At 61.8% G+C, this 111,631-nt stretch carries 108 protein-coding genes, 2 tRNA genes and 1 pseudogene (2 of these 111 running past the window's edge); 66 read left to right on the top strand and 45 right to left on the bottom strand.

The window, feature by feature from the left end:
- The 5 genes in view from NKJ28_RS03005 to iolG are tightly spaced (at most 23 nt apart) and all read left to right on the top strand, a layout consistent with a single transcriptional unit that may run on beyond the window.
- Positions 1 to 396: the end of a sugar ABC transporter substrate-binding protein gene (locus tag NKJ28_RS03005; RefSeq protein WP_352633993.1), read on the top strand. The gene continues 675 nt to the left of window position 1, outside the view; 396 of the gene's 1,071 nt are visible here — the last part of the coding sequence; its start codon lies beyond the left edge, outside the window; it ends in the stop codon at positions 394 to 396.
- 17 nt (positions 397 to 413) lie between these two features.
- Complete coding sequence (locus tag NKJ28_RS03000) at positions 414 to 1,454, top strand: ABC transporter permease (RefSeq protein WP_352633991.1); 1,041 nt, start codon at positions 414 to 416, stop codon at positions 1,452 to 1,454.
- A complete protein-coding gene (locus NKJ28_RS02995; RefSeq protein ID WP_352633989.1) occupies positions 1,451 to 2,971 on the top strand; it encodes a sugar ABC transporter ATP-binding protein in 1,521 nt (506 codons plus the stop codon). Before NKJ28_RS03000 ends, NKJ28_RS02995 begins: the two co-directional genes overlap by 4 nt.
- On the top strand, positions 2,968 to 3,975 hold the full coding sequence (locus NKJ28_RS02990) for an ABC transporter permease (RefSeq protein WP_352633987.1): 1,008 nt from the start codon (positions 2,968 to 2,970) through the stop codon (positions 3,973 to 3,975). The genes NKJ28_RS02995 and NKJ28_RS02990 overlap by 4 nt, the downstream gene beginning before the upstream one ends.
- Positions 3,976 to 3,998: 23 nt before the next feature.
- Positions 3,999 to 5,003 (top strand): inositol 2-dehydrogenase, encoded by a 1,005-nt coding sequence (iolG, locus tag NKJ28_RS02985; RefSeq protein ID WP_352633985.1) that lies wholly within the window; start codon positions 3,999 to 4,001, stop codon positions 5,001 to 5,003.
- A gap of 59 nt (positions 5,004 to 5,062) precedes the next feature.
- Here iolG and NKJ28_RS02980 read toward each other — a convergent pair whose 3' ends face one another.
- Together NKJ28_RS02980 and NKJ28_RS02975 are read right to left on the bottom strand one after the other, a co-directional pair.
- Positions 5,063 to 6,187, bottom strand: coding sequence for a Gfo/Idh/MocA family protein (locus tag NKJ28_RS02980; RefSeq protein WP_352633983.1), 1,125 nt, complete (start codon positions 6,185 to 6,187; stop codon positions 5,063 to 5,065).
- A gap of 28 nt (positions 6,188 to 6,215) precedes the next feature.
- Positions 6,216 to 6,956, bottom strand: a complete 741-nt coding sequence (locus NKJ28_RS02975) for an SDR family NAD(P)-dependent oxidoreductase (protein WP_352633981.1) — start codon at positions 6,954 to 6,956, stop codon at positions 6,216 to 6,218.
- 146 nt (positions 6,957 to 7,102) lie between these two features.
- Between NKJ28_RS02975 and iolD the strand changes: the two genes are divergently transcribed.
- Positions 7,103 to 8,977, top strand: a complete 1,875-nt coding sequence (iolD, locus tag NKJ28_RS02970) for a 3D-(3,5/4)-trihydroxycyclohexane-1,2-dione acylhydrolase (decyclizing) (RefSeq protein WP_352633979.1) — start codon at positions 7,103 to 7,105, stop codon at positions 8,975 to 8,977.
- Between the two features lie 13 nt (positions 8,978 to 8,990).
- Entirely contained in the window at positions 8,991 to 9,860 is an 870-nt protein-coding gene (locus NKJ28_RS02965; RefSeq protein ID WP_352633977.1) for an SMP-30/gluconolactonase/LRE family protein, read from the top strand.
- Between the two features lie 64 nt (positions 9,861 to 9,924).
- Here the strand turns inward: NKJ28_RS02965 and NKJ28_RS02960 are convergent, their stop codons facing one another.
- On the bottom strand, positions 9,925 to 10,821 hold the full coding sequence (locus NKJ28_RS02960; protein ID WP_352633975.1) for a sugar ABC transporter substrate-binding protein: 897 nt from the start codon (positions 10,819 to 10,821) through the stop codon (positions 9,925 to 9,927).
- Between the two features lie 83 nt (positions 10,822 to 10,904).
- Between NKJ28_RS02960 and NKJ28_RS02955 the strand changes: the two genes are divergently transcribed.
- The 10 genes from NKJ28_RS02955 (at position 10,905) to NKJ28_RS02910 (ending at position 21,358) form a co-directional block, all read left to right on the top strand.
- Complete coding sequence (locus NKJ28_RS02955) at positions 10,905 to 11,873, top strand: Gfo/Idh/MocA family protein (protein WP_352633973.1); 969 nt, start codon at positions 10,905 to 10,907, stop codon at positions 11,871 to 11,873.
- Between the two features lie 120 nt (positions 11,874 to 11,993).
- Positions 11,994 to 13,064 carry a LacI family DNA-binding transcriptional regulator gene (locus tag NKJ28_RS02950; protein WP_352633971.1) on the top strand — a complete coding sequence of 357 codons (1,071 nt, stop codon included), beginning with the start codon at positions 11,994 to 11,996 and terminating at the stop codon, positions 13,062 to 13,064.
- A gap of 242 nt (positions 13,065 to 13,306) precedes the next feature.
- Positions 13,307 to 14,410, top strand: a complete 1,104-nt coding sequence (locus tag NKJ28_RS02945; RefSeq protein WP_352633969.1) for a Gfo/Idh/MocA family protein — start codon at positions 13,307 to 13,309, stop codon at positions 14,408 to 14,410.
- Positions 14,411 to 14,422: 12 nt separating this feature from the next.
- The gene (locus NKJ28_RS02940) at positions 14,423 to 15,394 is read left to right on the top strand and encodes a phosphoglycerate dehydrogenase (protein ID WP_352633968.1); all 972 of its coding nucleotides are present in this window, start codon (positions 14,423 to 14,425) and stop codon (positions 15,392 to 15,394) included.
- Positions 15,391 to 16,203 (top strand): HpcH/HpaI aldolase family protein, encoded by an 813-nt coding sequence (locus NKJ28_RS02935; protein WP_352633966.1) that lies wholly within the window; start codon positions 15,391 to 15,393, stop codon positions 16,201 to 16,203. The genes NKJ28_RS02940 and NKJ28_RS02935 overlap by 4 nt, the downstream gene beginning before the upstream one ends.
- Positions 16,200 to 16,937: an SDR family oxidoreductase gene (locus NKJ28_RS02930; RefSeq protein WP_352633964.1), complete on the top strand. Its 738-nt coding sequence runs from the start codon at positions 16,200 to 16,202 to the stop codon at positions 16,935 to 16,937. The genes NKJ28_RS02935 and NKJ28_RS02930 overlap by 4 nt, the downstream gene beginning before the upstream one ends.
- A gap of 55 nt (positions 16,938 to 16,992) precedes the next feature.
- Complete coding sequence (locus tag NKJ28_RS02925) at positions 16,993 to 18,138, top strand: Gfo/Idh/MocA family protein (protein WP_352633962.1); 1,146 nt, start codon at positions 16,993 to 16,995, stop codon at positions 18,136 to 18,138.
- Between the two features lie 148 nt (positions 18,139 to 18,286).
- Complete coding sequence (locus tag NKJ28_RS02920) at positions 18,287 to 19,525, top strand: Re/Si-specific NAD(P)(+) transhydrogenase subunit alpha (protein WP_352633960.1); 1,239 nt, start codon at positions 18,287 to 18,289, stop codon at positions 19,523 to 19,525.
- A complete protein-coding gene (locus NKJ28_RS02915; RefSeq protein WP_502898263.1) occupies positions 19,525 to 19,950 on the top strand; it encodes an NAD(P) transhydrogenase subunit alpha part 2 in 426 nt (141 codons plus the stop codon). Before NKJ28_RS02920 ends, NKJ28_RS02915 begins: the two co-directional genes overlap by 1 nt.
- A gap of 1 nt (position 19,951) precedes the next feature.
- Positions 19,952 to 21,358 (top strand): NAD(P)(+) transhydrogenase (Re/Si-specific) subunit beta, encoded by a 1,407-nt coding sequence (locus tag NKJ28_RS02910; protein WP_352633956.1) that lies wholly within the window; start codon positions 19,952 to 19,954, stop codon positions 21,356 to 21,358.
- Between the two features lie 618 nt (positions 21,359 to 21,976).
- Here NKJ28_RS02910 and NKJ28_RS02905 read toward each other — a convergent pair.
- Positions 21,977 to 22,435 carry a hypothetical protein gene (locus NKJ28_RS02905; protein ID WP_352633954.1) on the bottom strand — a complete coding sequence of 153 codons (459 nt, stop codon included), beginning with the start codon at positions 22,433 to 22,435 and terminating at the stop codon, positions 21,977 to 21,979.
- Positions 22,432 to 23,274: a hypothetical protein gene (locus NKJ28_RS02900; RefSeq protein WP_352633952.1), complete on the bottom strand. Its 843-nt coding sequence runs from the start codon at positions 23,272 to 23,274 to the stop codon at positions 22,432 to 22,434. Before NKJ28_RS02900 ends, NKJ28_RS02905 begins: the two co-directional genes overlap by 4 nt.
- A 365-nt stretch (positions 23,275 to 23,639) precedes the next feature.
- Here NKJ28_RS02900 and NKJ28_RS02895 point away from each other — a divergent pair, with 365 nt between their 5' ends.
- From NKJ28_RS02895 to NKJ28_RS02880, 4 genes and pseudogenes are all read left to right on the top strand, one after another.
- Complete coding sequence (locus NKJ28_RS02895; RefSeq protein WP_352633950.1) at positions 23,640 to 24,983, top strand: DUF4365 domain-containing protein; 1,344 nt, start codon at positions 23,640 to 23,642, stop codon at positions 24,981 to 24,983.
- Positions 24,980 to 26,428, top strand: coding sequence for an argonaute/piwi family protein (locus NKJ28_RS02890; RefSeq protein ID WP_352633948.1), 1,449 nt, complete (start codon positions 24,980 to 24,982; stop codon positions 26,426 to 26,428). Before NKJ28_RS02895 ends, NKJ28_RS02890 begins: the two co-directional genes overlap by 4 nt.
- 271 nt (positions 26,429 to 26,699) lie before the next feature.
- A pseudogene (locus NKJ28_RS02885) lies at positions 26,700 to 27,586 on the top strand (tyrosine-type recombinase/integrase).
- 12 nt (positions 27,587 to 27,598) lie between these two features.
- On the top strand, positions 27,599 to 28,792 hold the full coding sequence (locus NKJ28_RS02880) for an IS91 family transposase (protein ID WP_352633946.1): 1,194 nt from the start codon (positions 27,599 to 27,601) through the stop codon (positions 28,790 to 28,792).
- 344 nt (positions 28,793 to 29,136) lie between these two features.
- Here NKJ28_RS02880 and NKJ28_RS02875 read toward each other — a convergent pair whose 3' ends face one another.
- A complete protein-coding gene (locus tag NKJ28_RS02875) occupies positions 29,137 to 29,997 on the bottom strand; it encodes a hypothetical protein (RefSeq protein WP_352633944.1) in 861 nt (286 codons plus the stop codon).
- A 662-nt stretch (positions 29,998 to 30,659) separates the two neighbouring features.
- On the opposite strand from NKJ28_RS02875, the gene NKJ28_RS02870 reads away from it, so the two are divergent.
- Together NKJ28_RS02870 and NKJ28_RS02865 are read left to right on the top strand one after the other, a co-directional pair.
- A tRNA-Leu gene (locus NKJ28_RS02870) sits at positions 30,660 to 30,744 on the top strand.
- 90 nt (positions 30,745 to 30,834) lie between these two features.
- A tRNA-OTHER gene (locus NKJ28_RS02865) sits at positions 30,835 to 30,936 on the top strand.
- 845 nt (positions 30,937 to 31,781) lie between these two features.
- Here the strand turns inward: NKJ28_RS02865 and NKJ28_RS02860 are convergent.
- Positions 31,782 to 32,657: an MBL fold metallo-hydrolase gene (locus tag NKJ28_RS02860; RefSeq protein ID WP_352633942.1), complete on the bottom strand. Its 876-nt coding sequence runs from the start codon at positions 32,655 to 32,657 to the stop codon at positions 31,782 to 31,784.
- Positions 32,644 to 34,143: an aminotransferase class V-fold PLP-dependent enzyme gene (locus NKJ28_RS02855; protein WP_352633940.1), complete on the bottom strand. Its 1,500-nt coding sequence runs from the start codon at positions 34,141 to 34,143 to the stop codon at positions 32,644 to 32,646. The genes NKJ28_RS02860 and NKJ28_RS02855 overlap by 14 nt, the downstream gene beginning before the upstream one ends.
- Positions 34,144 to 34,242: 99 nt before the next feature.
- Between NKJ28_RS02855 and NKJ28_RS02850 the strand changes: the two genes are divergently transcribed.
- Positions 34,243 to 34,725, top strand: a complete 483-nt coding sequence (locus NKJ28_RS02850; protein ID WP_023721564.1) for an Lrp/AsnC family transcriptional regulator — start codon at positions 34,243 to 34,245, stop codon at positions 34,723 to 34,725.
- Between the two features lie 191 nt (positions 34,726 to 34,916).
- On the opposite strand, the gene NKJ28_RS02845 is transcribed toward NKJ28_RS02850, so the two are convergent.
- From NKJ28_RS02845 to NKJ28_RS02810, 8 genes are read right to left on the bottom strand one after another with little or no spacing between them, the layout of a single operon-like run.
- Positions 34,917 to 35,609, bottom strand: a complete 693-nt coding sequence (locus tag NKJ28_RS02845) for an amino acid ABC transporter permease (RefSeq protein WP_352452053.1) — start codon at positions 35,607 to 35,609, stop codon at positions 34,917 to 34,919.
- Positions 35,610 to 35,627: 18 nt separating this feature from the next.
- Positions 35,628 to 36,344 carry an amino acid ABC transporter permease gene (locus NKJ28_RS02840; RefSeq protein WP_031194726.1) on the bottom strand — a complete coding sequence of 239 codons (717 nt, stop codon included), beginning with the start codon at positions 36,342 to 36,344 and terminating at the stop codon, positions 35,628 to 35,630.
- A 59-nt stretch (positions 36,345 to 36,403) separates the two neighbouring features.
- Positions 36,404 to 37,231: a transporter substrate-binding domain-containing protein gene (locus NKJ28_RS02835; RefSeq protein ID WP_352633937.1), complete on the bottom strand. Its 828-nt coding sequence runs from the start codon at positions 37,229 to 37,231 to the stop codon at positions 36,404 to 36,406.
- A 24-nt stretch (positions 37,232 to 37,255) separates the two neighbouring features.
- Positions 37,256 to 37,996 carry an amino acid ABC transporter ATP-binding protein gene (locus tag NKJ28_RS02830; protein WP_352454991.1) on the bottom strand — a complete coding sequence of 247 codons (741 nt, stop codon included), beginning with the start codon at positions 37,994 to 37,996 and terminating at the stop codon, positions 37,256 to 37,258.
- A 56-nt stretch (positions 37,997 to 38,052) separates the two neighbouring features.
- Positions 38,053 to 38,616: a peroxidase-related enzyme gene (locus NKJ28_RS02825; RefSeq protein WP_352633935.1), complete on the bottom strand. Its 564-nt coding sequence runs from the start codon at positions 38,614 to 38,616 to the stop codon at positions 38,053 to 38,055.
- Positions 38,613 to 39,083, bottom strand: a complete 471-nt coding sequence (locus NKJ28_RS02820; protein ID WP_352633933.1) for a CMD domain-containing protein — start codon at positions 39,081 to 39,083, stop codon at positions 38,613 to 38,615. Before NKJ28_RS02820 ends, NKJ28_RS02825 begins: the two co-directional genes overlap by 4 nt.
- Before the next feature lie 8 nt (positions 39,084 to 39,091).
- Positions 39,092 to 40,555, bottom strand: a complete 1,464-nt coding sequence (locus tag NKJ28_RS02815) for an NAD(P)-binding domain-containing protein (protein WP_352633931.1) — start codon at positions 40,553 to 40,555, stop codon at positions 39,092 to 39,094.
- The gene (locus tag NKJ28_RS02810) at positions 40,552 to 41,523 is read right to left on the bottom strand and encodes a LysR family transcriptional regulator (RefSeq protein WP_352633929.1); all 972 of its coding nucleotides are present in this window, start codon (positions 41,521 to 41,523) and stop codon (positions 40,552 to 40,554) included. Before NKJ28_RS02810 ends, NKJ28_RS02815 begins: the two co-directional genes overlap by 4 nt.
- A gap of 235 nt (positions 41,524 to 41,758) precedes the next feature.
- On the opposite strand from NKJ28_RS02810, the gene NKJ28_RS02805 reads away from it, so the two are divergent.
- Positions 41,759 to 42,829 (top strand): NAD/NADP octopine/nopaline dehydrogenase family protein, encoded by a 1,071-nt coding sequence (locus NKJ28_RS02805; RefSeq protein ID WP_352633927.1) that lies wholly within the window; start codon positions 41,759 to 41,761, stop codon positions 42,827 to 42,829.
- Between the two features lie 153 nt (positions 42,830 to 42,982).
- Here NKJ28_RS02805 and NKJ28_RS02800 read toward each other — a convergent pair whose 3' ends face one another.
- The 3 genes from NKJ28_RS02800 to NKJ28_RS02790 form a co-directional block, all read right to left on the bottom strand.
- Entirely contained in the window at positions 42,983 to 43,771 is a 789-nt protein-coding gene (locus tag NKJ28_RS02800) for a hypothetical protein (RefSeq protein ID WP_352633925.1), read from the bottom strand.
- 12 nt (positions 43,772 to 43,783) lie between these two features.
- Positions 43,784 to 44,437: a HupE/UreJ family protein gene (locus NKJ28_RS02795; RefSeq protein WP_352633923.1), complete on the bottom strand. Its 654-nt coding sequence runs from the start codon at positions 44,435 to 44,437 to the stop codon at positions 43,784 to 43,786.
- A gap of 129 nt (positions 44,438 to 44,566) precedes the next feature.
- Positions 44,567 to 44,950, bottom strand: a complete 384-nt coding sequence (locus tag NKJ28_RS02790; protein ID WP_352633921.1) for a hypothetical protein — start codon at positions 44,948 to 44,950, stop codon at positions 44,567 to 44,569.
- 104 nt (positions 44,951 to 45,054) lie between these two features.
- Between NKJ28_RS02790 and NKJ28_RS02785 the strand changes: the two genes are divergently transcribed.
- The 3 genes from NKJ28_RS02785 to NKJ28_RS02775 all read left to right on the top strand — a co-directional run bounded on the left by NKJ28_RS02785 (position 45,055) and on the right by NKJ28_RS02775 (position 47,184).
- Entirely contained in the window at positions 45,055 to 45,336 is a 282-nt protein-coding gene (locus NKJ28_RS02785) for a metal-sensing transcriptional repressor (RefSeq protein WP_352503510.1), read from the top strand.
- Positions 45,337 to 45,344: 8 nt separating this feature from the next.
- Entirely contained in the window at positions 45,345 to 46,682 is a 1,338-nt protein-coding gene (locus tag NKJ28_RS02780) for a cation diffusion facilitator family transporter (protein ID WP_352633919.1), read from the top strand.
- Positions 46,683 to 46,749: 67 nt separating this feature from the next.
- Positions 46,750 to 47,184, top strand: coding sequence for a YqaA family protein (locus NKJ28_RS02775; protein ID WP_352633917.1), 435 nt, complete (start codon positions 46,750 to 46,752; stop codon positions 47,182 to 47,184).
- Between the two features lie 221 nt (positions 47,185 to 47,405).
- Here NKJ28_RS02775 and NKJ28_RS02770 read toward each other — a convergent pair whose 3' ends face one another.
- The 3 genes from NKJ28_RS02770 to NKJ28_RS02760 are packed head-to-tail and all read right to left on the bottom strand — an operon-like array spanning position 47,406 to position 49,764.
- Positions 47,406 to 48,356 (bottom strand): sulfite exporter TauE/SafE family protein, encoded by a 951-nt coding sequence (locus NKJ28_RS02770; protein WP_352634321.1) that lies wholly within the window; start codon positions 48,354 to 48,356, stop codon positions 47,406 to 47,408.
- Between the two features lie 7 nt (positions 48,357 to 48,363).
- Positions 48,364 to 49,254 (bottom strand): DUF1259 domain-containing protein, encoded by an 891-nt coding sequence (locus NKJ28_RS02765; protein ID WP_352633915.1) that lies wholly within the window; start codon positions 49,252 to 49,254, stop codon positions 48,364 to 48,366.
- 39 nt (positions 49,255 to 49,293) lie between these two features.
- A complete protein-coding gene (locus NKJ28_RS02760; RefSeq protein ID WP_352633913.1) occupies positions 49,294 to 49,764 on the bottom strand; it encodes a chromate resistance protein ChrB domain-containing protein in 471 nt (156 codons plus the stop codon).
- 132 nt (positions 49,765 to 49,896) lie between these two features.
- On the opposite strand from NKJ28_RS02760, the gene NKJ28_RS02755 reads away from it, so the two are divergent.
- Complete coding sequence (locus NKJ28_RS02755) at positions 49,897 to 50,070, top strand: hypothetical protein (protein WP_352633911.1); 174 nt, start codon at positions 49,897 to 49,899, stop codon at positions 50,068 to 50,070.
- Positions 50,071 to 50,355: 285 nt separating this feature from the next.
- Here NKJ28_RS02755 and NKJ28_RS02750 read toward each other — a convergent pair whose 3' ends face one another.
- Both NKJ28_RS02750 and NKJ28_RS02745 read right to left on the bottom strand, forming a co-directional pair.
- Entirely contained in the window at positions 50,356 to 51,174 is an 819-nt protein-coding gene (locus NKJ28_RS02750; RefSeq protein WP_352633909.1) for a DUF1259 domain-containing protein, read from the bottom strand.
- Between the two features lie 16 nt (positions 51,175 to 51,190).
- Positions 51,191 to 52,483 carry an APC family permease gene (locus NKJ28_RS02745; protein WP_352633907.1) on the bottom strand — a complete coding sequence of 431 codons (1,293 nt, stop codon included), beginning with the start codon at positions 52,481 to 52,483 and terminating at the stop codon, positions 51,191 to 51,193.
- Positions 52,484 to 52,597: 114 nt separating this feature from the next.
- Here NKJ28_RS02745 and NKJ28_RS02740 point away from each other — a divergent pair, with 114 nt between their 5' ends.
- From NKJ28_RS02740 to NKJ28_RS02720, 5 genes are all read left to right on the top strand, one after another.
- Positions 52,598 to 53,578 carry a chromate resistance protein ChrB domain-containing protein gene (locus NKJ28_RS02740; protein ID WP_352633905.1) on the top strand — a complete coding sequence of 327 codons (981 nt, stop codon included), beginning with the start codon at positions 52,598 to 52,600 and terminating at the stop codon, positions 53,576 to 53,578.
- Between the two features lie 15 nt (positions 53,579 to 53,593).
- Positions 53,594 to 55,009 carry a chromate efflux transporter gene (gene chrA, locus NKJ28_RS02735; protein ID WP_352633903.1) on the top strand — a complete coding sequence of 472 codons (1,416 nt, stop codon included), beginning with the start codon at positions 53,594 to 53,596 and terminating at the stop codon, positions 55,007 to 55,009.
- Between the two features lie 155 nt (positions 55,010 to 55,164).
- Positions 55,165 to 55,557 (top strand): MFS transporter, encoded by a 393-nt coding sequence (locus NKJ28_RS02730; RefSeq protein ID WP_352633901.1) that lies wholly within the window; start codon positions 55,165 to 55,167, stop codon positions 55,555 to 55,557.
- Between the two features lie 14 nt (positions 55,558 to 55,571).
- A complete protein-coding gene (locus NKJ28_RS02725) occupies positions 55,572 to 56,330 on the top strand; it encodes an MFS transporter (protein ID WP_352634318.1) in 759 nt (252 codons plus the stop codon).
- Positions 56,331 to 56,478: 148 nt separating this feature from the next.
- Entirely contained in the window at positions 56,479 to 57,006 is a 528-nt protein-coding gene (locus tag NKJ28_RS02720; RefSeq protein ID WP_352633899.1) for a hypothetical protein, read from the top strand.
- Here the strand turns inward: NKJ28_RS02720 and NKJ28_RS02715 are convergent, their stop codons facing one another.
- Entirely contained in the window at positions 57,007 to 57,594 is a 588-nt protein-coding gene (locus NKJ28_RS02715; protein WP_352633897.1) for a TetR/AcrR family transcriptional regulator, read from the bottom strand. It lies immediately after the preceding gene.
- A gap of 206 nt (positions 57,595 to 57,800) precedes the next feature.
- Between NKJ28_RS02715 and NKJ28_RS02710 the strand changes: the two genes are divergently transcribed.
- The 3 genes from NKJ28_RS02710 (at position 57,801) to NKJ28_RS02700 (ending at position 60,117) form a co-directional block, all read left to right on the top strand.
- Entirely contained in the window at positions 57,801 to 58,625 is an 825-nt protein-coding gene (locus NKJ28_RS02710; RefSeq protein WP_352633895.1) for a class I SAM-dependent methyltransferase, read from the top strand.
- Positions 58,626 to 58,737: 112 nt separating this feature from the next.
- Positions 58,738 to 59,382 carry a DUF1007 family protein gene (locus NKJ28_RS02705; RefSeq protein ID WP_352634316.1) on the top strand — a complete coding sequence of 215 codons (645 nt, stop codon included), beginning with the start codon at positions 58,738 to 58,740 and terminating at the stop codon, positions 59,380 to 59,382.
- 21 nt (positions 59,383 to 59,403) lie between these two features.
- Entirely contained in the window at positions 59,404 to 60,117 is a 714-nt protein-coding gene (locus NKJ28_RS02700; protein WP_352634314.1) for a HoxN/HupN/NixA family nickel/cobalt transporter, read from the top strand.
- A 372-nt stretch (positions 60,118 to 60,489) separates the two neighbouring features.
- Here NKJ28_RS02700 and NKJ28_RS02695 read toward each other — a convergent pair whose 3' ends face one another.
- Together NKJ28_RS02695 and NKJ28_RS02690 are read right to left on the bottom strand one after the other, a co-directional pair.
- Positions 60,490 to 61,914: a tyrosine-type recombinase/integrase gene (locus NKJ28_RS02695; protein WP_352633893.1), complete on the bottom strand. Its 1,425-nt coding sequence runs from the start codon at positions 61,912 to 61,914 to the stop codon at positions 60,490 to 60,492.
- Positions 61,915 to 62,522: 608 nt separating this feature from the next.
- Positions 62,523 to 62,954 carry a winged helix-turn-helix transcriptional regulator gene (locus tag NKJ28_RS02690; RefSeq protein ID WP_352456668.1) on the bottom strand — a complete coding sequence of 144 codons (432 nt, stop codon included), beginning with the start codon at positions 62,952 to 62,954 and terminating at the stop codon, positions 62,523 to 62,525.
- A gap of 150 nt (positions 62,955 to 63,104) precedes the next feature.
- On the opposite strand from NKJ28_RS02690, the gene NKJ28_RS02685 reads away from it, so the two are divergent.
- Together NKJ28_RS02685 and NKJ28_RS02680 are read left to right on the top strand one after the other, a co-directional pair.
- The gene (locus NKJ28_RS02685; protein WP_352633891.1) at positions 63,105 to 63,923 is read left to right on the top strand and encodes an antibiotic biosynthesis monooxygenase; all 819 of its coding nucleotides are present in this window, start codon (positions 63,105 to 63,107) and stop codon (positions 63,921 to 63,923) included.
- Between the two features lie 149 nt (positions 63,924 to 64,072).
- Positions 64,073 to 64,810, top strand: coding sequence for an SDR family NAD(P)-dependent oxidoreductase (locus tag NKJ28_RS02680; protein WP_352577186.1), 738 nt, complete (start codon positions 64,073 to 64,075; stop codon positions 64,808 to 64,810).
- A 92-nt stretch (positions 64,811 to 64,902) separates the two neighbouring features.
- Here NKJ28_RS02680 and NKJ28_RS02675 read toward each other — a convergent pair whose 3' ends face one another.
- The 5 genes from NKJ28_RS02675 to NKJ28_RS02655 form a co-directional block, all read right to left on the bottom strand.
- Positions 64,903 to 65,109: a sugar phosphorylase gene (locus NKJ28_RS02675; protein WP_352577184.1), complete on the bottom strand. Its 207-nt coding sequence runs from the start codon at positions 65,107 to 65,109 to the stop codon at positions 64,903 to 64,905.
- A 182-nt stretch (positions 65,110 to 65,291) separates the two neighbouring features.
- Positions 65,292 to 65,768, bottom strand: coding sequence for a hypothetical protein (locus NKJ28_RS02670; RefSeq protein WP_352621674.1), 477 nt, complete (start codon positions 65,766 to 65,768; stop codon positions 65,292 to 65,294).
- A 208-nt stretch (positions 65,769 to 65,976) separates the two neighbouring features.
- Entirely contained in the window at positions 65,977 to 66,582 is a 606-nt protein-coding gene (locus NKJ28_RS02665; RefSeq protein ID WP_502896889.1) for a hypothetical protein, read from the bottom strand.
- Positions 66,583 to 66,795: 213 nt separating this feature from the next.
- Positions 66,796 to 68,076 carry a GNAT family N-acetyltransferase gene (locus NKJ28_RS02660; protein ID WP_352633888.1) on the bottom strand — a complete coding sequence of 427 codons (1,281 nt, stop codon included), beginning with the start codon at positions 68,074 to 68,076 and terminating at the stop codon, positions 66,796 to 66,798.
- Positions 68,076 to 69,476, bottom strand: coding sequence for a lipopolysaccharide biosynthesis protein (locus NKJ28_RS02655; protein ID WP_352633886.1), 1,401 nt, complete (start codon positions 69,474 to 69,476; stop codon positions 68,076 to 68,078). Before NKJ28_RS02655 ends, NKJ28_RS02660 begins: the two co-directional genes overlap by 1 nt.
- A gap of 259 nt (positions 69,477 to 69,735) precedes the next feature.
- Here NKJ28_RS02655 and NKJ28_RS02650 point away from each other — a divergent pair, with 259 nt between their 5' ends.
- A complete protein-coding gene (locus NKJ28_RS02650) occupies positions 69,736 to 69,933 on the top strand; it encodes a hypothetical protein (RefSeq protein ID WP_023721050.1) in 198 nt (65 codons plus the stop codon).
- Between the two features lie 219 nt (positions 69,934 to 70,152).
- Positions 70,153 to 70,281, top strand: a complete 129-nt coding sequence (locus NKJ28_RS02645; RefSeq protein WP_352633884.1) for a hypothetical protein — start codon at positions 70,153 to 70,155, stop codon at positions 70,279 to 70,281.
- A 150-nt stretch (positions 70,282 to 70,431) separates the two neighbouring features.
- Here the strand turns inward: NKJ28_RS02645 and NKJ28_RS02640 are convergent, their stop codons facing one another.
- The 3 genes from NKJ28_RS02640 to NKJ28_RS02630 all read right to left on the bottom strand — a co-directional run bounded on the left by NKJ28_RS02640 (position 70,432) and on the right by NKJ28_RS02630 (position 71,656).
- Entirely contained in the window at positions 70,432 to 70,932 is a 501-nt protein-coding gene (locus NKJ28_RS02640) for a hypothetical protein (RefSeq protein WP_352633882.1), read from the bottom strand.
- A gap of 162 nt (positions 70,933 to 71,094) precedes the next feature.
- On the bottom strand, positions 71,095 to 71,316 hold the full coding sequence (locus tag NKJ28_RS02635) for a hypothetical protein (protein ID WP_352471339.1): 222 nt from the start codon (positions 71,314 to 71,316) through the stop codon (positions 71,095 to 71,097).
- A 67-nt stretch (positions 71,317 to 71,383) separates the two neighbouring features.
- Positions 71,384 to 71,656: a DUF4242 domain-containing protein gene (locus NKJ28_RS02630; protein WP_023677971.1), complete on the bottom strand. Its 273-nt coding sequence runs from the start codon at positions 71,654 to 71,656 to the stop codon at positions 71,384 to 71,386.
- Between the two features lie 142 nt (positions 71,657 to 71,798).
- Here NKJ28_RS02630 and NKJ28_RS02625 point away from each other — a divergent pair, with 142 nt between their 5' ends.
- Positions 71,799 to 74,453, top strand: a complete 2,655-nt coding sequence (locus NKJ28_RS02625; RefSeq protein ID WP_352633880.1) for an ATP-binding protein — start codon at positions 71,799 to 71,801, stop codon at positions 74,451 to 74,453.
- Between the two features lie 162 nt (positions 74,454 to 74,615).
- On the opposite strand, the gene secA is transcribed toward NKJ28_RS02625, so the two are convergent.
- A complete protein-coding gene (secA, locus tag NKJ28_RS02620) occupies positions 74,616 to 77,348 on the bottom strand; it encodes a preprotein translocase subunit SecA (protein WP_352633878.1) in 2,733 nt (910 codons plus the stop codon).
- Between the two features lie 252 nt (positions 77,349 to 77,600).
- Between secA and NKJ28_RS02615 the strand changes: the two genes are divergently transcribed.
- Positions 77,601 to 78,518 (top strand): peptidylprolyl isomerase, encoded by a 918-nt coding sequence (locus NKJ28_RS02615; protein ID WP_352456658.1) that lies wholly within the window; start codon positions 77,601 to 77,603, stop codon positions 78,516 to 78,518.
- A gap of 43 nt (positions 78,519 to 78,561) precedes the next feature.
- Here NKJ28_RS02615 and NKJ28_RS02610 read toward each other — a convergent pair whose 3' ends face one another.
- Complete coding sequence (locus tag NKJ28_RS02610; protein WP_352634312.1) at positions 78,562 to 79,218, bottom strand: TetR/AcrR family transcriptional regulator; 657 nt, start codon at positions 79,216 to 79,218, stop codon at positions 78,562 to 78,564.
- A 109-nt stretch (positions 79,219 to 79,327) separates the two neighbouring features.
- Between NKJ28_RS02610 and NKJ28_RS02605 the strand changes: the two genes are divergently transcribed.
- A complete protein-coding gene (locus tag NKJ28_RS02605; RefSeq protein ID WP_352633876.1) occupies positions 79,328 to 79,564 on the top strand; it encodes a putative antibiotic biosynthesis monooxygenase in 237 nt (78 codons plus the stop codon).
- A 3-nt stretch (positions 79,565 to 79,567) separates the two neighbouring features.
- Here NKJ28_RS02605 and NKJ28_RS02600 read toward each other — a convergent pair whose 3' ends face one another.
- A complete protein-coding gene (locus NKJ28_RS02600; RefSeq protein WP_352570527.1) occupies positions 79,568 to 80,794 on the bottom strand; it encodes a caspase family protein in 1,227 nt (408 codons plus the stop codon).
- A 180-nt stretch (positions 80,795 to 80,974) separates the two neighbouring features.
- On the opposite strand from NKJ28_RS02600, the gene argJ reads away from it, so the two are divergent.
- From argJ to NKJ28_RS02575, 5 genes are all read left to right on the top strand, one after another.
- Positions 80,975 to 82,216 carry a bifunctional glutamate N-acetyltransferase/amino-acid acetyltransferase ArgJ gene (argJ, locus tag NKJ28_RS02595; protein WP_352570526.1) on the top strand — a complete coding sequence of 414 codons (1,242 nt, stop codon included), beginning with the start codon at positions 80,975 to 80,977 and terminating at the stop codon, positions 82,214 to 82,216.
- Positions 82,216 to 82,995, top strand: coding sequence for a GNAT family N-acetyltransferase (locus NKJ28_RS02590; protein WP_352570524.1), 780 nt, complete (start codon positions 82,216 to 82,218; stop codon positions 82,993 to 82,995). Before argJ ends, NKJ28_RS02590 begins: the two co-directional genes overlap by 1 nt.
- A complete protein-coding gene (locus NKJ28_RS02585) occupies positions 82,992 to 83,414 on the top strand; it encodes a (deoxy)nucleoside triphosphate pyrophosphohydrolase (protein WP_023677979.1) in 423 nt (140 codons plus the stop codon). Before NKJ28_RS02590 ends, NKJ28_RS02585 begins: the two co-directional genes overlap by 4 nt.
- Before the next feature lie 127 nt (positions 83,415 to 83,541).
- The gene (locus NKJ28_RS02580) at positions 83,542 to 83,847 is read left to right on the top strand and encodes a hypothetical protein (RefSeq protein ID WP_023677980.1); all 306 of its coding nucleotides are present in this window, start codon (positions 83,542 to 83,544) and stop codon (positions 83,845 to 83,847) included.
- Positions 83,848 to 83,973: 126 nt separating this feature from the next.
- Complete coding sequence (locus NKJ28_RS02575; protein ID WP_352456654.1) at positions 83,974 to 84,153, top strand: Flp family type IVb pilin; 180 nt, start codon at positions 83,974 to 83,976, stop codon at positions 84,151 to 84,153.
- A gap of 50 nt (positions 84,154 to 84,203) precedes the next feature.
- Here NKJ28_RS02575 and NKJ28_RS02570 read toward each other — a convergent pair whose 3' ends face one another.
- Positions 84,204 to 85,076 (bottom strand): methyltransferase domain-containing protein, encoded by an 873-nt coding sequence (locus NKJ28_RS02570; protein ID WP_352453067.1) that lies wholly within the window; start codon positions 85,074 to 85,076, stop codon positions 84,204 to 84,206.
- Positions 85,077 to 85,130: 54 nt separating this feature from the next.
- On the opposite strand from NKJ28_RS02570, the gene NKJ28_RS02565 reads away from it, so the two are divergent.
- Genes NKJ28_RS02565 through NKJ28_RS02550 form a run of 4 tightly spaced genes read left to right on the top strand, consistent with a single transcriptional unit; the run spans position 85,131 to position 87,528 of the window.
- On the top strand, positions 85,131 to 85,931 hold the full coding sequence (locus NKJ28_RS02565; RefSeq protein ID WP_352570523.1) for a ComF family protein: 801 nt from the start codon (positions 85,131 to 85,133) through the stop codon (positions 85,929 to 85,931).
- A gap of 28 nt (positions 85,932 to 85,959) precedes the next feature.
- Entirely contained in the window at positions 85,960 to 86,229 is a 270-nt protein-coding gene (gene grxC, locus NKJ28_RS02560; protein WP_352491813.1) for a glutaredoxin 3, read from the top strand.
- 10 nt (positions 86,230 to 86,239) lie between these two features.
- Positions 86,240 to 87,106, top strand: a complete 867-nt coding sequence (locus NKJ28_RS02555; protein WP_352570521.1) for a carbon-nitrogen hydrolase family protein — start codon at positions 86,240 to 86,242, stop codon at positions 87,104 to 87,106.
- Complete coding sequence (locus NKJ28_RS02550) at positions 87,103 to 87,528, top strand: DUF1178 family protein (RefSeq protein WP_352633872.1); 426 nt, start codon at positions 87,103 to 87,105, stop codon at positions 87,526 to 87,528. The genes NKJ28_RS02555 and NKJ28_RS02550 overlap by 4 nt, the downstream gene beginning before the upstream one ends.
- 114 nt (positions 87,529 to 87,642) lie before the next feature.
- Here the strand turns inward: NKJ28_RS02550 and NKJ28_RS02545 are convergent, their stop codons facing one another.
- Positions 87,643 to 88,443, bottom strand: coding sequence for an SDR family NAD(P)-dependent oxidoreductase (locus NKJ28_RS02545; protein WP_352633870.1), 801 nt, complete (start codon positions 88,441 to 88,443; stop codon positions 87,643 to 87,645).
- 181 nt (positions 88,444 to 88,624) lie between these two features.
- On the opposite strand from NKJ28_RS02545, the gene NKJ28_RS02540 reads away from it, so the two are divergent.
- Both NKJ28_RS02540 and NKJ28_RS02535 read left to right on the top strand, forming a co-directional pair.
- A complete protein-coding gene (locus NKJ28_RS02540) occupies positions 88,625 to 89,845 on the top strand; it encodes a winged helix-turn-helix domain-containing protein (protein WP_352633868.1) in 1,221 nt (406 codons plus the stop codon).
- A gap of 9 nt (positions 89,846 to 89,854) precedes the next feature.
- A complete protein-coding gene (locus NKJ28_RS02535; protein WP_352633866.1) occupies positions 89,855 to 90,508 on the top strand; it encodes a Vgb family protein in 654 nt (217 codons plus the stop codon).
- A 61-nt stretch (positions 90,509 to 90,569) separates the two neighbouring features.
- Here the strand turns inward: NKJ28_RS02535 and NKJ28_RS02530 are convergent, their stop codons facing one another.
- A complete protein-coding gene (locus NKJ28_RS02530; RefSeq protein WP_352633864.1) occupies positions 90,570 to 92,063 on the bottom strand; it encodes an FAD-dependent monooxygenase in 1,494 nt (497 codons plus the stop codon).
- A 69-nt stretch (positions 92,064 to 92,132) separates the two neighbouring features.
- Positions 92,133 to 92,618 carry a MarR family winged helix-turn-helix transcriptional regulator gene (locus tag NKJ28_RS02525; protein ID WP_352633862.1) on the bottom strand — a complete coding sequence of 162 codons (486 nt, stop codon included), beginning with the start codon at positions 92,616 to 92,618 and terminating at the stop codon, positions 92,133 to 92,135.
- Positions 92,619 to 92,719: 101 nt separating this feature from the next.
- Here NKJ28_RS02525 and NKJ28_RS02520 point away from each other — a divergent pair, with 101 nt between their 5' ends.
- Entirely contained in the window at positions 92,720 to 93,610 is an 891-nt protein-coding gene (locus tag NKJ28_RS02520) for a DMT family transporter (RefSeq protein WP_352633860.1), read from the top strand.
- Between the two features lie 19 nt (positions 93,611 to 93,629).
- Here the strand turns inward: NKJ28_RS02520 and ubiG are convergent, their stop codons facing one another.
- Positions 93,630 to 94,379, bottom strand: coding sequence for a bifunctional 2-polyprenyl-6-hydroxyphenol methylase/3-demethylubiquinol 3-O-methyltransferase UbiG (gene ubiG / locus NKJ28_RS02515; RefSeq protein WP_352633858.1), 750 nt, complete (start codon positions 94,377 to 94,379; stop codon positions 93,630 to 93,632).
- Between the two features lie 214 nt (positions 94,380 to 94,593).
- Between ubiG and NKJ28_RS02510 the strand changes: the two genes are divergently transcribed.
- From NKJ28_RS02510 to NKJ28_RS02470, 9 genes are all read left to right on the top strand, one after another.
- A complete protein-coding gene (locus NKJ28_RS02510) occupies positions 94,594 to 95,163 on the top strand; it encodes a putative glycolipid-binding domain-containing protein (protein WP_352594824.1) in 570 nt (189 codons plus the stop codon).
- 198 nt (positions 95,164 to 95,361) lie between these two features.
- Positions 95,362 to 96,615, top strand: a complete 1,254-nt coding sequence (locus tag NKJ28_RS02505; protein ID WP_352634310.1) for an aspartate kinase — start codon at positions 95,362 to 95,364, stop codon at positions 96,613 to 96,615.
- A 180-nt stretch (positions 96,616 to 96,795) separates the two neighbouring features.
- Positions 96,796 to 99,066: a phosphoenolpyruvate--protein phosphotransferase gene (gene ptsP, locus NKJ28_RS02500; RefSeq protein ID WP_352621697.1), complete on the top strand. Its 2,271-nt coding sequence runs from the start codon at positions 96,796 to 96,798 to the stop codon at positions 99,064 to 99,066.
- Positions 99,067 to 99,074: 8 nt separating this feature from the next.
- On the top strand, positions 99,075 to 100,154 hold the full coding sequence (prfA, locus tag NKJ28_RS02495; protein ID WP_352633855.1) for a peptide chain release factor 1: 1,080 nt from the start codon (positions 99,075 to 99,077) through the stop codon (positions 100,152 to 100,154).
- Positions 100,147 to 101,025, top strand: a complete 879-nt coding sequence (gene prmC / locus NKJ28_RS02490; RefSeq protein WP_352621700.1) for a peptide chain release factor N(5)-glutamine methyltransferase — start codon at positions 100,147 to 100,149, stop codon at positions 101,023 to 101,025. The genes prfA and prmC overlap by 8 nt, the downstream gene beginning before the upstream one ends.
- A gap of 331 nt (positions 101,026 to 101,356) precedes the next feature.
- Entirely contained in the window at positions 101,357 to 102,268 is a 912-nt protein-coding gene (locus NKJ28_RS02485) for a DUF4167 domain-containing protein (protein ID WP_352594834.1), read from the top strand.
- A gap of 234 nt (positions 102,269 to 102,502) precedes the next feature.
- Positions 102,503 to 105,109, top strand: coding sequence for an ATP-dependent chaperone ClpB (gene clpB, locus NKJ28_RS02480; RefSeq protein ID WP_352633853.1), 2,607 nt, complete (start codon positions 102,503 to 102,505; stop codon positions 105,107 to 105,109).
- Positions 105,110 to 105,256: 147 nt separating this feature from the next.
- Positions 105,257 to 105,622 (top strand): MmcQ/YjbR family DNA-binding protein, encoded by a 366-nt coding sequence (locus tag NKJ28_RS02475; RefSeq protein ID WP_352456638.1) that lies wholly within the window; start codon positions 105,257 to 105,259, stop codon positions 105,620 to 105,622.
- A 238-nt stretch (positions 105,623 to 105,860) separates the two neighbouring features.
- On the top strand, positions 105,861 to 107,342 hold the full coding sequence (locus NKJ28_RS02470; RefSeq protein ID WP_352633851.1) for a L,D-transpeptidase family protein: 1,482 nt from the start codon (positions 105,861 to 105,863) through the stop codon (positions 107,340 to 107,342).
- Positions 107,343 to 107,363: 21 nt separating this feature from the next.
- Here the strand turns inward: NKJ28_RS02470 and NKJ28_RS02465 are convergent, their stop codons facing one another.
- The gene (locus NKJ28_RS02465) at positions 107,364 to 107,996 is read right to left on the bottom strand and encodes a TMEM175 family protein (protein WP_352633848.1); all 633 of its coding nucleotides are present in this window, start codon (positions 107,994 to 107,996) and stop codon (positions 107,364 to 107,366) included.
- 168 nt (positions 107,997 to 108,164) lie between these two features.
- Here NKJ28_RS02465 and NKJ28_RS02460 point away from each other — a divergent pair, with 168 nt between their 5' ends.
- A complete protein-coding gene (locus NKJ28_RS02460; protein WP_352633846.1) occupies positions 108,165 to 109,730 on the top strand; it encodes an MFS transporter in 1,566 nt (521 codons plus the stop codon).
- A gap of 17 nt (positions 109,731 to 109,747) precedes the next feature.
- On the opposite strand, the gene NKJ28_RS02455 is transcribed toward NKJ28_RS02460, so the two are convergent.
- A protein-coding gene (locus NKJ28_RS02455; protein WP_352633844.1) for a M23 family metallopeptidase crosses the window boundary here: on the bottom strand, positions 109,748 to 111,631 show its 3' portion. It continues 75 nt past the right edge of the window; the window shows 1,884 of its 1,959 coding nt (coding positions 76–1,959); the start codon falls outside the window, past its right edge; the stop codon is at positions 109,748 to 109,750.

Below are 111,631 nucleotides of genomic sequence, written 5' to 3'. Positions count from 1 at the left end.
TTCTCTGCCAATGACGGCATGGCTCTCGGCGCAGTAGCGGCGCTACGGGAACAGGGCCTTGCCGGCAAGGTTCTCGTCACGGGTTCCGACGGATCAAGCGATGTCATGCAGCTTATCAAGTCGGGTGAGATGCTCTCGACGATGTACATAGATGGCTATGTCCAAGGCGCGACGGCCACAGCACTGGCCGTTGGCGTGATCACCGGCGACATCGACCTTGCCAAACTGAAAGAAGAGCAACGCGATTTCTACCTGTCTCAGACCCTGGTCAACAAAGACAATGTCGAGGCGATCCTCAACGGCAAGCACGTTGCAGCCGACTATAGCTACGACAAGGTGAAGGCCAATTTCTGGGCGGCCTCGGTCGGTCAGATCCCCGCCGGTGCCAACAAGTAAGCTGGAACTGGTCGGTCATGACACTCACGCAAAACGCGGCCATCGAAGCCTCCCCGCACAAAGGTTCGGGGAGGCTAGCGGGCCAGCCAAAGGTCGTATCGAGGCTTCGATTTCCGCTCAAGGAACTCGGCCCGGTTGCCACACTTGCAGTTCTCGTCCTGGTCTTCTCGCTGGCAAGTGCGCAGTTTCTGTCAGCCAGCAACCTGAAGGTCGTTCTTGAATCGAGCGCGATCCCGGTTGTCCTCGTCGTGGGCCTCTCCTTCATCCTGATCCAGGGTTCCATCGACCTGTCGATCGAAGGCGTCATGGCAGCATCGAGCATGCTGGTCTCGCTGCTCATCGCCAACTCTGTGACAGGTTTCGATCTGGGCTGGTGGGCCATTCTGGCGGGTGCCTGTCTTGGCTCAGCGTTTGGCCTGGTCAATGGTCTCGTCTACACATTTCTGCGGCTGCCGTCCCTGATCGTCACACTCGCAACCTGGTTTGTCGGGCTGGGTATCGCCACCTTGCTCTTTCCGGGTAGGCAGCCACAAATTCTTGATGAACGGCTGACGCGTCTGGCACTGGACAAGAGCCTTGGCGTTTCCGCCCTGGTTTTTCTGGCGCTCGCGGTTGCGGTATTTGGCTGGCTTCTCCAGACCTACACCCAGTTCGGGCGAATGTCCTACGCCATCGGCCGCGACGAGAAGGCCACGAGGCAGTCAGGACAGCATGTCCGCTTTCACAAGGTCCTCGCTTTCGTGCTTATGGGGCTCATGTCCGGCGTTGGCGGCGTCATGATCTCCGCGCAGCTCGCGGTCGGCAATCCTGCAGCCGGTGAAGGTTTCCTGTTCCCGGCAGTCAGTGCCGCCGTGATTGGCGGAACGCTTCTCAGTGGCGGCACGGGCGGCGTGCTCCATTCCATCATCGGGGTGTTCATTCTCGAGGTTCTGCGCAACGGCATGATCCAGCTTGGGGTCGACCCCTATCTGCGCCATGTGGCTGAGGGCCTCACCATCGTCGCGGCCCTGGTGGTCGGTAACTGGAGCCTTCGTGGCCGGCTGAGGATCGTCAAATGACCCCGGTTCTCGCTGCAACAAACATTGGCAAGGCCTATCCGGGCGTGCGGGCATTGCACGATGTGAGCGTAGAGTTGCGCCAGAACGAGGTTCTTGGCCTCATTGGCCAGAATGGTTCCGGCAAGTCGACGCTTCTGAAAATCCTTTCAGGCATGGAGCAGCCGAGCACAGGGAAGATCCGCCTGCGTGGCGTTGATACCGTGGTCCGGTCGCCGCTGGCTGCGGCGAGCATGGGGATCGGGCTGGTCCACCAGGAGCAGTCGCTTATCCCCAATCTCACGGTTGCCGAGAACATCTTTTTCGACAAGCCGTCCCCGCACCGTCGCTTCGGTATCTACAACTGGAGAGGTCTCAATCGGGAAGCTGCCCGACAGCTCGCAAAGCTTGAGTGCGATATCCCTCCTGACATCAAGGTCGACACGCTGAGCTTTCCGGACCGGCAGATGGTCGAGTTCGCCAAGGTGCTTGCAATCGAGGAACTAATAGATCAGCCGCTTGTCATCCTGTTTGACGAACCAACGTCGCTGCTCAGCCCATCGGAGGTCGAAGATCTGTTTCGCCAGATCAGGCGACTACGGGCGCGCGCATCGGTCGTTTTTGTGTCTCACCGGATGGAAGAGGTCCTGGAAATCTCCGACCGCGTTCACGTCATGGTCAATGGCGAGAATGTCGCGGAAAGAACGCAGGACACCACGAGCCACGAGGAGCTCTACCATCTGATGGTCGGCTCCCGACGCTCCGACGACTACTATCAGGAGAGCGGTCGCGAGCCAGTCGAGGCGTTCGAGCCGCGGCTGGTGGTCGACGGTCTCACCGCGCCGGGCAGGTTTCGCGACGTATCTCTCTCGGTCAGGTCAGGCGAGATCGTGGCCGTCACCGGTGTGGCAGGCTCGGGTGCCGAAACCTTCTGTCGTGCCATCTTCGGCGCCGAGGACGGCGTGGTTGGCAGCGTCAAGGTCGCTGGTCAAGAACTGGGTCTATCCGCAATGCCCGATGCAGCGATTCGCGCCGGCATCGGGTATGTTCCTGCCGAGCGGAAACTTGAGGGTGTCATAGTCGGACGCACCGTCCTGGAAAACATCGTTCTCACCTTCGGCCCGCAGATGGGACGGATCGGCCTGATCAACCGGAAAAAGGAAACGGCGCGGGCGCTTTCCTGGATCAACAGGCTCAAGGTCAAGACGCCTTCACCCGTCGAATATGTCGAGCGGTTGAGCGGGGGCAACCAGCAGAAGGTTTCTCTCGCCAAATGGCTGATGTCGGATCGTCTCCAGGTGCTCATCCTCGACCACCCGACGCGTGGCCTTGATCCTGGCGCCAAGGCCGATCTCTTCGGCGTCATGAGGGAACTCGCCCGCCAGGGGCTGGCGGTTGTCTTCGTCTCGGAAACTCTCGAGGAAACGCTGGGTATGGCGGACACCGTGATCGTCATGCGTGATGGCGAAGTGTCGGCCAAATTTGAAGACCTTTGCCTGCACAAGCCAAGACCCGAACAAATTGTCGAGGCGATGGTATGAGTGGAGACAGCCCAGAAATTCGCGCTGGCCAGATTGGCGAACAGAACGCATCCATCAGGCGAATTGAAATTGCCCGCAAGCTCAGATCAATCGCTGTTCCGGCGATCGCGCTTGCCGGACTGTTCTCCACCATCGCGTGGGTCCAGCCCAAACTCCTGTCGCTGCGGGCACTTGCCGGACTGACAACAGACGCCGCGCCGCTGCTCATGCTGGTCATGGGCAGTGCTGTCGTCATCCTGCTCGGCGGTATCGACCTGTCAGTCGCGACCATGGCTTCGTTTGCAGCGGTCGCCTTCGTCATACTCAATCCGACCCTGGGGGAATTCGCTTTTGTCGCGGTGCTCGGGCTTGCCGGCCTCGTCGGCGCGCTACAGGGTTATGTTCACCACCGGGCCCAGATTCCGTCGTTTGTCGTAAGCTTCGGATCGCTGGGGATGCTCTACGGGATCACCCACTTCATCTCGAACGCTACCGCTGCCCCGTTGTCGCAACCATCGGCCATCATCTCGTTCTTCGGGAGCCGCACGGCCGGATTGCCGAACGGGGTGATTGTTGTACTCATCTCGGCCGCCATCCTCAGCGCGCTGTTCCGGTTTACCCGTCTTGGCCGCGAGATCTTTGCAGTCGGTGCTTCAGAACGAGCGGCCCTCCTGTCGGGCGTCAAAACCCTGCGCGTAAAGGTGCTGGCTTTCGCTATTTCAGCGATCTGTGCATCTGTCGCCGGCCTGCTCCTGCTCGGGCAGACCGGATACAGCTCGCCTGCAATGGCGAACAACTACCTCCTTCCGGCGATCGTTGGCGTGGTGGTTGGCGGCACTGCCATTTCGGGAGGCATAGGGGGCATTGCCTGCGCCCTGGTTGGTGGACTCATCGCCGGGCTGGTGCGAATCGGCACGGTCATCGTCGGGCTCAATCCCGCCTACCAGAACATCGTTTTCGGCGTGGTCATCGTCATTGCAGTCGCCATAACGATCGATCGCGAGAAGATTGGCATCATCAAGTAAGGCGTCGGAAACAAGGGGAACACATGCCAGGACCTAAGCGGCTGCAACTGGCACTTTTCGGCGCCGGACGGATGGGCTCGATTCACGCCGCCAACATTGCCACGCATCCTCGTGCGGTGCTCGCCGCAATCGTTGATCCGAATATCGAAGGTGCCCGCGCCCTCGCGGAAACATTTCAGTCGCGCGTGCGCTCGGCAACCGACGTGTTCGACGATCCTGCCGTCGACGCTATCGTCATTGCCAGCGCCGCCTCTACGCACTCCGAATTGATTGACCAGGCGTTGGCTCGCGGCAAGGCCGTCTTCTGCGAGAAGCCACTGGCGCGTGATCTCGACACCGTTCGTTCGCTGGTTGCCGCGGTCGAGGCGGCGGGCACACCGTTCCTGCTGGCGTTCAACCGACGCTTCGACCCGGGCTTCGCGTCGCTGGCCTCGCGACTGCGCGAGGGCAAGGCAGGAGCCCCGGAACTGGTGCTGCTCACCAGCCGCGATCCCGATCCGCCGCCGATCGACTACATCGTGGCTTCAGGCGGCATCCTTCGCGAAACCACCATTCATGACATTGACATGGCGCGATGGCTGACCGGCGAGGAACCGGATAGTGTCTATGCCGTCGGTGCGGCGCGCACGGACCCGCGGATCGCCGCGGCCGGACATGTCGACACCGTCATGGTTACGCTGACGATGCCTTCGGGGACGCTCGTTTCGATCAACAATTCCTGGCGATCTGCCTATGGCTATGATCAGCGCGCGGAGATTCATGGAGCGGGCGGTATGCTCCAGCTCGGCAATCTTTTGTCTACCCCGGTCACTGCCTGGAACGCCGACGGCGGATCATCCGACAAGCCGCAGCCCTTCTTTCTTGAACGCTACGCAGACGCCTATCGGCGAGAGCTCGACTATTTCGTGAACCGCCTGGAGGAAGGAGGCGCCATGTCGCCTGGTGCCGCAGACGGTCTGAGAGCGCTCGAGATTGCCGAGGCAGCTGAAGAGTCCATGAGGTCGGGCCTTGCGATTAAGCTCTCCTGAACCCCACGACCTTTGCCTGGAAAGCGCCGCGCCGAACCGTCCAGGAGAGGCGAGGGCCATCAACCCTCCACCTCCTGCCACTGCCGCGTTGCGGCGGCTTTCACGGTCGCTTCTATGACCGCGTTGATATGGGCCGCTTCGGCAAAACTCGGCGAAGCTGAAGTGTCGTTCTTCTGGATTGCCTCAATAAGGCGTCGGGCCGTGATCACGAATGCTTCGCCATAGCCCAGCCCCTGTCCCTGTGCGTACCAGAAAGGCTCGGCTTCGGGATGGATGCCGCCGATCATGATACGGCGGAAGCCGTTGCGATCCTTCTGCTCGGCCTCGGTGTAGAGATGGATTTCGTTGTTGCGCTCCCAACTGAACGACAGCGCTCCCTTGGAGCCGATCAGCGTGAAGGCGAGGTCGCTCTTGTGCCCGGTTGCGGCCCAGCATGAATGAATCGACCCTGTTGCCCCCGACCTGAATTCCACCAGCGTGGTCATCATGTCGTCGACAGTGACATTCCGCATGGCCGCTCCTTCAGCCCGCAGCGGAAAATAGGTTCGCGAGGATGCCGCAACGCGGGCAATGGGACCCACCAGCGCCACCGCAATGTCGGAAATGTGGGATCCGAGATCACCGCCAGCGCCGGCGCCTGCCCGGGCGCTGTCGAACCGCCAAGCGTAGGGTAGGTCCGGGGCGTTGGCATAGTCCTGGAAGAAGTGTCCTTCGAAGTGATGCAATTCACCGAGTTCGCCGCTCTCCACCAGCTTCCTGGCAAATTGCACCGCCGGCCAGCAGCGGTAGACGAAATTCACCATGTTGACCTTGCCAGACCGACTGGCAGCCTCTGCCATCCGTTTTGCCGAGGCAGCCGAGCTGGCCAGTGGCTTTTCACAGAAGACATGTTTTCCATTGGCGAAGGCGTCGCTGGCGATCTCCTCATGGCTGTCATTGGGCGTAATGATGACCACGACGTCTATGTCGTCGGCGCGGGTAATCTGCTTCCAGTCTGTCGTTGCCTCTGCCCACCCCCACCGGCGTGCACTCTCCTCCGCAAGACGTGCGTCGATGTCGGCTAGGCGAACCATCTCGATCCGCGGCATGTTCGGCCACAGGAAGCCTTCGATGTTCCGCAGTGCCAGGCTGTGGGTCTTGGCCATGTAGCCGGATCCTACAATGCCGAATTTCAAGCTTTTCACGTTCTATCTCCTGGAACTGTTCTGAAGTTCATCGGATGGAGCGCCCGCCATCGACGGGGATGGCGAGGCCGGTCATGAAGCTCGCGTCGTCGCTTGCGAGGAAGGCGACGACCGAGGCCACTTCCTCGGGCCTGCCGACCCGGCCGATAGGATGTTTCGACACGACCAACTGGGTGGCCGCATCCGGATCCTGCGCCGCTCCCAGCCAGGACGTCACCATGCGCGTGCCGATGGCCGCCGGACAGACCGCGTTTACCCGGATCCTGTCGCGTGCCAGGTCAAGCGCCAGCGACGCCGTCAGGGTGGTTATCCCGCTCTTCGACGCGCTGTAGGCGATCATGTTCTCGGTACCGCGAATGCCGGTGATCGAACCGACATTGACGATGGCGCCACCTCCTGCGGCTCTCAACCGGGGAACCGCTGCGCGGCAACCAAGGAAGACGCTCGTCAGATTGGTGTCGATCATGTCATGCCAGAGTTCGAGACTCGTCTCCTCGACGCCTCCACTCGCTCGCGCCCCCGCGTTGTTCACCAGAACGTCCAGATGGCCGAACCGCTCGACGACTGTGGCGACAGCCTTCTCCCACGCCTCGGATGATGTGACGTCGAGGTAGACCGAAAAAGCGCCGTCCACATCTACCGATGAGGGGTCACGCCTGTGCGCAGCGGCTACCTGGCCGCCCTCACGCTGAATCCTGCGTATGGTCTCCAGCCCGATGCCTGTCGATGCGCCGGTGACCATCACGACCTTGCCGTCGAAGCGCTTCATGGAATCGCTTTGCATAGCATTTCAATTTTCATCTTCTCTTGCATCGTTTTTTGCCTTAGAAGCGGTCATATGGCTCGCCGGAGCGACAGCACAGCCTCACTCAGAACCCAAAATGCATAGCTAGTCAAGATTCAGGAACACAGAAAATGGCTCACACAGTCTCACTTACCGCTGCGCAGGCGGTCGTCCGTTTCCTCAAGGCGCAATATTCAGACTATGACGGGCTGCAGGAACGTCTGATTGGCGGCATGTTCGGGATCTTCGGGCACGGCAACGTCGCCGGCATGGGTGAGGCTCTCGAGGAGTATGGCGACGATCTGCCCTTCTACCAGGCGAAGAACGAGCAATCGATGGTTCACGCCGCCATGGGCTATGCCAAGGCAAAAAACAGACGCGCCACGCTTGCTTGCTCCGCCTCGATCGGTCCGGGCTCAACCAACATGCTCACAGGGGCGGCGACAGCTACGATCAATCGGATTCCGGTGCTGCTGCTCCCTTCAGACATCTTCGCGCACCGCAGGCCCGGGACGGTCCTTCAGCTTCTCGAACATCCACTCGAAGCCGATCTGTCGGTCAACGATGCATTCCGGCCGCTGTCCCGCTTCTTCGACCGGATCTCGCGCCCCGAACAGCTGCTGACGGCGTTGCCGGAGGCCATGCGCATCCTTGTCGACCAGGCGAATACGGGCGCCGTTACCATCTCACTTCCGCAGGATGTTCAAGGCGAGGCATTTTCCTGTCCGGCAGGTTTTTTCGACAGGCGGGTATGGCGCATTCGCCGGGCAAGCCCGAATGCAGACGAGATTGCACGTGCAGCCGATATGATCGCGCAGTCCAGCCGACCTCTGATCATTGCCGGCGGGGGAGTCCGATATGCCGCGGCCGAAGCCGAGCTTGTGGCCTTCTGCAACCGCTTCGGCATCCCTGTCATGGAGACCTTCGCGGGCAAGGGCGTTTCGCAGGGTGCATCGCTGCTTCTGGGAGGCGGCGGCACGACGGGAACGGGGGCAGCCGCGCGGGTTGGTGAAAAGGCCGATCTGGTGATTGCAATAGGCACGCGCCTCACGGATTTTGCCACGGCATCCCGGTCGCATTTCAACAGCGAGACCCGCTACCTCTCGCTCAACGTCAACGCTCAGGATGCCTACAAGCTCGGTGCAGAGCCGGTTGTTGCTGATGCCAAACTCGCCCTTGCAGCGCTTGGCGAGGCGCTGGAGGCCAGGGGTTACGCAACATCCCACAGCTTCCGAAACGAGGTTCGTGGCGCAGTCGATACATGGCTGGAAGACTATCGCGCTTCCATCTCGCACGAGCAGGGAGCGCCCCTCAAGCAGGGAACGATCATTGCCATGGTCAACCATGCGGCCGTCAAGGGCGATGTGGTGATTGCCGCCGCCGGCACGCCGCCGGGCGAGATCATGAAGGCCTGGGACAATTCTGCCGGCAGCGAGTGCTTCATCGAATTCGGCTTTTCGTGCATGGGTCACGAAATACCGGCCGGGCTGGGTGTTGCCATCGCACGGGAAAACAGGGGGACCGTCTTCGTCGTCATCGGAGATGGCACCTACCTGATGGGGCCGACCGAACTGGTGACAGCGGTTCAGGAAGGTGCCCGCCTGATCACCGTGGTCATCGAGAACTGGGGATTCCAGTGCATCAGGGCGCTTCAGCAGGCCAGCACCGGCGCAGACAATTTCGGCAACGAGTTCCGTCGCCGCTCGGCCGAGGGGCGCCAGCCCGACGGCGACTATCTCGACGTTGACTACGCGGCGAACGCGCGATCGATGGGCTGCGCGGTGTTTTCCGCTTCCGATCCAGACGGCCTTGCCGAAGCCCTCGCTCAGGCCAGGGCAGTCGACGGTCCCGCCGTGATCGTGGTGAAGGCCGAGAAACGGGGCAGTTCGATCGGGGCCGGCCTGTGGTGGGAGGTCGGTGTCGCCGAAGTTTCCGGCCTGGAACGGGTCCGCGAGGCGCGCAGGCGCTATGAGACAGGTCGCGCGAAGCAGAAGACGCTGGTCTGACTGGAGCGAGCCGATGTCCCAGCTGATCGAAGTGTTGCCGCTACAGATGGAGCTTGGCGAGTGTCCGTTGTGGGACCACCGCCAGAACCGTCTCTACTGGGTGGATATCATGCGCTGTACCCTTTTCGAGCTTGACTGGCTGTCTCGTGCTACGCGCTCCTGGCCGCTGCCGGCACTGGGCGGTGGCCTGGCGCTGCTCGGCGCCGATGAAATCCTGGTCGCGGCGCAGACCGGGCTCTTCCGCTTCAGTCCTGCCAGCGGGCAGTACGAGTACCTTCTGCACCCTGAAATAGGCATGTCGACAAACCGGCTGAACGAAGGCAAGGCGGACCCTGCAGGCAATTTCTGGATCGGGTCGATGTCGACCCTGGGCCGTCGGCCCGAAGGCAGCCTCTACCGGGTCTCGCCCGCCGGCCAGATCAGCCGGTTGCTCTCTGGAATCCACGTTCCCAACGCCCTGGTCTTCCTTCCCGATGACGAGGTCATTTTTACCGACAGCCATATGAAGGTGATCTGGCGTTACCATCTCGATCCGTACAGCGGAGAGCTTGCCGGACGACAGGTTTTTGCCGACGATACCGCACTGGCATCGATACCGGACGGCGCGGTCGCCGACAGGGAGGGCAACATCTGGAACGCCAAGTTCGGCGGCGGGCGGATCGCCGTCTACCAGGGGCAGGGGCGGCTTGCAGACGAGCTGCTCCTGCCAGCCACGCAGGTAACATCCTGCGCGTTCTGCGGGCCCGATCTCGACCATCTCGCGGTGACAACAGCCAAACGGCTGCTCGACGATGAACAGAGACGAGCCCAGATCGAGGCCGGCAACCTGTTCATCTTCAGGCCGGGGGCAACCGGTTTGCGCGAGCCGGTCAGCCGGATCTGACCGAAGCTGTGCGATGGGATCGGACGTGCGCCGGCAATTTCGAGCGAATCTGCGGAAGGCCGGTTCAGCGGATACCCCGCCTCACGCCGTCTTCCGCGGCATCAACATTGGAAGCGTCGACAATGGCCGGGCCCGTGTAGATGTCGTCAGCCATCGTGAAGCCCTGCGCCACATGCAGCCACATCTGCTGCACCGACAGATAACCCTGCAGATATTGCTGGCTGTCGATCGTGCCGACAATGTCGCCGGATCGGATGCCATCGATCTGCGGCTGTGCAACATCGAACGTCATGTGGGCCCACTGACGTGCGTGGGGGACCAGTTTACGGGCGTCAATAACCGCCTGTGCTCCTGGAGGCCCGAGTGTGAGCACGGCGTCAACGCCGGTGTTTTCAGTCAGATATTCCGCAACTGCCCGCGCACAGGCTTGCGCATCGCCGCCAGGCACACGCAGTCGGTCTGACCTCAAGCCCCTTGCCCCGAAAGCCTGTTCGAAACCCTGATAGCGATCGGAATGGCAGATGTGGTCGTGCAGGTAATGATCCACGCACATGCCGCTTTTCGGCGAGAGTTTTCCGATCAGATAGTTGCCAGCCAGGCGTCCGGCGTTGGTATCGTCGCCGCCAATGTAAAACAGATAGGGAATGCGCTCGCCTTGCGGCCGTGGGTCCCTGGCGTTGATTGCTATGACCGGTATGCCACGCTGGATGACGGCTCGAAGCGGCGCGTCGACCGTCTCCACACGAGGAATGGTGGAGATGATGCCATCCGGTTGCGCATGCATGGCTCCCTCGATAAGCCCCGCCTGGATTTCGGGCGAGAATTTCCCTGGTCTCAGGTGCTCGACGTCGACATCATAGCGCTCCGCGGCGTCCATAAGCCCCTTGCGAAAGACATCCCAGAACACGTCGCCGAGGATGTCGTGGGTGATCGCGTAGAACTTCAGGCGTTTAGGTCGCATCTCGACAAACCCACAAATGCATAGCTATTCATCTATCCCTGTGCTACATGCCTGCCCCTTGAAAATCAATCAAAAAGTGACCTATGCGCAAGTACCGGATCGTCATTGTGGGAACAGGAAGAATAGCTGCCGTCCATGCTCGCTCGGTTCACCGCAACCCGTCTCTGGCGCTTGCGGGCTTCGTCGACCCCCTTGCTCCGAGCAGTCTGCCGTCGGATTGGGGCGTATCCTGTTTTCCCACGCTGGGCGAGGCCGCCGGGGCGGTGGCGCCTGACGCTATCGTCATAGCTTCACCGACAGACACGCATGTCAACTATCTGGCGATGGCCGTCAGTCTCGGTCTGCCTGCGCTGTGTGAAAAGCCCGTCGCCCGTGATCGCCGCTCCATCGAGGCGGCAATTGACCTTGTGAGCAGATCCGGCCTTCCGGTTATACTCGGATTTCACAGGCGCTTCGATCCAATGCGGCGTGAAGTCCGCAACCGGATAGCGGCCGGCGGCATCGGCAAGATCGAACATATCCTGCAGCTGAGCCGCGACGTCTCACTGCCGGATCGAAACGTCACGGCGCATCAGGGCGGCATCATCGCTGATATGGTGGTTCATGATCTTGACGAACTCCTCTGGCTGGTGGGACGCCAGCCTGACCGCGTTCACGCCCGCCTCGACAGGAACGTCGATGCCGGCCTCGCCGAGATCGGGGACCACGACACCGCGTCGCTGCAACTGGAATGGGATGATGGTCCCGTGGGCCATATCTCGGCGACCCGCAGGGCCGTCCATGGTTTCGAGCAGCGGCTTGAGGTCTTCGGGTCTGGCGGCCGTCTCGTTTGCGATGATCCCCGGATCAGCTGCGTTCGCCAGGATTCGGCACAAGGCACATTTCTGGACCGTCGCGATGCCGGCTTCCAGGAGCGCTATTGCGATGCCTACCAGGCCGAAGTCGACCATCTCGCGGATATTTTGCGATGCGGCGGCGAACCCCTGTGCAACCTCGAGGATGGCCTGAGGGCCTTCGATCTGGTGGAACGGGTGGTGGAGGGCGCACGATGACAATTTGACGTGTCTTCGTCTCGCTCATTGTATCCAGAACTGCAAACGTGACATTGTCGATGTCGTTCTTTGTCGCTAACCTGCCGCCTTGTGCATTGCAATTCAGGGGCGGAGTCTGGTGTGCGGCAGGACGGTGAAAACGGCAGCAAGCAGCCGACGTTGCTAGACGCAGCTGGAGGTCCGGATGGCCGCGGCAGGCAGCAGCCGTCTTCGATCGACGTGGCACGTCTGGCCGGAGTGTCGCAGTCGGCGGTATCGCGTGCCTTTACCCCCGGAGCCAGCGTCAGCAAGAAGACGCGCGAAAAAGTGATCGCGGCAGCGCGTGAACTTGGCTACCAGCCAAGCATCCTTCCGCGCATCCTGGTAACGCATCGCTCGCAGTTGATCGCCATCGTCATTGGCGGAATGTACAATCCCTACTACGCCAACATCTTCGAGCAGTTCACCCGCCAGTTTCAGGCGCAGGGCTACCAGGTTCTGGTGTTCTTCGTCGATCATAACGAGTACTTCGACGCCGCCATTCCCCTGATCATGCGCTATCGTGTCGACGGCATCATATCGGCGCTGTCCATCATGTCCAAAGACGCCGCGGACGAATGCGCACAGATGCGTATTCCCATCGTCCTGCTCAACGGCCGGCAGCAGAACAAGTGGGTTTCTGCCGTTTGCTGCGACAATGTCGAAGGCGGCAGGCTGATTGCAAATCTCCTGTTCCAGAAGGGCGGAACGCGATTCGCCTACATCGCCGGTAACGAAACGCTGGCCAATACCGATCGCGAGCAGGGATTTGTTGGGCGCCTGAAAGAGCTCGGCGTCGAGCATGTCGAGATCGTAAAAGGCAATTTCCACTACGAGGGCGGCTATGAAGCCGCTCGTACCCTGTTTGCGGGAGAGAGCCCGCCGGACGCGGTGTTCTGCGCAAACGACCTGACTGCCATTGGGGCAATGGAATGCGCCCGCGTCGAGTACGGCCTGCGCATTCCCGAAGACGTCATGATTGCCGGCTTTGACGATGCGACATTTTCGAGCTGGCCGTCCTATTCATTGACCACGGTCCGCCAGAATGGAGCGGAAATGGTTGACGCAGCCATCGCCGCGCTCAAGCAACGCTGGCAGGAGGGCACTGCCGGCGGCGGCAAGTTGCGCCTCGTTCCCGGAACGCTTTGCGAGCGAAAATCAACCGCACGCTAGCCCGGACATCTGCCAGTTCCGCCGAAACACTCGTTTCTATCTGGCGTGACCTCGTGAACTGCCCAATTCATTGCAGCCGGCACGCCGATAACGGCAAATCCTGCATGCATTTCAGGTTCCGGCTTGACTTTGCATAGCTATTCATATTTTAAGGTCACACGCTTGACAGGATCGGTTGGCAGCGGACGAAAGTGCAGAAACGGGACCTCGGAATGGCCGGATCGAACGAAATTGGCATTGGCATGGTCGGCTACGCCTTCATGGGCAAGTCACATACGCTTGGCTACCGCGATGTGTCTCTCGTCGCTCCGGAGGCCGTGCCTCGCCCAAGGCTGGTGTCGCTCTACGGCCGCGATGCGCAAAAACTCGAAGCAGCCAGAAATCGGCTGGGATGGGAACAGGGTGTCACGGACTGGCGCGACATCGTGGCCGACGACAGGATCCATCTGTTCGACAATTCAGGTCCAAATGCGCTGCATGTCGAGCCGACAATCGCCGCAGCTCGAGCCGGCAAGCACGTGTTTTGCGAGAAGCCGCTTGGCCCCACTGCAGATGACGCCTTTGCGATGTGGGATGCAGCTCACAAATCAGGCGTTAAGCATATGTGTGCTTACAACTATCGCTTTTTTCCCGCGCTGCAGCTCGCACGTGAGATCATCCAGTCCGGCGAGATCGGCGAAATCTTTCACTACCGGTCGCAGTTTCTTGTCTCCTCGTCTCTCGATGAAAAACGCGAGAAAAGCTGGCGCGATGACAGGCAGGCTGCAGGTGCGGGAGCGCTCGGCGATCTCGGGGCGCACCACATTGATCTCTCACGCTTCCTAATGAATGCTGACCCAACGACCGTGCAGGCCGTTACCCGAATAAAGGTCGGCGCCGCAAGCGATGGCGCCCGGATCGAGACGGACGACCAGTTTGCAGCGTTGTTCGACTATGACAACGGCGCGCTCGGCGTCGTCGAGGCCTCACGGGTCGCTGGCGGTCATCTGGTTACAAGCAGGATCGAAGTCGACGGCTCAAAAGGGTCGATAGCGTTTTCGATGCAGCGTCTCAATGAGCTGCGTGTTGCTGGAGGCGACAAGGCCTTCCGGACAATTCCGGTCATGCGAAGTGCTGATCCCTACCAGTCAAACTGGTTTCCGCCAGGCCATCCGCTTGGTTGGGTAGACACATTCAGCCATGAGGCCGTTCACATTCTGGGTGCGATTGCTGGGTTGCATGAGGTTGCTCCGATCGGAGCAACGTTCCGCGATGGGTACTACTGCTCCGAAATCATCGATGCAGCGATCAGGGCCGCCAGCCTCGGTCAGCGCGTCGACATCTCCTACCGAAGCGTAGACGAGTGAAGGGGTAATCTGGTGCGTATCTTCATCAGCTGGCCGGGCTTCGATCGCAACGGCGCGACCACAGGCAGACGCCTCCTGGATGCCGGCCATGAACTGGTGCTCGCGCCGAAGCTTGGCGTCCGGACGCCCGACGAATTGACGCATCTGGCGGCAGGTTGTGCCGCTGCGATCGTCAGCACCGATCCGTTTACGGCGGACGTCCTTCGTGCGCTTCCAGATTTGCGGATAATTGCGCGCGTCGGCGTCGGCTTCGATTCGATCGATCGCGCCATGGCTGATGAATTGGGAATTGCGATCGCAATCACCCCGGGCATGAACGCCGAGACCGTGGCAGACCACACGCTGGCGCTCATCCTTTCGGCCGTACGCAAGATTCCCCAGCAGGACAACTCGGTCAAGGCCGGCCGCTGGGAGCGCGTAGGTCCACTGACGCCCGGCGAACTGCCGGGCAAAACCGTTGGACTTGTTGGCGCAGGTACCATCGGGCGCGCAGTGGCGCGCAGACTTGCCGGTTTTGGGGTCACCATCTGCTTTTTCGATGCTCAGGTCGATGCACTTGCCGACGCCGAAAAGGTTGCCAGTTTCGAAGAGCTTCTGAGCCGTTCAGATATCGTCAGCCTCCATGTTCCCCTCATCGCGGAGACCAATCACCTCATCGATGCCAGCGCAATTGCCCGGATGAAGCCCACGGCCATTCTGGTGAATACATCCCGCGGCCCCGTAGTCGATCAAAAGGCGCTTTTCGAGGCTCTGCGGGAGGGAAGGCTGGGCGGCGCGTGTCTCGACGTTTTCGAAACGGAGCCACCGGGCGCCGATACCCTTCGCGATGTCCCCAATCTGGTCTGTGCAGCGCATATGGGTGGCATCAGCCATGAGTCCATAGCGCGCATGACTGGGTCGGCAACACAGTCCGTTCTTGACGTGCTTGCAGGACGAATGCCCAACACCGTCGTCAACCGTGACTTCCTCCGGGGGAGCCAATGACCACGCATCCTGCCCCTTCGTTTCGCTCGCGACTGCGTTCTGGCGCGCCGCTCATCGGCACCTGGATCAAGACGCCCAGCCGCACTGTCGTTGAAGTCCTTTCGAGCTCGACACTGGATGTCCTGTGTCTCGATGCCGAGCACGCACCGTTCGATCGTGGCGACCTGGACGGGTCGATCTTCGCTGCCCGTGCGCTTGGTATGCCAGTTCTTGTCCGTCCCGGCACGGCATCGGCCGACAGCCTGCTGAACTGCCTTGATCTGGGTGCCGTGGGGGTTGTCGCGCCGCACATCCGCAGTGGTGAAGAGGCTGACCGGCTGGTGCGGGGCGCCCTGTTCGGTCCTGGCGGCCGCGGCTACGCAGGGTCAACGCGTGCGGCAGGCTACACAACCAAACCGATGGCTGAACACCGGGAGCGGTCGACCGAGGACACAGTCGTAATCGCCCAGATCGAGGACCGGGAAGCTCTCGACAATCTGTCTGACGTCATCCGCGTCGAACGCCTGGACTGTCTGTTCATCGGCCGCGTTGATCTCACCATTTCGATGGGGGCTACTTCTCCCAAAGATCCACAGGTGGTGGAAGCGGTCGATGAAATCTGCCGGAAGGCCGCCGAAGCCGGGATGCGCACGGGCATGTTCGTCTCGGATCTTGCTGAACTTCCTGGCTGGCTGGCACTGGGGTCCAGCCTCTTCCTGCTGTCGAGCGACCAGACCTTTCTGCAGGAGGGGGCTCGATCTCTCCGATCCGCATTCGACATTTCCACCCGCCAAGACACTGAAACTTCTTTGATGGAACCCACATCATGAACGTAGCTTTGATAACCGGCGCATCGCGTGGACTGGGTGCCGTCATGGCCCGCAGCATGGCGGCAGATGGCTGGGCTGTGGCGGTCAACTATGCCAGCGACGAAAAAAGCGCCTCGCAGGTGGTGCGCACGATCGAGGCGGATGGAGGCAAGGCTTTTGCAGCGCGGTTCAGCGTCGTTGACAAAGACCAGCTGCGTGTCGGTCTGGATCAGATACGCGACGCTCTCGGACCGGTCGATCTCATCGTGAACAACGCCACGGGACCACAGCCGGAAATGCCGCTGATGGAACAGTCATGGCGGACGTATCTCGACCAGCTCGAGTTCTTCGTAAAGGCGCCGCTTGAACTGCTCCAGCTTGTGCTGCCGGACTGGCGCGCCCGCAAGTCCGGCCGGGTCATCAACATCGGCTCTGAGATCGCCGAGCTTGGTAACCCGAATTTCGGCAACTATGCATCGGCAAAGGGAGCAATGCTGTCGATGACGCGTTCCTGGGCCAATGAGCTCGCCCCGGAGGGAATTACGGTGAACCTCGTCGCGCCGGGCTGGATCCCGGTAGAACGCCATGCCGAAGTACCAGAGGCCAGTCGCAACTGGTACCTCGACCGCACGCCCCTTGGCCATTTTGGCACCCCCGAGGACATAGCCAACATGGTCGCCTTTCTGGCATCGCCGAAAGCAAGTTTTATCACTGGCCAGAAGTTCGCAGTGAATGGTGGCCGGACGCTGCTTTAGGAACCGCGCTCCGGCAATTTTCAAATCGCAACAGGGCAGCGGGGACGGGTCTGAGATGGTCAAGCCGTTGAAGTTCGGCGTTGTGGGCGTCGGAACAGTAAGTATCCGGGGGTTGATCCCCCATCTTGTGCAAGATGACATTCGTGACAGGGTTCTGCTGACGGCATTGTGCGATCCCGTGGTGGACCGCGTCGAGACAGCTGCACACCAGTATGGGATCACCCAGGCATTTACCTCGTACGAAGAGTTCCTGGCTCGATCGGATGTCGACGCGATTACAATCGCGACTCCCATTGGCCTCCACTATGAGCAGGGCAAGAAGGCCCTGCTTGCGGGCAAGCATGTCCACTTCAACAAAACAATGACCGTCACTGCCGCGGAAGCAACTGAACTAATCGATCTGGCAAGGCAACGAAATCTGCGAATGGTCTCTTCACCGGGTGAGATGCTCCGTCCTCACAACATCAGGACAAAGGAAATGATCCGGGATGGTACAATTGGCGATGTCGCTTGGGCGATCTGTGGGGCTGCGTTCGACGCCTACCACGAGGCCGAACCGGAGCGGGACTTCGGCCCAGGGCGAACTCCAATCGATCCGACATGGTATTATCGAAAGCCCGGCGGAGGCCCGCTCTATGATATGACGGTATATGCGCTTCACGGGCTGACAGGAATCCTGGGACCTGCAAAGGCAGTGACTGCACTGTCGGGAGTCCGTGTTTCAAACCGCAATTTCAATGGAAAGCTTATTCCGACAGAAGCCGACGACAACACGCTGATGCTGCTTGACTTTGGAGAGAGTCTTCTTGCGGTGGTGTACGGCACGGCAGCGGGGGGAATCCGCAATTCCCTCGACTTTAGCGGCACATATTTCGGCACCAAGGGCACCATCGCGGGCCTTACGCTAAATGGCGAGTTCTATGACTATGAGGGGCGCAACACGGCTATCCTGGCGCCCGACAAAGGTAGCAGGCCTGGCTTTGGCGGGAATGAATGGATACTTCCAAACATTGTGGGCGTTCACCGTGAGATCCCGGAACAGCATGTGTTTGCAGACATCATGCAACTGGTCGATGTGATATTGACGGGCGGCGACACGGTCGCCTCGCCAGAACATGCGCGTCACGTGATAGAAATCATTGAGGTTGCATACCGGTCGGCGAGCTCAGGTTCGCGTGAATTTTTACGAACAGTATTTTGAGAATTTCGCGTGGACATCCATGCCCGGCGAAGATGTTTCGTCGGACGCCCTCACTCTTCAACAGGCTTTTCAGACCCTTTGCCGGAGAGGTCGCCGGACATCCGGCTGACGTCTTGCGGAAACAGGTTCCAACCGAAAGGATCATGCGGTGGGACAGACGGTTTTCATCCCTCGTGAGCTCGACGCCAACGAGCCGCGCGTTGCGGCATCGCCCGACACGGTGAAGCGGCTGGCGGCGCTCGGTCTCGACGTGGTTGTCGAAACCGGCGCCGGCACCAGGTCACGCATTCCCGACGAGGAGTTCGCCAAGGCGGGCGCCACGATCGGCAAGGCCGGCGATGCCGCCAAGGCCGATGTGGTGCTGAAAGTGCGCCGGCCAGGCGAAGCGGAGCTCAAGGGCTATAAATCAGGCACCACCGTGATCGCCATCATGGATCCCTACGGCAACGATGCTGCTGTCGCCGCACTTGCCAAGGCCGGTGTCACCGCCTTCTCGATGGAATTCATGCCGCGCATCACCCGTGCCCAGTCGATGGACGTCCTGTCCTCGCAGGCCAATCTCGCCGGCTACCAGGCGGTGATCGACGGCGCTTCCGAATATGACCGGGCACTGCCGATGATGATGACCGCAGCCGGCACCGTGCCGGCGGCAAAGGTCTTCATCATGGGTGTCGGCGTCGCCGGCCTGCAGGCCATCGCCACGGCAAGGCGGCTTGGCGCTGTCGTCACCGCCACCGATGTGCGCCCCGCCGCCAAGGAACAGGTCGCTTCGCTCGGCGCAAAGTTCCTCGCCGTCGAGGACGAGGAATTCAAGGCAGCCGAGACGGCTGGCGGCTACGCCAAGGAAATGTCGAAGGAATACCAGGCCAAGCAGGCTGCACTGACCGCCGAGCACATCGCCAAGCAGGACATCGTCATCACCACGGCACTGATCCCCGGCCGTCCGGCGCCGAAGCTGGTTTCGGCGGCCATGGTCGCCTCGATGAAGCCGGGTTCGGTGCTGGTCGACCTCGCGGTCGAGCGCGGCGGCAATGTCGAGGGCGCGGTGCCGGGTCAGGTCGTGACCACCGCCAACAACGTCAAGATCGTTGGCCATCTCAACGTGCCGGGCCGCGTCGCTGCTTCCGCCTCGCTGCTTTATGCCCGCAACCTGTTCGCCTTCCTCGAAACGCTTGTCGACAAGACCACCAGGACGCTCGCCATCAACCGCGACGACGATCTGGTCAAGGCGACGATGCTGACCGATGGCGGCAAGGTCGTGCATCCCGCCTTCGCCGGCAAGCCGGCGGTGATGATTGCCTCGGTCGAGCCTGCGAAGCCCGCTGCCGCGAAGAAACCAGCCGCTCCAAAGAAACCGGCCGCAGCCAAGTCGAAAGGGATCGCGTGATGGACCAAACCTTGCAGAAAGCCCTCGACCAGCTCGATCAGGCGACTGCCGCCGTCCGGCTCGCGGTGCAGAACCTGGCCACGGCGCCCGGCGGCACTGAGGCGGCGGGCGACGCCGCGCACGCACTGTCCGGCGGCGCCATCGATCCCTTCGTCTTCCGCTTCGCCATCTTCGTGCTGGCGATCTTCGTCGGCTATTATGTCGTCTGGTCGGTGACGCCGGCGCTGCACACGCCGCTGATGGCCGTCACCAACGCCATCTCCTCGGTCATCGTCGTCGGCGCGCTGCTCGCTGTCGGCATCGCGGCCTCCGGGCTTGCCGCGGGCTTCGGCTTCGTCGCCCTGATGCTGGTCTCGGTCAACATCTTCGGCGGCTTCCTCGTTACCCAGCGCATGCTCGCCATGTACAAGAAGAAGGAAAAGTGAAGTGAACGCCAACTTCGCCTCCTTCCTCTATCTGGTCTCCGGCGTCCTGTTCATCATGGCGCTGCGCGGCCTGTCGCATCCGACCACCAGCCGCCAGGGCAATCTCTACGGCATGATCGGCATGGGCATCGCTCTTTGCACCACGCTGGCACTGGCGGCCCCGTCTGTCCCGTCGGCCGGCCGCTATTGGCTGATCGTCCTCGGCCTCGCCATCGGCGGCTCGGTCGGTGCTGTCACCGCACGGCGCATCGCCATGACCTCGATGCCGCAGCTGGTTGCCGCCTTCCACTCGCTGGTCGGCCTTGCCGCTGTCATGGTGGCGGCTGCTGCCATCTACGCGCCTGAAAGCTTCGGCATCGGCACGGCGGGCGACATCCACGCCCAGGCGCTGATCGAGATGAGCCTTGGCGTCGCCATTGGCGCCATCACCTTCACCGGCTCGGTCATCGCCTTCCTGAAGCTCGACGGCCGCATGTCCGGCAAGCCGATCATGATCGGCGGTCGTCACTTCATCAACGCCGCGCTTGGCATCGCGCTGATCGTGTTGATCATCCTGCTCGTCACCACTGAGTCCAAGCTGGTGTTCTGGCTGATCGTCGCGGCCTCGCTTCTCCTCGGCGTCCTCTTGATCATCCCGATCGGCGGCGCCGACATGCCGGTCGTCGTCTCGATGCTGAATTCCTATTCGGGCTGGGCAGCGGCGGCGCTCGGCTTCACCCTCGGCAATCTGGCGCTGATCATCACCGGCGCGCTGGTCGGCTCGTCCGGTGCGATCCTGTCCTACATCATGTGCAAGGGCATGAATCGAAGCTTCATCTCGGTCATCCTCGGCGGCTTCGGCGGCGAGACGGCGGCGGTGGTCAGCGACGGCATCGAGCGCACCGTCAAGCAGGGCTCGGCCGACGACGCGGCCTACCTGATGATGAACGCGCAAAAGGTCATCATCGTGCCCGGCTACGGCATGGCGGTCGCCCAGGCGCAGCATGCGCTGCGCGAGATGGCCGACAAGCTCAAGGCCAACGGCGTCGACGTCAAATACGCCATCCATCCGGTCGCCGGCCGCATGCCTGGGCACATGAACGTGCTGCTGGCCGAGGCCAACGTGCCCTATGACGAGGTGTTCGAGCTGGAGGACATCAACTCGGAGTTCGCGCAGGCCGACGTCGCCTATGTCATCGGCGCCAACGACGTCACCAACCCGTCCGCGCGCGATGACAAGTCCTCACCCATCTACGGCATGCCGATCCTCGACGTCGACAAGGCCCGCACCTGCCTGTTCGTCAAGCGCTCGCTCGGCTCCGGCTATGCCGGCATCGACAACACGCTGTTCTACAAGGACGGCACCATGATGCTGCTCGGCGACGCCAAGAAGATGACCGAGGAGATCGTCAAGGCCATGGATCACTAAGCCCGGCCTGTAGCAGCGACCCTAGTTCTGAATAGAAGGCGCTTGCTCGCGAAGATCAAGAAGGCGGCCGCATACGAGGCGTAGAAATTCATTGTCGATCGTTTCGCCGACGAATTTTGGCGTGCGCCTTTTGCCTCGGAAAGTGACGTCGGACGGGCATCTATTCGGAGTCATCACCGCTGGGTTCGCCACCGAATACGAGAACATACGAAGGATATGGCTGGCTAACCACCCGCTAACTGTTTGTTCTTGTTAAAAGGAGGCGTCCCTCAGCAACTAACATAATCGTTATCCATCAATAGCTTACGAAGCGGTTCGCCAAGGTCGACAAGGAGTTGGTTCAGCCACTCGCCGAAGGCATTTATCTTTATGCCGAATGGCAGCTTTGCGCCCAAATTGTGGTCGTTCCCGCAAACTTTGCTTTGACCTAAAAGCCGACGTTCCGCGGAGGGCCTTGGGTGGAGGCTTCACCCTACACTCCAGAATTACGCAGACTAGGCCAACTGCCTGGCGCATCGATCCACATTTGTTGCGTTCCGCGGCCCCGCGTCTTGCAGGCAGAACTTGCCAGCCAAACTAAACGCCTGCCACTCAGCGCGGTGCTGGATGGCGACGTGGCTACGATCGAAGCGAATTTAGCGCCGTTTGAAGGTCGGCAACCACGGTGGGGATGCTAAACACCTTTCCTGTTATGCCCTCATGCGCCAGATCATTGCGAACGGCATAGTAGTCGGCGATCTTGGTGAAGTTTTGCGATCGCATATCGAGCAGCACGCGCACTCTATTCAGAAATGAGGTTTGTAGCTTTGTCCCGTTTAAGAGCGTCTCCCATGCTCGCCTGTGGCGAAAGAGCGGCTTGCCGGTTCTGGCTTTGACAGCTGTATCGGCGCGGTCGGTGATGTATCGCTCAAATGTTCCGAAGATGATGAGAAAGTATGCGCCATCGTTGATACGGCGAAGTTCGGTGTATCGCGTTATGGCGTGCTGGTGATTGCGCGCCGTCGCGCGGAACAGTTTGCTCGCATAGTCTGTATCAAGCTGCGCATGCAGTTGACTTGCGAGAATTAGTTCTCTCATTGGATGGCTGCGATAAGCTGCTGTTGGCCAAACCTCACGGCCTTCGAGCCTGGTGAGGAGTAAATCATCCAGATTGGGTCATTTGGCGTGTCGCTGGCGTTTATGATCGTCGCTCCACCGCTGGGCGTGAGCACGTCGACTCTGCCGTTCGCGCCAATAACCCACAGACCAACAGGAAAAATTGTTGCAGCAACACGCGTCCCCTTTCGTATCCGCAACATGGGAAGCTTCACAGCGGACACTGCAAAGCGCTGCATCATCTCTTCGTTCATCGAAACAGTCTGCGTCCGGTCGACCGAGTAACCGTGCGGTTCCACCCACCCCTCGATCTGGATGAAGAGCGCTTCAACCTGCTCGACCCATCGGGCTACGCGCTCTTCCACCCTCGCGCTATCAAACTTCTGCGCCGATCGCCGGTTGGAAATGTCCGGACTAACGCCGGTCTCGACCACTTCGGCCAAGCCAAATTGAGCGTCAGGCTGATTCCTGCCCGCTGACCAGATTTGCAGCGTGAGGCTGCCTCGATCCAAAAGCCAGAGTTCCGTTCGATCGAACGGGTACCCCCGGTCGAACGGAAGGCGAGCCCACTTCTCCAGTGTTTTCCCCGGGCGGCTGCCGGTCTTGGTCGCGCTGCCCAGCTTGACCTGCACTGCCACGAATTGTCCGTCCGGGTCAGTGTAAGCGAAGTCATAACCCGGATCGTTGGTTTGTTCTTCTCTTTGATCGGGCAATTTTAAGTGCCCTTCATCGCCGCCAGACAGGATGTCGGATTCACGGAGATTGGGCAAAGTTCGGCGGGAACCGCCAGGCTCAAAAACCAGCTTGCGGTGATCCTTCAACAATAATCGAGGTTGTAACAATCGGCACCCCCTAGTATTATATTAGCGCAAACTCGTACCCCCGCGAAGATAGGACTCAACACATTCGTAGTGCCAGTTTGTTCGCGTCGTCGTGACGAACTCCGCCAGCGTGCACCCCTGCGAGTCCGGTGATGCCGAAGCGTTCAAGATCGCGCTCGCCCCGCGCTGATGGTTCGTCTCGCTGACGGGCAAAAGATACTCGGTTCCCGTGACGGGCTCACAGTGCCGATACTTCGCTCGTCAGGATCGTTCGCCCGCGAAATTGATGAACTTCCAAGGCCGTCGTATCTACTTGTAGACGATTCCTGTTGATTCTCTCCGCTCAGGAAGTCTTGGGGGAACTCATGTCGAAGAAGATTGGGCGAGCGGATATTATCGGCGAGAAAGGCATCGCCCATATCCGGCAGATCGTATTGAGCATGGGTTTTATGTTCTACGAGACCGGCGGTGTCGAAGCTGGAATTGACGGTTACGTCGAGTTGCGTGACGACACTACCGGGGTGGTCAGCAATCTGAGTCTTCAGGTTCAAGGCAAGGCGACCGAGCGCAGCCGTTTGCAGGCGGAAACGGATTCTTCCTTTGAGTTTCCCGTTACGGATTCTGATATTCAATACTGGATGCATGGAACGGCACCCGTCCTGCTGATCGTCGTCAAATTGCAGGATGGAAAGGCGTATTGGAAATCCATCAAGGAGTGGTTTGGCAATGCTGAGAACCTCTCATCCAAGAGAGTAGTCTTTGACAAACAGCAAGACGCATTCACCGTCGATGCTAAGAACGCGCTCGTTTCAGTTGCAGCCTCTGTCCGTCCGGGCTCAACAGGTCCCAGCGTACGCCTTCATGAATCCTTGCTGCTAAACCTCCTGGAGGTGGACTTCGTCAACACGATCTACTGGGCACCGACGGACCACGGCTCCGACAGATCATTCGGCGCGGCCCTGCGTAGTCTCGATGCCAAAGCACCCTCTGAGTGGATTGTGAGAGAAAACGCGGTCCTATCCTTCCATAACTTAGACAAGTGGCCCTGGAACAAGGTGTGCGACACCACCGCGCTCGAGGAGTTCGACACGTCCGAGTGGTCAGGCAGTGATAACGACGACCGCGTTCGGGATTTCACCGCACTCTTGAACAGGACGCTCGGAGAATTCGCTCGCCCAAACTTGTACAGGGATCGAGACTCAAAGGTCCTCTTCTTCACGAAGCCCAAGAACCGCGAGAAGCTGAACTACCCGTATCGGAGCCTACAAAACACCACCACTCGGCGCGTAGTCGGCCCATACGGCCGGCAGCGGTCGAACCCAGCCAAACCAGCATATTTCCGTCACTCAGGTTTCCGTGCGCAGTTCGTTTGTTACGCTAAGAAGTGGTTCGTAGAGGTCACTCCCACATATCACTTCACCAGAGACGGGTTGGAGCCGGACCTGCTGTCGGGAGAGCACCTCAAGAAAATAAAGGAGCTTGAGAACAACGCGGCTGTGATGGGACAGTTCGTGATGTGGCGCGCCTTCCTGACGACGCACAGGGCCGGCGGAGATCTGCTTACAGCTGCCTATCCGTTCCTTCGCTTCCGTGAGACCGCCCCGATGGAACTGGAGGTAGGAGTGCCCGATACGTTGTGGGCGTCGCAAGAACCTAATGCTGCCTCGCCGCTCTTCGACTTCGACAAAATGCAGGGAGGGGTCGAATGAGACTATCTCACCTAGCCGAGCCAGAGTTGGAATTCGGAGGCGGGCTGCGACACACCGATATTCGCTTCGGTGTTATGGACTACGGCCCGTTCGACCTGAATGCACAGAATGCACCCAAGCGCATCAAACTGGGAATCATCGGAAGCGCCGAGACTTTGGAAGGAACCGCCAAGTGGGTGCAGTCCTGCTCTGAAGGTTTCGAGGCCAAGCCGAGCAGGCAGCCCAACCTCTTCCCAGCGTTTCCCGGTCTTCAAAACGATGAAACCTTTCACTGCGACTTCTTCACATCGAGTGAACTCCAGCGAGGCCTTCCTTCAAAAGAAATCGCAAGGTTGGTCGCGATCCCAGGGCAGAGAGAGGTCACCCGGGCCGTGGTGGAATCCATGGTCGAGGAGATCTCCGTTCTGGCCGAGCAGACAGTAAAGCCGGATGTGATATTGATAGCGCTGCCGGTAGAAATCATCGAGAGAACGGTGAACGCGAGGGAGACGCTTGACGAGGACAAGGATGAGGCTGAGGCCGGAGGAGACCCAGACTTCCGCGGCATGCTAAAAGCGGCCGCGATGCGGTTCCGCATCCCGATACAGCTGATCTGGCCTACGACGTACGATCCGTCGTATCGCATCTCGAGAAAGCTCAAGGAAAGCAGCCAACGGCGTACGCAGGATGCGGCAACCATCGCTTGGAACCTCGTGACTGCGATCTACTACAAGGCAGGCGGATTGCCCTGGCGGCTTGCGCGTGATGCACGTGAACGCAGGACGTCATTCGTTGGGTTGAGCTTCTACAGGTCTGTCGATGGCGAATACGTCCATACCAGCACAGCTCAGATGTTCGACGAACGAGGCGAGGGCCTCATCCTCCGCGGTGGCCGGATGGTGGAAAGCGAAGAAGATCGCTCACCCCACCTCACCGCGGAGGACGCGTATACCCTTCTCCGGGACTCCCTGAAGGTGTTCCGCAAGCAGCATGACCATTACCCGGCGCGGGTGGTCCTTCACAAGACATCGAAGTTTGACCGCAACGAACTGGATGGCTTTCACAAAGCGATAGACGAGCGAGATATCGACTACGCAGACTTTATTTGGATTCGGAAGTCGATGACCCGCCTCTACCGACTCGGCGTTTATCCGCCGCTCAGGGGTAGCTTACTGCGGATCGATAAAGACCAGGCTCTGCTCTATACTAAAGGCAGTGTCGAGTTTTTCCGAACGTACCCGGGAATGTACATCCCAAGGCCGCTTCTGCTTCGCTGTCAGGTTCTTGGCCAGCCTCTCCAGCACATAGCCCACGAGACCCTGGCGCTGACAAAAATGAACTGGAACAATACTCAGTTCGACAACGGGCTCCCCATCACGATCGCAGCCGCCCGGCAAGTGGGGGAAGTTCTGAAGTACGTCGGTGAGGATCAGGAGATAGCACCCCGGTACAGTTTCTACATGTGACTTGCCGATCCCAAAGCGCGGCAGGCTGCATGCGGACTAGCTTAACAGGATCGCGGTATCGATGCGCGTGGTGCGATCCGGGTCCGACGGCAGCTATTCGAGGCTCGGCACCTTAAAGCGGACCGTCCGAAGACGGCCCATGGACGAAGCCGCTCGCGCGGCACTGGCGCCCGTGGTGAGGGTCCAGCAATGATCTGAACGCCGTGCATTTGTGGGTTTGCGGTCCTGGCTGACGATTGGGGTCTTCTCAACCATCAGACAGGAGGTTCCCATGACGGAGGAGAGGACCACCCCGCTGCGCGAGCGGATGATCGAAGACATGCGCATCCGCGGGATGGGCGACAAAGCCCAGCAGGCTCATATCCGAGCCATCAAGGATTTCGCCAGGTTTCTGAAGCGATCTCCGGACACCGCCACACCTGATGACCTGCGCGCCTACCAGCTGCACATGACGAATGCCGGGGTGACACCCACGACATTCAATGCCCGCATCGTGGCGCTGCGGTTCTTTTTCGGCACCACCTGCGGGCGTGAGGACATGAGGCGGCATATGCAGTTTCGCCGCCAGCCGCGGAAGCTGCCCGTGGTGCTCAGCGTCGAGGAGGTTTCCGACCTTCTGATGGCGGCCCAGGGCCGGGCCTCAAATATCGAGCGGCGCTCAGCATCTCCTATGGGGCCGGGCTAAGGGCGTCAGAGGTCTGTAACCTCAAGATCGGCGACATCGACAGTAACCGGATGCTGATCCATGTCGAACAGGGCAAGGGGCAAAAGGACCGCAAGGTCATGCTGTCGCCCGGGCTGCTGGAGCTCTTGCGCGCCTACTGGCGCGAGGCGCGGCCGCAGGGCTGGCTGTTTCCCGGCAAACCCAGGATCAACCCGATCTCGCCGCGGCAGCTCAACCGCGCCTTCACCTCGGCCAAAAACATGGCTGGGATCGACAAACCCGCAACGCTGCACACGTTGCGGCGCAGCTTCGCCACGCATCTCCTGGAAGCGAACACCGATGTCAGGGTCATTCAGGTCCTGCTCGGGCATGCCCGGCTCAATACCACTGCGATCTATGCCCACGTTGCCACCAAGACGATCCGCGGCACGGTCAGCCCGTTCGAGGCGTTGAAGAAGCTTCAGGACCAAACGCTCCGACGCGGATTGGAGTAGCGCCCCGGTCACGTGGCCCGGGCCACGCTGGAGATCGCTGACATCTTTCGCACCTACGGCTCCGCGTGGCGGCGGGCCAATGCCGGGCATGTCAGCCTGGCCCAGCTCAAGGTCATGTCGGCGATTGAAGCCTGCCGAACCGAGGCGCTCGGCGGGCATGTGGCGGCTTGCACCAAGTGCGGGCATAACCACATCGCCTATAATTCCTGCAAGAACCGGCACTGTCCGAAGTGCCAAGGACCTGCGGCGCGGGATTGGATGGCCGCCCGCGCCGCGGATCTGCTGCCCGTGGAATATTTCCACGTCGTCTTCACCTTGCCTGCCGAGATCGCTCAGATCGCCTACTGGAACAAGAAGGCTGTCTATGACCTGCTGTTTCGGGCATCGGCCGAGACGCTGAGCACGATCGCGGCCGATCCCAAGCGGCTCGGCGCACGCATCGGCATGACCAGCGTGCTGCACACATGGGGATCGGCGCTGACGCATCACCCGCATGTCCATATCATCGTGCCCGGAGGGGGACTGTCGCCGGATGGCACGCGGTGGATCGGCTGCCGCCCCGGGTTCTTTCTGTCCGTGCGGGTCTTATCGCGGCTGTTCCGACGGCTCTTTCTGGAAGGCCTGATGGCGCTGCATCGATCAGGCGATCTGGCCTTCTTCGGGGATCTGGCCGGGCTTGCACAGGCTGACACCTTCGCCGCCTGGCTCGCGCCGCTACGCAAATCCGAATGGGTCGTCTACGCCAAGCCACCGTTCGGCGGTCCCGAGGCCGTGCTGGCCTATCTCAGCCGCTACACCCATCGCGTGGCGATCTCGAACAGCCGCCTGATCAGCGCGGATGCCGAGACTGTCACCTTCCGCTGGAAGGATTACCGGATCAAGAATGGCGACCGTCACAAGGTGATGCGGCTGGCCACCGGAGAGTTCATCCGCCGCTTCCTGATCCACGTGCTGCCCGACGGGTTCCACCGCATCCGCCATTACGGCCTGCTGGCCAGCGCGGGCCGCAAGGCCAATGTCGCCAAGATCCGTGCGTTGCTCGGGGCGGAAGCGCCATCGCCAGATGTAGCGCCAAACGCCGAGATCACCCCGCTTATCCTGAGGGAGCCATGCCCGGACTGCGGCGGCCCGATGCGCATCGTCGAGATATTCCGCCGTGGCCAGCAACCCAGATCCCGGGCGCCACCGAGGGAAAAGGCCGCATGACGAAATGCATGCCACATCAGCCAAGGCCGGCCCGGATCTGCGGTGCGCTCCGGGGTGGCGCCGGTTTGCGTCAGGCTTTGCCGAACACCGCAAAATCGCCGAGACACAACGGCAGACGGCCTCAAGGACCAGCCCTCATCACATCATTGGCCGTTGTTGCGCCAACCCGATTGCTGCTGTCGTGCCCGCCGGTCACCGCCAGCCGCACGCTTTCCCCATAGGCTCCACCCAGCCCCCGCGGCCTCCTCCTTGGGAGGTTTTTCAACGCGGGCCGACACAGGCCCAGCCGCCACCGTCACGCCGCGGCCCGCATCGAAAAACCTTCACCAATTCCGACATTCGTTCTAGGACCGCAGCGCGCTTGCGATCTTCTGCCACTCGGGAATGTCGTCGAAACGGTACTTACGCAGTCCGGACAACTTTGTGAAAAGGTCGAAGGAGTGAAGCGTCTTCAGGATCAGCAGCGGCGCATTGTAAGAAGCCATCACAACGCCCGAAAGAGTGCTTCGTCGTTCGGCAAGCAACGTCTCGAGGACCGCGCTTTCATTTTGGGGATCAGCGAGCCAGGCTCCGTCTTCGGAAACGAATGTTACCGACACGGATTCGGCAGCTGGGTGAACGATCTCGCATAGTTTCGCGTATAGAGGCTTCACTCCGGGGATTTTCATCCGATCGACGTAGTCAATGTACTTAAACGTCGGCATTGCATTGTGACTGTCAGGGGCTGTTTCAGTTTTTGCCACTTTGCGGGCATGCGTGAAGTGTATCAGGGAATCTTCCAGCTCCTTCGAAATGATCATCGCGTCAGGGGCGTGACCTGAAATTTCAGCCTTGACCGCTTCCTTGATTCTCGCGAGCGTATGCGCCACGGGACTCAGGCTATGACCGATGTCGCCTGCTGACTCGATAAGGCTTCTACATGCTGATGCGCAGCCGTAGAGGCTTCCAGCCTCATGTTCACGGATCGCAACCTCGATCCATCTAGTTGTTCGGAAAACCGATGCGACGGATGCCATATGCGCCCTGTTGAGCATCTCGGTCCAATAGACGCGCCCAGAGTACTCCCGGCCAGTTTCTTCATTCAGAGACTTGCGCTCGAATTCGGACAAGTCCTCGAATGTGTACTTCTCCTTGATCAGGTCAGGCGCGATGTCATTGATAATGCGGCCGTAGATCTCGGAGGTCTTTCCGAACACGGCGGACATTTTCTTGATGTCCAGGTGGAGTGACGGTGTCGGGGGTGAGCCACTGGCCATGAAGCCTCTATCGACTGTCGGACTTTCCGGAACAGCGCTTCCTGCCCGGCCAAGCCGAGCAGTGGAGTCGGTCTACCGCCGGATTGCAATAGGGCGTCACTCGTCAGCCGACCGCTTCCCTGAACCCGGAAGCAATTGTGTCCGGGGTCGGTCCAGACTTCGTCGCTTACTATCTCGTCCGGAATGACCCGGAGCATGCCATGCGGCCGCCGACGGGGCTCGGGCGACAGCAGCAGGAAATCCGTCTCACCGGGTTTCTAAGACTTGTCCGCAGCGGGTCGTTCTCCGGCCCCAAATCGCGACATTTGCAGATTGCTCTAAAAAGGGCGACTCCTGGCGCGACTTTGTCGTCCCGGAGCAACCGGCTCGAGGCCACTAGCCCGTGAAACAAATTCGGCCTTTAGATCATCCTAAGCGAACAGCGCCGAACTAGGAGTCGGTGCCAAATGTCCAAGTTGGATCGTTCGGCTCGTGAGCGAATGAAAATGCACGAATTTCGCTGGGAAATCGCTCTGGACTTCATGGAATACCTTGTGGCACATACGCGGGCCAGGAGCCACACAGGAGCCGCGGGGTCTCACAAACACCGCGAACGGACTTGGTGGTTGCATGCGGGTGTGGTGGAATTGGTAGACGCGCTGGATTCAAAATCCAGTTCCGAAAGGAGTGTCGGTTCGAGCCCGACCACCCGCACCACTTCTTAATTCAATGGCATTCGGCAGTCAGGCCGTTTGAATTAGACCCGGCTCCCCGGGGCGTCGGCAACGTCACATGCGCCCTCGGAAAGCGAAGGCCTCGCGTTCGAATCGCGGCGAGGCGCCAACATTCTTCAGAGATTCTAACTACGAATCTGGGTGGTCAGGAGTTCGAATCTCTTCGGGCGCGCCATTATTTCAATAACTTAGCTGGACTCCGCAGACTAAAGTTTTGGATTAGTCTGCGATTTAGTCTGCGGAAAACGTCTTGATGGGCGCCGGGTGTGCGGATGCGAGGCCTACCTCCGAAGGCAGAGGTCACAGGTTCGAATCCTGTCGGCTGCGCCAATTTTCCTTTTTATTTCAATGTATTAGTTGGCCGCAGACGAAATGTGTTTGCGCAGGCAATGTGCCCGTAAGCAGTGGAGCGAGCTTTGGCCACTAGGTTGAACGACGTCTGATTGGCATAATTGTGCGTTGGATTCATTCATTTTTTGGGAAGCGATGCGTCAGATGATCCAGCGGAACGGATGAGCGTTGCTCCCGACGGCAGCACTCAGCCCGTTCGGTTCGATGGGTTTAAGCTCAAGCTACAGGAGAGGATAGCGGCGAACACCTGTCCGAGCATGCGCATCGTAGCGTCGGGGGGATCGGTGATAGCGGAGGACCGCTTTCAATGGAATCGCGTCAAATCACCAGTACATACATCGGCTATTTGAGGTTCGCCTCAAGCTTTTCATCCCCAAAAGAATTGCCTCCCAGGTGCGGCTCGATATCCGAAGCTTGGCGATCCTATCCCACATCCGAGATACCTCCTCAGAAACATGATCGATAATAGTGCTGCAGACGCGCCACCGCAATTGCTTGCCGCGATCACCTCCGAGAGCGCTCCCAGGATTGCTCATTCCGACGACGTACATCAATAGGACGTAGCGAGGATCGACCCGCCTCCGCCAATCGGACCGAGCGTACACCCGATCAGTGATCCTGAAACCGATCGCGGGCAGGAACTGCTGGAGAGAGCCATCCGATTCGTCACTAACCCCAGACCGATGCTGGCAGCGCGTCGAGCGGCATCCTCAGATAACGCCGGCCATTTTCCTCGACCTGAGGCAGTTCCCCTCCGCGGATATTGACCTGCAGGGCATGCAATATGAGTTTTGGCATTGGCAATGTCCTGTCTCGGGCCTCTCGAAGCCTGATGAACGTACTCCGCGAATGAGCGGCGACATGCGGGTTTTTCTCTTTCTGCTCCGCTACCGAACTCTCCCACAGAGCCTGGCGCCCTCCCGGCCTGTAGTCATGCCCGGTGAAGAGGCGCGTCGGGTCGGGTAGGCTCAAAATGTCCTGGATCGACTTCCATAGGTCAGCTGCGCTGCCACCTGGAAAATCTGCACGGGCGGAGCCGCTATCGGGCATGAAAAGTGTGTCGTGAATGAACGCTGCATCGCCGATGACATAGCTTATCGACGCCAAGGTGTGTCCTGGCGAGTGCATGACGCGCGCTTCCAGCTCGCCGATGTTGAAGGTCTCGCCGTCGCAAAACAGCCGATCCCATTGTGAGCCGTCACACGGGAGATCCGAGAAGTTATAGATCCGTTGCCAGATCCGCTGCACTTGCTTCACGTGCTCGCCGATAGCTGTCGGCACGCCGGTTTTTGCCTTGAGATAGCGCGCGGCCGAAAAGTGATCCGCATGCGGATGGGTGTCCAGGATCCACTCGAGCTTCAAATTGCGGCTGTTGATGTAGTGGAGGATCGCGTCCGCATTTGTCGTTGCTGTCGAGCCAGACTTTTCGTCGAAATCGAGTACGGGGTCGATGATGGCGCATCTTCGTGAACTCGGGCATGCAACGACATATTGGATGCTGCCCGTCCGTGCATCATAGAACCCGGCGACTTCAGGCTGCTGCATGGGCAATGCCCTCGACTGCGGCTCGCGGGAAGAAGATCGCCCGGCCAGGATCGAGGTCGTAGTCATGTTCGAAGTCCGTTGCGTCCGACGCAATCTGCGCTACAGCATCGAGTATGAACTGCACCTTCTCGTCCGGCAGCAGAACGCTGAAATTCAACCGGGTGAACCCAGGCTTTTTCATTTCGTCGCCGGAGAGAATGGCTTGCCTGATTTCCTCGGACCGTTCGTCGTCGATCGACAGCAGTCTGTGGACATACGGGCCGGCGCAGGCGCAGCCACCGCGCGCCTGGATCCCGAACCGGTCGCTTAGCATGCGCGTGATCAGCTGCTGGTGGACGTAGCCGTCCTTTCCGTTTTTGACCCGGAAGGAAAAGATCGGAAGCCGCTCAGGATCCGATAGACCGAGGAGCTCCAGCCGCGGCAGGGCTTTCCATGCGCGAAAAGCACGACGCGCCAGCTCGCGATTGCGCGCTGTCATCGCGTCGAGTCCGATCGCGTCTTTGACGATGAAGGCCAGCGCGGCTCGTATGTCGCCGATCACGTTCGGCGTGCCGGCTTCCTCGCGGGATTCCAGACTGTCGCTGTAATCGTGTGTCTTGGGGGAGACAAACTTCACCGTCCCGCCACCTGGCCACGACGGCGTTTTCGTCGAAGGTCCGTCGCGTCGAACGATCAAGATGCCGGAGGCGCCGGGACCCCCGAGGAACTTGTGGGGCGAAACAACTATCGCGTCGATCTGGGCATCAGGGGCGGGCGACATGGAAATCGGCAGGTAAGGACCCGCCCCGGCATAGTCCCAGATCATCTTTGCGCCAGCGGCCTTCGCGATCGCGGTGATGGCCGCGACATCGCTGGTGATGCCCGTGACGTTCGAGGCCGCGGACATCGAGCATATCGTCAGATCTGACGACCCCCCGCCAACAGCGTCCTTGAGCTGAGACAGGTCCGGCCCGCCAGACGGATGCTCAGCGATTTCCACGATTTCTGCCCCGCTCTCGCGCCAGGGCAGAATGTTGGAATGATGCTCATAGGGACCGATAATGATCCGAGGGCGCTTGCCCGCTGCCACGGCTTCAGCGACGCTGAATAGCTTGACGAGGCGGTTGATCCCCGACGTAGCGCCGGAGCCGGTGAAGATCACAGCATGCCGTTCGGTGGCCCCGCAGAATTGACCGATCAGGGCGCGCGCTTCCCGACGCATGCGGGTCATGAAGCCTCCGCAATACGAGGCTTCCGTGTGGCTGTTGGCGTAGTACGGCAGGACCTCCTCAAGGACAAAGCGCTCGATCTGACGGAGTGCGCGGCCTGACGCGACATAGTCGGCGTACACCAGGTCCTTTGGCCCGTAGGGACCCACGATTTTCGCCGTCGATCCCACAAGCGCATCCCGGAGGTCGGCGGTCACGTCAGCCTTTTTCTTCAGCCCCTGGCGGAACTTTGACAGAGGGGTCTCGGTCTGCCTCGTCGTTGGGCGAGCTGCTTGCATGGTCAGTCTCCCCGGCTCGGATATTGACTTAGATTGTAACCTGCTCCACGGTCGGAAAATTCACCTATTTCCTGCAATTTTTTGCTAGTGACGTGTCAAATGATCGAAGATCGGGCGAAAATTGATGCATTTGATATGAAGATTTTGACAGCCATGCAGATCGATGCAAGCCTTTCGCAGCGAGATTTGGCGGAGAGGGTCGGCTTGTCCCAGAATGCGTGCTGGCGGCGGATCCAGCGCCTGCAGTCGCTAGGTCTTATCCGCGGGTCGCACAGTAATATCGATCTGCGAGCGCTGGGGCTCGACCTGACGGTTTTCGTAATGGTTCGCACCCGCCACCATTCCAAGGAGTGGAGTGAGGCGTTCCGTGCCCATGTCGAACGGTTGCCGGAGGTGATCGATTTCTATCGGATCGGAGGGGATTGGGACTACCTGATCAAGGTCGTGACACAAGGCATGTCCGGCTACGATGCATTCTACCAGAAACTGATCACGAACTTCGACCTGGCTACGGTGACAGGCTTCTTTTCCATGGAAGCGATCATCAACAATCGTCCAGTGGATCTGACCAATCTGCGATGAGGCGGCGCCCGCTGTAGGGCGCTTCGCCTTCATCGTCGCCAAGCCTTCGGCCGTGGCTCACCAGGGTGAGGTGTCGGTTTTTTACAAGAGCCCGCAGGTCTGGCAGAGCGTTCGCCCATCAGGTGTTTGCAGGCCTCAACTGAGCCTTGAGCTCCTCCGGATTTGATGCGCGGGTCCTGACGACGCTTCGCTCAGGTCCGCACCCTAAGGGCTTGCTCCAGCCTGTCGGCAATCTGGGTGACGATATAGGCAATCACCATGTAGATCACGACGGCAATCACGAAGGCTTCGAGGTAGTAGTAGTTCAGCGCGGCGGTCAGCTGGGACTGGGCGAAGATATCGACAACCTCGATGGCGAATCCGAGAGAAAGCGCCTTCATGATGACCATCATCGAGGTTGTCAGGTCGGGAATTGCCGTGAGAGCCACCTGGGGAAACAGAATCCGTCGGAACAATTGGCCGTTCGTATAGCCAAGGGAATGGGCGGCGTCTGACTGACCGGTGTCAAAGGCGTTCAGGGCTCCTTTGATAATCTCCGATTGGAACGCAGCGATACAGCCTGTCACCGCAATAATAAGGATAACCGAGTTGGGTGTTTCGTGGGCGTTGAAGTTGATTCCGAGCAACGAGAGCAGGAACTGGAATGCCGGGGGCAGACCGAAATAGGCGAGGAAAATCACGATGACCATCGGAACGCCCTTGAAGACGATCTTGTAAGCCATGATGAGCTCTCGCAGCACCGGGACTCGTCTGTATTCGACGAGTGCAAAAATGCTGCCGACTAGCGTCGACAAGACGAAAATCGTCAGCGCCATTCCAAGCGTTACAGGTACGGCGCCCAGAATTTCCTGGGTGTCCTGGAGCAAAATTTCGGTATCGAACATGGTTTAATACCCTTTAGGTCAGACGCTGGCGATGGCCGCGTTCTTGATCTGAGCTGTTGTCGTGGCCTCAGGCGCCTGCATCGGCGAGCGAAGCTCGAACAAGTGCACGATAAACCAGGCAATCAGGCACATCAGCGCATAGATGACGGCCAGGACGAGGTATGTTTCGAACTGGTACTGGTTATAGTCGCGCTCCATGATCAAGTGCGCGGTCGCCATCACGTCGGCCGCCCCGATGTACATGACCAGCGCAACGTTATGGATCAGGTAGATGATGGAATTTCCATAGCCGGGCAATGCGAAGTGCACCGCTTGCGGGCCCACGATGCGGGTGATCTTCTGGCGAAAGGTATATCCTAGACTGTCGGCCGCATCATGCTGGCCGCGATCGACGGCCAGGTATGCGGGCCGAAGGACTTCCGACAGATAGCCGCCATGGTAAAAGCTCAGTCCGACCATCGCAGCGATCGTCGGCGAGAAGAAATCTGCGGAGCCGAACAGGGCCACCAATAGGGGGAGCCCGTAGAACGCGACGAACAACTGGAGGACGACGGGAACGCTGCGGGCATAGGACACGTAGAGGTCGGTGAGGTGGCTGACCACTGGTATCCTGCGAATCCGCAATGTTGTCGCAACGAGCGCCAAGCAAAAGCCGACCAACATGGCGGTAAACGTGATAGCGAGCGTCAGCGGCAATGCCGAGAGCAACTCGGGAATCATAGCAGAAACATCCACTTTGAAACGCTCCTTCTTACAATTCAGCCTTGCCGCTGACGATATCTACTCAGATCACATCATTTCATATACTTGACGATGCCTTCGCCAAACCACTTCTGCGATAGCTTTTCGATTGTGCCGTCGTCTTTCAACTCCTTGAGAACTTTGTTCACGTCATCGACCAGAACCTTGTTTTCATCTGACCTGTGAATAAGCATATAGGTGTTGTTGCTGAAGACTGGTTCGGACGCCACGATGTCGAGCTTCTTTTCCTCAATGACGGTCTGCTCACCCAGGTTCGAAGGCAGGACCAGCGCGTCGAACTTGCCGTTCTGAACTTCGTCCAGTCGGTTCGGGTACGGAATACCGGCGCTCGACGCCGTGACGTCAAGCTTGTATTGCGGATTTTCTTTTTGCCAGTTCATAATGAACTTGTAGGTTCCGCCGCCGGCCGTGGTCGGAACGATCCTCTTGCCGACCAGGTCCTTCATTTCTTTGATGCCGCTGCCTTTCTTGCTGTAGATCTTCATCAGGCTGGCGCCCATGGGGTTTTCCGGAATGAAGAACTGCTTGGCGCGCTCGGGTGACTTGTAGTAACCGCCGACCGCGATGTCGTATTTGCCTGTGGCCAGGCCGGTTTCCTGCGCGATGTCGGAGACACCTTCCATTTCGAACTTGTATTGCGGCAGCTTTGCGTTGATCGCCCTCAGCAGATCGGGTTCATACCCTTGCGGCTCGACGCCGAGCGCGCCCCAAGCCAATGGCTTGGATTCGGCAGAGGTCGCGATCTTGATTGTCCGAACGGTCTGACCATAACTGATCCCTGCTGTCGCAAGGGCAATTGCGATGCCGCCGGCGACGGCCAGGGCATGACGACGCGAAAAACTGGATTTGATTGCAGACATTTCTTGGGTTCCCTTCTTGTTGGATTATTGAAAAGCGAGTTCAGACTGCAGGAATTGAGCAAGTCGCGGGCTGGAAGGCGCATCGAAGATCTCAGCCGGACTGCCGTCGGCGGCAACCACGCCACGATCCATGAAGACGATCCGGTTCGAGATGTTCTTTGCGAATTGCATCTCGTGCGTCACAAGCAGCGAGGTGATGCCGGACGACGTGACGTCCTTGATCACCTTCAGGACTTCACCGACGAGTTCAGGATCCAGCGATGATGTCGGTTCGTCGAAGAGCATCACATCCGGCCGAACCGCCAGCGCACGTGCGATGCCTGTACGCTGGAGCTGGCCACCTGAGAGCTGGGACGGATAGCTGTCCCGCTTCGCTGAGAGGCCGACCCTTTCGAGCTCTCGCAGCGCGATTTCACGCGCCTCGTCCGTGGACTTGCGCTGCACTACGACCAGCGGATCCATCACGTTCTGGAGGACGGTCATGTTCTTGAAGACGTTGAATTGCTGAAAGACCATCGCTGTCCGGAGCCGGATCGCCTGGATGGCTGCCTTGTCGGCGCGCTGATAGTCCATCCGAATCTGGTCGAACGCGATGGTTCCAGATGCAGGCTTAACCAGGTAGTTGATGCATTTCAGCAGGGTGGTCTTGCCGGTGCCGCTTGGGCCGATGATTGACACAACGTCACCTCGCTTTACCGAGAGATTGACGCCGTTCAGGACCTGCGTGCTTCCGTAGGACAGCTTTATATCTTTGAGTTCAAGCATTCTGATTGGTGCCCTTCAGAGTGTGGGACGGAGTGCCTTGACCGCATGCGACATCATCACACGCTCTCCGCATGGCCGAGAACGTGCATCAGCCGGTTTGCCCAGCCGAAGATCGATATGGCGTGGATCAAGTCGATGATCTCGCGGTCATCCATGCCAACTGATCGCAGCGCGGCGATATCGTCTGCCGTCGCTTCCGACGGCGCCGCCGACAGGCGGCGGGCAAAGCTGTAGATTGCCGCATCGCGCGGCCCAAGCTTTTCGGGTTTGTCGAGGTACAGCGCGGTGACCACATCGTCGCTCTTGGTCAACTCCGCATGTCGGCGGGCGTGAACAACGGCACAGAATTTGCAGCCATTGACCATTGATGCGCCCAACGCGCCAAGTTCGCGATCGGGACGGGCGAGCCCGCCCTCGACGTACATGATCGCGTTGAACAAGATGGTGCGGGCAAGATAGCTTTCCGGATCATGGACAAGGGTCCGTACATATTCCGAAACTTTCTTGGCGGAGGGCGTAACCTTCATCGCATCGAGTTGTTCCGGCGTGGCTTCGGATAGCTCGACTGGCGCGATGTATGGCTGCCAGTTCAGCGGCTTCAGGCGCACCGAGGAAATCATGACGACCTCATCAATCGCAAGCCGGTCGCTACCCGTGTCTGGAAGTTGACGAAGGCAATCAGTTCGGACAGCGCGACGATCTGAGGATTGCTCAATCCGGCCTGGGCGAGCAGGGCGATGTGGCTCGCCTGCGCCTTTTTCGGCGTCAGCGTGATCAGGTCGACATGACGGGCGATGCTCGCCAATGGCTCCTCGAGATCCGTTTCGCCCCGAGCCAATGCCCCGAGCTGCTCTGTCGGACCAAGTTGGGCCAGTTGCACATCATATTCGGCCATCAGGACCGGATCGGCATTCAGAGCGGCCATGCGACTGGCCAGAGCAACCCTCAAATTCGGCGCCAGCCCCTGATCGTTTGCTGGCTGTAGGACGGAGAGGCGACATTCCTCCGCCCCTTGCACGAATTCAGGCCGAAACCGCCGTGCGGCGAAAAGAGCATCGGCTGGCGAAATACCGGCGGCCTTGTCCATTGCGTCGATCACTGCGCGGCCTCCTTTTGCAGCAAGGGTGTTGAATCGACCCATTCGTCGCCCAGAAGTTCCGGGGTGTCGTAAGCGATCAGATTGGCGAAGTGGGTTTCGACATCTTCGGCAAACAGCGACGCGGCAATGCCGCGGACCAGACGATCAGCCCCGGCACTGACGGCCGGGATATCGCCGGAGACCTTGCCGTGGGTCAGCATGGCGGCATCGTTGAAGCAGTGGATATGCGCCAGCATCGGGCACGAACCCGCGACGCGTTCGCGAAACTCGAAGGCGGGGCCGAGATCCGGCCCCTCCGACATGCCTGCACGCGGCGGCCCCATGTCTGGCGTATATCGGCCATCGGACCAGGTGCGGATATGAAGGGCGAGCGCTGCAAATTCCGGGCGGTCGCTGAAGTCGTTTGAAAAGCCGGTTGCCGCGATCAGGAAATCGTAGCGCATTGGTCCTTGCGTGGTTTCGACCAGCAGGCTTCCCCCATCTTCCTTTACCGAGACTATGCCGCAGTCGAGAAAGAACCGGGCATTGGGGTGGCGAGACACGCGGAGCGTCGAGGAACGCGGCGGCGGCGTCTGGGTCGAGGCGGTGTAGTCGAAGAACTTCCATTTCCAGGCATCGGGCAGGTGATAGATGCCGTGTACAACGCCCTGGCTGCCGATGCCGGTCAGCTTGTTGATGCGCGGCATTTCCTTGCGGCGGATCAACATGTCGACTGAGCCGGCGCCCGCCTCGAGCGCCGTCGCGGCATTGTCCATGGAGGAGGCACCGGCACCGATGACCGCCACACGCTTGCCTTTCAGTGCATCGAAATCGATGTCATCGGCAGAATGGGACCAATAGGCGCGATCGATGCCCTTGAGGAAATCGGGCACGGCAAAACCGCCTAGGCCGGACCGGCCAGTGGCCAGAACGAGACGACGGGTGAGAACCCGGCCGGTTTCCGCGCCATCGATATTGATCGCAATCAGATCTCCAACAGGGGCTAGTCCGGTCATGCGCACGCTGTTGCGCACCGGCAGGCCAAGAACCTTGCGGTACCAGACCAGGTAATCCATCCACTGGCCCTTGGGGATTTTGTCCAGCGACCGCCAGGCCTCAACGCCCCATTGCGCCGTGAACCAGGCGCGGAACGTCAATTGCGGCAGGCCGAGCGACGGACCGTGCAGGGTTTTCGGGGACCGGAGCGTTTGCATGCGGGCAAACGTTACCCACGGTCCCTCGAGCCCGGCCGGAGCCGCATCATAGGCCACGACATTGGTTATCCCGGTCAGCACCAGCTTTGCCGTGGCAGCAAGTCCGCACATGCCGGCGCCAATGACGATGACGTCACGGACCGGGACGCCATTCTCCGTGCGCGTCGGAACCCAAGGTTTGGCCGGCAGCTCGAGAAACTCGAGATCCTGTGCAAGCTGTGCTTCCAGCGCAGCGAGCCCCGCCGGCGGTGTGGGGGTATGCTTCATATTCCAGTCCCGTGATTTGTGCCGGATTCAGAACCGTTCACCAACCGGCCGGCCAAGGCCGGATCGAGCTTCGTGAAACCCGCGATTGACCGTTCAGCCACTGCTTCGACCGCATCCATCAAAGCCCGGGCGACTGGACGAAGCGGGCGCTTTTCGGCAGCCAAAACGCCCCAATAAAACAGGACGGTCACGTCGATCGGACGGATGACGACATCGGGCAGGGCAACGCCATAAGCGGTGAGGGGATCGATGACTGCCGCAGCGCCAGTCTGGCGCACGATCTGCAACGCGCCGTACGCGGTATTGGTCCGGATCATTGGACCGGTGTCGATGCCCCTGGCCGCCAGTGCCTTGGAGACATGCAACTGAAAACGCAGCGGATTGAGCAGCGTGGCGACGCGTCGACCGGCAAAAGCCGAAAGCGGGATCACATCAAGTTCAGCCAGCGGATCGTCCTTCCGCACGGCAGCCACATCAGGCGCCGAATAGAGCCTCAGGACATCCAGGCCCGGCGTGTCGAGTGGCAGGCTCGAAAAACCGATCTCGGCACGACCGCTGCGCACTTCCTGGGCAACGATCGAGGGAAGAAACTGCCCCAGATGCGTCTCGTGCGGAAGCTCCACACCTTGGAGCTCAGCCAGGGCCGTTGGGATCAAGCCGGTGCCGATCGCTGACGTAGTGACAATCTGCAGGATCCGCCCTCGGCCGGCGGCAATCATTTTGGCCCGAGCCGCGAGTTCAGTGAAGGACATCAGCAAGCGCCGCGCTTCCTCCTCGAAAGCCACACCCTCTTCGGACAACTGCACGCGTCGACCGACCCGATCCAGCAATTCGAAGCCGAGCTCTGCCTCGAGATCCTGGATGGTGCGCGTGACTGAAGGCTGGGAACGTCCGAGCACGTCAGCCGCCTTGGTGATGCTGCCGCTGGCAGCAACAGCAAGGAAGGCCTGGAGATCTCGAGTTTCCATTTACGCCTACATGCGCGTTGTGTATGAGTAAGATCGTCTCATGCAGATTTGATATATGTCAAGGCGGAAATGAAAATATGGCCTGAGACGTGTCGGTGATTCGCCATGTGGTCGGAACGGTTCGCCAGCCCCAGAGCGTCGGCAATCGTCCTGCTATGTGGCTCGGGTGTGTGTGCACCCTGCCAGCAACGGCCTGGGAGCTGCGATCCATCACGAATGAAACAGGAGAAATCCCATGCGCGTGAGTATTCTGGGGGCCGGCGCAATTGCTTACGGCCTTGCTGCCTACCTGGCAGAGGCGGGATATGATCCAATGCTTTGGTCGCCGTCGGGAGGGCGCACCAAGGCACTGGCCGCCGGCGAATTGCTAAAGGCCACGGGCGCTGTCGAGGCAACGGTGTCGGTGCGTATCGCCAAGGATTGTAAAGAGGCTATTGCCGCTGCAGACGTTGTGATGATCGCGCTGCCGGCTAACGGGCACAAGAAAGTGATGGATGCTGCCGTTCCTTATCTGAGGGAGGGAACGCCGGTAATCATCAGCTCTCACAGTTCCTTCGGAGCGCTGTATCTCTCCAGGCAATTGGCGCAACGCAAGGTTCGCCTGCCGATCGTCGTCTGGGGCACAACGCTGGTGACCGGCCGCCAGTCCGGATCAACAGAAGTCCATGTCACCAGCGTTCGCCAGAAGCTCGATGTTGCGACGCTCCCGTTCGACGCGATGGACCAAGGGTTCCGACTTTGCACGACCCTGTTCGGCGATCGTTTCGTCAAGCGCGACGGCATGCTTGCTATCGCGCTCAGCAACCTCAATCCGCAGAACCATCTCGGGATCGCTCTTCTCAATCTCACACGCATGGAAAAGGGAGAGCAGTGGAGCCAGGCCGGAAACGTCACGCCGGCTGTCGGCCGCTTTATCGAGGCTCTGGACGCGGAACGATTGGCGATCGCCGCTCGTTTTGGAATTGCTGTGCGCACAGTTGAAGAGCATTTTTCATTGTCGTTTCACGTTCCTATGGGCACCGTTCCGGAAATGAACCAGCAGATGGATCGCCAAGGCCGCGGCGGCTTGGGCCCGTCAACTATCGAAAGCCGCTATGTTCTGGAGGACGTTCCTTTCGGGCTGCTGCCGACGGTACTCTTGGGGAAGATCAGCGGAAACCCAGCGATCCTCCATGAGGCTGGAATTTCGATATTCTCTGCAGCCTATGGTCGCGATCTTAAGGCAGACAATGATATCCTTCCTGCGCTCGGCATCGAAGGAATAGGAAAAGTGGATCTGGAGAACCTTTGCCGTAAGGGTTTTTAGCGACCCTTCACAGATGCTGAGCAGGCAATCGGCTGCCAGCGACACTTCCCGTGACGCGTCAATCAACCCGCTCTCATCTCTGATCAATCCGCTGCATCTTGTTGCGGAAGCCGACCGATCGGCTTCCGTTCTTATATCGGGAGCGAGCAGCGGCTAGATCACGCGCTTGATGTCGGTATAGTTCCCTTCTGTCGTGATGGTCAGCGTTACTTCTCTGTCACCGCGATTCCGCCAGAACCAACCATGATTTCCATCGAAGGCGGCTTCAATGGCACCTTCGTCAGCTGGAACGCTGCGACCCTTTTCGTAGCTTACGGACTGACCGCCGCCATCGCCGTGCGTCTCGAAGTTCACCACGCCACCGTCAGCTGTCCAGGAAAAGTTTGCCTTGGCGCCCTGCCGCATCACGAGCTTGACTTCGGCACCCTGGCCTGGCGCCAACGTGAAGGATAGCTCGTCTTGCCTTCCATCTGGCCGGATCGGGGCTTCCGAGGTTGCTTCGGTGACAGGCGCTGCAGCAATGGCCGGAGCCTCGGCGGGAGCAATCTCTCCAACTGTCACATTGTCTTGGGCAACGGCCTCCCCAGTTGGGGATGGCTGCGACGCGGGCTGTTCGGCGGTCAGGGCAACGAGGAGGTTTTCAATTCGGTCCATGCGCGCCATCAACTCGGCTGGAGGGACCATTTGCGTCATCCGCTCGGATGTCGCCTTCGCGCTGGCCATTTCGTCCGTTGCCGCCTCTGCCGCCAGCTGCGTCTTGATTTCACCCATATTGGTGAGGCCGAGCAATCTGCCTGCTCCGGTCGGGTCGATCGCATACTCGGACGGCATGACGACCGTGATGAGCAATGCGAACGCCGTCAGCGCGGCAATTAAGGTGGAGCGCTTGAGCTGCGCTGAAGTCGGCAAATCGGCGCGGCCGGGAAGATCGGTGTTGTACATGATTTCGGTTCCTTATGCTGCGACGAACAGGCCGGTGAGCTGATATCCGATCAGCAGGAAACCAGCCGTCATCATGATGACATTGGCGGTATAGGCGTGGCGCCAGAAGCTTCGTGTCCGGCGCCAGTAGCAGACGATCAGGATGGCGCCAAGAGCCAAGAGCTGCCCGATCTCGACACCGACATTGAAGGCCAAAAGGTTGGGCACCAGGCCGTCAGGAGAGATGTTGTATTCGATGATCTTCGTCGACAGGCCGAAACCATGGAAGAAGCCGAAGACCAGCGTCGCGACCTTGGTGTTCGGCTGGAAGCCGAGCCATCTCTGGAAAGCGCCCATATTGTCGAGCGCCTTGTAGACCACTGACAGGCCGATGATGGCGTCGATGATGTAGCTGTTGATGCCGAAGTTGAAATAAACGCCGAGCAGCATGGTCGTGGAGTGGCCGAGCGCAAACAGGCTGACATAGATGCCGATATGCTTCATACGGTAGAGGAAGAAGATCACGCCGAACAGGAACAGGATGTGGTCGTATCCGGTCACCATGTGCTTGGCGCCGAGATACATGAAGGGCAGCACGTTGATGCCCGAGATTTCCTGGATATAGCCCTTGTCGCCCTCGGCCACGGCGTGGGCGAAGGCAGCCCCGCCCAGGAGCGGCAGGGTCATGAGAGCGATAAGCAGGGGCAGGGCGGGTCGCCAACACGTGCGACGCGAGCCTGTCCGGCTCCGGTCGAAGGGTCCTTGCATAAGATTTCCAATCTTCGTCGTTGAGGGTGGCCGCGCGAGCGGCCGCGATCATGCGGCGAGGATTGGTCTCGGCGGTCGCTCAAGCCGGAATGTCGTATCCGGATCGACGAAAGTCAGCGGATAATTCAGCCAGCCCCGTTCGAGCTGCGGAACGGTCGGTGCGAAGTCGGAGGGCGTACTCGCCGTCTCGTGCGAGTGGTCTGCCGCATTGTGCCCGTGAAAATGTCCAAGGCTCTGCTCGTCCGAAACGCCATCATCGTGTGCGTGGCCATGATCTTCGATCTGTGCGGCGGCTCCGCCGTGACGTTCAACCGCGGTGGCAATCGCGATCGGATCGTGTGAGGTCGAATAGCCGAAAGGACGCAGCACGCCGAACATCATCGCTAAAGCGATGACCAGACAAAAAACCGTGCTGTGGATCCGATTCGGCATGAACGGCGATTATTCTCTAAAATCCTAACGAATGGTTTTTGCTACATCAGAATCGAGGCCTCTTTGAGACTTGCATATCCCCTCCAGGAGGATAGTATCAGGATATGAGCGACCAACCCCACACCCACGAAACCCACCCCGATATCGTCAAGCGCCTGAAACGGGCCGATGGACATCTCAAGGGCGTCATCGAAATGATCGAAGCGGGCCGGCCTTGCCTCGACCTCGCCCAGCAGCTCCATGCTGTCGAGAAGGCCATCTCGCAGGCCAAGAAGACCCTGATCCAGGATCATCTCAACCATTGCCTTGAAGACGTTGTCGGGCCGTTGGCGCGCGAGCAGCGCCGCTCGATCGACGAGTTCAAGGACATCACCAAGTACCTGTGAGAAGCGCCATGATGGACAAAGTTCGCGATTGGTTCGGGTTTGGCCCGATGACGCATGGCATGGGGGGGCACGGACATGATCACGGTGATGGTGGCCATGGCCACACACACGGTGTCATAGATCCGACGATCGCCACGACGACGCGCGGCATATGGGCCATCAAATGGTCCTTCGTCGTGCTGGCGATCACCGCAGGACTTCAGCTCGTGGTCGTGTTCCTCTCCGGCAGCGTGGCGCTGCTGGCCGACACGATCCACAATGTCGGCGACGCGGCCACTGCCATTCCGCTGTGGATCGCCTTCGTGCTGGCCCGCCGCAAACCGAGCAAGACGTTCACCTACGGGCTGGGCCGGGTCGAGGATCTGGCCGGGATCGTCATCGTTCTCATCATCCTCTTCAGTGCCATCGTCGCCGGCTACGAGGCGATCGACAGGCTGATCAACCCGCGCCCCATCGTATTTCTCGGCTGGGTCGCCATCGCCGGCCTGATAGGTTTCCTAGGCAACGAAGCCGTCGCTGTGTTCCGTATCCGAGTCGGCCGCGAGATCAACAGCGCGGCGCTGATCGCGGACGGCTACCATGCCCGCACCGACGGTTTCACCAGCCTGGCGGTCGTGCTGGGCGCCATCGGAGTTTGGCTGGGTTTTCCACTTGCCGATCCGATCGTCGGACTATTGATCACCGTGGCGATCTTCGCCATCGTCTGGCAATCTTCGAAAGCCGTGTTGACGCGCATGCTCGACGGCGTCGAGCCCGGCATCATCGACGAAATCCATCATGCTGCCGAGCACGTATCCGGCCTTGAACGTATGCAAAGCGTGCAGGCGCGCTGGATCGGGCATCGCCTGCATGCCGACGTCGCCATCAGCGTTCCGGACGCGGCGACGGCCAAAGACGTGCTGGGCATCAGCGAAGCCCTCAAGGAGGAACTGTTCGCCCACTTGCCGGCGTTGGCGGAGGCGAATGTCCGTCTGGAAAGCTCAGCCGGTTCGACCGCCAAGCGGGCGGGAGCCTCTCATGCTCACCATCATGCGCCGGAGCCCTTCAAAGTCGCCTGCGATCTGGCTGCGGGGACGTTGGAAATCGTCGACACGCCCGCTGGCGAGCGGATGCGGCTGACCGTAGAACGGCATGCCGACGATCTGACAGCGACGGTGATCATCGACCGGCCCAACGGGCCGGAGACGCTTCGCCTCGAACCCGTCGGCGACAACCATCACCGCCTTGAGAGCACCGTCGCCCCTGCCGAGCCGCATGAGTTCCAGGCAAGGCTGGTGCTGACCGCGAAAGATCGCGAACAGGTGCTGTCGTTCAAGATGGTCGAGCCCAAGGGCCATCACCACTGAGGCCTGGGGGAGAATCTTTGCGTGGCTTGAAACATTTGCTCAGACCGGTGCCGCGTGATGCGGTTCAATGACCGATCTCGCCGCTTATGCTGGTCTGTTCCTGGCGGCCTTGCTCGCCGCGACCATTCTGCCGATGCAATCGGAAGCAGTGCTGGTCGGGCTGCTGCTTGCGGATTACTCGCCCTGGCTGCTCATCGCAGTCGCGAGCGTCGGCAACGTGCTTGGATCGGTGATCAACTGGCTGCTCGGGCGAGGCATCGAGCGCTTTCGGAGCCAACGGTGGTTTCCGATGAACCAAGCGCAACTGGACCGCGCGCAAGTGTGGTATCGCCGCTATGGAAAATGGTCGCTCCTGCTGAGTTGGCTGCCGGTTGTCGGTGATCCGCTGACCGTCGTGGCGGGCGTCCTGCGCGAGCCTTTTCGGGTTTTCCTTTTGCTGGTCACTGCCGCCAAGGTCGGCCGTTATCTTGTTCTTGCCGCCGTGACGCTGAGCGTCATCTGACCTGGCGAAGCTTCTCGAAACTGATCGGGTTAGGGCCGGCTGGTTCGAAGGAACCAGCCCAAGAGCCACGTCTGATGCACGCGGACGGGAAGCCTAGCTCTGTTTGACGGCGACCTTGTCGAGGGCCGTGCGCAGGCCTTCTGCCAGCTTCTGCGCGTCGCGGGACCGGCCAACCAAGCTACGGCGCAGCGCGCGAAGGGCTCCAGCCAACATGGACATTGTTAAGACATTCCTGTGGCCGCGCACCAGGCCTGCACAACGAAGCTGTGCTGGTTCCAGATCATCAGCGCTCCACTGACAGCCATGAGCGCGACCACAAGGCCGCGGAACTGTCGTCCACTCAGGCGTTCGAGCCAGGGCTTGGCCAGCAGATTGGCAAGCGCGGCGCCCAGACCCGCGGCTACGCCGTACATGGCCGCCTGACCACCGAGCGCGCCGAGTCCGGTGAATACCGCGACCTTGACGACATCGGTCACAAACGAGTTCACGGATTTCGTGGCGACCAACGTCTCCTTCTCCGAACCGTAGTTCAGATAGAGCGAATTCAGGACGGGTCCCACCGTGCCCATCAGCGCCGACAACAGGGCGACGATCAGGCCGGCCGGGAGGAACCACCAGCGGCGGGCTCGGTAGCTCCGCTGGCGCGCCCCGCCGCGAAATTCCCAGACTGCACTGATCAGATAGATTCCTATGAGTATCTGGAGCCATTCCGCCCGACTGTTGGCGAAGAGCCAGGAGCCCGCCGCGGCACCGGCGATGGCGCCGGGCAGGTACCAACGGACCAGGCTCCAATCGATGTCGCGCCGAAAGGCCAGGGCGCGGATGGGATTCCCGATGAGCTCGGTCAAGGTGATGACCGGCGCAACCGCCGCGCTCCCTGTGATGAAAGTCACGGCGGGGATCAGCAATAGACCTCCGCCTCCGGCCGAGAGGGTATTCAGCGTCCAGGTGAGGAACCCCGCCAACGCCAGGAGGCCTAGTCTAATCCAGTCCATCTGATCAGAATGAAGCGGGCTTTCGATCGTTCCGAACGCATCGGTTCGCAAAAACCCGGCCCGCCTCTTGAGTCTTTTGTCAGGCATCCGGCTTCGCATCAACATCGGCTGATTCCCTCCCGGCGTGCGATTGGGCATTGCCCGGCCGAACTCCGCCGTTGGTCGCGGGCGCGGCACGCCCAATCTAGCTCTTCTTGACGGCGACCTTGTCGAGGGCTGCGCGCAGTCCTTTCGCCAGCTTCTGCACATCGTCGTTCGCCCAGAAATGCATGAAGAAGAGCCGCGGCTGCTCATCGAGCATGTGGCTGTGCAACGCCGTGATCTCGATGCCGTTGTCCTGCATGGCTTTGATAACCGGATTGACCTCGTTTGCGGTCAGCACAAAATCACCCGTGATCGCTGCCTTGCCGCCACCTGTCGATTGGAAGTTGATCGCTATTGCCGAGCCCATGGCCGCCGGCACTTCCATTCCATTTTCCTCGACCGGCTTAGCGCGCGAGATCGTGAACTGGTAGACCGCACCATTGGCCTTACCCTTATAACCGATGGTTTGGTCGACACTTGCCGTGTCGAAGTCGATCTGCTGCGCGGAGGCTTGTGGCTGGGCGTCGCCTCCCATCGGTGTTTTGCTCAGCGCCAATCCGGCATGAAGCGCCGTGGCGAGCGTGACGGGATCGCCCTGGCCGAGGACATGCATGTAGAGCGTCATCGGCTCCGCGCGCAGCAAGTGGTTGTGCACCGCAGTGATCTCGATCCCACCTTCTTCAAGCTTCTTCATGACCGGGTTCACCTCGTCCTGCGTCAGAACGATGTCGCCCATGACCATGGCCTGATCTCGCATGGGTTCGAAGGCGATCCAGCCTCCAAGCGCAAATCCGGGTTTCAGGGATATGCCATCGAGCGATACCATCAGGTCCGTTCGAGGCAAGCCCACCCGGTAGACACCGCCAGGCGTCTCGGTTCCGGATTTGCCGAGGGCTTTTGCGATTGCTTCCCAATCGGGTGCCGCCGATGCCGGTTGGAGCAGCGCCGACATCGCGATCAGCATTGCTCCGGTTACGAGTTTTGCATGCATGGGGTTTCTCCTTGTGATCTGCCCCCACTGCCCAATTCGTCATGCGGCCGCCGGCTTGATGGCGGGTGGCCAGCTATGCGTTTCCGCCTTGCGGCCCGAAGCCCACGCGTAGAGCGCGTCATAGATGACGAAGCCGTGCTTCAGCACCTCGTGGTCGTCGGGCGTCAGGTCCCGCAGACCCATGGAGATCGCCAGCAACCCTGCCGACTGTGGCGTGAGATCGTGCCGGTCCGTGTCGGCGCCGCGTACGATCGCGGCAATGGTTACGATCGCCGGGTCGCGCTCGAGCCCATTTTTCGAAACAAAGGTGTCGAAACTGCAGCCGTCACCCACATGCGTGAACTCGACACCGGGCACGTCATAGGGTGTAGCGCCCGTCTCCTGGGCAACCGGGATCACCCGATCCGGCGGCACGAACAGGAATTCTGGCTCCTTGTCGATGAAGCGGGCGATCAGCCAGGGACAAGCAATACGGTCGATGACCGGACGTTCGCGGGTAACCCATTTCATGGCCTTGTCTCCCTTTTGGTTGGCGCCACTCAGCGCGGCCTACTGCTGCGAGACCGCCAACGCTACGCCTGGATAAAGAATGATACAAGTGTTACATTTATCTTACCCGTGATACGGTTCGCTTATCAGTGAATGGAACAGCCCTGGCTGCTCCTTATCCATCATCTGCCGAGCAAGCCGGCCTTTCCTGGCGAAGATCTGATGGCGCGCGCCGAAATCTTGCGGGCCAAGACGGGACATGTTCTGGACATCGGCGCCGCGCTGGCGGTTATCCTGCTCGGCGTTTGGCCGCTGATCCGGAGATAGGTTTTCGATCTTGGCCGACCCGCCGCACATCCGTGTTTGGGGTCCGCCGTGACATCGACTGGATCGATGCCAACAGCAGTTCCGAAGAGATGTGCCGTTCGGCCCTGCCAGCATCGACGAGTATGGCAACTTCGACGGAACTGCCACCCAGGCCGACCTTCCCACCGCCGTCGCGCCGCCAACCCGAGCGCGCTGCGCCGAAGTTCTTGGCTTTCGCTACATTTCCGCTGCCATTATATCGCGAGCGCGCGGCGGTCGCATGACTCCTGTGGCGACAGCGACAGACTATTGCTGCGTGTTGAGCGCCCGCCTCAAGCTCTGCGCCAACGCCTGAGCATTGCCGATGCCCCAGTAGTGCAAGAAGATGATCCGCGGGTCTTCAAAGAACATGTGATTGTGCACCGCGATTACTCCAATCGCTCCAGCTTGCAGTTCACGGATGACCGAAGAGACTTCATTTTCGAGCATCGCAAAGTCGCCGCAGACCGCGGCGCGCTCGTCCGTGCCCTGAAAGGCTGCCCACGTGTTGTAGCCCATTGCGGCATCAATATTGAGATCACCACAGCGTGTGCAGACGACGGGCACGGATGGCCGCGCCAGGACAAACTTGAGCACGCCGTCCTTGCTCTCGCCCTTGTGCTCGACAATCGCCTCAAGCGGCGGCGCGTCCAAGCGACTATTCACTTTCTTGATGGCGGGTTCGACAGGATGCTTCTGGCGCACGATCTTTATCGCTTCAAAAATCCTATGCGCTCCTGTCGCCAACGCAGTTTCATCAGCCGTACCCTCGACATGCATAAACATCACGCGCGGCTGCTCGCGGACGAAATGATTGTGTAGGGCTGTTACGTACAGGTTCGCCTGGATCGCTGCGGCCATCGCGTCCTCGATTTCATCTTCGAGCATGACGATGTCGCCCATCAACGTGGCATGATGTGCCCCCTGTTTAAAACTGACCCAGGAGGTGAGGCCCATAAACGGAATGATCTCAAAGCCGTCCAGGGTCACTCTCACTTCACTGCGCGGGACCGATAACTTGAGCACGTCACCCGTGGTCTGTCCCTTCAGTCCGGTAAGGGATTCAATAGCTTGGGTATTGAGCATGTTAGACCTCCTCGTTTCATCGAGCACTAACCGAACCGGATTTCGGTTGGCGCCGCACAATGAATCGAGTGCCGAACGCCAACGCGAGCGTCACCATTCCAATTATAAGGTGAAGGGGTGGTATGAAAAAGAGCAGTACGAAGCAGCCAGCCAGGCCGAACCAAGCGAAGAAGGGCGAGAACAGGCGCTGCTCCTTACTTAAGTGCAGAGCCGCGTAGTGGGTAATGGCAAACCAAACCAGCAGGTAAAAGCTGGCGAGCGGCAAAACCTGACGCAGGTCGAACACCAGCACCACTGCAAAGACGAGCATCCCGACGGCAAGTACTGCGTGGCGCGGCACCTTAAAGCGCGGATGGACCTCGCCGAGCCACTTCGGCAATTCGTGCGCCTCGCCCATCGCGAGCGCCACACGCGAGACGCTGAGCAGATCGCTCACGAGCTCGTTAATCGATGCTGTCCATGCGGCCCCTAGGATCAGCCAACCGCCCCACGACCCGATAGCCTGCATAGCTGCTTTGAAGAGAGGTACGTCATCTTTGGCCATTTCCTCTGCGCCAAGCACCCCCAGAGTAGTAGCGGCCACGGCGTAATAGACGACGGCGGCGATCGCAATGCCGCCTAGAATGGAGAAGGGAATGGCCTTTCGGGGATCCCGAATTTCGCCCGCCATAATGGCGGTGCGCATGAAGCCATCCCAAGCCCAGAAGAAGATCGCGGCGCCAGCCATAAATGCGAATGGCCCCTTATCCAGTGTCGGGACCAAACGAGCGACTTCTACATGCGGAGCCGCGAAAAAGACGAATACGCCCAGCAGCGCAACGATGACCAGCATCAGGCCAATAATGACTTTGCTCGTGAAGGAGATACCGAAGGAATTCAGTACCATAACAACGAGTACAACCGAGCCAGCCGTCAAATGTACGGGCAGGCCAGGAACAAGTTGTGCTGAGTAATGAGCGAAGGCGAGCGATACCACGCTCGTGCCCACAATCCCCTGTCCAACATAGCAGCAGCCAGCAAGGAAGGCGACCGTGTTGAGATGGAACGCCCGGGCCCAGATGAACGCACCGCCTTGTCTGGGGAAATTGACGCCGAGTTGCGCACCGCTGATGCCTGTCGCCAAGCATACCAGCCCGCCTGGGATCATTGCCAGCAGAAGGGCGGAACCGGCCCGCTCGGCGGTCGCACCAAGGGCACCGAAAATACCCGTTCCGATAATCATGCCGGCAGTCATGAGCGTAGCGGCGGTGCGTCCAAGGGTCCGAGTCGCGGATGATCCTGACTGGGTAGCCCCACCCGAGGCTGTCATTTCGGCACCTCCTGTCGGGCGTCAGCGGGACAGTCTGCGAGACCGCCAACGCTACGCCTGAATAAAATATGATACAAGTGTTGCATTTGTTTTTCTCAGTGATACGGTCTGCTGATGAGCGAAGGGGAACTTGGGACCGAGCAGCGCTGGCTGCTCTTGATCCATCAACTGCCGACCAAACCAGCCTATTTCCGGGTAAAGATCTGGCGGCGGCTGCAAGGTATCGGCGCAGTTGCGGTCAAAAGCACAGTCTATGCGCTGCCCGCCGATGCAGAGACGCAGGAGGATTTCGAATGGCTCCTGAAGGAAATTATCGACGGTGGCGGTGAGGCGATGGTTTGTGAAGCGCGTCTGATCGACGGCCTGACGGACGCACAGGTTCGGGCGCTGTTCGATGCCGCGCGGGACACCGACTATGCGGACATCGCCAAGGCAGCGCGCGATCTAACGGCGGCTATCGACTCCGACAAGACCGAGGATCGGCGCGCGGACGCCCGCGCGCAACTCGGTCGAATGCGCAAGCGGCTTGCCGACCTTGTGACAATCGACTTCTTCGGCGCCAGCGGTCGCCTCACTGTCGAGGGACTGATCGCCGAGCTCGAGGCACAGCTTATAGAGGACAAGGCCATGACCAAGGAACCGATGAAGGCGGACGAGCCGAGCGAGCTCAAGGGCCGGACCTGGGTCACGCGCCGGGACGTGCATGTCGACCGCATTGCCTGCAGCTGGCTGATCCGTCGCTTCATCGACGCCGACGCAACGATCCGCTTCGTGGCGGGCAAGGGATACGTGCCAAAGGAGGGCGAATTGCGCTTCGACATGTTCGAGGGCGAAATCACCCATGAAGGCGACCGCTGCAGCTTCGAGGTGCTGCTTGCCCGTACTGCCATATCAGATCCGGCACTGCAGGCCGTCGCCGAGGTCGTACACGATATCGATCTCAAGGACGGCAAGTTCGGTCGCGAGGAAACCACCGGCATCGCCAGCCTGATCGCCGGCATCACTATGGCAAACGCGGGTGACGAGCAACGGATCGCCGAGGGCGCTTCGGTGTTCGACAACCTCTACCGATATTTCCGCTCGAAGCGCGGGTGATCCGAGGAACTAACCATGGCCAATGCAGAGAGCACCGTGACAGCACCGAACCGACCAGACGACACGCCCGGTCATGGCATTTCGTTTGCTGAGGCCACACGGGTCTGGGCACACGTCGCCGCGCTCAGCTTCGGCGGTCCGGCCGGTCAGATCGCCATGATGCACCGGATCATCGTCGAGGAAAGACGCTGGATCGGCGAGACCAGGTTCCTGCATGCGCTGAACTATTGCACGCTGCTGCCCGGACCGGAGGCGCAGCAGCTGGCCATCTACATTGGCTGGCTCATGCACAAGACCAGAGGCGGCCTCGTCGCCGGAATCCTGTTCGTACTGCCAGGCGCGGTCGCCATCATGGCGCTCAGCTGGATCTATGCAATCTTGGGCAATGTCGGAGCAGTTCAGGCCCTCTTCTTCGGCTTGAAGGCGGCGGTCCTTGCCATCGTGCTCGAAGCGGTGTTGCGGATCGGCAGACGGGCGCTCAAGAACAATGCCAAGATCGGGCTTGCGGCGGCGGCCTTCATCGCTCTGTTCTTCTTCCACGCGCCATTCCCGCTGGTCATCCTGGCTGCGGGTGTGATCGGTTATGTCGGGGGACGGGCAGGGTCGGCTGCATTCCAGTCGGGCAACGGACATGGCAAGGTCGGCGGCAAGCAGGTTGCCGACGCCGATACGGCGCTTGGCGAAGGGGTGCCTGCGCATGCCCGGCCGTCAGTCAGTTGGTCGCTGAAGATCGCGGCAGTTTTTCTGGCGTTGTGGTTGGTACCCGTCCTTGGACTTCTGATGCTGCTTGGGCAAGGCAACGTCTTCACCGACATCGCCATCTTCTTCTCCAAGATGGCGATGGTCACCTTCGGCGGCGCCTACGCAGTGCTCGCGTATGTTGCACAGCAGGGCGTCGAGCACTACGGCTGGCTGAAGCCAGGAGAAATGCTGGACGGCCTCGGCATGGCCGAGACCACGCCTGGCCCGCTGATCATGGTCACTCAGTTCGTCGGCTTCATGGGAGCGTACCGGGCACCGGGAGTGCTTAGCCCCCTTGTCGCTGGAACGCTCGGCGGCCTGCTGACGACGTGGGTCACCTTCGTTCCCTGCTTCCTATGGATATTCCTCGGCGCGCCCTTCATGGAAACGATGCGCAGCAACAAGGCCTTGTCAGCAGCGTTGTCTGCCATCACGGCGGCGGTGGTCGGGGTAATCTTGAACCTGGCAGTGTGGTTTGCGCTTCATGTGCTGTTCCACGAACTGCGTGAGGTCAACTGGCTGGGCATGACGCTGGACGTGCCAGTATTCAGCTCCGTCAACCTGCCGTCGCTGGTGCTGACAGTCGGTGCGCTGCTGGCCGTGTTTCGTTTCAAGATCGGCATGATCCCCGTGCTCGCGACATGCTCTGTCCTGGGCGTGCTTTATGGCGTTGCCACGGGATCGATTTGAGCAGTGCCATAGGCGCAACCACTCTTCGGCAGGAGGCATCCCTGACAGCTCAGACGCCGACGAATGTTTCGCGCGAACCAGCGGTCAAACAGAGGTTTTCGCTGCTGCCTGCCGGTGCCAGGCCGGCAGCTGTCCTTCTATTGACGTCCAGGGGATTGAGGGCATTCGGCGACGGACTCGTCAGTCTTCTGCTTCCCGCCTATTTGGCAGCACTTGGCTTCAGCGCTTTTGAGATCGGAAGCGTCGCCACAGCGACGCTCGCGGGTTCAGCGGCGCTCACCTTGACCGTCGGGTTTGTCGCACACCATTTCTCCCGCCGCTCTCTGCTGATCGCAGCTGCCGTCCTGATGGTCGTCACCGGGACCGCCTTCGCGTTGGTTCAGGATTTCTGGCCGCTGCTCCTTGTCGCATTCGTGGGAACGTTGAACCCATCCTCGGGCGACGTCAGTGTGTTTCTGCCGCTGGAGCATGCGCAACTCGCCCACAGTGTCACTGACCGCGACCGCACCGCGCTCTTTGCACGCTACAGCCTTGTCGGTTCACTGTAGGGGCGGTCGGCGCTCTGGCGGCTGGCGTCCCCGACCTACTCCGCCAGATTGTCGACCTGGACATCAAGCAAGCTCTCCAGATCGCTTTCCTGCTTTATGCCTTTCTGGGCGTAGGAGCGCTGCTCCTTTATCGGAAACTGCCGGACGAGCCGCTCGATGCAAGTGCCGTATCAGCGGAACCACTACGCAAATCTCGAACCATCGTCCTCACGCTCGCTGCGCTTTTCAGCCTTGACGCTTTTGCGGGCGGTTTCGTGGTTCAGTCGTTGTTGGCTCTTTGGCTTTTCCAACGGTTCGGCCTATCGCTCGCCGCGACGGGCGCAATCTTCTTCTTGACGGGTATCCTTTCGGCTGGGTCGTATCTGGTCGCCGTGCAAATCTCTAAACGGATCGGGCTGGTGAACACGATGGTGTTCACGCACCTGCCATCCAGCCTTTGCCTTTTGCTCATCCCCTTCATGCCGAGCCTCGGTCCCGTTATCGTACTTCTGCTGATCAGGAGCGCTTTGTCGCAGATGGATGTGCCGACCCGCACCTCCTACGTCATGGCCGTGGTATCGCCTGGTGAGCGGGCCGCAGCCGCGAGTGTCACCGCTGTCCCGCGCAGCCTCGCGGCAGCCGCCAGCCCGATGCTTGCCGGCTCGCTGCTCGCAATGTCCGGTTTCGGTTGGCCGTTGCTCATCGCCGGCGCCTTGAAGATTGTCTACGACATCCTTCTGCTTGCGATGTTTCGCAAGGTTCGCCCGCCAGAGGAACGACTGGAGGGTCTATAGCAGCCCGCAGCATGCCCGAGCCAATATGAGCGGCGCGCGCCCTACGTCATTCTGCAGGTGCTACGTCCTTGGCAACCGCTTGACCAGCGCGCCAACGCCTCCATCTTAATCGTACCGGTGCTCGCTCCCAGCGCGAGGTGTAACTGATATGTCGAAAGCCGTCTTCGCTTTTGCGCTCGCAGGCGTCTGCCTGGTATCGACACCGGTGTATGCCGACAAGGTCGATCTGGGGCTAGAAGCTTTTCACCAAAACTGTCTTGCCCATGGCCCCGACTTCGAGCGAACCGTCGCTGTGGCGAAGACGCGTGGATGGACACCGCTATCCGGTGACGCAGCGCTTGCTCCAGTCGATGACGTGAATGCCTTTCAGGGGTGGGCGGTGACTGGCAACGATCTACCTGCCGGAACCATAATCGCGGTGACCAAAGCCAACTTGAACGGCAAGGCCGTGCAGACCTGTTCCATCAGACTGTTCGACGTCGACCGCGCAACATTCGAGCAACGCTTCTTCGCCCGGACGGACGCCGAAAAAATCAGCGAGGACCGGAATGGAGATCAGGTCACCAAACTTTACATATTGGTTGCAGGCAATCGAAAACAGCTCGTCCATTTGACATCGCCGGTCGACACGGAGCGAACGAATTCGATCATTGCAAGCTCGATAGCCGACGACTAATCAGGCGCCGATGCCTTTTCCCGCCATCCTCTGGAACAGGTCGTCTGCTTGTGCCGGTGAAAGGTTCATGTCGGTGGCGACCCACCAGGCGAGCACCGCAAGAAATGCGCCGGCGATGAATTGAATGGCGAATTCGGCAGGCATGCCGCGATCGCCGATCCGTTTCTCGACGAGTTCTTCCCGGACGGCTCGCCGGATACGCTCACGCAATTCGTCGTGGATCGTATCGCCGCTGCTGGAAAGCAATGCGTGGTGAAGCGGTCGGAATGCATGGGCGTGCTCGAACATGGGCAGGCTGAACTCGAACAGGCGGCTACCTGTTTCTTGATTTGCCGCCTCGCGCCTGCGGCCGATCGACCGCAGATGCGCCTCGATGGTCGCGCTGCGCAGAGCATCCTTGTCGGCATAGTGGGTATAGAAGGTCGACCTGCCGACATTGGCCCTCTGGCAGATGTCGTCGACGGTGATGGCAGCATATCCCTGCTCCGGGATCAGGGCGATGAACGCGTCCTGCAGCAGGCCGCGCGTCCGCGCGACGCGGCGGTCGATCGTGTTCCGCTCGCCTGCACGTTCGATTTTCATGGCCATGGCCCTCTGCAGTGCCCGGTTTCGGACATTCGGCGGTCCGGTGTCCGACAACAGCATTTCCAGACATTGTGTCCATTATGATACGCCAAGTCCAGGAGCTCAAATCGGGTTTGGGCACGCCGCAACGAAGCAGAAGGTCGCCAGACATGCACTCATCTGATCATCACGCCGGTAACGGACCGCATTCGCGCAAGAGGGTGATAGCGTTGGCCCTGCTTGCCAAACTGTCGCTGGTCGCCGGCTTCCTCGTCCTCGCCAAATTGGGCATGGGCTATGTTCAGGCTGGCGCCTGGACGGCGGCATTCCACGGCCTCGTCCTTGCGGTGATCGCGGGATTGGCGCTATGGGGCAGCCTGCGTCACAGGGGGCTGGTCGGCAACGGTGCGCACGGCGCGAGCGACAGGGGCGTTGGCATCGTCCTGCACCGGGCGGCCGCCTATGACTTGCTTGCGCGCGTTCTGACCTTTGGACGCGAGGGCCGGTTTCGCGAGTTCATGCTTCGCCCGGCAAAGCTCCAGCCCGGCGAAGCGATGCTCGATGTGGCCTGTGGAACGGGAACCCTTGCCATTGCCGCGAAGCGGCTGGTCGGTTCGGACGGCAGCGTCACAGGCATCGACGCGTCGGTCGAAATGATCGAGAGGGCGCGCGCCAAGGCCGAGCGGTCCGGTCTCGATCTGACTTTCGTCAACGGGACGGCGCAGGAGCTTCCCTTCAAGGACGCGCAATTCGACATCGTCGTCGGCACGCTGATGCTTCATCACCTGTCGAAGCCCGTTCGATCGGCCTTCATCCGCGAGGCGGCACGCGTCTTGAAGCCAGCAGGCCGGCTGTTACTCATCGACTTCGGCAGGCCCGTGCGCAAGTCCAGATTGCCCAGGCTCCACAAGCATGGTCATGTCGATATGCATTCGGTCGCCTCGCTGTTGACCGAGAGCGGATTTCAGGTCAGCGATATCGGCGCCGTCGGGACCAAGAACCTGAACTATATTCGCGCGACGGTGAAAAAGGACCAGCCAGGCCAGGCGTCGTGATCATGCTCAGACGCTAGTTGCATGACGACCTGTTCTGGTATGTCCCATTTCGGCCTGCTTGCAATGGCAGGTGTACCTGATCCGGAATCGACGAGCGAAATGTGAGCGAAAAATGCAGCTGACGGGCATAGGATCAGGCGCGGCGCTGTTGCTCGCTTCCGCCGCGGCGGCGAACGCCCATCCGCATGTGTTTGCCGAAGCGAAGCTGGATCTGACCGTTGGTCCAGACCACACGGTCAAATCGCTTCGGCATCTCTGGCGTTTCGACGACCTCTTTTCCAGCACCGTGCTGATGGAATTCGACAAGAATTCCGACCTTGTCCTTGATGCCAAGGAACTCGATGAAGTCGCTCTCACCGTCCATGCGTCGCTGGCCGAGTACAACTATTTTCAGATGGTGACCTTGAACGGCAAGGACGTGACGATGGCGCCACCGCCGAAGTTCAGCGTCAGCTATGAAAACGATCGACTCGTCGTCCAGTTCGAAACGCAGCCGAAGGACCCGTTGGCCCTTGCTGGAAAAGTCAGCATCGGCGTGTACGACCCGACCTTCTACACGGCGATCGATTTTACCGACGACGACAAGATTGCTGTGGCTGGCCTGCCTGAAGGCTGCTCACGCGCGGTCGTGCGTCCAGATCCGGACACGGCCATCGCGCAGAACCAGAAGAGCCTGACAGACGCGTTCTTTAGTGACCCGACGGGGACCGATCTCGGCAAGATTTTCGCGACACGCCTCGAACTGACCTGCGGCTGAAGCGGAGCCGGTTCGATGGCCATGTTCCAAATGCTGGTCGAGTTCCAGCGCACGATCTACCTGGCGCTTGCCGAGCAGATCAAACTGCTTTCGGCCGGCGGCGATTGGCTGGCCTTCACGGCCTTTCTGCCCATGGGCATTCTGTTCGGTGCGGCGCACGCGCTGACGCCTGGCCATAGCAAAGCCGTGCTGGCGACTTATCTTGCCGGATCGGATGCAAAAGTTTCTCGAGGCCTCCTCGTATCGACAACCCTATCGATCACCCATGTGACAACAGCGGTTCTGATTGCGGTCCTTTCCTTGCCGCTTGTCTCAATCGCCCTGGGGAGTGTTGGCCGCGCTCCTCTGCTGGAAGACATCAGCCGCGGACTGCTTGGGTTGATCGGCCTATGGATGCTGTGGCGGGCACTCAGCCATGGGCATCATCACAAGCACGAAGGCGAAGCCGTCGGAGTCATGGCTGGACTGATTCCTTGTCCACTCACGCTGTTCGTCATGACGTTTGCGATCGCGCGCGGCGTGCCGGCGGCCGGTATCCTGTTCGCCGGCACGATGATGATTGGCGTGGCGATCACGCTGTCAGCCGTCGCAATTCTCTCGATCCTACTGCGCGAACGCCTGGTCTGGTTTGTCGAAGGCAGGTCGCGTCTGTTCGAAGCGATCACGCGCTCTATCGAGGGCTTGGCTGGCGCTGCCCTGATCGCCCTCGCGATCCATGAAATCTTGCTTCGCTGATTTGACGAGGACACGACTGTCGGTGCAGGACCGCTGCACCCTGTCGGACTCCGCTGTAGCGATTTCTGTCCTCCGTGGGTGGCGCAGAGTGTCAACGCTGTGCTGGGGATGCGCGGCGCCGCGGGGAGGAGGTCGTCACCCGCCGGCAACTGGATGCTCAGGCGTCGAGGTCGTCGACCGCGAAGCGGACATATTTGCCGAACTTATGGAAGGACGGGCCACCGCTCAGCGATCGTAAGCATTCCAGAGTGTGGGCCTCCAAACGAGATAGCGAGCCGCCGCTTCGGTATCGACGAACCGGATCGACTCCGCGTCATCCACGAATTGCGCGCGACAGAGGTGTCCGGCGCCGGCCAGCGTTGCTGCGTTGGCTTATTCGAAACCGGAGGAATCCTGCTCACCGTCTGCGCGCCTAGTTCCCGGAGGCACTGCCCGGTTCTGGCCGCTACGGTGGCGGAACGGCCTGTAATTTCCGAGCTTTGTACGTGAGGAGTATTTGCCGTCGACAAGACCAAGTGGCTTTTGATCTGCCGCCTGGGTCAGCGATTCAGCGGGCTCGGGGGCGATGGTGGGAGGCGCGACGATTGGCTCGGGGATGAGCGTTGGGGCTGGGACTGCCGGCGCGCCGCCGATCAGGGTCAGACGCCTCTGCGCCACGGCCTCGGCGGCCGCCCTTATTGGGTCATCCTCGGTGTGGACGTAGCGCATGAACATGGTGACGGTCTTATGCGCGGTGAGCGCCATGCCGACCTTCACCGGCACGCCGGAGTTGGCGATGTCGGTTGCCGAGCGGTGTCGGATGCCGTGCGTGCCGATGTGCGGCAGGCCGGCCCGCTCAAGGATGCGCTTCCAGCCGTGATAGTAAGTGTGCTTCGACATCGGGAGGTTTGGATCAAAGATTGATGGGCAGACGAAGGGCGAGGCCTCGAAGCGCGGGGCCGTCCCGAACAGCCGGGCCGCCTCCGCGCTCATCGGCTTGGACATAACGCCGGTCTTGCTATCGGGCCATTCGATGCGCCGGTTGTCGAGATCGACCCAAGCCCATTCGAGCTGCCGGATCTCCGACATGCGCGCGGCGAACTCGAATTGGAGCCGGACTGCGAGGAGGATGAAGGGATGCTCCAGGCCCTCGGCTTCGGCCTTGTCGAGGTAGGCGTAGAGGAGCTTCAGTTCCGTATCGGTGATCAGCCTTGTCTTTCCCCGTTCCGGGAATTTAGGAACATGTCGGCATGGGTTCGACCCGTCGGGCCGCATTCCCCAGACCTCGGCCATGTTGAACATCTTTCGGACGACTGCGAGGACGCGGTTCGCATTTGTCGGGGTCCTCGACATTTTCTTCATGAGGGTCGCGATGTCGGCCCGCGTAACGTCGGGCACCTTTATCTGGCCGAGGTGTGGGACGATGTAGAGCTTCCCGTACCCCCGGTTGGATTTGACAGTCGAGGGCTTGTTTCGGTTTTCCGAGTAGTCGTCGATAAAGCGACCGAAGAGTTCCTTGACCGTCGGTGCCTTTCGCGCGGCGGAGCGTTCGGCGCTCGGGTCCTTGCCCTTGCGGACGTCGGCGAGCCAGTTCTGGGCAATCGTTCGAGCCTGCTCTACAGTGATTTCGCCGAAGCGGCCGATGGCGGGCTTTCGCCGCTGGCCGTTGGCGGCGACGTAGGCCACCATGAATATCTTGCGCCCGGTCGGGGTGACCTTCAGCAAGAACCCCGGTATGACGGTGTCGCGAAGTTCGTAGGGCTCCTGATCGGCCGTTGCAGCATCGACGATCGTCTTGGTGAGCTTGATTTTGGGCATTCCTAACCTCCATTAAAGTCGATCTCAGGTGCAGAATGGGTGCAGCCCGAAATCAAACCGTGGCGTATGTCCGGTTAGGTATCGATGATTGGATGAGCCGAAAAAGCTAGTGTCTACAATCGGTTATCGTACAATTGGATACCGCCGGATAAAGTTAGGATAGGGCATATCCGGCCTCTCAAAATCGAGTTCCGCAAGGAGTGCTGGTTCGATCCCGGCTAGGGGCACCACTTTTTAAATTCCCACCCACTTCTTATTGAACCTAATGGCGTGGATGGGATCGTCCAGCGACGCGCCCGACCGTGGCCGAATGATTGCACCTTGCCTGCTGCCGCGAGCTGCTCGAGCTTCCGCTGAACGGTGCGCGGACCAGCCCCAAGCGCAAATCTGGCGTTCCTCACCGCACGCGATCAGGCGTGCCGCGGTCCCGCAAAAAGACGTTGCCGCAAAGTCGATCGCTGCCCGACGGACATGTTTCCTCCCGCGAACTACCCACCAGACCCGGCCCACAGATGCAACCTCGGGAGGTGAGATATGCGGTAACATTATGGCACAATGCGAAACAGCTTCGTCTTGGATCGTGCTGCGGGCCGGACCCGCCGCCGTGCCTAGCGCAGGGCCGCCACGACGTCGGCGAAGTCGGCCCGCTTGCCATTGCCGGCGCGACGCAATTGCACCTCGACGGGCTTGCCGTCGGATTGGTCGCAGTAGACGATGGGTCCGGGCCGCACCCATTTGTCGCCCCACTCGGTCAGCGCGATAATGACCGTTTTGAATTCCAGCCCCTTCCGGGTCAGGACGTAGTCGGCCTGCTCGCCGGCGGCACCCGGGCGACGGTCCATCAGGCCGGCCTCGACGAAATCCTCGAGGCGCTTGGCCAGGATGTTGGTGGCGATCCCCAGGCTCTTCTGGAATTGCGAAAAGCGCGTGCAGCCGCCGAATATCGCGTCGCGCAGGATCAACAGGCTCCAGCGCTCGCCGACCAGTTCCAGGGCCCGTGAGGCCGAGCAGTTTTGTTTTTCATAGAGACGACCAAGCATGGTGTGAACATACCCTATTGACTTGCATCATGCAAGTATGCATTGTGCTTGCATGATGCAACCGACAGAGATCGAGAGAGCGTCGCTCCACTTCATCGCCCGAGATTTCGGGTGTCCATCAACCAATCAGATCCAGACAGGAGATATGTCATGAAAAAGGAAGAAGATTACACGACGTCATTCGTCGTTAAGCAAAGCCCCGAAGAGGTTTTTGCCGCGGTTGTCAATCCGCGAGCCTGGTGGTCGGAAGATATAGATGGCGATACCAATAAGCTCGGTGCGATATTCTACTATCATTTCAAGGATATCCACCGCGGCACATTCAAGGTCACGGAGCTTGTGCCTGGCAAGAAGGTCGTCTGGCACGTCGTCCAGAACTACTTCAACTTCGTCAAGGATGCGACCGAGTGGACCGGCACGGACGTGGTCTTCGAGATCGCGCCGACCGAAAAGGGGACCGAGCTGCGTTTCACCCATGTCGGGCTGAAGCCGAGTGAAGAATGCTACGATGTCTGCCATGACTCCTGGCGCTTCTATGTCGCGAGTCTCCGCGACCTGATTTCGACGGGCAAGGGGCAACCCAACAAGGGCGAAGAGAACGCCAACCCAACGGTCGTGCCGCAAAGCGAGGATACCCGCACCGCCGAGCGCAAGGCGGCAGGCGATGGCGCCGGGATGATCGTCATGACGACGGCAGCGGCGAAGCCCGGCATCGAAAGCAAGGTGCGGAATGCCCTGCGGGACGTGGCGGGGGCGGCCCGCAAGCAAAGCGGGTGCATCGACTATAGCGTCTTTCGCTCGGAGGCAGAGCCCAACGTTACCATCTGCGTCGAGCGCTGGGCATCGAAGCAGGAGCGCGACGCTTTTCTACGCTCGGCGGACGCGAAGAATTTCGTTTCGGCCATAAGCGGCGCCTTCCTGGAGCGGCCTTCGCCGATCTCCTACACGACGTTGGAAGTCGGGTCCTAATTGCAAGGTTCGCCTGGTCACCGCGCCGGCTGCCCTGGAGCAATGCAACGGGGGAGACGGCGTCCAAGCGTGGGAACAGAAAACCATAACCTACTTGCATGATGCAAGAACGAATGGCTTGCATTCATGCAAGAGGAGGAGAGATCGCCGTGCCGAAATCGATGGAAGTCACAAACAAAGCCGTTCTCGTGACCGGGGCCAATCGCGGCCTCGGCAAGGCGCTGGTCGAGGAAATATTGAGGCGGGGTGCCAAGCGCGTCTATGCCGGCGCGCGCAAACCGCTCGCCCACGCGGATCGGCGCGTCACGCCGCTGATCCTGGACGTGACCGATGCGGTGCAGATTGGGGCGGCTGTCGAGCGGATCGGGTCTCTCGATATCCTCATCAACAACGCCGGCATCGGGCTCTACGACGATCTTGGCGATCGTGCTGCGCTCGAGCGACACCTCGCCGTCAACCTGCTCGGCGTGCATGGCGTAACCCACGCATTCCTGCCGCTGCTCACGCATTCGCGCGGCGCCGTGGTCAACATCCTGTCGGAAGCGGCTCTCGTTCCCTTCCCGATTATTCCGTCTTACTCACTGTCGAAGGCCGCCGCGTTTTCCATGACGCAATCGCTGCGTGCTCTCGCCGGCGCTCGTGGCGTGAGCGTTCATGCAGTCCTGTCCGGTCCCATAGACACCGACATGAGCAGAGACGCCGATATACCGAAGAGCTCCGCGGAGAGCGTCGCGAAAGGCATCCTGGACGGCATGGCGCGAGGGGAAGAGGAAATCTTCCCTGATCCAAAATCGGCATCCATGGCCGAGAGCTGGCGCGGAAGCGCGTTCAAAGCGCTCGAACGCCAGATGGCGGCTTTCGTCCAAGCCATGCCCGGCGAGCCATAGGCGACTGGCCATCGATGCGCTGCCAGCATTTGCAATTCAGCGCCCCACAGTGGAGCGGAACATCATGCTGTTGAACGCAACTTCCCCGGTTTTCACCAGCGGATCACGATGACTTTGTCGGTCCCGTTGGCGAGTTCGACAGCTTCGGTGCCATCCGGTTTGCGGCTTTGGATTCTGGCGCTCTCGACAGCTTCAACGCCAACAACGTTGACTGCAAAGGCTTCATCGATTTCGGCGGCACAGACCAAGGTGTCCGGCGGCAGGTCCTTTATTTGATCCAACAACTCGCGAAGCTTCATGGTCGAATCTCCTTGGCGATAGCAGGAATGAGCAGCACGCTTTCGCCGCACATTCGGAACCATGTCCCTTGAGAAAGGTTCCCGATGAGGTGGAGATGCCGCAGAATGGGACGAACACGGCGATCCGCCCGTCGCGATGATGTGAACGCGCCGTGCGAAGCATCTGTCTCAAATCCCTGTCCCTAATGCTGCCGGCGCAATTCCTTGTTGATCATGCCGCCCATCGCTAGACCGACCGCCATCACCGCAAAAGTCGCCGCGATAGATCGCTTCGGCAGCACCGTCTCCCAACCTGGCGTCAACCGCTTCGGCACGAAGCCATAATCTGTTGCCGCGGCAATGGCCGCTGCCGCCAACGCATCGCGAAATATCAGAAGCGACGGACGCGGCGGCCTCGAGGCGAGCCATAGTTCGAAAAGGAATGCCCAGAAGATGGAGGAAGCGTGATGCGTGCCATAGCCGACGAGCGTGTGCGCCACGTCACCGCGCCGCACCGACGCGGCCTGTTCGCCGTAGAGCCAGTGGCTGGTCGCATTCGTGGGCTGCAGGGCGCCTTTGCCTTCCCGCCTGGCAAGCAGGGCCAGCGCAGCTGTCGTGGCGAAGCTGACGATCGTACCCGAAACGGCTGCGGACAATCCTGTCTGGATCAGACTTTTCACTTGGTCCTCCGTCGTTTCGCGGTCGGCTCCTTGGAACGCCTTTGTGAATTCGCGGCAGTGTCGTGTGATTGCCAAAACGGCAAAACGAGTCCGAAGTTCCGGGCACGGACTTTTGGTTGGACGTTATCCCAGGAGCGTCCTCCCGGATAACGCCTTTGAAGTCCGGCTGCCTTTCCTCGCAAGCTACGGATCGTACCCTGAGCCGCTATTACATTGGCCCCGGCACCATCTTGGTCGGCTGCTCAGGCATCGGAAACGGATAGTTGTCGCATTTCACGTCCGGGTTCGTCGGGCTGAACATTCCGAGCGGGTTGTCCTTGAACAGCCAGGCGTGAAGGTCGTAGTGGTGGAACTCCTTCGGGATGAGCGGATAATGCCCCTCCATCGGCCCCTGGAATGTCTGGCCGAAGAGCTTCGGCGGCTCCTTTGTGTCCGGCGTCAAGGGCACGAGCCATTCCGCGCCGACCAGGCGCAATTCGCCGCCGACCGGCTCATAGATCAGCACATTGGGGCGCGTCGGATCCGCGGTCGGGCCGACAGTCGTGACGTTGACGAAATGGATGCCCATCGCGCCCTTCGGGTAGTCCATCGCCCCCTCTACCTTTTCGCCGCTGTAGAAGACGCATCCTACCGTCGATAGATAAAGCTCGCGAATGGCAACCTTGTAGTCTTCATACCTGGACAGCGATTTACGCAGGGCATCGATCTCGGCTTTGTCGGGTTCGGCCGCCCGAGGAGTGGCGGCGTTCAGACACGCGCCAACGAGACCTGCCAAGGTGAGGATACCGACACGCCTGAGGTGAGTTGTTTTCATCATGCATTCCTCCCAGATTTTTTTCTTCTGGCCGTGCAGGACCGAGGCGGCAGTGATGCTGGACGCGCGGCCGTAATCGATCGCCTCATCCCGGTTGGGACTGCGTCGATGCTAATCCTTTCCGCTGATCGGGAGAATTAACCCTGACGACCTAGGCCCGAGCGGGCCGACGGTGCGGAGACGGACGGTCGGGCCCACTTTGGACCCCAAGCACTAGCGCCGGCGCAGCAGGCTCCTCATCCGGTTGCGCAGCAGACGCGCCATGTTGCGGGTTTCGCGGTAGAGGTGAAGCTGCGACGCCGCCTGGCGGGCGGGGCGGTCGGCGTCCGGCGTCAGCCCGATCACCAGCGTGCCCATCGGCTTGCGTTCGCTCCACAGCCGGCTCATCACCGGATGGTCGGGCACCGCGCAGGAATCGGTCATCATGATGTTGGGGTCGTCGAGATGCTGCCTGGTCACCTCGATCATCAGCAGCGTGCCCGGCGAATAGGCGGCGAGCGTCTCGTCATAGGCGGTCTTCCAGGTGTAGGCGACGCCGGCCTCGACGAAGACGATCAGGCAGGCGACGGTGCGGCCGTCGAGCGTCAGCGAATGGATGCGGCAGAGATCCTGCTCGGCCAGCCGGTGCACCGCTTCGCGGGCGAAGGCGGCGCGGTAGCGGTCGATGGCCATGGCGGTGCGCTCGCGGCCTTTCCAGCCGGCAGCCTCCAGCGTCAGGAAATTTTCGATGGCGTGGCGGATCTCGTCAGGCCCGCGCGCCACGACATGCTGCAGCCGGCCGAGGTCGGCGAGGCGGCGCTTTAGGCGGCGGAACTCGCGATAATGGTGGGCGCGCAGCGAAGCCTTCAGATATTCCTCGCCGTCGAGCGCGCTTTCGAGCACCGGGCGCTCGGCCTTGCCGGTGGTGACCAGCGTCAGGCCGCGCGTTTCGGCGACGCTGGCGAGCAGGCTCGCCACCGGGCCATCCAGCCTTATGTCGGGCAGCACGAAGACCTTCGGCAGCTTGAGATGCGGCCTGGACAGCATCGCGAAGAAATCCTCGATGACGCCGATCGGATCGTCGCGATCGACCAGCGGCGTGCCGATCGGGCCGAACGGGCTCGACCAGGTGCGCATGACGGGAACGCCGAGCGGCACCATCGGCCGCTCGACCGAGAACGGCACCAGCAGGCGCAGCCGGTTGCGATACTGGTCACCGTCCCGGATGACGGCCAGCCGCACCTCGCGGTCCTCGAGCCTGGGCATGGCCGGCGCCAGGAAGCGCGGATTGAAGAAGACGTTGGACTCGATCGTGCGGGTACAGAGATAGTCGAGCTCCTCGACCAGGTCGAAGCCGGCGGAGGCCGGATAGATGGCAAGCTTGCGCTCGGGCCGGTTGTTGGCGAGGATCTCGACATGGGCGGGATCGGCTTCGCGGGCAAGCCCGGCAAGGCCGGACACCATGGCGCCGGCCGGGCCGCCGCTGGTTTCCTCGAGCAAGGGGACGGCAGCCATCAGGCGGCTCCTTTGGCGGGCACGAAAATGACCATGGCGATGCCGAGCTTGCGCCAGACCGTAAAGGACAGCGCGCCGGCCTCGAAGATCATGGCGAAGACGGTGGCCATCGCCGCGCCCCACAGACCGAAGAGCGGGATCAGCACGACGCTAAGCGCGATGTTGAAGGCCAGCGTCATGGCATAGACGGCGGCACAGATGTTCTGGTTGCCGCTCATGGTGAGCAGGCTTTCGCAAGGGCCGACGGCGGCCCGCGCGACGACGCCGAACACCAGCAGGAACAGCAGCGGATAGCCGGCGGAAAATTCCGGGCCGAACAGGGTCAGCATCGGCTCGCCCAGGGCCAGCACCAGCAGCACCATCGCCAGCGACGGCCAGAAGGTCCACGACACGGTTTCGCGGGCGAAGGCGGCGAGCTTTTGCGGCTCGCCATGGGTGAACTGCGCATAGCGCTGGGCGACGCCGGCCTTGACCGCGAAATAGACGAAATGCACCAGCGCCAGCGTCTTGACGGTGGCGAAATAGACGGCGACGTCGTTGGGATCGAGATAGGCGCCGACCATCAGCACGTCGGCATTGGTGAGCAGGAAGAAGAAGCTCTCGACCAGGAAGATCGGCAGCGAGACGATGAACCATTGGCCGAAATGCAATTTCATCGGCCCGGCCGGAATCCTTTTGTCGATGCGCGACGTCACGCCGATAAGCTGGCCGAGCGTGGTGGCGTAGGTGGCGGCGATCGCGGCGAAGATCGCGGTCTTGGCGTCCGGCGCATAGCCCGCCAGCAGCATCAGCGCCATGAACGCCAGGATCAGCAGCGGCCGCACCAGGAATGTCGGCGACAGCGCAAACAGCGCCCAGGAATTGGCCCGCGCCAGCCCTTGCAGCAGGTCGGACATGGCGATCATCGGCAGGCAGATGATGCCGAGGATGAACGGCACGACATAATAGTTCTCGATAAAGGGCGACAGTAGCCAGACGCCGAGCGCGCCGAGGCCGGCGATCACCGTCGAGGCAATCAGCACGAACAGCCGGCTGGCCCGCACGATGCCGCGCAATTCGGCTAGCATGCCGCGCTCGCGATATTCGGGAATGAAGCGGATGATCGAGGTGTGGAAGCCGAGGCAGGCGAGATTGCCGACGATGACCATCGTCACCCACACGAGCACGAAAATGCCGTATTCGAACGACCCCATCCAGCGCGCCATCAAAACCTGGCTGACGAAGGCGATGACGGCGCTGACGATGCGGACCGAAAAGGCGATCAGCGACATGCGGCCGGCCTCGCCGCGCGCGCCGGCGCTGAACAGGACGGCATCGATCAGGCCAAGCAGCGGCCTTATGCGCAGCGCAACGCGCTGCGGCAGGAACCGCCCGGCTGTCGTCGCCGCGGAAAAGCGCACCCAATACTCTCCGTTTTCCGCCAATTTACAGGGGTTGGGTGTAGCGGAGACACATTAAGAAACGGTTGGGTGAGCTTTCCTTCGCCCCGTCTCTATACGGGGAGAAGGTGCCGGCAGGCGGATGAGGGGCGGCGCGCTGCTCATATTCATCATTCGCGCAACCCTTTACCCCGCTCGGTAGTGTCTCAGTTTGAAATACGCGGAAGCGCCTATCCCGTTTGCCCCATATGCGAAAACGCCTATATGCTTAGCGGAAAGCATGGCAGCAACAATGGTCTACACTGTCATCTGGTATGGAAGACAGGGCATCGTCGACAAGGTGATCTTCGACGACGAGAAGACCGCGAAAGATCATGCAACCTCCATGTTCCAAACCCGAAAGGGTGACGATGGAATCGTGTCCGTTGAAGTTCGTAAGGACAACGGCGCTGTCGTTTTTAGCCATGCGGAGAACTAGGAGTGCCCACCGGACCTAAGGCCAGAAGCGCCCCGCCGACGTGATCGGCAACGCCGTCCGCGTCCTGCGCATTGCGACAGGCGAGGAAGCTGACGATGTGATTGACGACGGCAAGGACCCCACTGCCAAGGCCCTTGGCGCAGAGCGGAAAGAAGCGGGCCGAGAATATGACGCCAGAGCGTCGCGCTGAGATCGCGCGCAAGGCGGCGGAAGGCTGCCTTGGATCAGGACAGCACCCGGCTCTACTGCAAGATCGTGCCACAGATGGTGCCTTGGCTGCCGGAGGAAGAAGCTGCGCAGCTGAAGTTCGCGTTCGAAGCCGAAATGGAGCGGCTGAAGGCGGCTTAAGCACTGACGCCGGCGGGACAGCGCCCCCCTCTGGCCTGCCGGCCATCTCCCCCTCGGGTGGGGAGATTGGCTAATCGCGAACGCTAGCGCTGCCCCTCATCCGCCCTTCGGGCACCTTCTCCCCGTATAGTGACGAGGAGAAGGAAGAGGCTACATACCCTTCATCGCATCGCACGACACGTTCGGGTTCATATCCGCGAACGCGCCGGTCGGGTTGCCCTTCCAGGCCCAGACATGCAGCTCGTAGAACGGACCGAGGCCATAGCGATTGGGCGCGCTGTTGAAGTTGAACAGATGCCCATCGAGCGAGGCCGGGCCTTTCGAGGTGATGTATTCGACCGCGATCAGTTTTAGCGTCCCGTCGGCCGCCGGCTCATACATCACCGCTTCAGGCTTGGCGACATCGACAGCGTCATCCTTGAGGTAGCCCGGATTGACGTAGTGGATGCCCATGGCGCCGCCGGTGATGCCGCTGGCGCAGGGAATCGGCGCATAGCCCTCGGCGGTTGCCGCCGCCACATTCTCGAAGCGGCTGTTGGCCGCGCGTACCATGTCGGCCAGCGGATTGCCGTCCTTTGCCTGGGCCGCGGTGGCGGCGATCGACAGGATGGCCAGGGCGGCAAGGCGCCCGGTGCAAAGATTGATGTTCATGTTCTCTCCGGTTGTTTGAGGACGCGCACCGAGCGGGTCTGCTCAACGCTGCGGCGTCCGTTGGAATTTTGCGAAACAGGTCGCTCGTCCTGTTTTCATGTCGGCCGCAGTGATGCGGCCGGTTGCACGGCTTGTTTCAGCCCGTCCAAACGGCGCGGCGGCCTAATGGTCCCACCAATAATATTCCCAGTATTCGCGCCGCTGCTCGCGGTCGGGCAGTCCGATGTCCTGCCTCAGATAATCGTCTTGCGGGGGCAGCCGGCGCCGCCTGCCCAGCAGACGCGAAGGCAGCGCCGCCGCGATCCGCCATAGACGGCCAAGCAGGGAACCGCCGGGGTTTCCCACGACAGGCGCCGGTTCGCCGACCGGCATGCCATCAGGCATGTCGCAATTGCCGCGAATGGCAGTTTGATACTCATCCTTTTGTCCGCCACTTGGGGTTTGCCTGCCATCAACGGTAAAAGTAGGGGTCAAGAACCCGCACCTCCGTGATCTTGTCGACAGGCAGCGAATTCTTCTGGGCGGTGCTGCGGATCGCCTCGGGCGAGGGCGCGTCGTAGATGCAGAAGCTGCGCTTCTTGTCCGGCGACACGTAGGACTGCAGCCAGGTAACGCCCTTTTCGGCATTGCGCATGACGACACCGCCCAGCGCGTCGGCGCCGGCTTCGTTCATCGGCACGTTGAGGCCGTCCGGGAATGTGCGTTCGATCAGATAGCGAGGCATGGAAGCCTTCCTTTCTCCAGTGGGGCACGCCCGGTTTGAGCGCGGCTCGACATTGATCACGCCCGGCAAGAGCGCACATCGGAGCCTTTCCCCATTTTTGGCGGGACGATTCCCTATGTTGGCAGCGTTATGGACGGGGGATATGTTGGCGGGTCCATCGCGAGTCCGCCTGTTCGGCGAACTCGATCTGCGTGAGCGAATGATGCTTCTGGAACGGCAGGCACAGCTGGAGCGACTCGACGGGCTGCTGGCCGATGCCGGGCGCGGCCGTGGCTGCGTCGCGGTGCTTGCTGGCGAGGCCGGGGCCGGCAAGACCGCGCTTGTCGAGGCCTTCATCGACCGGACTGCGCAAGCCACGCGCATATTCCGCAGCGCCTGCGAGGATCTGTCGATACCCGATCCGCTCGGGCCGCTTTACGATCTGGCGCGGGACGCGCAATGGGCGCTGCCGCAGGCGATCGATCATCGGCAAGGACAGAGGCTGCCGCTGTTTTCGGATGCACTCGAAATCTTCGAGACGAAGGCGCAGCCGACCCTGTTGGTGATCGAGGACTTGCACTGGGCCGATGATGCGACGCTCGATTTCGTCCGCTTTCTCGGCCGGCGCATCGCCAGCAGGCATCTCTTGCTGCTGCTGACGGCGCGCACCGATCGCAGCGAGGGACAGATGCGGGTGCGCCGCGCGCTCGGCGAGATACCGGCAGGCAGCGTCGCGCGCATCGACGTGCCGCTGCTCAGCAAGTCGGCGGTGCTGTCGCTGGCCGAGGCGGCGGGGCGTGATGGCGATGCCATCTACCGGGCGACGGCGGGCAACGCCTTTTTCGTCACCGAACTGTTGTGCAGCGGATGCGAGGAAAAAACGGCGCTGCCGGCAAGCGTGCGCGACGCGGTTCTGGCGCGCGCCGAGCGCCTGTCGGCCGGCGCCCGCTCGATGCTCGACGCGGTGTCGGTGTTCCCACGCCGGGCCGACGCCTGGGCGTTGCAAGGCCTGTGCGGCGTCGCCAGTGCCGGCCAGCTTGCCGAATGCGTCGCCAACGGCTTGCTGGAGGATCTGGGCGATGGCTATGCGTTCCGCCACGAGATCGCCCGCCGCGCCATCGAGGCGATGTTGACGACGAGCCACAGGCGGCAGTTCAACCAGCGCGCGCTGGCTGCCCTGCTCGAAAACAGTGAGGTCTCCACCGGCCGCCTCGTGCATCACGCGGTGGAGGCGCACAATCTGCAGGCAGTGCGCGAACTGGCCCCGGTTGCGGCGCGCGAGGCCTCCCGCGTCGGCGCCCATCGCGATGCGGCCGGCTTCTATGAAGCCGTGTTGCGGCAGGCCGACAGCCTGCCGGTGGAGGAGCGCACGGCGCTCTATGAGAAATATGCCTTCGAGTGCCACCTCATCGGCAAGATCGACGAGGCCATCGCCGCGCAGGACCAGGCGCGCCGGCTGCATCAGGCCCAGGGGAATACGGCGAAGGAAGGGGATTGCCTCAGATGGCTGTCGCGCTTTGCCTACCTGCTTGGCGACCGCATGGCTGCCGATGCCCTTGGCGAGCAGGCGGTTCAGCTGCTGGAGACCGCGCCGGCCGGGCCGGAACTCGCCATGGCCTATTCCAACCTCTCGCAACTGGCGATGCTGGCCGAAAGGCTCGACGACACGCTGCGGCTCGGCAACAAGGCGATTGCGCTCGCCGAACAACTGAACCGGCCCGACATCGTCTGCCACGCCCTCAACAATGTCGGCAGCGCCGAGCAGTGGCTGGATCTGGCAAACGGACGGCTGCACCTTGCCCGCAGCCTGGAGATCGCGCTGGAGCAGAATTTTCAGGAACATGCGGCGCGCGCCTTCACCAACAGCGCCTGCAGCGAGATGAACCAGCTCGGCTTCGCTGACGCGCGGTCGTTCCTCGATCGCGGCATCAACTATTGCGTCGAAAACGACCTCGTCACCTGGCGCGACTATATGCGCGGCGTGCTGGCGCAGCTGCTGCTGCGCCAGGGGCAATGGGAAGAGGCTGCCGCCGAGGCACTCGAGGTGATCGCCAACGAGCAGGCGACGATGCTGGTCCGCCATCCCGCCGTGGTGGCGATGGCAAAGCTGCGCGTGCGGCGCGGCGATCCTTCCGCCGAGCCGCTGCTTGCCGAAATGGCGCGGTTCCTCGAAAAGGGATCGGAATTGCAGCGGCTGGCGCCCTATGCGGCACTGATGGCCGAGCGGGCATGGCTTGGCCAGGGCGACCGGGAGGAGGCGTTCGGCCTGATCGCGCTGGCCGAGAGCCTGTCGACGACACGGGCGGTCTTCGGCGAGTTGGCGATGTGGCGGCAGAAGCTGGCGCCGGACTTCGATCCCGGCGACACCATCGGCATGGCTGCGCCCTACCGGCTGTTGCTCGCCGGCGACTGGCAGGCGGCGGCAGAACTATGGGCCGAGATGAACGCGCCCTACGAACGCGGGCTGGCGTTGGCAGAGGGCGACGAGACCGCACAGCGCTCGGCACTGGAGATTTTTGAGAGCCTCGGCGCCAGGCCCGTCGCCGTTCACCTGCGCGACACCATGCGGCGCAACGGGGTCAACCGTATTGCAAGGGGGCCGCGCCAAACGACGCGTGCCAATCGTGCCGGCCTGACCCAGCGCCAGATGGAGGTGCTGCAACTGATCGAGCGCGGGTTCTCCAACAAGCGGATTGCCGAGCAGCTGACAATTTCGCCGAAGACGGTCGATCACCACGTCTCGGCGGTTCTGGGCAAGCTGGAAGCGGTTTCGCGGGGTGAGGCGACGGCCGCGGCACGCGATTCAGGGCTGATTTGAGAAGCGAATAAATCAAAGGCCGGCGACCCTTCGCGCCCCCCTCTGGCCTGCCGGCCATCTCCCCCTCAGGTGGGGAGATTGGCTAATCGCGAACGCTAGCGCTGCCCCTCACCCGCCCTTCGGGCACCTTCTCCCCGTGAACGGGGAGAAGGAAGGTGGCGCTTACGCAAACGCCCCATGGCAATGCTTGTATTTCTTGCCCGAACCACAGGGGCAAGCCTCGTTGCGGCCGACCTTGCCCCAGGTCGCCGGGTTCTTCGGGTCACGGTCTTCGGGGGCGACGATGGCGTTGGTCTCCTGGCGGACCAGGACGGCCGTCTCGCCGCCTTCGAAATCGTCCTCGCCGGTGAAGCCGTCGATATGGCTGCCGAACATGTCGGGGGCTTCGGGCGGCGGCGCATCGGCCGCCTGGCGGACCAGCTCGACGCGCATCAATTGCGCGGTGACGGCCTGGCGCAGATTGCCCAGCATCGCCTGGAACAGCTCGAACGCCTCGCCCTTGTACTCCTGCAGCGGATCGCGCTGGGCATAGCCGCGGAAGCCGACGACCGAGCGCAGATGGTCGAGATTGACGATGTGCTCGCGCCACAGATGGTCGAGCGTCTGCAGCACCACGGAACGTTCGACATAGGTCATCACGTCGGGGCCGAAACGCTCGGCGCGCTCCTTGGCGGCGGCGTCGGCGGCCTGGCTGACGCGCTCGCGGATGTCGTCCTCGGCGATGCCTTCTTCCTTGACCCAGTCCTCGACCGGCAGATCGAGATTGAGGAATTCGGCGATCTCGGCCTTGAGGCCGGCGACGTTCCACTGCTCGGCATAGGCGTTTTCGGGAATGTTCTTGGCGACGATCTCCTCGATGACGCCTTCGCGCATCTCTGTGATGGTCTCGGACAGGCCCTCGCCGTCCATCAGCTCGATGCGCTGCTCGAACACCACCTTGCGCTGGTCGTTGGAGACGTCGTCATATTTCAACAGGTTCTTGCGGATGTCGAAGTTGCGCGCCTCGACCTTCTTCTGCGCCTTTTCCAGCGCCTTGTTGATCCACGGATGGATGATCGCCTCGTCTTCCTTGAGGCCGAGCTTCTGCAGCATGCCGTCCATGCGCTCGGAACCGAAGATGCGCATCAGGTCGTCCTGCAGCGACAGGAAGAATTTCGACCGGCCGGGATCGCCCTGGCGGCCCGAGCGGCCGCGCAACTGGTTGTCGATGCGGCGCGATTCATGGCGTTCGGTGGCCAGCACGTAGAGGCCGCCGGCGGCGAGCGCCTTTTCCTTCAGCCGGGCGATGTCGTCGCGGATTTCCTTTTCCCTGGCCTCGCGCTCGGGGCCGGCCGGCATGTCGCCAAGCTCCTCGGCAATGCGCATGTCGGCATTGCCGCCGAGCTGGATGTCGGTGCCGCGGCCGGCCATGTTGGTGGCGATGGTGATGGCGCCGGGCTTGCCGGCCTGGGCGACGATCGCCGCCTCGCGCTCGTGGTGGCGGGCGTTCAGCACCTCGAAATCCTTGAAACCTTCCTTGCGCAGGCGCTCGGCCAGCTGCTCGGACTTCTCGATGGAAGTCGTGCCGACCAGCGTCGGCTGGTCCTTGGCGCGGGCTTCCTTGATCTCCTTGACGATCGCCTTGTATTTCTCCTCGACCGTCCGGTAGACCTCGTCGTCTTCGTCAATGCGGATGACCGGCAGGTTGGTCGGGATCTCGGTGACGTCGAGATTGTAGATGTTGGCGAATTCCTCGGCCTCGGTCAGCGCCGTGCCGGTCATGCCGGCGAGCTTCTTGTAGAGGCGGAAATAGTTCTGGAAGGTGACTGAGGCGAGCGTCTGGTTCTCCGGCTGGATCGCCACATGCTCCTTGGCTTCGAGCGCCTGGTGCAGGCCCTCCGAATAGCGGCGGCCGGGCATCATGCGGCCGGTGAACTCGTCGATGATGACGATCTCGCCGTTGCGCACGATATAGTCCTTGTCCCGCTGGAACAGCCGGTGCGCCTTCAGCGCGTTGTTGACGTGGTGGACGATGGCGACGTTCTCGACGTCGTAGAGCGACTCGCCCTTGAGCAGGCCGGCATCGCGCAGCATGTTCTCCAGCTTCTCGGTGCCTTCCTCGGTGAAGATCGAGGTCTTCTGCTTCTCGTCGATCTCGTAGTCCTGCGGCTGCAGCTGGATGATGAAGGTGTCGATGGTGTTGTACATTTCCGAACGGTCCTCGAGCGGACCGGAAATGATCAGCGGCGTGCGCGCTTCGTCGACCAGGATGGAATCGACCTCGTCGACGATGGCGTAGCTGTGACCGCGCTGCACCATCTGGGCGCGCTCGTATTTCATGTTGTCGCGCAGATAGTCGAAGCCGAGCTCGTTGTTGGTGGCGTAGGTGACATCGGCGGCGTAGGCGACGCGGCGCTCCTCGTCGGACAGGCCGTGGACGATGACGCCGACCTTAAGGCCGAGGAATTTGTAGACGCGGCCCATCCATTCGGAGTCGCGCGTGGCCAGATAGTCATTGACGGTGACGACATGGACGCCATTGCCGGCGAGCGCGTTGAGGTAGACCGGCAGCGTCGCCACCAGCGTCTTGCCTTCGCCGGTGCGCATCTCGGCGATGCCGCCATTGTGCAGCACCATGCCGCCGATCAGCTGCACGTCGAACGGCCGCATGCCGAGCACGCGGCGGGCGGCCTCACGCACGGTGGCGAAGGCCGGCACCAGGAGGTCGTCGAGGCTGGCGCCGTTGGCGATGTCCTGGCGGAATTTGTCGGTGCGGGCCTGAAGCTCGGCGTCGGAAAGCGCCCGCATCTCGTTTTCCATGGCATTGATCGCCTCGACGCGCGGCCGGGTCGATTTGACCCGACGATCGTTGGAGGAGCCGAAAACCTTACGGGCGAGACCGCCGAGACTGACCATCCAATGGCCCTTTCGATAGCATTCCAAGTCACTGCGACAGGCGCCGGCTGGCCCCATCAACTCCACGTGAACGCGGACAAACGCAAAAAGCGCCCGGAAAACGGTTCTGGACGCAAAGTCGTTGGACAGATAAGAGGGGGCTCATTCGATGTCAACGCCGCGCTCGCCCTGTCGACCGCGCCAAATTCCGCCACAATCTTGCTGGTCTGGAAGCCATTCCGCTCTAGCTACCCCGCTTTGGAGATAATCGTAATGTCAGTATTGTTCCGCCGCGCGTCGCTCGCCAGCCTTGGTCTGGCATTCGGGCTATCGGCCCTCTCGCTGTCGCCGCTGATGGCACAGGAGGCCGCCCCTGCCCAGCCGGCAGCACCCGCTCCGGCGGCCAAGCCGGTCGATCCGAACGCCGTGGTCGCCACCATCAACGGCCAGACGCTGACCGAGGCAGACCTTGGGCTTGCCGAGGGCGAGCTGTCACAGCAGTTCGCGCAGCTTCCGCCCGAGCAGCGCCGCGCCGCGGCGCTGTCGGCGGCGATCGAAATCCGCGTGATGGCGGCTCAGGCGGTGACCACCGGCCTCGACAAGGATCCCGACTTCCAGCGCCGCATGGCCTTCCTGCAGCAGCGCGCGCTGCATGGCGAAATGGTCGAGAAGGGCGTCGTCGACAAGGTTACCGATGCCGAGGTCCGCGCCCGCTACGACCAGGAAATCGCCAACACGCCGCCCACCAATGAGGTGCACGCCCGTCACATCCTCGTGAAGACGAAGGAAGAGGCAGACGCCATCATCAAGCAGCTCGACGGCGGCGCCGACTTCCAGAAGCTTGCCAACGAGCACACCAGCGATCCGAGCGGCAAGACCAGCGGCGGCGATCTCGGCTGGTTCGGACCTGGCCAGATGGTGCCGGAATTCGACAAGGCGGTGTTTGCGCTGGCGGTCGGCAAATATACCGACCAGCCGGTGCAGTCACAGTTCGGCTGGCATGTCATCAAGGTCGAGGACAAGCGCACCAAGCAGCCGCCGGCGTTCGACCAGGTCAAGGACCAGGCGCGCCAGGCGGTCATCCGCGACAAGTATTTCGCGCTGGTCAAGTCGCTGCGCGCCAACGCCAAGGTCGACATCCCCGATGCGAACCTGAAGAAGACGGTCGACGCGCTGGAAAGCGCCAAATAGGCCAGATTGGGCTATGACAGGGCGCGCTGCCGCCCTGTCGCTTCTATTTGGGGGCGCGAGCGATGATGCGTCGACGCCGCCGCCGGACCGGCGTGGCGTCGCCGGCATCGTCAGCGACTATGCCTTTCAAGACATAGCCGACCGCCCTGCGCAGCGTCGCTTCGTCCTCGTCCAGGCGGTTCGTCAGAAGATGCGTCCAGGCGAACGAGGCGATCAGGTCGGCGACGACAGTGGCATCGACGTCGGCAGCTATCTCTCTCCTTGCCTTGGCGCGTTCGACCATCTGGCCGGTGTGGATGCGACGCCCTCTTGCGTATTCGGCGAGGGCGGCGGCGGCTTTTTCGTCCGACTGCGCCTCGGCAATCAGCGATCTGAACACGCTGCCCGACGACGTGTCGCGCCAGTGCGCGAACAAGCTCTTCAGGAAGCCGACGAGATCCTCCTCCAACTTCCCGGTGTCGGGATTATCGACGCGCTTTTGCCGTTGATAAACGTCGAGCAGCAAGGCGGCCTTGCTTGGCCACCAGCGATAGATCGTCGGTTTTCCGGCGCGTGCGCGGCGCGCCACCGCCTCGATCGAGAAGCCGGAATAGCCAGCTTCGACAAGTACCGCCTCGGCGGCATCGAGAATGGCATCGGCGCTTTCCGGGCTGCGCCGTGCGCCAGCCGACTTGCGCCCGGGATCGGTGATTTCGCCCATCTCTTCTTCCTTACCCGCGATTTCGCCAGCCATCATATACAACTCTTGACGAAACGGAACGATCCGTTTTATATGTAACGGAACGTTCCGTAACGATAAGGAGAGTTTGATGAACTCGATCGCCGTGACCCGCTTTTCGCGCCTGCGCTTCGCCCTGCTGGTGCTGCTCGGCGTCTATCCGCTGATCACAGCCATTTTGTACGTGGTTTTTCCGCTGACGCAGGAATGGCAAATCTGGCAGCGTACGCTGGTCATCGCGCCGCTGATGGTCTCGATCATGATCTGGGGGCTGATTCCGGGCGTGCAGCGGGCGTTTCGCGGGTTCATCAACCCAGCGGTCCGCTGATGTTCATTCCAGCGCTTGCGACGTTTCCGACGCAACGCGCCACTCGCCGTCGGCCAGCACGAGTTCCAGCGTCACCCGCGCCTTGCCGGTCAGGCGCTGCGCCGATTTGTCCTTCGGCACATAGTCGTAGCGCATGGCGAAAACCACGTCGGCACGGTCCTTGCCGTGCGGCGTCACCTCAAGGCTGCCGGGCTCGAGACCGAACGACCACGATGCCCATTGCGCGAACCAGTCGGTCTTGACCTTGACGATCGCCTCGCTGTCGTAGCGCGTGCCGTAGATGGTGGCCGACGAACCGTAAAGCCGCTTGACGGTTTCGCGCATTCTCCTGACATCAGGCGCCAGATAGTTTTCGCGCAAGAATTTTTCGATGGCACCCTCGTCGCCGACGGAGCGTTCGAGCGCAGCCACCTGCGACGCGGGAGCCGGGCTGACAGCCGGTTTCGGTTGCTGGGCAATGTCTGCGCCCGGAACGAATTCGAAACGCTCGAGCAGCGACCCCTGCTCCCAGGGACGCTGCGCCTCGCGCGTTGCGGAAACGACGTCGCGGCGCACTGCGATCATCATGTCGTTGATGCTTTGTCCGGGCTCGGCCATATGCCGCAAAAGTGCCGCCGCAAAGGGCGAGTTGCGTCCCGTCCCGTCCATTGCCACGGCGCCGGGTGCCGTCGAGAAGGCGATGAACGAGCCGCGCGTCGACTCGAACTGGGCAAGGCCGGCGAGAGCCGTCGCCGAGCGCGTCGTGGCGCTGCGGCTGAGACTTCGGGCAAACGGGTTGTTGCGGCAGGCATCGAGGAAGACCAGGCTGACCTTGGTCTGCTGCTCCATGATGTCGAGAACCTCGTCGATCGGCACCGCCTCGAGCTGCAGCTTGACCGGCATGTCCAGCCTGGCGTCGACCGGCACGATGAAGTTGCGCCCGTCGACCTGCAGGCCGTGGCCGGCATAGTAGAACAGCCCGGCACCGGCACCTTGCAGCGCATCGGAGAATTCGCCGATCTTGCGTTCGAGCTCGCGCTTGCCGAGATCGTTGCCTTCGATCACCTCGAAACCGATGGCGCGCAGCTTGTCGGCGATGTCGAGCGCATCGTTGACGGGATTGGCCAGCGTGCCGGCTTCGGCGTAGCTGCCGTTGCCGACCACAAGCGCCACGCGCCGCGCCGTCTGCGCATCGGCGCGCAGCAGCAGAAAGCCCAGAAACGCCAGTGCCAAGACCACAAGCCTGCCCATGGGGCAGGATCATAGCGCTATCGGTCGCAGCGACACCAACAAATTTGCAACAGCCTGCTTGCTGCCGCGGCAGGTGTCAGGCGTCCGGCACCCGTAACGGCTGTGAATACGCCTTGCGCCGGCGCGTGCTATCGGGCAAACCGGCGTTCCTTTCGCGATTTTTCCCGCCCGGGGTCTTCCATGTCCACACAGGTTTCGCCACTCGCGCCGAAGAAATATGCCAAGATGCCGGCCATCGAGGGCGTGCGCATCGCCACCGCCGAGGCCGGCATAAAATACAAGAACCGTACCGACCTGCTGGCCATGGTGTTCGACGCCGGCACCACGGTCGCCGGCGTGTTCACCAGGTCGAAATGCCCGTCGGCGCCGGTCGACTTCTGCCGGCAGAACCTCACGGCGGGCAAGGCCCGCGTGCTGGTCGTCAATTCCGGCAACGCCAATGCCTTTACCGGCCAGAAGGGCCGCGCCTCGACCGCACTCACGGGCGAGGTGGCGGCGAAGGCGGCCGACTGCACAGCGGGCGAGGTGTTCCTGGCCTCGACCGGCGTGATCGGCGAACCGCTCGACGCCGGCAAGTTCAGCCATCTGCTGGCCGGTCTGGTCAAGGACGGCAAGCCGGAATTGTGGACCGAAGCCGCCAAGGCGATCATGACCACCGACACCTATCCCAAACTGGCGACCGCGACGGTCAAGCTCGGCGATGCCGACGTCACCATCAACGGTATCGCCAAGGGCGCCGGGATGATCGCGCCCGACATGGCGACGATGCTTTCCTTCATCGCCACCGATGCGCCGATCGCAGCACCCGTGCTGCAGGACCTCCTGTCGCGCGGTACGGCCAAGACCTTCAACGCGGTTACCGTCGATAGTGACACCTCGACCAGCGACACGCTGCTGATGTTCGCCACGGGTGCTGCCGCCAGGCGCGGCGCGCCGGCAATTTCCGACCCCAAGGATGCGCGCCTCGGCGCCTTCCGCCGTGCCCTCGGCAAGGTGCTGAAATCGCTGGCACTGCAGGTGGTGCGCGACGGCGAGGGCGCCCGCAAGCAGGTCGAGGTCACCGTCACCGGGGCCAAATCGGCCCGCTCGGCCAAGCGCATCGCGCTGTCGATCGCCAATTCGCCGCTGGTCAAGACGGCAGTCGCCGGCGAGGACGCCAATTGGGGCCGCGTCGTCATGGCCGTCGGCAAGGCCGGCGAACCGGCCGACCGCGACCTTCTGTCGATCTGGTTCGGCGACAACCGCCTGGCCTATCAGGGCGAGCGCGACGCCGCCTATTCCGAGGAGGCGACTTCGGCGTATATGAAGCGCGACGAGATCCGCATCCGCGCCGATATCGGCATCGGCCGCGGCAAGGCGACGGTGTGGACCTGCGATCTCACCAAGGAATATGTCGCCATAAACGGCGATTATCGGAGCTGATGGCGTTGGCTTCCAGACATCCGGCAAGCGTGTTGGCGATCGTGCGCCGCTATGAGGCGGCCGGATTTCGCGCCTGGCCGGCGGCCGCCGTCCATTATGACGGCACCTGGGTGGTGCGGCTGACGGCCGGCCATCCGGCCAAGCGGCTGAATTCGGTCAATCCGCTCGATCCGGGCGACATCCAGCACATTGCCGAGCGCATCGGTCGCGCCAGCCGTCGGTTCGACGCCTATGGCAGGCCGCTGACCTTTCGCATCTCGCCGCTGTCGGGGCCGGATCTTTCGAAGTACCTCGACGGCGAGGGCTGGAGCATATTCGCGGAGTCGCTGGTCATGCGGCTGCCGCTGGCGGACGCCACGCTCGACGACGCCATGGACCAGATTCCGTTGAAGGACATCAGCCGTTTCATCGGCGCGGCGCTCAAGGTGAGCGGCTCGGATGTGTCGCTGCGGCCGGGCCTGTCGGAGATCATCGGCGCCATCCAGCCGGAGGCCGGGCTGTTTGCGCTGGAGGCCGGCAGCGAACCGCTGGCAACGTTGATCTGCGTGCATGACGGCGACCTTGCCGGCCTGTTCGAGATTGCCACCGACAGGTCGGTGCGCAACCAGGGCCATGGCCGCCATCTCATCCGGTCGGCGCTGAAATGGGCGCGGCTGCGCGGGGCGCGGGAAGCCTGGCTGCAGGTCGAGGCTGACAACGCGCCGGCGCTGGCGCTCTACCGTTCGCTCGGATTCGACGAAGTCTATCGCTATCGCTATCGCCGGCCACCCGGCGCATGAGCGGCTTGGATACGATCGGCAAACGCCTGCTCCTGGTCGCGGCCTGCGCGCTGGTCGATGCCGACGGGCGCGTGCTTTTGGCGCAGCGGCCCGAAGGCAAGCAACTCGCCGGCCTGTGGGAGTTTCCGGGCGGCAAGGTCGAGCCCGGTGAGACGCCGGAACAATGCCTGATCCGCGAATTGTACGAGGAGATCGGCATCGAAACCGACATCCCTTGCCTGGCGCCACTCACCTTCGCCAGCCATTCCTACGATGATTTTCACCTGCTGATGCCGCTGTTCGTCTGCCGTCGATTCCGCGGCATTGCCCAGCCGAAGGAAGGCCAGGTGCTGAAATGGGTGCGGCCGCGCCAGATGCGCGATTTTCCAATGCCGCCGGCCGATGCCCCGCTGATCCAGTTCCTCATCGATCTGCTGTAACGGCCGACCTGCCGTAAATCGGGCAGCGCCGCAACGCGCTGGCAGCAGCGTTAATGAAAGATTTATCTGACCGTGAAAAATTGACGCTAGGCGGTTACGCCGATTCCACCGCTGGGGAGCGATTTGCATGAGCCTTGAAAAGGACTGGGACTCGCCTTGGCCCGACCGCCTTCCTGGCGCCGCCAATGCCGGCATGGGAATATTGCGCATCGCCCTCTTGTTCGGCTCGGCCGCGGTGGCTCTGGCCTTGATCGCGACGCCCTACCTCGACAGCCGGACCCGCTCGCAGTTTGCCCGCGACGGGCTTGATACGATGAGCACCGGCTCGATCGGCCAGCGCGATAGCTATACGCTACGCAAGAGCGTGCTGCAGCCGCTGCCCAGTTCGGTCTGCGTTATACGGGCCGATGGCAGAAGCAGCGGCGACTGCTGACTCCTCAACAGATCTCTAGGATTCGGCTGTTTCCTAGAATGCAGCAGGTTCACCGCGCGTTAAGCCTGTCGCATTAACCTTTCTTAACGGGTCGGCGCTAGGTTCGGGCAAGAGGGATGGGCGCCCATGAAAATCTTGCTGCAACGATTTTTAGACGACGAGAGGGGTGCGACGGCTATCGAATATGGTTTGATCGTCGCCGTGCTGTCGCTTGCCATTGTCGCTGGTATTGGCCAGGCTGCCGGCGCCATCCAGTGGTTGTTCAGCGACAACAGCAGCAAGCTTGCCAACGCTTTTGCACAGTGACCCGCTTAGCTTTTGCGTGGGATACGCTTAGCTTTTGCGCAAGGATACGCTCAGGGGCCGCCGGGGTTTTCCAGGATTGTCTTCAGCGATATTTTTGCGGAGCCCGGCTTCAGCGGCTTTTGCTGAGAGGCATCGGGCGCCCAGCCTGACATCCAGACCACCGAGAAACTCGCCCTGACGCGGCCATCGGCATCCGAAAACCGCTCCGCATAGATTTCGGCGGCGCGCGCGAACAGCGCTCGCGTGCCCGGCCGCCTGCTGCGGTCGACAAGCGCGCTGGTCTCGCCCATGGCGCGCAGGTCGGCGACCAGGCCAAATAGCGAATCGTAGCGCACCGTGATCGTCTCGACGTCGGCAACCGGCAGTGCCAGGCCGGCGCGCTGCAGCAGCGCGCCGGCGTCGCGGACGTCGGTGAACGGGATCACACGCGGGCTGGCGCCGCCATAGAGCTCGGTCTCGGCGGCAAGCAGGCTTTCGCGCAGTTCGGAGAGCGTGCCTGTGCCGGCGAAGGCGCCGAGGAAAAGCCCGTCCGGCTTCAGCGCCCGGCGGACCTGCACCAGCATGCCGGGAATGTCGTTCATCGCCTGCAGCGACAGCAGCGAGACTGCGAGGTCGAGGCTTTCCGGCTCGAATGGCACGGTTTCCAACGGCGCCAACAGTCCTGGCTGGCCACCCAGGAAAGCGGCGTCGGCCTCGACGCGCACGTTTTCCGTCACCTTGCCGCTTTCGGCGAGCACCTCTGCTGCTGCCGGCGTCTGGCAAAACAATGAGGCCGCCTTGCCGAACCTGCGTTCGACGGCGCCGAGCCGGTCGGCAAGATCCTCGGCCGCCCGCCGCATGAGGAAATCCGCGCCGGCGATGGGACGGGTCAGTGCCCGGCGCTTGCGCGCCAGCCAGAGCGAGGTGTCAATTACAGGCTGCAATGGGCAGGTCCTTGTGCTTCGCTCTCTGATATAGTGATGCGGAGGACCAACCACGTGGCCGATCCCATGCCAGAGATCAAGCGTAGTGCGATCAAGAGCATTGCCCGCAAGGCATTGGGCTGGCCAGCGCGCCTCTTGTTCCCGCCGGTCTGTGCCGGCTGCCGCCGCCATGTCTCGCAGCCCGGCGTGTTGTGCGGCGCCTGCTGGCCGAAACTCAGGCTGCTGGAACGGCCGTGGTGCCCGGTGATGGGCACGCCGTTCACCCACAATATGGGTGAGGGTTTCCTGTCGGCGGAGGCGATAGCCGACCCGCCGCCGTTCGAGCGCGCGCGGGCGGCGGTCGCCTATTCCGGCGTTGCCCGCCAGATGGTGCAAGGGCTGAAATACCAGGACCGCACCGATCTGGCGCCGTGGATGGCGCGCTGGATGCTTCGCGCCGGTGCCGAGCTCATCGCCGAGGCCGACGTGGTCGTGCCGGTGCCGCTGCACTGGCGGCGTTTCTTCCGACGGCAGTTCAACCAGTCGGCGGAACTGGCGCGGGCGGTGGCGCAGCTCGGGGAGCGGCCTTTCGCGCCATCAGCCATCAGGCGCGTCAAACTCACGCGCCAGCAGGTCGGGCTTGAGCGGCGGGAACGCGAGGAAAATGTTCGCGCCGCATTCAAAGTGCCTGATGAGGCGGAGATCGAAATCGCCGGCCGCCGGGTGCTGCTGATCGACGATGTCTACACCACCGGCGCCACCGTCCGCGCGGTCGCCAAGGCGTTGAAGAAGGGCGGTGCCGGCGCGGTCGACGTACTGACCTTTGCGCGTGTGCTGCCGGGGGACTTTCGGGCCGACGAATCGGCGCCTATATAGCCTAGGAACGAGGCAGGATTGCTGACCGATGGTCGATGTGACGATCTACACGCGGATGATGTGCGGCTATTGCACCGCGGCCAAGCGGCTGCTCGACAGGAAGGGTGTGACCTACACCGAGCACGACGCCTCGTTCTCGCCGGAGCTGCGCCAGGAGATGATCTCCCGCGCTCACGGCCGTTCCACCTTTCCGCAGATATTCATCGGCGACACGCATGTCGGCGGCTCTGACGATCTCCACGAATTGGAGGCGGAAGGACGGCTGGACAAATTGCTCGCCAACGGCTCGGCCAGATAAGGACATGACGATGGGTGGTTTCAAGGCGGCGGCGATCCAGATGCGTTCGGGAACCAGCCCGGAGCGCAATGCGGTCGATCTGGAACGGCTGGTGCGCGAGGCGGCAGGCCTTGGCGCGACCTATATCCAGACGCCGGAAATGACCGGCGCGCTGATCCGCGACAGCCAGGCATGGGCCGCTTCCTTCACCTCCGAGGACAAGGACATCGTCGTCTCGACGTCGCGGCGGCTGGCCAAGGAGCTCGGCATTTTCCTGCATATCGGCTCGACCGCCATTCTGCGCGCCGACGGCAAGCTTGCCAACCGCGCCCTTCTGTTCGGGCCGGACGGCGCCAGGATTGCCACCTACGACAAGATCCACATGTTCGACGTCGATCTCGACAATGGCGAGAGCTGGCGCGAATCCGCCGCCTATGAGCCTGGCACCGAGGCCGTCGTCGCCGAAGTCAATGGCGCGAAGCTCGGCTTTGCCGTCTGCTACGATCTGCGCTTTCCGCAGCTGTTCCGTGCCGAGGCGCTGGCCGGCGCCGATCTGCTTTCGGTGCCCGCCGCCTTCACCCGCCAGACCGGCGAAGCGCATTGGCACGTGCTGCTCAGGGCGCGCGCCATCGAGAACGGCGCCTATGTCGTCGCCGCCGCGCAAGGCGGCGTGCATGAAGACGGCCGCGAAACCTATGGCCATTCGCTGATCGTCGATCCCTGGGGCCGCATCGTCGCCGAAGCCGCGCATGACGAGCCGGCGGTGATCGTCGCCGAGATCGACCCGGCGCAGTCCGTCGCTGCGCGCAAAAAGATACCGAATCTCAAAAACGCACGCGATTTTGCCGTAAACGCCGGTTCGGCGGAGGCAATGCCGCTCAGGGGTGCCGCCTCTTGATCCGCTTTTCCCTGATCTGCGAACACGAGCACGAATTCGAGGCCTGGTTCCGCAGCAACGACGATTTCGACACGCAGAAGAGGCGCGGTTTCGTCGATTGCCCGGCCTGCGGCTCGCGCAAGGTCGACAAGGCGCTGATGGCGCCTGCCGTCTCGACCGGGCGCAAGCGCGAAAGCATCTTGCTGGCCATGGGCGAGGCGCAGAAGCAGGCGCTGGCGCAGCTCAAGGCGCTGGCCGACAAGGTGCGCGAGAATGCCGACTATGTCGGCGACAAATTCGCCGAGGAAGCGCGCAAGATCCATTTCGGTGAAAGCGATCCGCGCGGTATCTATGGCGAGGCGACGCTGGACGAGGCCAAGAGCCTCGCCGAGGACGGCGTCGAGTTCATGCCTATTCCAAGCTTCCCCGACGACCGCAACTGATCCGTCAACCTGCTCCAGACATAGCGAGGCATCTCTTCGCCAGGCAGCGCCGTCAAGGTCGGGGCGGCGCCGAATGGCGGCAATGCCGCCACCCCCGCACAGGCGTCTACAGTTTCAGGCCGAGCAGCAAGGATGGGGCTCGCGGGCAATCGTTTCGCTGCTTCTTTCATGCCCACTGCCTGACGGGCTTGCTTCACTTGACGGGCTTGCTTCCGCATAGGCTGCAAACTGGCGTTCAAGCGCCTTGACTGCACTGCTGCGCCAGCCCTCCGCCAGGGATTCCGACATGGGATCGGGGAAGATTTCCTCTTCGCCGTTCTCCACGCCGTTCAGGATTGCCCGCGCGACAGACTCCGCAGAGGCCTTCGCAATGTCCAGGCCCCGTGTCATGTCCGTGTCCACCGGGCCGGGAAGGACCCTGTGGACGCTGACACCCCGTCCGGCCAAAAGGGTGCGCAACGACTGCGACAGCGAGAACGAGGCCGCCTTCGAGATGGAGTAAGCCGGACTGAACGGCACGGCGGCAATCGAGGCCAGCGACAGAATGTTGACGATGGCTCCCCGCGACCGGGCCAGCAACGGCAGCAGAGCCTGGGTAACGTCGTACGAGCCGAAGAGGTTTACGGCCAGCTGTTGTTCGAGCACACGACGGTCGCTTAGGTCATCGATGGGCGATACGCCGGCGTTGTTGATGAGGATATCGAGAGCATCGATCTTCTCGACGGCCTCCCGGATCTGCGCAGCGTTGGTCACATCCATGGTCAGGGACGTCACACGCCGGTCCGGATGAGCCATCGGTTGGCGGGTTGCGGCATAGACGCGCTTTACGCCTCTGCTCAGGGCTTCCTCGACCAGTGCCCGACCGATGCCCCGATTGGCGCCAGTCACCAGGATGGTTGTACCTTCGATCTTCATTGCGTCTCTCCTACTGCTTTATCGTTGCGTTCGAGCCCAGTGCACGGTCTAGCCGCGACTCAAGGTTGGCGCGCCGCAACTCAGGTTGGCTACAGTCGCCGTTGTCGATACGACTGGTTGGTGAGATGGACTTAGCGCCGGATGTCGAAGCCATGGGAGTGACAAGTGTGACGGGATTCCGATGGACTCGCTGATCACGGCCGCGGCGCATGCGCTTGCGGCGGGCGATCCGCTCGGCGCCTTGAAGCGGGTTGCGCTGCGCGACGATGCGCCGGCACTGGCGTTGCGCGGTATCGCGATGGCGCAGCTTGGCGACCTGAATAGGGCGAAGGTTCTCCTCAAGCGGGCGGCGCACGCATTCAGCCCGAGGGAGGCCGTGGCCCGCGCGCGGTGTATCGTCGCCGAGGCCGAGATCGCGCTCGTCTCGCGCGACCTTACCTGGCCGGCCAAGGCACTCGACGCCGCACGGGCGACGCTTGAAAAGCATGGCGACCGCGTCAACGCCGCGCATGCGCGCAACCTCGACGTTCGGCGCCTGCTGCTGATCGGCCATCTCGACGAAGCCGAGCGCAGGCTGGACGGCTTCGATCCGTCGCCGCTGCCGCCGGCATCGCGGGCCGCCCACGAGCTGGCTGTCGCCGGCATCGCCATCCGCCGCTTGCGGACCGGCCCTGCGCGCGCCGCGCTTGGCCTGGCGGCGCGGGCGGCGCGCGCGTCCGGCATCCCCGCGCTGATCGCGGAGGTGGAGAGCGCATCGCTGGTGCTGGACACGCCGGCCGCACGCCTTGTCGCGCGTGGCGGGGAACGGCCCCTCCTGCTCGACGAAGTCGAAGCGCTCCTGGCGTCGGGGGCGCTCGTGGTGGATGCATGCCGCAATGTCGTGCGGGTCGCAGACACGGTCGTCTCGCTGGCGACCCGCCCGGTGCTGTTCGCGCTGGCCCGCGCGCTGGCCGAAGCCTGGCCGGGGGACGTGGCAAGAGCGACGCTCATTGCGCGCGCTTTCCGCGGAAAGGACGCGGACGAATCACATCGCGCACGATTGCGCGTCGAAGTCGGGCGGCTTCGCGCGGAGCTTCGGAGCTTGGCGGATGTGAGCGCGACGAAGCGGGGCTTTGCGCTGGCCCCGCGCCGCGCAGGTGAGGTCGTCGTGCTGGCGCCACCCGTCGAAGAAGAGCATGCCGCCGTGCTCGCCTTCCTCGCCGACGGCGAGTCTTGGTCGAGTTCGGCCCTGGCGATTGCGCTTGGAGCCAGTTCGCGTACCGTGCAGCGAGCGCTCGAGCAACTCGCCCTGGCCGGCAAGGTGCAGTCGTTCGGCCGCGGACGGGCGCGTCGCTGGATGACCCCGCCGCTGACGGGTTTCCCGACAATCTTGTTACTCCCCGGCCCACTGCCGGGCTACTAGGATGGAATCATGGAACGATCCGCAGCCGAAATCCTTCGAGAATATGGACCCTTTCCGGGTGTCGACCACGTGGACGGCGTTACCTTCGACGGTGAGCATGTCTGGTTTGCCTCAGGCGACAGATTGAACGCCTTCGATCCGGCAAGCGGCAAAGTGGTGCGCTCGATCGACGTCGCGGCGCACGCCGGAACGGCCTTCGACGGCCAGCACCTCTATCAGATCGCCGAGGATCGCATCCAGAAGATCGATCCGAGGAATGGCCAGGTGCTGGCGACGATCCCGGCGCCCGGCAATGGCGGTGATTCCGGGCTCGCCTGGGCCGAAGGAACGCTCTGGGTCGGGCAGCATCGGGGCCGAAAGATTCATCAGGTCGATCCCGAGACAGGGGCAATCCTTCGCACCATCGTTTCCAACCGCGTCGTCACCGGGGTCAGCTGGGTCGACGGCGAGCTGTGGCATGGCACCTGGGAGGGGGAGGAGAGCGATGTCAGGCGGATCGATCCTGAAACGGGAAAGGTCCTTGAGAAGCTCGATATGCCGCCGGGAACAGGCGTGTCGGGGCTCGAATCCGATGGCGGCGACCAGTTTTTCTGTGGCGGCGGAAACAGCGGCAAGATCAGAGCTGTTCGCCGGCCCAAACGAGGCTCGGCGACCAGGATCTGAGTTTTTGCCGTCCGTAGCCGTTGATTTCGGGACCATTCGAGCTAACTGGTTTTTGCGGTTTTTAGCCCGGTGGTCCGAACCAGGTGTTCATCGCGTCTTGAAGACCATCCTGCGTCCTGTCGCCTACCCAAGCAACATATCCATCGGGCCGAATTAAAACTGCGGTTGGAGCGGAGACCAAACCTAGCGCAGGCAACTCCCATGGATCGTCACATTTGGCGTAAACCAACTTAATGCGGTCTGACCACGGCTTGATGTCGAGGCTGCCCGGCGCGTCGAGAATCAAGAGCACTGGCCGCGCTTTTTGGAGGAGCGCAAATACGCGCATGGGACCATCAGGCGTGGCCAGGTCGAGGTCAGGAATGCGGCGGCCGACCAGCGGATGCCCCTGGCCGAGGTCGTAATGGATACCAAGTCCGGACATCTCGGCAGCGATCCGTTTGCGAGGCTCCTCCATCCCAAGGAGCTCTGATACCATTTCACGCAAGGCTTCAGTGCGATCATCAGTACGTTGCAATGCGACCTGTGCCATTGTCGTACGCAACACGCGGGCCGCAACCGGATGCCGCTCGATGTGATAAGTGTCGAGCAAGCGTTCAGGCGATGTTCCTTTCACCACTTGGGCCAACTTCCAACCGAGGTTCACCGCATCCTGCACACCGATATTGAGGCCTTGTCCGCCCACCGGGGAATGCACATGGGCGGCATCGCCCGCTAGGAGAACCCGGCCCTTGCGGTAAGCCGCCGCCTGCCGCGACATGTCCGTGAACCTGGAAATCCAGGTTGGGCTATGGATTCCGTAATCTGTTCCGCATGCGGCGACGAGCGCTTCGCGGAGATCGCGCAGCGTGGGCTCGGTCGTGGCGCCGACATTCTTTTCAGTGACCATGACGGCTATGGGACCTTTATCGGCAAAGACGACCTTGCCGTCACGAATTTCGTACTCTTCCCTGCCGAAGGCATGGATGCCAAGTGCGGTGCGATGAATGCCCAGTGGCGGCTCCTCCGCCATCTCGGCCTCGGCGAGGATGCTGCTGGTCGTCGCATCCCATCCTCGAAACTCAATGCCAGCAGCTTTGCGGACCGGACTGCGGCCTCCATCACACCCGACGAGATAGCTTGCCCGCAGCGACGCACCATCGGACAGTTCGATGCTGACGCCGGCGTCGTCCTGCACGAAACACGTTAATTCACGGGCGCGATAGATCGGCACTGCCAGCTCGCTGACCCATCCAGCGAGAATGCGCTCAATGTGTTTCTGTCTCAGCGCCAGCCCGTAGTTGTGGCGGGTCGGAAAATCGCTGATGTCTAAACGCATCGCCGCGAATCCCGTGACTTGGGCTATTTGTCCTTCCGCAAGGAACCGGTCCGCGATGCCGCGCTGATCGAAAACTTCGAGAGTGCGTGAGCTCAGACCTCCAGCACGCGAACCGGCAAGCTCCTGGTTCGGGCGGCGTTCGACAATGGCTACGTCAATGCCTGCCAACGCCAACTCGCCTGCCAGGGTTAGGCCCGTCGGACCTCCTCCGGCAATCACGACTGCATGTTCTGTCATCGGCAAACTCCTCTGGCAGTTACGACTCCCAATGCAATGATCGCAGAATCCCAGTGGTTGCCGTTTGGGTTAGCCTAGGCTCGCTATCAATTTTTCGAGCAGGCGAGCCAGCATGATCTGCTCCGGGCGTATCAGGCCGGAAAGTATCTGGTGCTCGTTGGCGACGTGAGCGGTAACCGCCTCGTCAATCAACGCCAGACCCTTTTTAGTCAGCTGCACGACAATGCCGCGGCGATCGTCGGGGTGCGGCCCGCGCTTGATCAGGCCGGATTTCTCGAGCCGATCGAGGCGGTTGGTCATCGCGCCCGACGTCACCATCGTCGCCTCGTAGAGAGCCGTCGGCGTCAGCGCGTATGGCGGCCCGGAACGACGCAGCGTTGCCAGCACATCGAATTCTCCGGATTGCAGCCCGTAACTTGCAAACAGCGGCGCCAGCCGCTCTCGTGCGATCAGCGAGGCGGCCTCGTTCAACCGTCCGAGCACGGCCATCGGCGAGACATCGAGATCCGGCCGTTCCTTTTTCCATTGCCCGATCGCTTTTGCTGCGCGATCCATGTCTCTCACCGTTATGTATCTTGACGTGAAGAATCTTTAGCTTATCTTACCTCAGCTTGCGATATTGGCCAAGTGCCGCGAACGGGCGACGGGACGGTGCGATGAAATTTCTCTGGGACTCGGCGCTTGGCCTTCTGGTTGTCACCGGTGGACTGCTCGGCCTGACGCTGCCGTTCGGCAAGATCGCGACGGCGGCCGGCGTGGCCGCCATGGTCTGGGCCTTCGTCATCTCGCTTGGTGCCGGCGGCGTGCTTTTGTGCGCATTGCTGCTCAACGGGAAGCGCATGCGGCTTACGCCGCACAGGCTGCGCTATTTCTTCGTCACCGCGGCCGTCTCATATGCAATCCCCAATCTGCTGATGTTTTCAGCCATTCCGCATCTGGGCGCCGGCTACAGCGGCATCATGTTCACGCTGTCGCCGGTCGTCACGCTGGTGTTCTCGATGCTGCTCGGCGTCAGGCGCCCGACCATGCTGGGCGTCGTCGGCATCGCCGTCGGTTTCGTCGGCGCAGTCATGGTGGCGGTGACGCGCGGCGAAGCGGGCCAGCCGGCCGAATTTTTCTGGGTTGCGATGGGCCTGCTCATCCCGGTCAGCCTCGCCGCCGGCAACATTTACCGTACCGTCGACTGGCCCGAAGGCACCGGCCCGATCGAGCTCGCCGTCGGCAGCCATCTGGCAGCAGCCTTGATGCTGTTTGCCGGCATTCTGGTCCTGCTTGGCGGCAATGCATTCGGCTCGCTTGGCGGCGTGCCGCTGGTCGCTGCGGCACAGGTGGCATCAGCCTCGGCGATGTTCGCCTTCTTCTTCCGCCTGCAAGCGGTCGGCGGCCCGGTCTATCTCAGCCAGATCGGCTACGTCGCGGCGGCGGTCGGGCTGTTTGCCGGGACCCTCTTCCTCGGCGAGCGCTATCAACTGCTGACCTGGGCCGGTGCCGTCATCATCACCGCCGGCGTGTTCATCACCACCAAGGCGCAAAGCCAGAGGCCATAGGGGCCAGAAGGCGTAAGCTTCAGACGGATGCCTTCTCCGCCAGCACCATGTAGTTGACGTCCATGTCCTTCGAGCGCTGCCAGCGGTCGGCGAGCGGGTTGTAGGTGACGCCGGTGCGGTCGATGACGGTCAGGCCGGCGCCGGCAAGCGCCTTTTCCAGTTCCTCGGGGCGCACCAGCTTGCCGAACTGGTGGGTGCCGCGTGGCAGCCAACGCAGCACATATTCGGCGCCGATGATGGCCAGGCCCAGGGCCTTCAGCGTGCGGTTGATGGTGGCGACGAACATGATGCCGCCAGGCTTGACCATCTCGCCGCATTTGGCCAGGAACAGATCGACATTGGCGACATGCTCGACCACTTCCATGTTGAGGATGACGTCGAATTTTTCGCCGGCATCGGCCAGGTCTTCCGCGGTCGTGGCGCGGTAGTCAACGCTCACGCCGACTTCCGCCGCATGCAGCTTGGCCACTTCGATGTTGGTGATGGAGGCATCGGCGCCGACCACTTCGGCGCCAAGCCGCGCCATCGGCTCGCACAGAAGCCCGCCGCCGCAGCCGATGTCAAGGAAGCGCAGGCCTTCGAACGGCCGTGCCGCACGCGGATCGCGGCCGAAGCGGGCCGCCACCTGGTCGCGGATATAGGCAAGCCGGATCGGGTTGAACTTGTGCAACGGGCGGAACTTGCCGTTCGGGTTCCACCATTCGGCGGCAAGGGCGGAAAAGCGTTCCACCTCTCCGGCATCGATCGTCGATCGTCGGGGCTCTGGCATGGCGTGGTCTCCTCGGACGCTAGGAAGTCGGGCGCGAGGCTGCGAATGTCAAGGCGCGAAATTCACCGCCGGCGGTGCGATGCGCGCGATGCCTTCCGGCGCCGCCTTTTGCCGGCTGCATTTGTGTCAGCACGTGTCAGTTGATGGTGTGCCGGAAGGAAACGCCTAGGCTTTGGCGGACGAAGCAGAGACATCGGGTTCGGAGGAGTGCGCAATGATGCGAGCGGTTGCTTCCATTCTTTGGCGCCGGCTTGACCAGGAAGGCCACGACGCTTGCCTTCTGTCGGAATCGGGCTCTGGGTGGAACCTCAGGGGACAGGCGCTTTTCGTCCAGGACGGCGAGCCGTGCAGCATCGCCTACGAGGCGGACTGCGACGCCGATTGGCATACACGATCGGCGCGCGCCGACGGCTTTCTCGGCACGCAAGAGCTGCATTACAGGATCGACCGGCTGACCGAGCGCCAATGGACGCTGAACGGCGAGCATCAAGCGGAAGTCGACGGTCTCATCGATGTCGATCTCGGCTTCACGCCCGCAACGAACCTTTTGGCGCTTCGCCGTTTTGCCCTCGATGTCGGCACGGCGACGCCCGCCCCGGCGGCCTATCTGACATTTCCCGAACTCAGGCTCGTTCGCCTCGAGCAAACCTATCAGCGCGTCGATGCTGCACATTACGCCTATGCCGCCCCGATGTTCGGCTACCACGAGACACTGGAGGTCTCGCCGCTCGGTTTCGTCCTCGATTATCCGCGCCTGTGGAGAGCCACGGCACAGCTGGGCTGAAGCGAGCGGCATTTGCCAAGAGGCAGTGCAGGCGTGACGCTGTGCTCGTGTGTCGCCTGGCCGGCAGCGGCGGCATGCCTTGCGAAACCGCGATCATTTGGCTAAGGAGGCCGCGCATTGAGCGCCCGGCCACAGCTTGGCGCATTTTTCCGCTTTTCGGCCTTCGGTCCGGCATCCAGTCAAAGGCATTTCGCTTCTATGGCGCGCATCGTGATGAAATTCGGCGGAACGTCCGTCGCCGACATCGTCCGCATCCGCAATGTGGCGCGTCATGTCAAACGCGAGGTCGACGCCGGCCATGAGGTCGCCGTCGTGGTCTCGGCGATGGCCGGCAAGACCAACGAGCTCGTGCAATGGACGCGCGAGGCCTCGCCGATGCACGATGCGCGTGAATATGACGCCGTGGTCGCCTCCGGCGAGCAGGTCACTGCCGGCTTGCTGGCGATCGCGCTGCAGAATATCGGCGTGCATGCCCGCTCCTGGCAAGGCTGGCAGATCCCGATCAAGACCGACAACGCGCATGGCGCGGCGCGCATTCTCGACATCGACGGCGCGTTCTTGATCAAGCGCTTCGGCGAAGGCCAGGTGGCGGTGGTTGCCGGTTTCCAGGGCATCGGGCCGGACAATCGGATCGCGACACTCGGTCGTGGCGGCTCCGATACCAGCGCAGTCGCCATCGCGGCAGCGGTCAAGGCCGACCGCTGCGATATCTACACCGACGTCGACGGGGTCTATACGACCGATCCGCGCATCGAGCCGAAGGCGCGGCGGCTGGCCAAGATTTCGTTCGAGGAAATGCTCGAAATGGCCTCGCTCGGCGCCAAGGTCCTGCAGGTGCGCTCGGTCGAGCTTGCCATGGTGCACAGGGTGCGTACTTTCGTGCGGTCGTCCTTCGACGATCCCGACGCACCAGGAATGGGGGATTTGCTTAATCCGCCGGGAACGCTTATTTGCGACGAGGAAGAGATCGTGGAACAGCAGGTCGTCACCGGAATTGCCTACGCCAAGGACGAGGCGCAGATTTCGTTGCGCCGCGTCGGCGATCGGCCGGGCGTCGCCGCCGGCATTTTCGGGCCGCTGGCCGAGGCCAACATCAATGTCGACATGATCGTCCAGAATATCTCCGAGGACGGCAAGTTCACTGACATGACCTTCACCGTGCCATCCGGCGACGTCGACAAGGCGCTCGCCGTGCTCGAGCGGCTGAAGGCGACGATCGGCTACGACGTGGTGCAGTCGGAAGCCGGCATGTCGAAGGTCTCGGTCATCGGCATCGGCATGCGCAGCCATGCCGGCGTCGCCGCTACCGCCTTCAAGGCGCTTGCCGACCGCGCGATCAACATCCGCGCCATCACGACGTCCGAAATCAAGATTTCGATCCTGATCGACGGTCCCTATACGGAACTAGCAGTTCGCACTTTGCATTCCGTGTACGGTCTGGATAAGCAGTAGCGGACTGCATCGGCCCGAAATCGGAATCGATTTTCGGAAGGCAGGATGCAGCGGATCGAAAATCTTGGAGCGGTCTTTATGCGTCCAATTGGACGATGGCGCTCTAATTGAGTTGTTGCGTTTGTGCCGCTGTGCAGGGCAACCTGCACCGGTTGAAACGCTATTGGAGAAGAAGCCGCGATGCGTGATTCGGCCAGTGGCCCGCGCGTTTTGCTGAAACGGCTCCGCGAGCTCATGCAAGAGCCGCTGGAGCCGCAGGAGCGGCTTGACCGAATCGTGCGCGACATCGCCTCCAACATGGTTGCCGAGGTTTGCTCGCTCTATGTGCTGCGCGCCGATTCGGTGCTCGAACTCTACGCCACCGAAGGCCTGAACCCGAACGCCGTCCACCTGGCGCAGCTCAGGCTGGGGCAAGGCCTGGTCGGCACGATCGCGGCCTCGGCGCGGCCGCTCAACCTCTCCAACGCACAGGAGCATCCTGCCTTCGCCTACCTGCCGGAGACAGGGGAAGAGATATACAATTCCTTCCTCGGCGTGCCGGTGCTGCGGGCAGGGCGGACACTCGGCGTCCTGGTCGTGCAGAACAAGACCATGCGCCATTATCGCGACGACGAGGTCGAGGCGCTGGAAACGACGGCGATGGTGATCGCCGAGATGATCGCCACCGGCGATCTGGAGCGGCTGACAAGGCCCGGCCTAGAGCTCGATCTGCGCCGCCCGGTAAGCTTTACCGGCCTGTCCTTCAACGAAGGCGTCGGGCTCGGCCATGTGGTGCTGCACGAGCCGCGCATCGTCGTCACCAATCTTTTCAACGAGGACAGCGAGGAAGAGGTCAGGCGGCTCGACGCGTCGCTCGGCTCGCTCAGGCTCTCCATCGACGACATGCTGGAGCGCCGCGACGTCGCCTTCGAGGGCGAGCATCGCCAGGTGCTCGAAGCCTATCGCATGTTCGCCAACGACCGCGGCTGGGTGCGCCGGCTCGAGGAGGCGATCCGCAACGGCCTGACGGCCGAAGCGGCGGTCGAAAAGGTGCAGAGCGACATGCGTGCCCGCATGCTGCACATGACCGATCCGTATCTGCGCGAACGGATGAGCGATTTCGACGATCTCGCCAATCGGCTGCTGCGGCAGCTGATGGGGCGCGGACCGGAGGACGTCGCGGCCTCGCTGCCCAAGGACGCCATCATCGTCGCCCGCTCCATGGGTGCTGCGGAGCTGCTCGATTATCCCAGGGACAAGCTGCGCGGGCTGGTGCTGGAGGACGGCGCCGCGACCAGCCATGTCGTCATCGTGGCGCGGGCCATGGGCATACCGGTCGCCGGCCAGATGAAGGGCGCCGTTTCCATGGCGGAAAACGGCGATGCCATCATCGTCGACGGCGAGGAAGGCGCGATCCATCTGCGCCCGCAGCCCGACCTCGAGGCGGCCTATGCCGAGAAAGTGCGTTTCCGGGCGCGGCGGCAGGAGGTCTACCGCGAGCTGCGCAAGAAGCCGTCGGTGACCAAGGACGGTGTCCAGGTCGACCTTCTGATGAATGCCGGGCTGGCGGTCGACCTGCCGCAACTGGCCGAAGCGGGCGCGGCCGGCATCGGCCTGTTCCGCACCGAGCTGCAATTCATGGTCGCCTCGACCTTTCCGCGCGCGGAAGCCCAGGAGCGCTTGTACCGTGACGTGCTCGAGGCGGCGCGCGACAAGCCGGTGACGTTCCGCACCATCGATATTGGCGGCGACAAGGTGCTGCCCTATTTCAAGGGCTCGATCCAGGAGGAGAACCCGGCGCTCGGCTGGCGCGCCATCCGCCTGACGCTCGACCGGCCTGGCCTGCTGCGCACCCAGATCCGCGCGCTGCTCAAGGCGTGCGGCGGGCGCGAACTGAAGCTGATGCTGCCAATGGTGACGGAACTCGGTGAGATCGTGCAGGCGCGCGAGATCATCGATCGCGAGGTCCGGCATTTGTCGCGCTTTGCCCATCATTTGCCGACCAGCCTTAAGGTGGGGGCGATGCTGGAGGTGCCGTCGCTGCTGTTCCAGCTCGACGAGTTGATGAAGGCGGTCGATTTCGTCTCGGTCGGCTCGAACGACCTGTTCCAGTTCGTCATGGCGGTGGACCGTGGCAATACCCAATTGTCCGACCGCTTCGACCCGCTGTCGACGCCGTTCCTGCGTGTTTTGAAGCAAATTGCCGATGCCGGGGCTCGCAACCAGACGCCGGTGACCCTGTGCGGCGAACTTGCCGGCAAGCCGATCTCGGCGATGGCGCTGATCGGCCTTGGCTATCGCTCGATCTCGATGTCGCCGGCATCGATCGGCCCGGTCAAGGCGATGCTGACGGAACTGCCGCTCAGCGAACTGGAAGCGTTCTTCGACGACAATCTGATGGCGCCGGCGCATGGCCTGCCGATGCGGGCGCTGCTGCAAGCCTTTGCCGATGACCGCTCGATACCGCTATAGACTTCGCCATGATCAACCTGCCCCGCGACCGTATGGATCAAGTCGTCAAGCGTTTCGACATGCTCGAAGCGCAGATGTCGGCCGGGCCAGCGCCGGACGCCTATGTCAGGATGGCCTCCGAATATGCCGACATCCAGGAGATGGTGGCAAAGATCAGGGCGCTGCGCGCCGCCGAGCGCGAACAGGCCGATCTGGAGGCGATGCTCGCCGACAAGGGCACCGACGCCGAGATGCGCGCCTTGGCCGAGGCCGACCTGCCGGAGGTCAAGCATCGCATCGAGGCGCTGCAGAAGGACATCCAGATCCTGCTGTTGCCCAAGGATGCCGCCGACGACAAGAACGCCATCCTCGAGATCCGCGCCGGCACCGGCGGCGACGAGGCGGCGCTTTTCGCCGGCGACCTGTTTCGCATGTACGAGCGCTATGCCGCGGCGCATGGCTGGCGTTTCGAGACGGTGTCGGCCAGCGAGGGTGAGGTCGGCGGCTACAAGGAAATCATCGCCACCGTTTCGGGCAAGGGCGTCTTTGCCCATCTGAAGTTCGAATCCGGCGTGCACCGGGTGCAGCGCGTGCCGACGACCGAGGCGGGCGGACGCATTCATACCTCGGCGGCGACGGTCGCGGTGCTGCCGGAAGCCGAAGAGGTCGACATCGACATCAGGGCCGAAGACATCCGCATCGACACGATGCGCGCCTCGGGTTCCGGCGGCCAGCACGTCAACACCACCGATTCGGCCGTGCGCATCACCCATCTGCCGACCGGCATCATGGTGGTGCAGGCGGAAAAGTCGCAGCACCAGAACCGGGCGAAGGCCATGCAGATCCTGCGCGCCAGGCTCTACGACCTCGAGCGCAGCAAGGCGGACGAGGAACGTTCCGAATCGCGCAAGTCGCAGGTCGGCTCGGGCGACCGCTCGGAACGCATCCGCACCTATAATTTTCCGCAGGGTCGCGTCACCGATCATCGTATCAACCTGACGCTCTATAAGCTCGACCGGGTGATGATGGGCGAACTCGACGAGATCATCGACGCGCTGATAGCCGATCACCAGTCGAAGCTGCTCGCCGATATCGGCATCGATGGCTGACAGCCTGCCCGCCACGCTGGCGCCGCTGCTGCGGGAGGCGCGAAACCGGCTCGCCGCAGCCGGGATCGCGGATCCGGCGCTCGATGCCAGGCTGATCGTCGAGCATTTTTCCGGCACCAGTCGCACGCAGGCCATCGCCGATCCCGGGCGCGCTGTCGATACGGACGTGACGGCGGTAATCGAAGCCGCCTTGCGGCGGCGCATCGCCGGCGAGCCGGTACACCGGATCCTTGGCTACCGCGAATTCTACGGCTTGCGCCTTTCGCTTTCGCCGCAAACGCTGGAGCCGCGGCCGGATACCGAAACGCTGGTCGAGGCTATACTGCCCTTCGTCAAGGCAATGGCGGCACGCGAGGGCGGCTGCCGCATCCTCGATCTAGGGACCGGTACCGGTGCCATCGCGCTGGCGCTGCTCAGCGCCGTTCCGGCCGCGACCGCCACCGGCGTTGACATTTCGCAGGAGGCGCTGGCCACAGCCATGCGTAATGCCGGGGAATTGGGGCTCGTCGGCCGGTTCACGCCGGTCAAATCCGACTGGTTTGAAAAAGTTTCTGGCCTGTACCATGTAATTGTCGCAAACCCTCCCTATATACCCTCAGACGACATTGGAAATCTGCAGGACGAGGTCCGCGGTTTCGATCCACGCCAGGCCCTCGATGGCGGCGTGGACGGTCTGAGCCCCTACAGGAAGATCGCCGCGGGAGCGGCAGCGTATTTGGAACTCCAAGGCAGGATTGCGGTCGAGATCGGCCATACGCAGCACCAACAGGTTACGGAGATATTCTCCGCGGCCGGGTACCGTTCGGTCGGGGTGTTTCGTGATCTCGGCGGAAACGACAGAGTTCTTGTGTTCGAACGGTGGAAGCCGTGATGCAGTGCGAAAAAAGCGCTTGGCAATACCGGGGAATGCGGCTAGGGTCGCGTTAACCGGATGAGACGAAGCAGGCAGTGCTCTTAGCGATTCGGTTTTCCTTGGAAATAGCTGCCTTCTTGCGCAAACGACGCCCAAGCTTCGTGCGGGAATCGTCCGGCAAGTGAAGTAACCGGAACAGGATGGCACGTGGCGCCAACGCAATTGATGCGGGCGAACGCCGGTGAAGGAACGAAACGGCTGGCCGTATGAGCGCCTCCGTTCGTGAAGAGTTTTTCGAAAATTTCAAAGTGAAGAGAGTCTAATGAGGCCACAACAGCAAAACAGGCGCATGCGCGGTCGCAACAACAGTGGCGGCGGCGGCAACAACAATAACAACAACAATCGTAAGGGGCCGAATCCCCTGACGCGTAACTATGAGAGCAACGGCCCGGACGTGAAGATCCGCGGATCGGCTCAGCAGATTGCCGAGAAGTACGCAACCCTTGCCCGTGACGCGCAAAGCTCCGGCGACCGGGTGATGGCGGAAAACTATCTCCAGCATGCAGAGCACTATAACCGCATCATCGCAGCCGCTCAGGCGCAGATGCCGATCCAGAACGCCCAGCAGAATCGCGACGATTTCGACGATGACGGCGACGAGGATCGCGACGAGTTCGACAATGCCGGCAACAACAATGCCAACGAGGCATCGGCTTCGGCCAATCACGGGGCCGGCCCGCAGCCGGTCATCGATGGCACGCCGGCCGAGCTGGCGCTGAACCAGGAAAACAGCCGCGACAATCGGGGCGGCCGCGACAACCGTGACGGCCGCGACAACAATGGCGGACGCCACCGCGACCGTCGCCCCAATGGCGGTTACGGCCAGAACGGCCAGCGCGGCGAGTATGGCGCGCGCGGCGAGCAGGGCGGCCAGCGCGTCGAACAGCCACGGCGCGACGAGACGCCGGCGCAGGCGGAGCCCGTACCGGCCGCTGAGCCGGTCTTTGTGAGCGAGCCCGCACCGCAATTCGAAAACCTTTCGCCGGCGGGTCTCGCCGCCCAGGCCGAGCTCAACGAAGCCGCGGCCGAAAACAGCCCGGCACGCCGCCCCAGGCGTCCGCGCCGTCCGCGCCTCGATGTCGAACAGGCAAATGGCGGCAACGACAATGCCGGCCCTGACAGTGCCGAAGCTGGCAAGGTCGATGCAGCGCCGGCTGAAGACGCTGGCGGTCAACCTATTATTGCCGATGTCGAGAATTGATCGAAGAAACGTTCAGGCGATCTTAGCGCATCGTTTACCCTAGGCGGCGGAGAGAAATCTCCGCCGTTTTTGTTTGCGCGCTCGGAATATTATGCGTTCGCCAGTGTCGAGTCTTGAGGGTCCGTGGTTTGCGTCCCATATCTTGCGTGAACAGGATCCGGCTCGAACGGGCGGGTCCGTCACCGCAATCTGATCCGGTGCCGCGAAGCGGGCCGGTGACGGAAGGAGACAGGCATGAATCTTGAAAAATATTCCGAGCGCGTGCGCGGCTTTATCCAGTCCGCGCAAACCATGGCGCTCTCCCGCAGCCACCAGCAATTCACCCCCGAGCATATCCTCAAGGTCCTTGTCGATGACGACGAGGGCCTGGCTGCGTCGCTGATCGAGCGCGCCGGCGGCAATGTCCGTGACGTCAAGCTCGGCGTCGAAACGGCACTGGAGTCAATGCCCAAGGTCGAGGGCGGCAATGGCCAGCTCTATCTGGCGCAGCCGCTGGCAAAGGTGTTTTCGACCGCCGAGGAACTGGCCAAGAAGGCCAGTGACAGCTTCGTTACCGTCGAACGGTTATTGCAGGCGCTGGCCATGGAAAAATCGGCCAAGACCGCCGACATCCTGTCCAAGGCGGGTGTCACGCCGCAGGCGCTGAACCAGGTCATCAACGACGTACGCAAAGGTCGCACTGCCGATTCGGCGAGCGCCGAGCAGGGCTACGACGCGCTGAAGAAATACGCGCGCGACCTGACGGCGGACGCCCGCGCGGGCAAGCTCGATCCGGTCATCGGCCGCGACGACGAAATCCGCCGCACCATCCAGGTGCTGTCGCGCCGCACCAAGAACAACCCAGTGCTGATCGGCGAACCCGGCGTCGGCAAGACGGCGATCGCCGAAGGGCTGGCGCTGCGCATCGTCAATGGCGATGTGCCGGAATCGCTCAAGGACAAGCAGCTGATGGCGCTCGACATGGGGTCGCTGATCGCCGGCGCCAAATACCGCGGCGAGTTCGAGGAGCGGCTGAAGGCGGTGCTTTCCGAAGTCACGTCTGCCGCCGGCGGCATCATTCTGTTCATCGACGAGATGCACACGCTTGTCGGTGCCGGCAAGGCGGATGGCGCCATGGACGCGTCGAACCTGCTGAAGCCGGCGCTCGCCCGCGGCGAACTGCATTGTGTCGGCGCAACCACGCTCGACGAATACCGCAAGCATGTCGAGAAGGATGCGGCCCTTGCCCGCCGCTTCCAGCCGGTCTTCGTCAATGAGCCGACGGTCGAAGACACCGTCTCGATCCTGCGCGGCCTGAAAGAGAAATACGAGCAGCACCACAAGGTGCGCATCTCGGATTCGGCACTGGTCGCGGCCGCAACCCTGTCCAACCGCTACATCGCCGACCGCTTCCTGCCGGACAAGGCGATCGATCTCGTCGACGAGGCCGCCTCGCGGCTCCGCATGCAGGTCGATTCGAAGCCCGAGGCGCTGGACGAGATCGACCGCCGCATCATGCAGCTCAAGATCGAGCGCGAGGCGCTCAAGGTCGAGAAGGACGATGCCTCGAAAGACCGGCTCGCCCGGCTCGAGAAGGAACTCTCGAACCTCGAGGAGGAATCGACCGAGCTGACCTCGAAATGGCAGGCCGAGAAGCAGAAGCTCGGGCTTGCCGCCGACCTCAAGAAGCAGCTCGACGAAGCCCGCAACGAACTTGCCATTGCCCAGCGCAAGGGCGAATTCCAGCGCGCCGGCGAACTTGCTTATGGCAAGATCCCGGAACTCGAAAAGCAGCTGAAGCAGGCTGAAGCCAGGGATGGCAAGGCCGGCATGGTCGAGGAAGTGGTCGGTCCCGATCACGTCGCCCATATCGTCTCGCGCTGGACGGGGATCCCGGTCGACAAGATGCTGGAAGGCGAGCGCGATAAGCTGTTGCGCATGGAAGACGAGGTCGGCAAGCGCGTCGTCGGCCAGGGCGAGGCGGTGCAGGCGGTGTCAAAAGCGGTGCGCCGTGCGCGCGCCGGCCTGCAGGACCCGAACCGGCCGCTCGGCTCGTTCATGTTCCTCGGGCCGACGGGTGTCGGCAAGACCGAGCTGACCAAGGCCCTGGCCAGCTTCCTCTTCGACGACGAGAGCGCGATGGTGCGCATCGACATGTCGGAGTTCATGGAGAAGCATTCGGTCGCCCGGCTGATCGGCGCGCCTCCCGGCTATGTCGGCTACGAGGAAGGCGGCGCGCTGACCGAAGCGATACGGCGCCGGCCCTATCAGGTCGTGCTGTTCGACGAGATCGAGAAGGCACATCCGGATGTCTTCAACGTGCTGCTGCAGGTGCTGGACGACGGCCGGCTGACCGACGGGCAGGGCCGCACGGTCGACTTCCGCAACACGCTGATCATCATGACGTCCAATCTCGGCGGCGAATATCTGGTCAATCTCGGCGAGGACCAGGATGTCGACGTCGTGCGCGACGAGGTGATGAATGTCGTCAGGGCTTCGTTCCGGCCGGAATTCCTCAACCGCATCGACGAGGTGATCCTGTTCCACCGGCTGCGCCGCCAGGATATGGGCCAGATCGTCCAAATCCAGCTCAAGCGGCTGGAAAACCTGCTTGTTGACCGCAAAATATCGCTTTCGCTCGATCAGGAGGCGATCGACTGGCTAGCGGCCAAGGGTTACGACCCGGCCTATGGCGCGCGGCCGCTGAAGCGGGTGATGCAGAAGGAATTGCAGGACCCCCTGGCGGAAAAGATCCTGCTCGGCGAGATCCTCGACGGCTCAACCGTCAAGGTCACCGCTGGGTCCGACCGCTTGAACTTCCGCTCGAAGCCGGCAGTCGTGGCAACCGAAGCGGCCGCCTGAGCTCAAGCCAAGAGCCTGTTCCATCCCGATCGAATCGGGATGGAATTCCTATCTTCAATCTCGACCATGATCCTTTCCGAAAAACCGGCATACCCTTTTGTTACGCCGGCCTTCGGTTCATGGTCCAACATCACTGGCGGGGCGCAGATGACGCTGGACGACTATAACAGCTTCTGCGCCTCGCTGCCTTCGGCGACCCATGTCGTGCAGTGGGGCGGCGCCCATGTCTGGAAGGTCGGCGGCAAGGTCTTCGCGATCGGCGGCTGGAGTGAGGGCAAGGAGCCGTTCGTTACCTTCAAATGCTCCGACATCGCCTATGACGTGCTGAGGGAGCAGCCGGGCCTTCGGCCCGCGCCCTATCTTGCCTCACGCGGCATGAAATGGATCCAGCGCCAGACCGGCGAAAGCATGGATGATGGCGCGCTGAAGGATTACCTGCGCGAAAGCCACCGTCTTGTCGTGCTGAAGCTGACGAAGCAGGCGCGCAAGGAATTGGGACTCGCTGCCGGTTAATCGGTCAGAAATCCGCCATCTTCATGCCCGGTTCATATTGGAACCTTATCGTTGGCAACTGATTTGCTGGCGAGGGGGTTCGCCTACCACATCGGCCCGAAATCGAGTTTTGATTTTCGCAAAGCACGATTCGGAGATTTAAAGCGTTAGAGCGTCCTTTGCGCGTCGAAAAAGACGCGCGGCGCTTTGAAGAGACAATGCCGGCGGCGGCAATTACGGACCGGAGAATTTGGCCATCATGTTGCGCACCATCTTCACCCTTTCAGCGCTTGCTGCCGGGCTGCTGGCGTCGAATGCGATGGCCTCGCCAATAGTGGATACCGCGCCACGGGTGGTTCGTGCCGCCAATGGCGGCGGCATTCTTGTCGCCCAGAACGGCAATCTCGATATCTACTACGATGCCAGGGGAAACCGCGTCATCGTCGATGCGGAGACCGGCAAGGTCATCGCCATCCAGCCGCCGCAGACCAGGCTCGACCGCCGCGCCTTGCGCCGCGAGCGCTTGCGCAACCTCGGACCGGTCGAGGACGACCCCTATTATCTCGACGACCCTGAGGACACGGCGCGGTTCCGCCGCAGGCAGATGGAAGACGGGGGCAGGGTCATCATACCGCCGGCTGACGAGTACGACCCCTATGGCGACAATTCGGTGGAAGCCTTCCCCGAAGCGCCACGGGATGACGGCTACGGCAACGGTTATCCGGAGGCAGCGCAGCCGGTAAAGCCGCGCACCATCGAGCGCCAGCCGCTCAACGAGGCCTCGATCGAGCCGGTCGAGCCGACGGTGCCGAACGAGCAGGCGGCCTTACCGCCAGACACAGCCCCGCCGCCAAGCACTGGCGGCAAGACGGCGGTCGACCCGTCGCTTGCGCTCGGCGCCCGCGAGGACGTGGCGGCACTGCAGGTGCTGCTCGACCGTGCCGGTGCATCGCCCGGCGTCATCGACGGACGCTTCGGCTCGAATGTCGACAAGGCGCTCGCCGCCTATAATGAGATCACCGGCAGCAATCTGAAATCGACCGACGCAATCGGCATCCAGGCGGCCCTGGCGCAATCCGGCGGCGATGCCTTCGCCTCCTATACGATCACGCCCGAGGATGCGGCCGGTCCCTATGTCGCCTCGATACCGGAGGACTACAGCCAAAAGGCCCAGCTCGATCGGATGGGCTACACGTCGGTACCCGAAGCGCTGGCCGAGCGCTTTCATATGGATGAAACCTATCTGAACAAGCTCAATCCGGACGCCAATTTCAATCGTCCGGGCACCATCATCAAGGTCGCCAATTTCGGCAGGCTGGTGGCGACGCCGGTGGCGCGCATCATCGCCGACAAGTCCAATAAGCAGGTCCGCGCCTATGATGCGGCGGGCAAGCTGGTCGCAGCCTATCCGGCGACTATCGGCTCGTCCGACACGCCGTCGCCGTCCGGCACGCATGCGGTGTCGCGTGTCGCATTGGACCCGAACTACACCTACAACCCGAACATCAATTTCAAGCAGGGCGAAAACGACAGGATCCTGACCATCCCGCCGGGGCCGAACGGCCCGGTCGGCTCGGTCTGGATTGCGCTGGACAAGCCGACCTACGGCATTCACGGCACGCCGGATCCGTCCAAGATCGGCAAGACCGAAAGCCATGGCTGCGTGCGGCTGACCAATTGGGACGCGCGCGAGCTTGCCAAGATCGTGACGCCCGGCGTTATCGTGGAGTTCGTCGACTAAAGCGCAACGCCTTCGCCCGAATCACCCGATGACCTTGCGCAGCAGTGGCGCGCGCAGCGCTGCGGCATAGATCAGCTGCACCACCAGGATGAAGCCGACGCTGAGCAACGGGCTGATCAGGCAGAGTGCAGCGCCGACGGCCCACAGGATCTGTGCCTTGACGATGCGCAGATAGACCGTTCGGGTGGTCTCCGCGTCGACACCTTCGGCCAGAAATCCGTTTTTGTCCACGTAGCGCCAACTGGCGAGCAGCGTCAGTCCGAGCATCAAAAGATTGAACCAGTAGACGAGCACCGCAGTCCTGAATTCGAGGAAGTCGGCGAGAAGGTCGGTCGAGAACGGCAGCAAGGCGATGAAGCCGAGGAAACAGAGGTTCAGCGTGGCAAGCCGCCGGTCGGATTTTGCAATCAGCCCGTGTTGCGCCTGCTGGCCGAACCAGAAGATGGTCAGCGTCAGGAAGCTGAGCGCATAGGTCAGGAAGCGCGGCGCCAGTGCTGTGATCGCTGTGATCAACTCGCGTTCGGAATGCACCGTTTCATGCGCCGGCACCCTGATCTCGAGAACGATCAGGGTGAGCGCGATGGCGAACACGCCGTCGGTGATGCCGACGACGCGCCCGCGTCCTTCCGCCGAGGGTTCGAGCGGTCGTTTCATGCGGTATTTCCCCCTTGTCTGTAGCGCTGCGAGAAGCTTAGCACGGCACTTGCCGTTTGCACCCTGAGCGGCGTGATCCTGCCTGTGTGGCCAGGTTGGGCCTGGTTTCAACGAGAACAGCGTGCTGGCCGGTTGTCGCCGGCGCGCCGGCGATCTAGGTAAGGCGGCATGCACACGCCAACCAAAGTCGGTACCGGCGCCGTTCCCCTGACCGGCTCACTTCCCGCCGATACGTTCTGTCCGCAGGCGCAGCGGCGGTTCGTGCTGATCGCCGCGATCCTGGCTTCTGCGCTCGGCTTCATCGACGGGTCGGTCCTAGCCATTGCGACGCCGGCGATCCGCGTCGACCTCGGCGCCAGCCTCGCCGAGGCACAATGGATTTCCAATGCCTACGCATTGACACTCTCAGCCCTCATTCTCGTCGGCGGCGCCGCCGGCGATCGCTTCGGCCTGCGCCCCTCCTTCGTCGCCGGCATCGTCCTGTTCATTGCCGCCTCGCTTGCCTGCGCGCTGGCGCCTAACCCGACGGTGCTTATTGCGTTTCGGGCTATCCAGGGTGTCGGAGCGGCCATCATGGTGCCGGGCAGCCTGGCCATTATCGCCAAAGCCTATCCGAAAAAGGAACGCGGCCGGGCGATCGGCATCTGGGCCGCAGCATCAGCACTGACGACGGCGCTCGGCCCGGTGCTGGGCGGCTTCGTGCTGTCGGCGTTCGGCGACGGCATCTGGCGGGCGATCTTCGCCATCAATCTGCCGCTCGGCCTTATCTCGGTCTATCTTCTGCTGGCCAAGGTCCCTGCCGACGCGCCGGCGGAAAAGCGCAGCCTCGATCTCGGCGGCGCTGCACTCGCCATATTGGCGTTCGGAGCTCTCGCTTACGGTCTGACCTCGATGAGCGGCGACGGGGAGTGGCTGATGTCCGGCCCGAGTATTGCCGCCGGTGCGGTTTTGCTCGTCGTGTTCATCGTCTTCGAGCGCCGGCGGCGCGAGCCGATGATCGATCTGTCGTTGTTTCGGATCGGCGCGTTCGCGGGCGCCAATGTGGCGACCTTCTTCCTTTATTTCGCGCTGTCGGCCAATCTGTTCTATCTGCCGATGCTCATGATCGCCGGATGGGGGCTGAGCGCGGCCGAGGTCGGTTTCATCTTCCTGCCGCTGTCGGCATTAATCGCAGTGTTGTCCGGACCGGTCGGCCAGTGGTCCGACCGCATCGGGCCTCGCTTTCCGATCGCCAGCGGCAGTCTGGTTGTGGCTCTTGCCTTTGCCGGACTTGCCTTGCTGGCCTATTGGGGCATCCACAATTTCTGGATCGGGGTATTCCCGCTGATGGCTCTGATGGGGTTCGGCATGGCGCTGGTGGTATCGCCGCTGTCGACCGCCGTCATGACGGCGGTCGAGGACAAGGATACGGGTGCGGCCTCGGGCATCAACAACGCCGTCTCGCGCATCGGCGGCCTGATTGCCGTGGCGGCGATGGGATCGCTGGCGGCCTGGGTCTATGCTGGCGTGCTCGGCACCGCTGCCGGCTCCGGCATTCCGGGTTTCGGCGAACCGCCGCCAGCCGGCCTGGCGCCCGGCCTCGATGCGGCACGACTTGCCGCCAGCGACGCGGCATTCGCCGCCGTTGCCGCGGTGACCGCGCTGCTTTGCCTGTTTTCGGCAATCACCGCGTGGACGACGGTTTCCGGCGAGCGGCTGCCATGGGCGCGCGACACGGCGAATCAGCAGGGCTGACGACGAAAAACGTCGGCTCAGCCTTCGATCTTGGCGCTCGCGACCTTCAACTGATTGCTGTCTTCCTGCTTGAGCAGGTCGTCGATGCGTTCGCGCTCGCGCTTGAAGGCGACGAGGTCGTCGCCCTTCAGCGTCTTACCGACCGGTAGGCGGACGCGCATCGAATCGACCTTTGTGCCGTTGACGATCAGTTCGTAATGAAGATGCGGACCGGTGGAGAGGCCGGTTGAGCCGAGATAGCCGATAACCTGACCCTGGCGAACGCGAACACCCGGCTCGATGCCTTTGGCAAAGGCGCTCTGGTGATTGTAGGACGTCTCGTAGCCATTGGCGTGACGCAAGATGATCTGCTTGCCATAGCCACCGGCCCAGCCGGCTTTTTCGACGACGCCATTGCCCGCGGCAATGATCGGCGATCCCACGGGAGCTGCCCAGTCGGTGCCGGTGTGCATTTTCACATACCCCAAAATGGGGTGACGCCTGGCACCGAACCCGGACGTAAACCGGCCATTGGGCAAGGGATTGCGCAACAGAAACTGCTCGGCGCTGCTGCCGTTTTCGTCGAAGTAGTCGGTGCTGCCGTCCTGCATCTGGAAACGGTAGAAATTTCGCGTCGTGCCGCCGAAAGTCGCGGAGACGTAAAGCAGCTCGGATTCGTCAGACGCCTGGTCGTCGCCATCGGGCTGCGAGAACAGCACCTCGATGCGGTCCGTGGGATTGAGGCGCGACTGAAAGTCGACACTGGATGCCAGCAACTTGATCAGCCGTTGCGTCATCGCCTTGGACATGCCGTAGGAATAGGCGGTGCGGTAGATGCCGTCATAGATGTTCGGCAGATTGCCGCGCACTATGGGCGCAGGCGAATCGTCGAACGCCGTCAGCAATTCGGGATTTGGCTCCGGCTCCTGCGCCGGCACGTACTGGTCGTGGTCGTCGAGCGCGATGGTGACGATGTGCTGGGTCCTGTCGTACACGCTGGTGCGAACGATCTTGGCGGCGTCGCCATGGACCTCGAGCCCAACGCGCAGCACGGTTCCTGCCTTGAGGGCCGTGGCATTCAGCAATTTGGCGATCGCCTCGGCCATCCCGGTTGCGTCGTCACCGGTATAGCCCGAATCGGCGAAGGCCTCGGCAATGTCGAGATCCTTGGTGAAGGGGATGATTTCCTCGGCGAAGGCCGGCGCCTGATCGTCGACCGCGGCACGCGGCGACACCGAGACGTTTTCCGGGACGATCTTGACGTCATAGGAGCCGGCCATGCTCTCGGCGAAGCCGTCACCGAACCGCTGTGGGTCGACATAGTGCAGCGACGCGACCTGGACGGCGCCGTCGCTCAGATCGGTGCCGGCCTCGTGCACCACCTTTTCCACCTCGTCGGCAGAAAGGTCGCTCTTTTCGTCGAAGGCCGCCGTCTCGATCGGGAAATCGACGGTCTTCAGGCTCATCTCGCTTTCGACCTTGGCGCCATAGATCTGGCTGGCGGCGGCGGCTGCCGGCTGGGCGGCATTGTCGTCGCCATTGCCAAACACCTGCATCGGGTCGAAAGGCGGATAGGCCCGGCTGGTCGTGTGACCGGCGGCAAGCGCCATCTTGATCTGCACGAAAGGCATGGTGTGGATGACGTCGCGGTCGCCAACCTTGGTCACCATCGACACTTCCATGCGCCGGCGATCCTTGGCCTTGGCGATCTGGCGCAGCGCGACCAGCCGTGTCGTCTTGGCGATCTCACCGGAATCGTCGCCACTGGCAAGGCTGATCAGTTCGGCGATCTCGGGTGGCGTCGCCAACTGCTGGCGGCCGTCAAGCGCTGCAAACAGCGCCACGCCCATCAGCACGCTCGAGGTCACGCCGGTAAGGAAGGTGCCCGACAGCCAGCGCGCCGAAACCTCGCGCCGGTCGGG

The organism is Mesorhizobium sp. M0145, from assembly GCF_040322355.1.
Lineage (GTDB): Bacteria > Pseudomonadota > Alphaproteobacteria > Rhizobiales > Rhizobiaceae > Mesorhizobium.
Note: the sequence above shows the minus strand (reverse complement) of the source record. Positions and strands in the feature narration are given on the sequence as shown.

What these genes read in the sequence shown, in the direction of transcription:
- NKJ28_RS03000 (WP_352633991.1), top strand. Translation starts at nt 414, where the DNA reads ATGACACTCACGCAAAACGCGGCCATCGAAGCCTCCCCGCACAAAGGT.
- NKJ28_RS02995 (WP_352633989.1), top strand. Translation starts at nt 1,451, where the DNA reads ATGACCCCGGTTCTCGCTGCAACAAACATTGGCAAGGCCTATCCGGGC.
- NKJ28_RS02990 (WP_352633987.1), top strand. Translation starts at nt 2,968, where the DNA reads ATGAGTGGAGACAGCCCAGAAATTCGCGCTGGCCAGATTGGCGAACAG.
- iolG (WP_352633985.1), top strand. Translation starts at nt 3,999, where the DNA reads ATGCCAGGACCTAAGCGGCTGCAACTGGCACTTTTCGGCGCCGGACGG.
- NKJ28_RS02975 (WP_352633981.1), bottom strand. Translation starts at nt 6,956, where the DNA reads ATGAAGCGCTTCGACGGCAAGGTCGTGATGGTCACCGGCGCATCGACA.
- iolD (WP_352633979.1), top strand. Translation starts at nt 7,103, where the DNA reads ATGGCTCACACAGTCTCACTTACCGCTGCGCAGGCGGTCGTCCGTTTC.
- NKJ28_RS02965 (WP_352633977.1), top strand. Translation starts at nt 8,991, where the DNA reads ATGTCCCAGCTGATCGAAGTGTTGCCGCTACAGATGGAGCTTGGCGAG.
- NKJ28_RS02960 (WP_352633975.1), bottom strand. Translation starts at nt 10,821, where the DNA reads ATGCGACCTAAACGCCTGAAGTTCTACGCGATCACCCACGACATCCTC.
- NKJ28_RS02955 (WP_352633973.1), top strand. Translation starts at nt 10,905, where the DNA reads ATGCGCAAGTACCGGATCGTCATTGTGGGAACAGGAAGAATAGCTGCC.
- NKJ28_RS02945 (WP_352633969.1), top strand. Translation starts at nt 13,307, where the DNA reads ATGGTCGGCTACGCCTTCATGGGCAAGTCACATACGCTTGGCTACCGC.
- NKJ28_RS02935 (WP_352633966.1), top strand. Translation starts at nt 15,391, where the DNA reads ATGACCACGCATCCTGCCCCTTCGTTTCGCTCGCGACTGCGTTCTGGC.
- NKJ28_RS02930 (WP_352633964.1), top strand. Translation starts at nt 16,200, where the DNA reads ATGAACGTAGCTTTGATAACCGGCGCATCGCGTGGACTGGGTGCCGTC.
- NKJ28_RS02925 (WP_352633962.1), top strand. Translation starts at nt 16,993, where the DNA reads ATGGTCAAGCCGTTGAAGTTCGGCGTTGTGGGCGTCGGAACAGTAAGT.
- NKJ28_RS02915 (WP_502898263.1), top strand. Translation starts at nt 19,525, where the DNA reads ATGGACCAAACCTTGCAGAAAGCCCTCGACCAGCTCGATCAGGCGACT.
- NKJ28_RS02905 (WP_352633954.1), bottom strand. Translation starts at nt 22,435, where the DNA reads ATGAGAGAACTAATTCTCGCAAGTCAACTGCATGCGCAGCTTGATACA.
- NKJ28_RS02895 (WP_352633950.1), top strand. Translation starts at nt 23,640, where the DNA reads ATGTCGAAGAAGATTGGGCGAGCGGATATTATCGGCGAGAAAGGCATC.
- NKJ28_RS02890 (WP_352633948.1), top strand. Translation starts at nt 24,980, where the DNA reads ATGAGACTATCTCACCTAGCCGAGCCAGAGTTGGAATTCGGAGGCGGG.
- NKJ28_RS02875 (WP_352633944.1), bottom strand. Translation starts at nt 29,997, where the DNA reads ATGTCCGCCGTGTTCGGAAAGACCTCCGAGATCTACGGCCGCATTATC.
- NKJ28_RS02860 (WP_352633942.1), bottom strand. Translation starts at nt 32,657, where the DNA reads ATGCAGCAGCCTGAAGTCGCCGGGTTCTATGATGCACGGACGGGCAGC.
- NKJ28_RS02855 (WP_352633940.1), bottom strand. Translation starts at nt 34,143, where the DNA reads ATGCAAGCAGCTCGCCCAACGACGAGGCAGACCGAGACCCCTCTGTCA.
- NKJ28_RS02850 (WP_023721564.1), top strand. Translation starts at nt 34,243, where the DNA reads ATGATCGAAGATCGGGCGAAAATTGATGCATTTGATATGAAGATTTTG.
- NKJ28_RS02845 (WP_352452053.1), bottom strand. Translation starts at nt 35,609, where the DNA reads ATGTTCGATACCGAAATTTTGCTCCAGGACACCCAGGAAATTCTGGGC.
- NKJ28_RS02835 (WP_352633937.1), bottom strand. Translation starts at nt 37,231, where the DNA reads ATGTCTGCAATCAAATCCAGTTTTTCGCGTCGTCATGCCCTGGCCGTC.
- NKJ28_RS02830 (WP_352454991.1), bottom strand. Translation starts at nt 37,996, where the DNA reads ATGCTTGAACTCAAAGATATAAAGCTGTCCTACGGAAGCACGCAGGTC.
- NKJ28_RS02825 (WP_352633935.1), bottom strand. Translation starts at nt 38,616, where the DNA reads ATGATTTCCTCGGTGCGCCTGAAGCCGCTGAACTGGCAGCCATACATC.
- NKJ28_RS02820 (WP_352633933.1), bottom strand. Translation starts at nt 39,083, where the DNA reads ATGGACAAGGCCGCCGGTATTTCGCCAGCCGATGCTCTTTTCGCCGCA.
- NKJ28_RS02815 (WP_352633931.1), bottom strand. Translation starts at nt 40,555, where the DNA reads ATGAAGCATACCCCCACACCGCCGGCGGGGCTCGCTGCGCTGGAAGCA.
- NKJ28_RS02810 (WP_352633929.1), bottom strand. Translation starts at nt 41,523, where the DNA reads ATGGAAACTCGAGATCTCCAGGCCTTCCTTGCTGTTGCTGCCAGCGGC.
- NKJ28_RS02805 (WP_352633927.1), top strand. Translation starts at nt 41,759, where the DNA reads ATGCGCGTGAGTATTCTGGGGGCCGGCGCAATTGCTTACGGCCTTGCT.
- NKJ28_RS02800 (WP_352633925.1), bottom strand. Translation starts at nt 43,771, where the DNA reads ATGTACAACACCGATCTTCCCGGCCGCGCCGATTTGCCGACTTCAGCG.
- NKJ28_RS02795 (WP_352633923.1), bottom strand. Translation starts at nt 44,437, where the DNA reads ATGACCCTGCCGCTCCTGGGCGGGGCTGCCTTCGCCCACGCCGTGGCC.
- NKJ28_RS02790 (WP_352633921.1), bottom strand. Translation starts at nt 44,950, where the DNA reads ATGCCGAATCGGATCCACAGCACGGTTTTTTGTCTGGTCATCGCTTTA.
- NKJ28_RS02785 (WP_352503510.1), top strand. Translation starts at nt 45,055, where the DNA reads ATGAGCGACCAACCCCACACCCACGAAACCCACCCCGATATCGTCAAG.
- NKJ28_RS02780 (WP_352633919.1), top strand. Translation starts at nt 45,345, where the DNA reads ATGATGGACAAAGTTCGCGATTGGTTCGGGTTTGGCCCGATGACGCAT.
- NKJ28_RS02775 (WP_352633917.1), top strand. Translation starts at nt 46,750, where the DNA reads ATGACCGATCTCGCCGCTTATGCTGGTCTGTTCCTGGCGGCCTTGCTC.
- NKJ28_RS02765 (WP_352633915.1), bottom strand. Translation starts at nt 49,254, where the DNA reads ATGCATGCAAAACTCGTAACCGGAGCAATGCTGATCGCGATGTCGGCG.
- NKJ28_RS02760 (WP_352633913.1), bottom strand. Translation starts at nt 49,764, where the DNA reads ATGAAATGGGTTACCCGCGAACGTCCGGTCATCGACCGTATTGCTTGT.
- NKJ28_RS02755 (WP_352633911.1), top strand. Translation starts at nt 49,897, where the DNA reads ATGGAACAGCCCTGGCTGCTCCTTATCCATCATCTGCCGAGCAAGCCG.
- NKJ28_RS02750 (WP_352633909.1), bottom strand. Translation starts at nt 51,174, where the DNA reads ATGCTCAATACCCAAGCTATTGAATCCCTTACCGGACTGAAGGGACAG.
- NKJ28_RS02745 (WP_352633907.1), bottom strand. Translation starts at nt 52,483, where the DNA reads ATGACAGCCTCGGGTGGGGCTACCCAGTCAGGATCATCCGCGACTCGG.
- NKJ28_RS02740 (WP_352633905.1), top strand. Translation starts at nt 52,598, where the DNA reads ATGAGCGAAGGGGAACTTGGGACCGAGCAGCGCTGGCTGCTCTTGATC.
- chrA (WP_352633903.1), top strand. Translation starts at nt 53,594, where the DNA reads ATGGCCAATGCAGAGAGCACCGTGACAGCACCGAACCGACCAGACGAC.
- NKJ28_RS02720 (WP_352633899.1), top strand. Translation starts at nt 56,479, where the DNA reads ATGTCGAAAGCCGTCTTCGCTTTTGCGCTCGCAGGCGTCTGCCTGGTA.
- NKJ28_RS02715 (WP_352633897.1), bottom strand. Translation starts at nt 57,594, where the DNA reads ATGGCCATGAAAATCGAACGTGCAGGCGAGCGGAACACGATCGACCGC.
- NKJ28_RS02705 (WP_352634316.1), top strand. Translation starts at nt 58,738, where the DNA reads ATGCAGCTGACGGGCATAGGATCAGGCGCGGCGCTGTTGCTCGCTTCC.
- NKJ28_RS02700 (WP_352634314.1), top strand. Translation starts at nt 59,404, where the DNA reads ATGTTCCAAATGCTGGTCGAGTTCCAGCGCACGATCTACCTGGCGCTT.
- NKJ28_RS02695 (WP_352633893.1), bottom strand. Translation starts at nt 61,914, where the DNA reads ATGCCCAAAATCAAGCTCACCAAGACGATCGTCGATGCTGCAACGGCC.
- NKJ28_RS02690 (WP_352456668.1), bottom strand. Translation starts at nt 62,954, where the DNA reads ATGCTTGGTCGTCTCTATGAAAAACAAAACTGCTCGGCCTCACGGGCC.
- NKJ28_RS02685 (WP_352633891.1), top strand. Translation starts at nt 63,105, where the DNA reads ATGAAAAAGGAAGAAGATTACACGACGTCATTCGTCGTTAAGCAAAGC.
- NKJ28_RS02675 (WP_352577184.1), bottom strand. Translation starts at nt 65,109, where the DNA reads ATGAAGCTTCGCGAGTTGTTGGATCAAATAAAGGACCTGCCGCCGGAC.
- NKJ28_RS02665 (WP_502896889.1), bottom strand. Translation starts at nt 66,582, where the DNA reads ATGAAAACAACTCACCTCAGGCGTGTCGGTATCCTCACCTTGGCAGGT.
- NKJ28_RS02660 (WP_352633888.1), bottom strand. Translation starts at nt 68,076, where the DNA reads ATGGCTGCCGTCCCCTTGCTCGAGGAAACCAGCGGCGGCCCGGCCGGC.
- NKJ28_RS02650 (WP_023721050.1), top strand. Translation starts at nt 69,736, where the DNA reads ATGGCAGCAACAATGGTCTACACTGTCATCTGGTATGGAAGACAGGGC.
- NKJ28_RS02640 (WP_352633882.1), bottom strand. Translation starts at nt 70,932, where the DNA reads ATGAACATCAATCTTTGCACCGGGCGCCTTGCCGCCCTGGCCATCCTG.
- NKJ28_RS02635 (WP_352471339.1), bottom strand. Translation starts at nt 71,316, where the DNA reads ATGCCTGATGGCATGCCGGTCGGCGAACCGGCGCCTGTCGTGGGAAAC.
- NKJ28_RS02630 (WP_023677971.1), bottom strand. Translation starts at nt 71,656, where the DNA reads ATGCCTCGCTATCTGATCGAACGCACATTCCCGGACGGCCTCAACGTG.
- NKJ28_RS02625 (WP_352633880.1), top strand. Translation starts at nt 71,799, where the DNA reads ATGTTGGCGGGTCCATCGCGAGTCCGCCTGTTCGGCGAACTCGATCTG.
- secA (WP_352633878.1), bottom strand. Translation starts at nt 77,348, where the DNA reads ATGGTCAGTCTCGGCGGTCTCGCCCGTAAGGTTTTCGGCTCCTCCAAC.
- NKJ28_RS02615 (WP_352456658.1), top strand. Translation starts at nt 77,601, where the DNA reads ATGTCAGTATTGTTCCGCCGCGCGTCGCTCGCCAGCCTTGGTCTGGCA.
- NKJ28_RS02610 (WP_352634312.1), bottom strand. Translation starts at nt 79,218, where the DNA reads ATGGGCGAAATCACCGATCCCGGGCGCAAGTCGGCTGGCGCACGGCGC.
- NKJ28_RS02605 (WP_352633876.1), top strand. Translation starts at nt 79,328, where the DNA reads ATGAACTCGATCGCCGTGACCCGCTTTTCGCGCCTGCGCTTCGCCCTG.
- NKJ28_RS02600 (WP_352570527.1), bottom strand. Translation starts at nt 80,794, where the DNA reads ATGGGCAGGCTTGTGGTCTTGGCACTGGCGTTTCTGGGCTTTCTGCTG.
- argJ (WP_352570526.1), top strand. Translation starts at nt 80,975, where the DNA reads ATGTCCACACAGGTTTCGCCACTCGCGCCGAAGAAATATGCCAAGATG.
- NKJ28_RS02590 (WP_352570524.1), top strand. Translation starts at nt 82,216, where the DNA reads ATGGCGTTGGCTTCCAGACATCCGGCAAGCGTGTTGGCGATCGTGCGC.
- NKJ28_RS02585 (WP_023677979.1), top strand. Translation starts at nt 82,992, where the DNA reads ATGAGCGGCTTGGATACGATCGGCAAACGCCTGCTCCTGGTCGCGGCC.
- NKJ28_RS02580 (WP_023677980.1), top strand. Translation starts at nt 83,542, where the DNA reads ATGAGCCTTGAAAAGGACTGGGACTCGCCTTGGCCCGACCGCCTTCCT.
- NKJ28_RS02575 (WP_352456654.1), top strand. Translation starts at nt 83,974, where the DNA reads ATGAAAATCTTGCTGCAACGATTTTTAGACGACGAGAGGGGTGCGACG.
- grxC (WP_352491813.1), top strand. Translation starts at nt 85,960, where the DNA reads ATGGTCGATGTGACGATCTACACGCGGATGATGTGCGGCTATTGCACC.
- NKJ28_RS02555 (WP_352570521.1), top strand. Translation starts at nt 86,240, where the DNA reads ATGGGTGGTTTCAAGGCGGCGGCGATCCAGATGCGTTCGGGAACCAGC.
- NKJ28_RS02545 (WP_352633870.1), bottom strand. Translation starts at nt 88,443, where the DNA reads ATGAAGATCGAAGGTACAACCATCCTGGTGACTGGCGCCAATCGGGGC.
- NKJ28_RS02540 (WP_352633868.1), top strand. Translation starts at nt 88,625, where the DNA reads ATGGACTCGCTGATCACGGCCGCGGCGCATGCGCTTGCGGCGGGCGAT.
- NKJ28_RS02535 (WP_352633866.1), top strand. Translation starts at nt 89,855, where the DNA reads ATGGAACGATCCGCAGCCGAAATCCTTCGAGAATATGGACCCTTTCCG.
- NKJ28_RS02530 (WP_352633864.1), bottom strand. Translation starts at nt 92,063, where the DNA reads ATGACAGAACATGCAGTCGTGATTGCCGGAGGAGGTCCGACGGGCCTA.
- NKJ28_RS02525 (WP_352633862.1), bottom strand. Translation starts at nt 92,618, where the DNA reads ATGGATCGCGCAGCAAAAGCGATCGGGCAATGGAAAAAGGAACGGCCG.
- NKJ28_RS02520 (WP_352633860.1), top strand. Translation starts at nt 92,720, where the DNA reads ATGAAATTTCTCTGGGACTCGGCGCTTGGCCTTCTGGTTGTCACCGGT.
- ubiG (WP_352633858.1), bottom strand. Translation starts at nt 94,379, where the DNA reads ATGCCAGAGCCCCGACGATCGACGATCGATGCCGGAGAGGTGGAACGC.
- NKJ28_RS02510 (WP_352594824.1), top strand. Translation starts at nt 94,594, where the DNA reads ATGATGCGAGCGGTTGCTTCCATTCTTTGGCGCCGGCTTGACCAGGAA.
- NKJ28_RS02505 (WP_352634310.1), top strand. Translation starts at nt 95,362, where the DNA reads ATGGCGCGCATCGTGATGAAATTCGGCGGAACGTCCGTCGCCGACATC.
- ptsP (WP_352621697.1), top strand. Translation starts at nt 96,796, where the DNA reads ATGCGTGATTCGGCCAGTGGCCCGCGCGTTTTGCTGAAACGGCTCCGC.
- prfA (WP_352633855.1), top strand. Translation starts at nt 99,075, where the DNA reads ATGATCAACCTGCCCCGCGACCGTATGGATCAAGTCGTCAAGCGTTTC.
- prmC (WP_352621700.1), top strand. Translation starts at nt 100,147, where the DNA reads ATGGCTGACAGCCTGCCCGCCACGCTGGCGCCGCTGCTGCGGGAGGCG.
- NKJ28_RS02485 (WP_352594834.1), top strand. Translation starts at nt 101,357, where the DNA reads ATGCGCGGTCGCAACAACAGTGGCGGCGGCGGCAACAACAATAACAAC.
- clpB (WP_352633853.1), top strand. Translation starts at nt 102,503, where the DNA reads ATGAATCTTGAAAAATATTCCGAGCGCGTGCGCGGCTTTATCCAGTCC.
- NKJ28_RS02475 (WP_352456638.1), top strand. Translation starts at nt 105,257, where the DNA reads ATGACGCTGGACGACTATAACAGCTTCTGCGCCTCGCTGCCTTCGGCG.
- NKJ28_RS02470 (WP_352633851.1), top strand. Translation starts at nt 105,861, where the DNA reads ATGTTGCGCACCATCTTCACCCTTTCAGCGCTTGCTGCCGGGCTGCTG.
- NKJ28_RS02465 (WP_352633848.1), bottom strand. Translation starts at nt 107,996, where the DNA reads ATGAAACGACCGCTCGAACCCTCGGCGGAAGGACGCGGGCGCGTCGTC.
- NKJ28_RS02460 (WP_352633846.1), top strand. Translation starts at nt 108,165, where the DNA reads ATGCACACGCCAACCAAAGTCGGTACCGGCGCCGTTCCCCTGACCGGC.